Origin of the sequence: Flavobacterium sp. PS2, from assembly GCF_046250155.1 — a bacterium.
Lineage (GTDB): Bacteria > Bacteroidota > Bacteroidia > Flavobacteriales > Flavobacteriaceae > Flavobacterium.
This window is the reverse complement of sequence record NZ_CP176426.1, coordinates 3,633,304-3,748,646: the sequence shown is the minus strand read 5'-3', so window position 1 is coordinate 3,748,646 and position 115,343 is coordinate 3,633,304. Positions and strand designations below refer to the sequence as shown.

Here is a 115,343-nt window from a genome sequence, read left to right as displayed (position 1 = left end):
AAGCACAAACTTTTAAAAATCCTGAATCATTATTCAATCCCGCACCATATGGGTTTAGTCATGCATCATCAGTTTCTACCCCAGGCGAACTCGTATTTATATCAGGACAAAGCGGCGGATTAGGCAAAGAACATCTTCTGAGCAACAGTTTTAGAGAACAAACTCAAGTAACATTAAAGAATATTATAACAGTTCTGGATAGTTACAATCTAAAACCAGAGAATATCATGAAGATTACCATTCTGATTGTAGACCATTCAGAAGAGAAATTAAAAATCTGGAATGAAGAAATCAGTAAAGTATGGAAAAACAAACCATTTCCAGCAAGCACATTAATTCCCGTTCCAAAATTAGCCCTCGACGGAATGCAAATAGAAGTCGATGCTGTAGCTTTCAAAGCAAAAAAATAAAACTTTTTTCTACCATTAAGAAATTAAGCTTAATTAAGAATATTTTCAAGATTGAATGACTTGCACGCAGATCAAACAGATTTCAAATCTCTATAATCTTTGAAAAAAAAGCTAACCATATAAGTTATGTAAGTCCATTTAAGGAAAACTGCACAAACTTATATTTCCTTAAATAACTTATATGGTAAAAAAAATCACTGCAACTTTTAGACAACATAAATAATCCTTTTAATCTTTATAATCTGTGGCTAAAGAAACTTAATCTCTTAATGGTAAAAAACTCCTTTAATCTCTTAATTGTAGAAAAACATTTACTTTTTACTTTCGTACATTTGCAGCACATTATAAATCCATACTATAAATGTCCTCACACCATATCGTACGCGACGACCAAGAACCTGCATTAATCATTGCCAATGGCGCTGCCTGTAATCCCGAGTTATTAGGACAATTATTAGAATGGTCACCTTTGGTAATCGTATTAGATTCGGCTATAGAGCGCGTAGTTAAGTTAGGAATAAAAGTCGATGTTCTTCTTGGTGATTTCGATCGCGGATTCGACCCCGAAAAATATAAAACAACACAATATCCTATAGAGATTGTACATACCCCAGATCAGGACAAAACCGACTTAGAAAAAGCATTTGATTACTTAATCGAACGCAAAATCCCTGCTGCAAATGTAGTTTGGGCAACAGGAAAAAGAGCCGATCACACTATTACAAATCTTACCAATATAGTTCGTTACCGAAACTTACTCAAGATTGTAATTCTCGACGACCATTCCAAAATATTTTTATTGCCTAATAAATTCGAAAAATGGTATACCGCCAACACACCTATTTCGCTCATACCGATTGGAGTTGTAAATGGTATCTTTTCAGATAACTTGGTATATCCTCTACAAAACGATACCCTAACAATAGGCTACAGAACTGGCAGCAGTAATGCCGTTGCCAAAGACGGAATTGTTACAATTACCCATTCCGACGGCGATTTATTGCTAATGGAATGTATGGATTAATTTCCTTACACTACTGAATTAAGCAGAAGCATAAGGAGCAATTTCCTGCTGTACACTATATCTTTTTCTGTCTAAAGGAGCCAGAAAAAGGATGCCGTTTCCATCAGGGCTAGGCCAAATCATTTCATAAGAAATACTTCCCTTATTTACAAATTAGGATTACGTACCTTTGCACCGAAATTAAGAATGATGAAAACTACAAATAGCCCCGAGAAAACAAGTCTGCATCCTAGAAACCCGCATCGTTTGCGCTATGATTTTGAACAACTAATCACAGATTGTCCCGAATTAAAGAAGCACGTCGTTATAAACGAGCATGATATCGAAACAATTGATTTTAGTAATCCCGAAGCTGTAAAATCGCTTAACAAAGCATTATTAATTCATTATTACGACATACAAAACTGGGATATTCCTAAAAATTATCTTTGCCCACCCATTCCAGGAAGAGTCGATTATATTCATTACCTGGCCGATTTATTAGCCACCACAAATAATGGAGTTATTCCAGAAGGAGAAGCCATTTTAGGTTTAGATATAGGTGTTGGTGCCAATTGTATCTATCCAATATTAGGAAATGCTGCTTACGGATGGAGTTTTGTCGGAACCGATATTGATGAAAAAGCAATCGAGAATTGCAGCAAAATAATCGAAGCCAATCCTAGGCTAATTGATGTTATCAGTTTACAACAACAAACAGAATCACGTTTTATATTCAAAAATATAATTACACCCGAAGATAAATTTACATTCACGATTTGCAATCCACCATTTCATTCTTCTTCAGAAGAAGCTAATAAAAGTGCTGTTCGAAAAGTAACAAATCTAAATCCAAAAGCAAACAGAAAAGCAGCGCCCGTTTTAAACTTCGGAGGTCATAATGCCGAACTATGGTGCGATGGAGGAGAAATTGGATTTATAACGCAAATGATTTACGAAAGTGCCAAATATCCAATGCAATGTTTATGGTTTACAACACTAGTATCTAAAAGAGAAAACCTGTCGAGTATCTATAAAACATTAAATAAAGTAAATGCTTCAATTGTAAAAACAATCGATATGGCACAAGGTCAGAAAACAAGTCGTATTGTAGCATGGTCTTTCCTTACCGAAGCACAACAAGGTAAATGGAGTTTTAAAAGCGAACTTTAAATAAACCAATCAAAGTCATAATTCCAAAAGATTTCGCAAAACATTGTAATTATGATAGATATAACTAAAAAGCTGATACTATAATCATCAGCTTTTTAGTACTTTTAATCTTAATTGAACGTAACTCCTATGCCGAAATTATTTTTAAAAGTTATTGCAATTCTTTTATTCGCAAGTTGTAGCGCAACAAAAGAAAAAAAGATTGATAATTATGTTTTCAAAACAAAAAGCGAAAGAAAAGATTACATCAATTCTTATAATGCTGCATTAAAACTTTGGGATGTTCCTTATCAGGAAGAAAATATCGAAACCAGTTATGGCACAGCTCATATAATTGTGACTGGTCCAAAAGACGGCAAAGATTTAGTATTACTTCACGGAATGGACGCCAGCTCGACAATGTGGTTTCCTAATATTAAAGCATTATCAAAAAATCATCGGGTTTACGCAATAGACTTTTTAATTGAAGCAGGAAAATCTCAAGCTCCCAAAAAATCCCTCACAAGTGAAGAAATAGTTATTTGGTACAATGAGATTTTTACTCATTACAAACTAAAAAACTTTGACGTAATTGGTGCATCACGTGGTGGTTGGATTGCTACATTATTAGCAACTCAAAAAGAAAGTAAAATCAACAAACTGGTTTTAATAAGTCCGGCACAAACATTTAAGAACATCGATAAAATGAGAAAAGCATCATCGGCATTCTTTCTGAAAATTTTTCCAAATGAGAAAAAATTAAAAAAGACGCTAGAAACCTTTTCTTATTATCCCGAAAAAATAGACCCTATTTATAAAAAGCAATTTTATCTAGCTAATAAATATGCAAAATCAAACACTAGTTTTTTGCAAATGCAACCATTCTCTGATGAAGATTTAAAAAAAATAACCATTCCTGTTTTGGTGCTTATAGGAGATCATGATGTAATTAATTCAGATGAAAGTATAATTAGAGCCAAAGAGTTATTGAGTAATAGTAAAACCGAAACTATCGAAAATGCAGGGCATTTTTTAAGTATCGATCAATCTGAAAAAGTAAACAAACTAATGATTGACTTTTTAAGATAATCCTTAACGCATACAAGCTCTAGCAGTTATTTTTTTTGCCACAGATTAAAAGATTAGACAGATTTAAAAACTTTGCGAACTTTCTCTAGACCTATGAACTTAAATTGTCTATAGAAGGAACACTGATGAAACGGATTTACAAAAGTAAAGACGCGGATTAAAAACGGATTTTAAAAAAACAATAGATATAAAATCTGTTTCATCAGTGTTTTCGCCTTAGCGAATCCGTTTCATCCGCGTTCCTTTCGCATAGAATTATAAAGATTAAAACCTTTGGACCTTTGCAACTCAGAACCTTTTTTAATCCACAAATTTCAATTTAAGATTTTACTTTGTAACTTTACAATCCCAACAATTCTAAACTAAATAAATGAATTTTCAAGTAGTCTCAGATTATAGCCCAAAAGGAGATCAACCGCAAGCAATCGAAAAATTGACCCAAGGTATAATTGATGGCGAAAAATACCAGACCCTCCTTGGAGTTACTGGTTCAGGAAAAACATTTACAGTTGCCAATGTTATTCAGGAAGTACAAAAGCCAACTTTGGTTTTGGCACACAATAAAACATTAGCAGCACAATTATATTCAGAATTCAAACAATTCTTTCCAAACAACGCCGTAGAATATTTCGTTTCTTACTATGATTATTACCAGCCAGAAGCATTTATGCCAGTAACTGGAGTATTTATCGAGAAAGATTTATCTATAAACGAAGAGTTGGAAAAAATGCGTTTAAGCACAACATCTTCCCTACTCTCAGGGCGACGCGACATATTAGTTGTAGCTTCCGTTTCTTGTTTATACGGTATCGGAAACCCTGTAGAATTTCAAAAGAATGTTATTGCGATAGAAAAAGATCAGGTTATTTCGAGAACCAAATTATTACATAGTCTGGTACAAAGTTTATATTCCAGAACCGAAGCCGATTTTAATCCCGGAAGTTTTAGGATAAAAGGAGATACAGTTGAGGTATATCCTAGTTATGCCGATGATGGATTTAGAATTCATTTTTTTGGAGATGAAATCGAAGAAATAGAATCATTTGATATAAAAACTTCTCAAGTAATCGAGAAATACAATAAACTAACTATTTATCCAGCCAATATGTTTGTAACATCTCCGGATGTATTACAAGGAGCGATTTGGCAAATACAGCAAGACTTGGTAAAACAAGTAGATTATTTTAAAGAAATAGGAAAACATCTTGAAGCCAAACGTCTTGAAGAACGTACCAATTTTGATTTAGAAATGATTCGCGAGTTAGGATATTGTTCAGGTATCGAAAATTATTCTCGTTATCTGGATGGAAGAGAAGCTGGAACAAGACCGTTCTGTTTATTAGATTATTTTCCCGATGATTACTTGATGGTAGTCGATGAAAGTCACGTAACCATATCTCAGGTTCATGCCATGTATGGAGGAGATAGAAGCCGTAAAGAAAACCTTGTAGAATATGGCTTCCGTTTACCTGCGGCAATGGACAATCGTCCTTTAAAATTCGAAGAATTTGAAGCTATGCAAAATCAGGTAATTTATGTTTCGGCTACTCCGGCAGATTATGAATTACAAAAAACAGATGGTGTAGTTGTAGAACAAGTCATTCGACCTACAGGATTATTAGATCCAATTATCGAAATTCGTCCTAGTTTAAATCAAATTGATGATTTAATCGAAGAAATTCAGATTCGTTGCGAGTTAGACGAACGCGTTTTGGTTACAACATTAACCAAAAGAATGGCCGAAGAATTAGCCAAATACTTGACCAAAGTAAGTATTCGTTGTCGTTACATTCACTCCGATGTAGATACCCTGGAACGTATCGAGATCATGCAAGATTTACGAAAAGGAATTTTTGATGTTTTAATTGGAGTAAACTTACTACGTGAAGGTTTGGATTTACCCGAAGTTTCTTTAGTAGCAATTCTTGATGCCGACAAAGAAGGATTTTTGCGTAGCCATAGATCATTAACACAAACTATTGGTCGTGCAGCGAGAAACCTCAACGGAAAAGCAATTATGTATGCTGATAAAATTACGGCAAGTATGCAGAAAACCATTGATGAAACCAATTATCGTCGTACAAAACAAATTAATTACAACCTCGAGAATAATATAACTCCACAAGCATTAAATAAAAAAATCGATAGTGCTTTCACCAAAAATCCATTGGTAGAGTATGAATTAGGTCATACCCTAAGTGTAGCAGCCGAACCTGATACGGCTTATTTATCCAAAGCCGAATTAGAGAAAATGATACGTGAAAAGCGTAAATCGATGGAGAAAGCAGCTAAAGAATTAGACTTTCTTCAGGCGGCAAAATTGCGTGACGATATTAAAAAGCTACAAGAACAATTGGCTTAATTGTGTTGTTCCTGGAAAATTTTCAATAATATTTCAGGGTCAATCATCGCATTCGGTGCATTCTTCATTAAATTTAAAATACGTTTAGTTGCTATAGGATTCAATCCCATATCGATAGAAATTTGCTGTATTGCAGCAGCCTCTTTACTATGCAATATTCCGTCGCAATGCATGATTAAAGCCAATCTATAAAATTGCTGAATGCGCTGAAACTCTGATTTTATAACAACAGGAGGAACTTCCTGATGAAACAAATCTTTAAAAGTTACTTCGTCAATATTTAATTCCTGAGCAACTAGCGACAAAAAATCAAATTCCCTCTTATGTAATTCTCCATCAACAGTCGAGAAAGAAATCATTTCTAAAAGTAAACTTATTTTTTCGGCATCCGTATTCATCAAATTCATATTTTTAGCTAAAATATTGTTTTTAAATTTAAAATACAAAAACATCAGAAATGCAATTAATTATCAGAGCATACGATCTTAAATTAAAACACACATTTAGGATTTCAAGAAAAACAATTGATTACCAACCAACGGTAATTGTCGAATTAAAAAAAGACGGATTTTCAGGTTTTGGCGAAGCAACATCCAATCCATATTATAATATTACAATTCCGATACTAGAAAATGATATCGAGAAAATCAGACCGATAATTGAAACTATCGACAATGAAACTCCCGAAGAATTTTGGACAAAAATAAATCCATTATTACAAGAAAATAAATTTGCATTATGTGCATTAGACAATGCTTATAATGATTGGTATGCTAGAAAACAAGGCAAGAAACTATATCAATTATGGAATTATACTATCGAAAATAATCCACTGACCAATTATACTATCGGAATTGATTCTATCGAAAAAATGGTTTCAAAAATGAAAGAACTCCCATGGCCTATTTATAAAATTAAGTTAGGAACTCCAGAGGATATTGCCATAGTAACCGAATTAAGAAAACACAGTAATGCCGTTTTTAGAATTGATGCCAATTGTGGTTGGAATGTCGATGAAACTATTAAAAATGCAATTGAACTAAAAAAACTAGGAGTAGAATTTCTCGAGCAACCTCTCAAAGCAGATGATTGGAAAGGGCATCGAGAAGTTTTTAAACATTCGGTTTTGCCAATTGTAGCCGATGAAAGTTGTATTATAGAAAGCGATATTGCTAAGTGCCATAATCATTTTCATGGCGTAAATATAAAATTAATGAAATGTGGTGGTATCACGCCTGGACGACGAATGCTACATGAAGCAAAACAATTAGGATTAAAAACAATGATAGGTTGTATGACCGAATCTACAGTTGGAATTTCTGCAATTGCTCATTTATTACCAGAACTCGATTATGTTGATATGGACGGTGCTTTGCTATTAGAAAAAGATATTGCAAGTGGTGTTATGATACAAAATGGAGAAATAAAATATGCCGATGGTAACGGAACGGGAGTTATCTTATATTAATCGTAATTTCAATATAAGGAAAGTGACTATTGAATTACTTTTAAAACGTACCTTTGTAAAAAATTAAACGATGACAAATAACGATATCCTAAAAAAACTACGCGTAGCCTTAATGCTCCGTGACGACCAAATAGTTGAAATATTAGAATTGGTAGATTTTAGAATTTCAAAATCAGAGTTGGGCGCTTTTTTTAGAGCCGAAGACCATGAGAACTATATGGAGTGTGGCGATCAGGTATTGCGTAACTTCTTAAACGGATTGGTAATTCATTTAAGAGGAACAAAAGAAAATCCTAAAAACCCTAATGAGATTTTAGCTAAACACAAAGCAGAAATTCCTGCTAAAGATAGTACAAAGGAAAGACCAGAATTTAAAGCTAAACCAAAAGATGAAGAAAGTGCCAGAGGAGATCAAAGGCCATCTAAATCTGGAACTGGTGCAAAAAAGCCTTTTAAAAAGAATAATAGTAAGTCTACTCCAAAAATACAAGTAGTTGAAAAAGTAAAATTCAACTTCGGTAAAAACAAAAAATCCTAAGCTCACACTTAGGATTTTTTTTATGCCATTATGTTAAAGTGAAACCATTTTTGTGTTTTCAATCTCAATTCTGAATTCTTTTTGAATTTGAATCTGTATTTTTGTTTAAAATTAGATATTAAAACATGAAAAGACTTATTTTATTTTTAGCATTTGTATTCGTTACCCAAATAAATGCACAAGAGCGTCCAAAACTAGTAGTTGGAATTGTTGTGGATCAAATGAAGATGGAATATCTCTATCGCTTCTCAGATGACTTTACTCCTAATGGTTTCAAAAGGCTTATGAATAATGGATACACGTTTCAGAACATGCATTACAATTACATGCCTACTTACACTGCTCCTGGACATGCATCTATTTACACAGGAACAACTCCAGCAACACACGGAATTGTAAGTAATGAATGGTTTAGCCGAAAATTAGGAAAACAAATGTATTGTACTGATGATGCAGGTGTAGTAACTGTAGGCGATGGTACAAAGGAAGAAGGCGAAATGTCTCCAAAAAACTTATTGAGCACAACTATTACCGATGAGTTAAGAATGGCTACCAATTTTGAAGGAAAAGTAATTGGTGTAAGTCTTAAAGATCGTGGTGCAATTTTACCAGCTGGACACTTTGCTAATTGGGCTTTTTGGTATAGCAAAACAGGGTCATTTATTTCTAGTACTTTTTATGGAGATAAACTACCTGATTGGGTTACACAATTTAATAGCGAAAAACATTTTTTACCATACATAAACAAAGGTTGGGATTTATATAAACCAGTTGCAACTTACAACGAGAGTTTACCAGACAACAATCCTTACGAAGGAAAATTATACAATAGTGCAGCACCAGTTTTTCCATACAACTTAAAAGAAATGTATGATAAAAATGATGCTGGAGTTATTCGTTCTACTCCATTTGGAAATGACTTATTAGCCGAATTTGCTAAAAAAGCAATCGAAAAAGAAGAATTAGGAAAAGATAATATTACAGATTTCTTAACCGTTAGTTTCTCATCTACAGATTACGTTGGGCATTTATTAGGACCACGTTCTATGGAGTTACAAGATACTTATTTACGTTTAGATCAAACTATAGCCGACTTTTTAGCTTACTTAGATAAAACTGTTGGTAAAGATAATTACCTGCTTTTCTTAACAGCTGATCATGCTGGAGCAGAAAATGTAAATTATCTTAAAGATCGTAAATACAATGTAAATAGTATTAGCCCAAAAGATATCCGTAAAAATCTAACTGATTTTTCTGTAAAGACCTTTGGTCAGGATTTAGTTTTAAACTATTCTAGCTTCAATTTATTCTTCAATAAAGAAATAATCAAAAACAAAAAATTTGATTTTGTGAAAGTTAAACAAGCTTTTAAAGATTATTTAATGGCTCAGGATTACGTAAAAAGAGTATATACCGAAGAAGACATTTTAAATGCTACAGGTAATGATTACTACTTAAACTTTATTGTAAAAGGATATGATGTAACTCAAAACGGGGATTTAATTGTATTAGACAAACCAGGTTATATCGAATATATGGGAACGGGAACTTCTCACGGAACACCATATACATATGACACACACGTTCCAGCAATTTTTTACGGTTGGCATATTAAAAAAGGGGAATCATACAACAAGAAAACGATTACTCAAATTGCACCAACAATTGCTCAGAAAATAAAAGTAACGTTCCCGAACGGAACAGAAGCAAATGTTCTGGAAGAAGTTTTAGACAAAGAGAAAAAATAATCTTTTTTCTTAATCCTAAAAAAGGGCTGTATTTATATAAATACAGCCCTTTTTGCTATACAATAGTTCCCTTTATTACTTCGGCTAAATTGCTACTTTTTATATCACACACCTCTATTAAAGACATTTTACTCCTTTATTTTATATTCATTTATAGACTCTTTTTACACTTTGCAAACAACCTCAACAGTTAAATCTCTTAAACTTAAAAAATAATATTGTTATAAATTGTTAAAACACCTTAGATTACCTTGTTTTTAAGACAATTTACTTCTATATACATCAAAATTTACTATCTGATAAATATCATCATAAAGTAGCAAATATGTGAATATTTTTAATACTACAATTAAGGGATATTATTATGATTAAGATTTTAAATTATTTATTACCACCACGCAAATGGGTACCCTTTGTTATAATGGCAGTGGGTATAGGAATGGGATTATTTGCTTATTTATTATATGTATCTAACGCAGTCTCGTACCTATCAGACGATCCTAAAACATGTGTTAACTGCCATGTAATGACTCCTTTTTATGCTACTTGGCAACATAGCTCCCATGCAAGGGTTACCAATTGCAATGATTGCCATGTACCACACAACAATGCCTTTAATAAATACTTTTTTAAGGCAAAAGATGGTATTTATCATGCAACCGTATTTACATGGAGAGCAGAGCCACAAGTTATCCATATAAAAGAAGCAGGTACAGATGTGGTTCAAAAAAACTGTCAACGTTGTCATAGTGATCTTAATGCTAATGTTAGTACAACAGGAGTAACTCTGGAAAGCAAAAAACATGGAGAAGGAAAACTATGCTGGGATTGTCACCGCGAAGTTCCTCATGGTAGAGTAAATAGTTTATCGTCTGTACCAAATGCCAGAGTTCCTTTGTTGGAATCTCCTATTCCTGAATGGCTACAAAAACAAACCGATAGTACAAAAACTGCAAAAAAGAAAGAATCAAATCAAACAAAATAGAATAAGAATTAAAATTTTCAATTAAATACATATATAATTATGGCACCACTAAAAGAAATTATAAAACGCAAACCATGGTTAGGATGGGTAATGTTTGGCATTACCATGTTAGTTGTGTTTATGCTTGGCTTATTAGTTAATAGCGTAATGGAACGTCGTACAGAAGCTTTATTTGTTAATAAAGTATTAGCTCCTGTCGGTGAATTTGAATCAAGAAATGAAGTTTGGGGAGCAAATTATCCTCGTGAGTTCCAAACTTATTACCAAACTGCCGATACCAGTTTTACAAGCATGTACGGTGGCGGAAAAATGAGAGATATGCTACATGAAGATCCACGTATGGTAGTTCTTTGGGCAGGTTATGCTTTCGCGAAAGATTACAATCAAGGTCGAGGACATTTTTATGCCATAGAAGACATCAACAATACCTTAAGAACAGGAGCGCCTAAAGGACCTCAAGACGGACCTCAACCATCTAGTTGCTGGGTATGTAAATCTCCAGATGTACCCCGTATGATGGATAAACTAGGTATAGATGAGTTTTACAAACAAACATGGGCATCTTTAGGACCAGAAATTGTAAATCCCATAGGATGTGCGGATTGTCACGATTCTAAAACAATGAATCTAAAAATCACACGCCCAGCATTAATCGAAGCTTTTAAAGAGCAAGGAAAAGATATTACCAAAGCTACACATAATGAGATGCGCTCATTAGTTTGTGCACAATGCCACGTAGAATATTATTTTGATAAAAAATCTGTAGAAGGCGCGGTTAAAGTAAAATTCCCATGGAAAAACGGTATGACTGTAGAGGATATGGAGAAATATTATGATGATATCGATTTTACAGACTTTGTTCATGCATTAAGTAAAGCACCAATTCTTAAAGCACAGCATCCAGATTATGAAATTCATCAAATGGGAATCCACGGACAAAGAGGCGTTTCTTGCGCAGATTGTCATATGCCATATAAAAGCGAAGGAGGTCAAAAATTTACTGATCATAAAATACAATCTCCACTTAATAACGTAGCAAATTCTTGTCAGGTTTGTCACCGTGAAGAAGAAAAAACATTGGTTGCAAACGTAAACGAGCGTCAACAAAAAATTCATCAAATACGTATTGAACTAGAAGACCAATTGGTAAAAGCACATCTAGAAGCAAAACTAGCTTGGGATAAAGGAGCAACAGAAGCTCAGATGAAAGGTATCTTGAAATTAATTCGTCAATCACAATGGCGTTGGGATTTTACAGCAGCTTCTCACGGAGGGTCGTTTCATGCACCATTAGAAACTGCAAGAGTTATTACAAATGGGTTAAACAAAGCTGCCGAAGCAAGGATTGAATTAAGTAAAGTATTGGCTTCATTAGGACAAACTACACCTATGCAATATCCTGATATTTCTACCAAAGAAAAAGCGCAGAGATTCATAGGTCTTGATATGGACAAAGAGAAAGCCAATAAAACCGAATTCAAAAAAACAGTTTTACCTAAATGGCTAGATGAAGCTAAGAAAAAACAACTGCTATATTCTAATCCTGCCAAATAACAACCAATAAGTATAAAGAGGGTTTGTATAAGTTATTATCAACCTTACAACCCTCTTTAATTAAAAGTCCCAAATTAAGAAAAGAATGAGATTAGTTAATTTTGAAAAACATAAAATTCCAAAAAGAAAGCTTTGGCAATATCCTTGGGATTATAAAGAATCTTTTATAATCGCTGCCGGATTATTACTAACGGGTTATTTGTTACAAATAACAACCAGAACTAGTATTAAAGCCATTGGAGCACCTATAAATTATATCATCGGTGGTTTATTTATTGGCATGTTACTTTTGCTGCATTTTACCAGTAGGACACATCCTTGGGTAAAATGGCTAAGATCAGTTCCAGCATCTGTTAGTGCAATTACTTTGGTTTTAATACAAGCCGTTATCATGGGAACACTTCCTCAACAAAATTTTGTTGAAGGAGTAAAACCTGATTTATTCGGATTCTCATTTGTATTAACAAGTTGGCCATTTATTATCGCGCAATTGTATTTTCTTATTACACTTGGTCTCGCAACCCTTAATAGAATGACTCCTTGGCAATGGAAAAACTGGGGATTTATATTAAACCATTTAGGGCTTTTTATAGCAATGACAGCGGGAATTTTAGGTAGTGGAGATTTACAACGCTACACAATGAAATTATACGAAAACCAACTTGTATGGGGAGCCGAAAACGAAAAAGGTGTTATGATCCCCATGCCTATTGCATTTGAACTTACAAGCTTTGACATGGAAACCTTTGCCCCAAAACTTGCATTTGCCGATATTACAAACAATAGCATTGAAACAAAAGGAATAAATGCACTTAGAATGATTAATAAAGGAGATAGCTACGACTATAAGGGCTATAAAATTAAAATCCTTAATTATATAGAAAACAGCAAGTTTACTGGCAATGGTTATTTTCAGGTAAATGAAGAAGGCGCAACACCAGCTGCATTAATCGAAGTAAAATCGGCTACAATAGATACTACTGCATGGATTAGCTGCGGAAGTTTTGCAACCGAATATTCCTATTTACAATTAAACGATAAAGAAGCAATCGTAATGTTACAGCCTGAAGCAAAAAAATACAGTTCGCATGTAAATGTTTTTGTTAAAGACGAGAAAAATGATAAAACAGTAATCGAAGTCAATAAACCTTATAAAGTAAACGGCTGGAAAGTATACCAATTAAGTTATGATGAAAAATTCGGAAAATGGTCCAAATTAAGCGTCATAGAATTGGTTCGTGATCCTTGGTTACCTATTGTTTACTCTGGGATTTTCATGATGATAATAGGAGCTGTTTATTTAATATTTAAAGGAAGAGGAACCGTAGTTTAAACAGTTATATGTTTAAATGAATGTTTGAAATTGTATATAAATAAAGATTTTTTAAATGAATTATTGGATCTATTTTTCTCACTATGCCCTTGTGGCGATTATTTGTTGGTTAATCTGCATGCTTTTACAAGTTGTAAAAAGCACACGTAATAAAACAGTACCTATACTGCTTTTTGCAACATTAGGTGGTTTGGCAATGGTACTATTTACCTATAACTTATGGCAACACTTGGGGCGACCACCTATGCGCACACTTGGTGAAACAAGACTTTGGTATGCCGTATTCTTACCCATTATAGGCGTAATAACCTATACCCGATGGAAATACAAATGGCTCTTAAACTATAGTTTGGTTATGGCAACTGTATTTTTAACCATCAACTATCTTAATCCAGATACCTACAACAAAGCCTTAATGCCTGCCTTACAAAGTATTTGGTTTGTTCCTCATGTTTTGGTTTACATTTTTTCTTATGCCTTACTTGCAGCATCATCTATTGTAGCATGTTATGGATTATACGAATATTATAGAGGCACTTATAAAGATGCTATACTCCAACTTGCAAACAATCTAGTATATGTCGGTTTTGGTTTCCTTTCCTTAGGATTATTGTTTGGTGCTTTATGGGCAAAAGAAGCTTGGGGACATTACTGGACATGGGATCCTAAAGAAACCTGGGCAATGCTCACCTGGTTAGGATACTTAATTTATATACACATGCGTTACCGTTACCCAGATAGTATTAAACCCGTTTTAATAACCCTGGCATTAGCATTTGTTGTATTATTACTTTGCTGGTTCGGCGTAAACTATATGCCCTCAGCAGCACAAAGTGTCCATACCTACTCCAATACATAAAAAAAAAGAGCAGCAACTATATTTTAGTTGCTACTCTTTTTTACATATAAAGTATCTATCATCTAAATCTATTCCGAACGATGATATCCTTGAGTTTGGCTTTTAAATCTTCGCCCGTATCATAAACCATTTGCTCGTTATTAGGAAATGGCACGGCACGTTTATTAAAATAGCCAATATAACTATCCTCACAAGCATTTCTATCCCCTCTATAAGTTGCATAAGTATAATCAAAAATAAACTCGCTCGTTATAGGAAACGATTGTATTAACTGATTTCCTTTTAAATCAATATAATCAACCTTTGCAGTTACCTGACAAGATTTAAATTGTCTGAACTCATATATGTTTGCTCGAAGCGTTCTATAATTATCCACTTTTATTTCGCGACCTAAGCTATCCTTAACAGGTCTTCCTCTGCCATCCAAAAGAGTTCTTACACCATCTTTAATCTCTCTTTCCTTAATAAACTCTTTTTCTTTAATTTGTTCAGGCGAAATAAATATCTCTCTAAAATTCAGTACTAGACTGTAATCATAAATAACATTTTTCTGTCTGGCGCTATGGTAAACAGTCCATTTATCGTTTAATCCATATGTACTAAAATCTAGCAAATCGTTTTGAAGCTGTTTTGGGATAACCATATTCGTTTCGTTTTTAGCATAAACATCAACAAAATCAGTTCCTTTAAACAAAGCCTCATCCATAAACTTTTTAGTATTCTTATATCCGGGATTTATGCTTTCCAAATAAGCAAAATCATCATACGCTTTTCTAAAATCCAGTTTGTTTTTAGATTTTAAAAGTACCGAAGCATTTTCATATAAGTATTTTGACAACGCATTTTTGCTACTTACAATTTGCTCCGAATAATTATCAAACGGGAAATAAGCATTTTTTCCTTGCTTTATTAATTGTAATGGCAACAAAGGTCTTATTTTTTCCTGACGATTATTTAATTGAATGTAGGTGTTATAAACACGCTCTATATTAGCAGGATTAGCTTCCTTAGCCATCATATCTAGATTACGTAAATCTCTTTCTTTTGCTTTAGCAAAAGCCTCTTCCAGCAAATAAACATAATCTTGTTTCCCCTTAGAATCTTTTTTATTTCTTAATCCCTCAACAGCACGATTTATTGCTCCATCATAATCACCATCACTTAACAACGATTGAGTAGTTTTTACACCACAAGAAAATGCCAAAATCGATATTGAAAAAAGTATTATAATCTTTTTCATTCCTTAATTTTTTAAAGTGCAAATATATCTGTTTTAGATCAATTCAGATAAATAGGATCATGATTTAAAATTTAAGAAGCAAAAACTTTCATTTTCATAACAACCTAACTTCCCGCTGTACGCTAAATCTTTTTCTTGAGATCCTTCCTCCGTCAGGATGGCAAGAAAAAGGATACCGCTCCCATCGGGGCTAAATTAGAGGTGCTTTTTTCAATATAGTAATCTCGTAGTAATTTGATTTTCAGTATTTAATCAAAAATATATTTTATTTTGGCCAATATAAAACATTAAATTTATGTCCATCTGGATCAGAAAACCCAAAGAAATATCCTTTTCCATAATCTTGTGGTTCGGCGAAAATTCTTCCTCCTGCTTTTTTAACGTTCTTTAGCCATTGATCTACTTCATCTTTACTTTCGGCAGAAAGTGAAAATATAATTTCATTTCCAAGTTTTAAATCAGTCATTTCAGCATCAACAGCCCACTTAAATCTATCTTTTATAAAAAAATGAATTATAAAATTATCGTCTCCAAAAGTAAAACTTGTTAGTTCTTCAGATGCATTATGACCGTTTCGTTTAAAGCCTAAATCGCTATAAAATTTGGTTGTTCTTACTAAATCTTCTACTCCCAAATTAGCCCATATTTTTTTAGTTTCCATAAGATTCATTTTAAAAATTAGAGTTTAATTCCGATTATTAAATAATTAATCGCACACTAAATTTATGACTTTTTAAATTAAAAAAATAGAGATGCACTATTGCGCACCTCTACGGATTCAGATTAGATATAAGATTATGTTAGTTTTACACAACAATGTATTGTAGAGATGCATCGAAGTACATCTAACATATAGTTCTATTTTAATTGCCTTCTACTTTTTATTTGATACACAATCTCCCAAAACAATATAGATAAAAAGGCGTAAACCATTAATGCCGTTTTAATCCCATGAGGATCATATTTTGAAAACAGACGTAAATCGCCAAACTTCAATGCTAGATATAAGGCCAAAGATGCAATTACAGCAGAGCATATTATATTTAGTAAAGGAGTCCATTTTAATACCCTAAAAGAGAAAATTAAATTGATAAGAAGAAAACCACAGCCTAAAGTTATAAATCTATGATCTTTTAATTTTTCGCCCAGTGTCAGTAAAAATGAAGTTGAAAAACTATAGGTAAAGAATAATAAGGAATAAATCAGAATGCGTATTTGTAATTTCATTTTTTGCTATTTTTTTTGATTCGCCGAAATTACAAATTAAAAATGAAGCTTAGACTAGGTTAACCTTGATAATTCATGTTATAAATCTATGTTACCAATCTAGCTAACGCGAGCGTCCCACTCGTGAACATAAGTCACCTAAATGATATGATAAACAAAGGGAAATAGATTATGGACACGAGCGTGACGCTCGCGCCAGAGGAGAGCTAATCTCTTTCAGCAATAGATAAGTTTCCATTTGTACTCAAGATTATTACTTTTTTATTTTTAGGATTTATAATAATGTTTGATTCATCATCGTATAAAAACGAAATCCAATATTTGCAAATTATACCCCATTTAGATTCTATTCCAGAGTACTTATTCCAAAAAAACATAACCTCATCATCTTCCTCCCAATCAATTAATGACTTTACATTTTCGTTGAATGCTTCAGTATTAGTTTCGTTCCAGTCATTTTGCCAATTGTATTCTTTTTTAATCTCATTTTTTATTTTCCATTGGTCAGGATTATTTATGAGCATAAGATGTTTTTGACTTTCTGAAATATATTTATCCCAAATTTGGGAACAATAATTATTTGCAAAAGCTTTTATTTCTCCTTTATCAGAATCACTTAAAGTCGGATAACAATATTCATTTTCAAAATAATAGAATTTTTCTAGAGAATCATATTTCTGATTTAAACTAGCTTTTTGTTCGTCTTCAATTTGTTTTTCCCAAGACTCAATCGCCAAATCGACATCACTAAATTTATCAATTAATTCTTTCGCAGTACTTAGACCTATATTTAGTTTTAATTTAACTAGATTTATTTTTTCTAAATTTTTCATGTTCACCTCTTAGTAATTGCAGATCCTTACTATCTGATTAATTCATCTTGACATAAACGAATTCATAATCTTTATCAAACATTGTACTTTTAACTTTAATGTATTCACATTGTGTTTGTAATATTTTTGTCGTCAAAAAATCTCCTACTTTAGCATAATAATTAGGTATTGTAACTTCTAGAATTGTGGTTTTATATTCACACTCATTTAAAAACTCCATTTTTGATTTAACATATTGACCATTTTCAATGTATTCTGTTTGTATTCCGTCCTTAACAATCATATAATATTCTTTTGGACTATAACCTATGCTTGCAAATTTTCCGTTCTTTAATTCTTCACAATTTGGCTCTTTATCTGGATCAAGAAATATATTTTCTTGCGCAATTAAAATATTACTAAATAGAAAAAATAGAATTATTATGTTTTTCATTATGATGAGGTTTTATTATTATTGTCACTACGAAGTCGTGAGACTTCGCCTTTACTTTGGATTAGATAAAAAACTTTAATTTTATTCAAAGGAAAGCAGAGGTGAACTTTAGACTTCGCTAGTTAAGAACCATGCTGTGCATTAGTCCTCTGCCTTCTCCTTGAATCCCGTTGAATTGCTTCAAATAGAATGATAGACATGACGGTCTAATAAAGGCTCTAAAGAAGTTCAACATTTTTATTCATCTTAAATTCAAAGTTATGAAAAAGTATTTATTTTATGTTGGTATTGATGTATCAAAAGCAAAATTGGATATTAATATTCTTGATTCTTTAACTCTTAAATCAGAGCATTTTATCATAGAAAACAATATTAAGAGTATTTCTATTTTTATTAAAAAACTGGATAGAAAAGTTGATAAAGGATGTACTCTTTTTTGTTGCGAGAACACAGGTGTTTATACCAATCATTTATCAAGTGTTTTAGTGAAACTTAATCTAGATTTATGGATTGTTCCCGCTATTGAAATAAAAAAATCTAAAGGAATTTCAAGAGGAAAAAATGACAAAACTGATGCTAAAGATATTTCTTATTACAGTTATAGAAATATAGATAAATTAAAACTATTCGCTTTCGCAAGCATGGATATTCAGAAATTAAAAATTCTTTATACTGAAAGAGAGAAAATGCTAAAAGCGTTATTACTTCTACAAGCGACTAAGGAAAGTAAAGCTTTCACGGATAAAATAATTTTTAAAGAAGTATCACAAATTAACCAAACTCTTGTCAAATCTATTAAAAATTCCATCCATAAAATTGAGTCAAAAATTAAAGAAGTCATCAAAGCAAACGATCAATTAACTAAGCAAGCTCAACTTATCAAATCGATTCCTGGATTGGGAGAACAAACCAGCGTATATTTGATTATTGCAACAAAAGGATTTACAGCTTTTAAAAACTGGAGACAATTTGCCTGTTATTCTGGTGTTGCGCCTTTTGAACATAGTTCAGGTTCGAGTGTAAAAGGAAGGACAAGAGTAAATCATATGGCAGATAAAAAAATGAAGTCATTATTGCAAATGTGTGCTATGACAACATTAAAATATGATCCACAATTAAAAGAATATTACAAAAAGAAAAAAGCGGAAGGTAAAAACTCAATGTTGGTTTTAAATAATATTAGATGCAAACTTATAAGCAGAGTTTTCGCTGTTATAACTAGAGAAACTCCCTATATAAATACTTATAAATTTGCATCTTGAATTTTAACTCTTTTTACTTGTTTTTCATCATAGAATGCAGAGCAGGGACTTCGTCCAGTACTTTTTTTTATTCTTATAATGAATCTAAATTTATTCCAGCAGATTCAATTATGATTTCTTTAAATTGAGCCGAATCAGAAATTCCAATTCCACCTTCAGCCTTAATTTCGACATTATTAATTGTAATTATTTTGTAATTAAAATTATCAGAATTTGAAATCCCTATTTCTTCTGTTTGCTTTTGAATAGTTTTTTTAAATTTTTTATAATTATCGTTACAAATTAATTTACCACTAATTACTCCCATACTTCTGTCAATAATTTCAAAAGTAGCTTTTCCAATTAGTTCATTTTCTATGTAAATTCTACATTCCATTTATTTTAGCATTTTTTCAAACAAGATTATCAAAATCATTATCCCGATAACAATTCCTGCTACTTTAAAATAAAGTGCTGTAGCTTTTCTTCCATCTCGATAATCAGAAACCATTATCGTTTCTGTATGAGCTATAATTTTATTTTCTTTAAATATTATATCAACTTTTACTCGATTATTTTCATTTATAAAATACCTTATACCACTCCCTAAGTTTAGTTGATTCTCTATGTCGCAATAGTATTTGATATTTTTCTTTTCTAATTCACTTTCAAACACAATTTTATCTTTAAACAAAACATAGATCTTAAAATGATTTTCGAATAATATTTCAGCGTTCTCCATACTCATTTTTAGTTTTTGTGATGTCTATTATTACTACTAAGTCATAAAACTTCGCCCAAAATATTAAATTTCAAGTCTCAATTATCCACAATCTTGTCTTTTCGACGTAAGGAGAAATCTTCACAAGAAACTCTACAAAGGATGGAAAAGTTGTGCGGAAATTATGTAAATAAATAATTCAAAAAATCCAAACTTGGATTAATAGTCTTTATCAATTCTATTTTCTTTTCCCTACGCCAATCTTTTACTTCTTTTTCACGAGCAATTGCTTCTTGAATCCAAGTAAACTTTTCATAATATAGCAAATATGTAACATTATACTTTGATGCAAAAGTTTTGTTTCCATTTGTATTGTTTTCTGTATGTTGACTTAAACGAATTCTTAAATTATTTGTAACTCCAGTATAAAAAACAGTTTTAGATTTGTTTGTTATTATGTATACGTAGTAATTATGATAACTTTCTTGAAAATTCATTCAATTTATTTTTGCCTAAAGGTATAAATATTTTTAAGATTTTTCTTCCTTTTATGTTTTAATATGATATACTTTATGGAGTTTCTTGCGAAGATTTCTCCTTACGTCGAAAAGACAAGTTTGTAGTTACTTGCTTGAACTCAACCTTTACCTCAGCTTGAAAATATTGTGTGTAATAAAAATCACACCGCGTGAAGTATCCCGACTTTGTACCCTTTCCTATATTCTTGTTAATTCTTGTTATGTCTCATAGTGGTCGCTACGAAGTCGAGAGCGTTTGCAGAGTATTGACGCTCAAATTATTAAACTTCAAGTCCCAATATCCACAATCTTGTCATTTCTTTAAAAGACAAGTTTGTGTAGAAAACCTTAAAATTCTCTCTCCCTAACAAGTAAATTAAATTAACATAAAACAAAAAAATCCCATTTCAGAAGAAATAGGATTAAGCAAGGATTAAATACAGAATTACTATTAACTATAATGTTTTCTATATTCAATTATATTTAAAACATTAGTATCCGTTTTTCGCTTTTTGTAAGTTTTAAAAGGAATGAAACCAAGTTTTTCAGGTATTTTTATGCTAGCGATATTTTCTTCGTCCACAGGATATAAAATGTATTCAACCTTAAAATTTTGTTCAATAAACTCAATTATTTCGGTAATTATCTCCGTTCCAAAACCTTGACCTTGAGATTCTTTTTTTAACCACAAACCAACTTCAATCGATTCTGGATTTATATTATGAATTCCACAGCAACCCATAAATCTTTCATCAATATCAAGAACAACAAATACTATATCTGTTTTTTCTAATAAGCCTTTCTTAGAATTAAGAACAAAATCAATAATCTCATTTTTATTTCCTTTAGGATTAAAAGGCATAAACTTAGTTACCTCACTAGTAAAGCTTTCATAAATATCATCGATATATTTTTCTTCAATTGGTTTTAAGATCAATCGTTTTGTTTTGATAAAAATATTTGTGTTTAACTTCAAATTAAAATGATTTATGTTTTTTTTATAAACTTAGGACTTAAGTATTATCATAGCAATTTACTCTTGCTGAATCCATTCGTATTTTCCATCTTTTAAATAAATTACTCCGCCACCACAACTTTCTTCGGCATGAATAAATATTCCGTCATTCAATAATTTTATTTTATCAGCTTCATTAACTTCTTCGTCAGCCATTATTTCGCCTTCGTCATTTACATTATTCCAATACAATTCATTTTTGGGAGCTTTTTCAAATATTCCAGCCCAATCAATCTCATCAAAACCTTGTTCTAGAATATTATTTCCCATTCCTAAATAGTCGGTTCTTTTTCCATTTCCGAATATGATTCTTAAACCGCTTTTCTCATTTTTGGTACTTCTTACAATTTCAACAGTTTCATTCAATCCATCTCCATCTAAATCACAGGAAATCTTGTTTACTTTATGCTTTTTAGAAACTACAATTGTATCAGAATTCTTGGTTTCTTTTTCTTGAGGTTTTATTATTGTATCAACTTTTAAACTTTCAACTTTATCGTTTTGCGTTTTTTCTTCTTTTTTACAAGAGATAAAAATGAATGCAGCAACTATTAAAATTCTAATTTTCATATTCCTAATTTTCTGTTTTTTCTTGTTATCTAGTATTTAGCTTTATACGCAACGAAGTCGGGATTTCTCTTCAGCCGATATTATTATTCAAAAACTTCTTTAATATCATTCCACTTATATACCTTCTCCCTGAAGTTTAGATGCTTTGCATAATTTTTATTAAAATAATCCGGATCACTCATATTGTTATCTTTAAAAGACACACTTATATTTTTCCCTTTACGAGGTAGCTCTATTGTAAATTGAGTACTTGACAAATCCTCTTTAACCGATTGACTAGTATTTTTTTTAGTGAATTCAGTAACAAGATTATTTATAAAAACTTCAAAATTTGAAGTGTAACTTTTTAAATAACCATTTCTTGCTTCGGTCAAGTTTTCGTCTTTGTATTCAAAAAATTTAAAATTATGTTGATGAAACCCTCCATTACTTCCCAAAATACTAGAAAGGGCAATCAACTTTTTATTTTTCACATTCCAATATGCTATTTCGTAAATCCCATATCCTGATGGTCCTTCTGTATAACTTTGTTCCAACCGCAAATACCCATTTTTAATATCATACTCTACTGTGTATAGCATATCATATTTTTCTAGTCTTTTATTTTTAATCAAACTTTTTCTTTCGACATAACTTAGACTATCTACATATTGTGATGGAATCGAATAAAAGAAATCTATAATATTTTGAGCACATAAATTTTGAATAGATAAGAATAAGATGCTCAAATAAAATACTTTTTTCATTGGTCGTAATTATTAATAAATTATGTTTTAATACTTATACTCCATGTTACACATTTAGTTTGAATTATCATTACTAGCATATTCTTTTAGTAATTCTTCACTTTTAGTATCTCCGTGATCTATAAAATATTTTAATATACCGTTAATTAATTCTCGAGATCCTAAATCAATGATTCCGTACTTTTCTTGTAAATCATACTCCTCCATAAATTGATTGTAGGTTACAATTCTTCTTTTCTCAAAATCTAATGTAATCCAAAATAAAAACACAGCTTCATTATCGTAAGCTGGATAATTAAAAGTGTAAAGCTCTGCAACGTCGCTAATATCAATGTTAGAATTATTGTCTAAAATTTTTCTAAACACCTCATTACTCTTACTACCCTGATATGATTTAGAATCTACTTTATGATTATCTAAAGCTTCTTTAATTTGTATGTCATTCAAATTAAAAATAGGGTTTGAATGGGTTCGTAAATGAATAACATAATTTAATATTTCTTCATCTGTCATTTTTGCGTTGATGTGATCACTGATTGTTTTTAATAAAACATTATTCGAAGGGGAAGTAAATCCTAAGATATCCTTTTTACTTAAACTTGCTAAATGAGTATCTTCAATATAATTTCTACCTCGATGAGACATACAAACAGGATCACATAATTCTGTTGCATTGTGTTTCGTTAGGATTCGCTCAAAATAGATTATCGCTAAATATTTTACACAATTTACATTCCCTAATTTCGCTCCTGTTTTAAAATGATTTATAGGATGTCCATCAGCAATACTAAAATAGCCATACGATTCCATTAACCCTGCAGTGTAAAAACTTTCAGGTATTTTTAAATCATTTTTACCCTCGATAAAACTGACTAACTTATCGTTTACATCTATAAAATCTGAATCTTTAAGTGCATTATAATTAGCGTAAATTTCCATTGCTGCTTCTACTCTGTTGTTTAAAGTATCAATGGATTGTTTCGATGCATTTTGATTTAAAAAATCAGTTAGGAAAGCTATATATTTTTTCCTGGCAGCAATTTCGTCTTCACTACTATGATCTATTGAATCATCACTTTGTGATGCTATAGTATCTGATGTAGGATTCTTGTGTATTTTTGGGATATTACTCTCTTTGGTTTTACAATTAAAAAATAGCAAGAATAACAAACAAAATACGTGTGAATATTTTTTGCTACTGTGATAAAAATTATTGAATTCAAATTTCATTTTTTTGGTTTTGGTTTTAGTTTTGGTTTAATTTTTAATAATTATAATGATGAATATTTTAAATCTCTACTACCTATTATCCTTTCCATCTGGAATAAATAGTTATTCCGTTTTTGTCCCAATCTATTTTTAAGGTATCTTTTGTTACATTCTGAATGATTCCAATACTTATAAAATCATTATAATATACTTTAATTGAATCTTCATTTATTAGGTATGGCATGTCTCCATCTCCATCATAATCTACAACATAAAAAGATTTTTTACTTAAATCAAAATCAGCATGTGGGCCTTCAGGATCATTAGTCCAAATTCCAAAAAGTAATTTTGTATCAAATTTAGATTTGATTATTCTACTCTCTTTAGGTACTCCTATATTTTGTTTATCTTCAATATCTGCATTCTCGTCAGAAACCGCATTATTAATTGTACTACTCTCTTCTTGTGAAACCACATTCCTTGTATTGTTTTTTTCAATATTTTCACTCTTCTTACAAGAAACCAGAATTAGAATACTAATAAATAATAAATATTTTTTCATTGTTCTTTTCTATTGAGTTTTATATAATTAGTTCTAATATATTTAGTCTTGCAAGCGCTGGACTTGTCTTGCGAAAATATTAAAATAATACTTACAAATCTTTAATTATTTTATATTTTTCTTATAAAAACAAGGACTGCGTGAAGGATAGAGGCGATATCCTTTTGTGAAGAGAAACGGAACAAAAGATAAAGCCGAAAGCCTGACCCGGAGGGACACGCCCAAAATATTAAATTTCAATTCTAAGCTTTGTGGTTACTTTACGTGAACTTCTCCCGAAGCTTCGGGATCGCTCAGCCTGACAATTAGAATGACAATATTGAGTAAAAAAAATCCCATTCACCTTTCGGGAATGGGATCTTTTAAATTGACATTCTTTTTTTTTATTTTAAACTGTTGCAGCAACTTCTTGTGGCAACGCGATTTGATTTCTTAATAAATCTTCGAATGTTTCATGAGCACGAATTAAATGTCCTTCGCCTTTGATCCATAAAACTTCGGCTGGTTTGTATCTTGAATTATAATTAGAAGACATTGAGAAACAATAAGCTCCAGCATTTCTAAAACTCAAGATATCACCTTCTTTAATTTCCGAAATTCTTCGGTTATTGGCAAATGTATCTGTTTCGCAAATGTACCCAACAACTGAATAGAAACGCTCTTTTCCTTTAGGATTAGAAATGTTTTCGATATGATGTTGTGAACCATATAACATAGGACGAATCAAGTGGTTAAAACCACTGTCGATTCCTGCAAATACTGTAGAAGTTGTTTGTTTTACAACATTTACTTTCGCCAGAAAGAAACCTGCCTCGCTTACCAAGAATTTACCTGGTTCGAAAATCAAGGTTAAATCTTTTCCGTATTCTGTACAAAACGAATTGAATCTTTTTGATAATTTTTTACCTAATTCTTCAATATCCGTTTCGATATCATCTTTTTTGTATGGCACTTTAAATCCGCTTCCGAAATCTAGGAATTCTAAGTTTTTGAAGTTTTTAGCAGCGTCGAATAAAATTTCGGCAGCATATAAAAACACTTCAATATCCAGAATATCTGATCCTGTATGCATGTGAATACCTACTATATGCATTTTGGTATTCTCTACAATACGCACTAAATGTGGCAATTGATGAATAGAAATCCCGAATTTACTATCGATATGTCCTACAGATATATTAGTATTTCCTCCTGCCATTACGTGCGGATTAATACGAATACAAACTGGTGTATTAGGATATTTGGTTCCGAATTGCTCCAGAATAGATAGGTTGTCAATGTTTATTTGTACACCCATGGCAGCAACTTCTTCAATTTCTTCAAGAGAAACTCCGTTTGGTGTATAAAATATTCTTTCAGGCTCATATCCAGCGTGAAGTCCTAGTAATACTTCCTGAATAGATACTGTGTCTAACCCAGACCCCATATCCTTTAACAACTGAAGTATTGCAACATTGGACAAGGCCTTCATGGCATAGTTAATTCTAAGATTCTCTACTTTAGAGAACGCTTTAGTTAACCTGTTGTATTGTGATTGGATTTTTTCAGCATCATACACATATAATGGACTTCCAAATTGGTCTGCTAATTGCAGTAAATCTTTTGATTGCATTGTTAAACTATTTTTGACAAATTTATTACTCTTTTGAATACCCACCAATAAAATGTAAAATAATAACAAATTATAACAATTTGTTTAAAATCAAACATTTTGTGCGCTATTTTAAATTTATATAAAATCCTCTTTAGGTACTAAGCTGCTAAGGATCTAAGATACTAAGTTTTTTGCCACAGAGTGTTTAATGCATAATTTTTTTTTGCCGCGAATGACTCGAATTTTCATTAATTTTTATTTTTGGAATTTTACTAAGCACGAGTTTAATAAGCCTCATTTGTGAAATTGGTTCCCCTCTTTGCTATTATTCTAACCGTAGCAAACCAACAAAACCCTTTAATCAGAGAAATTCGTAGCAAAAAAAGCTGCTAAGATTCTAAGCTACTAAGGTGATTAAGTAAAAAACTTAGAATCTTAGTCGCTTAGTGCCTTAGCAGCTTAGCAAAAGTGTGTTGTTTGTTGGTTTATAGACTTGGTAAGTCTCCGCTTCCTTTTGTTGGTAAATTTGTAGATCCCATTAAATATAAATCTACTTCTCTCGCAGCCTCACGACCTTCGGAGATTGCCCAAACGATTAAGGATTGTCCTCTACGCATATCTCCAGCTGTAAAGATATGTGGAACATTTGTTTGATAATTTGTCGCTTTGTAATTGCTTCTCATATCCAACTGTAATCCTAATTGATCGCTTAATGTTTTTTCTGGTCCTGTAAATCCAAGTGCCAATAATGCTAAATCACATGGCCAAATTTTCTCTGAACCTTCTTTTTCTATAAGTTCTGGTCGTTGTCCAGGAGTCATTTTCCAAGCAACTTCTACCGTTTTTAAACCTACTAATTCTCCTTTTTCGTTTGCTAGAAACTCTTTGGTATTAATTAACCAGTTTCTGTCACAACCTTCTTCATGTGAAGATGATGTTTTAAGTTGCAATGGCCAGAACGGCCAAGGTGTTGTTTCGCTTCTTCCAACTGGTGGTTTTGGCAAAATTTCAAAATTTGTAACCGATTTTGCTCCATGTCTGTTTGAAGTTCCGATACAATCTGATCCTGTGTCTCCTCCTCCAATAACAATTACATCCTTGCCAGTTGCTTTTACTTGGTTAGGAATTTCTTCGCCAAATAAAACTTTTGTTTGCTGTGTTAAGAAATCCATTGCCTGAACAACTCCTTTGCTTTCGATTCCTTTTGTTGGCAAGCTTCTTCTTTCTGTAGCTCCACCACATAAAACAATCGAATCGAATGCATTTAATTCTTCAATACTATAATTAACTCCAACATTTACATTGGTTTTAAAAACAATTCCTTCGGCTTCTAATATTACTACACGCCTGTCGATAATTCCTTTTTCTAATTTAAAATTAGGAATTCCGTAACGTAACAATCCACCAATTGCATTGTCTCTTTCAAAAACCGTAACTGTGTGTCCAGCTCTGTTTAATTGCTGTGCTGCTGCTAAACCTGCAGGACCAGAACCAATAACTGCTACTGTTTTTCCAGTTCTCTTTTTTGGAGGTTGTGGTTTAATCCAACCTTCAGCAAAACCTCTTTCGATAATATTTTTCTCGATATTCTCAATCGCAACTGGTTCTTTGATAATTCCTAATACACATGATTTCTCACAAGGTGCAGGACATAAACGACCTGTAAATTCAGGGAAGTTATTTGTTGATTGCAAAATTTTTAATGCACTCTCCCACTCTTCCTGATGTACCATGTCATTAAAATCTGGAATTAAATTCCCTAACGGACATGCACTGTGGCAAAACGGAATGCCACAATCCATACATCTTGAACCTTGTTCTTTAATCTTATCTTTTTCTAAGGTTATCGTAAACTCATTATAGTTTGATACACGTTCCTTAACAGCAATATTACTTTCGTCTGCTCTATTATATTCTTTAAATCCACCTATCTTACCCATGACATTTTAATTAAATTCCAATTTTTAAAATTCCAAATCCTTCTCCCAAGGTCTCAGGACGATGAGGAAGACATTGCCATTGAAATTGATTTTTGAAATTGATGTTTTATTAAGCTATTAGTTCTTCAATTTGCTTTTCTTCTGCTATTCTTTGTAATGCCTTTTTGTAATCTGTAGGCATTACTTTGATGAAATGTTCCTGTTCGTTTTCCCAGTCTGCCAAAAGTCTTTTTGCCAATGGGCTATTTGTGTACAACGAATGGTTTTTTATCAAACGTCTCAACTTAATAAAATCATCCTCTTCCATTGGATCGAATGCAACCATTTCCATGTTACATAAAGTAGAATCGAATTTTTTATTCTTGTCGTAAACGTAAGCAACACCACCGCTCATACCCGCAGCAAAATTTCTTCCGGTTTTACCCAAAATAACAACAGTACCTCCAGTCATGTATTCGCAACCGTGATCTCCAATTCCTTCTACAACTGCTGTTGCTCCAGAATTCCTTACACAGAAACGTTCTCCGGCCATACCATTAATGTATGCTTCACCAGTAATAGCTCCGTAAAGAGCAACGTTACCAATAATAATATTCTCTTCGGGTTTGAAAGTAGCTGTAGGTGGAACTTTAATAATTAGTTTTCCTCCAGAAAGTCCTTTTCCTAAATAATCATTACAGTTTCCGTGAATTTTAAATGATAATCCATTGGTAGCAAATGCTCCAAAACTTTGTCCTGCTGAACCTTCAAAATCAACTAATATAGTATCTTCAGGTAATCCTTGAGCACCATATATTTTTGAAATTTCATTACTTAAAATTGCACCAACTGAACGGTCTGTATTCTTAATTTTAAAAGTAACTCTTGTTTTTTCTTTTCTATAAATAGAAGGAATAGCTTCTTTTATAATTGCAAAATCCAATACGTTTTCTAATGCGTGATCTTGTGTAGTCGTATTGTGATTAGGAACCGTTTTTGCTTTCTCTGGTTTGTAAAGTATCGAAGACAAGTCTAATCCATTTGCTTTATAATGTTTGATAGCTTTGTTCACATTTAATTTTTGTGATTGCCCTACCATTTCTTTTAAAGTTCTGAATCCTAATTGTGCCATGATTTCTCTTAACTCCTCTGCAATAAAATACATGAAGTTAATTACATGCTCTGGCGTTCCCTTGAAATTTTTTCTTAATTCCGGATCCTGTGTAGCAATACCAACCGGACATGTATTTAAGTGACAAGCTCTCATCATGATACAACCTGAAGCAACAAGCGGCGCTGTTGCAAAACCAAATTCTTCTGCTCCTAATAAAGCTGCAATAGCTACGTCACGACCTGTTTTTAACTGACCATCACACTCTAAAACTACACGACTTCTTAAATCATTTAAGATTAATGTTTGTTGTGCTTCCGCCAAACCAAGTTCCCAAGGAATACCTGTATGCTGTAAAGATGTTAATGGTGCAGCACCAGTTCCTCCATCGTAACCAGAAATCAAGATCACATCGGCTTTTGCTTTTGCAACACCAGCAGCGATTGTTCCAACTCCAACTTCTGAAACTAATTTTACATTTACACGTGCTTCACGATTGGCATTTTTTAAATCGAAAATTAATTGAGATAAATCTTCAATAGAATAAATATCATGGTGAGGTGGTGGAGAAATAAGTCCTACATAAGGCGTTGAATTTCTAGTTTCAGCAATCCAAGGCACTACTTTTTCACCTGGTAATTGTCCTCCTTCTCCAGGTTTTGCACCTTGAGCCATTTTTATTTGAATCTCTTTTGCATTAGTCAGGTAATTGATAGAAACACCAAATCTTCCTGAAGCAACTTGCTTGATAGCACTATTTCTAGAATCTCCATTAATTTCTTTTTGGAAACGTTTAGGATCTTCTCCTCCTTCTCCCGAATTACTTTTTCCGCCAATTCTATTCATTGCAATTGCTAAATTCTCATGTGCTTCTCTACTAATAGATCCATAAGACATTGCTCCAGTTTTGAATTTTTTTACAATTTCTGTCCAAGGTTCTACTTCATCAATAGAAATTGGATCTAAATTATTAAATTCAAATAAACCTCTAATTGTCATAAGGTTTGAGCTTTGCTCATTGACCATATCTGAGTATTCTTTGTAACTTTCAGGACTGTTTAAACGAACTGCCTGCTGTAATTTTGCAATTGTAGTTGGATTGAACATGTGTTTTTCACCTGATCTTCTCCATCTGTAAATACCTCCAATTTCTAATGGCAATAAATTTGCAATTTTAGAATTTGGAAATGCTTTTTGGTATCTTTTCTTAACTTCTTTTTCTATTTCCATCAAACCAATTCCTTCAATTCGGGATGGTGTGTATGGGAAATATTTAGTCGAAAAAGTTTTATTTAATCCTAAGATTTCAAAAATTTGTGCAGCTCTATAAGAATGTAATGTAGAGATACCTATTTTATTCATAATCTTAAGAATACCTTTTGCAATAGCTTTATTATAATTAGCAATTGCATAATCGGCTTTTATTCCAGTAATAAAACCTTGCTCAACTTGATTATGAATAATTTCATTTACCATATAAGGATTAATAGCACTAGCGCCATAACCAAATAATAATGCAAAATGATGTGGTTCACGAGGTTCTGCCGATTCAATTATAATTCCGAATTTAGAACGAACTTGTAAAATATTCAATGAATGATGAATATAAGAACAAGCCAGTAACATAGGTATTGGTGCCAATTCTTTACTTACTCCTCTATCTGAAAGAATGATGATATTGTGACCTTCATTTACAGCTTTAAAAGTTGCCTGAACACATTTTTCTAAAGCACGCTCTAAACCATTTACTCCTTTTTCTATTTTATATAAAGTAGAAATAGTAGCAGTTTTAAAATCAGCATGATCTATATTTTTGATTTTATCCAAATCCTCTTTAGAGATAACCGGATTTTGAATTTTTAATTTTTTACATTGTTTTGATTCAATTTCAAAAATATTAAAATCTCCTCCTACCGCTAAACTGATATCTGTGATAATCTCCTCACGAATACCATCTAAAGGTGGATTGGTTACCTGTGCAAACAATTGCTTGAAGTAATTATACAGTAACTGTGGTTGCTCAGACAAAACTGCCAATGGTGTATCATTACCCATAGAGCTAATCGCTTCTGCTCCACTAGACCCCATAGGGTTAATTATTGTTTTTAAATCTTCGATTGTATAACCAAATAATCGTTGTCTTGTTTCGAAATCAATACTCTCGACAGGTGTTGGATTATTAGTATAAGGTACCTTTGCTAATGGCAATAAATTTTCATTAAGCCATTTTTTATATGGGCGTTTTGTTACGATAGCATTTTTAATCTCGTCATCCTCAATAATACGACCTGCGTTCATATCTACCAAGAACATTTTCCCTGGTTCTAAACGACCGTGCTGTATTACATCTTCAGGATTAACATCAAGGACACCAATCTCTGATGACATGATTACAAAACCACTTTTTGTTAAAGTATAACGAGAAGGACGCAATCCGTTTCTGTCTAGTAAAGCACCAATTACATTTCCATCAGTAAACGGAATCGAAGCTGGTCCATCCCAAGGTTCCATAATGCAAGCATTATATTCGTAAAATGCTTTTTTATCTTCAGACATTGTTTGGTGTTTCTCCCAAGCTTCTGGTACAACCATCATCATTGCTTCAGGCAGTGACCTTCCTGTCATTAACAGTAGTTCTACCACCATATCCATAGAAGCCGAATCTGATTTTCCTTCTAAGATAATAGGAAACAATCTCTTAATATCATCTCCAAAAATATCGCTTTGCATCAATTCTTCACGGGCTCTCATTCTGCTAATGTTACCGCGAAGTGTATTGATTTCACCATTGTGACACATATATCTAAAAGGCTGAGCCAACTCCCAAGATGGGAATGTATTCGTAGAAAAACGTTGGTGTACTAATGCCAAACGTGTAACTAAGTCAGTATCTTTTAAATCAGTATAATATCCGCTGATATCTTCCGGCATCAACAAACCTTTATATATAATGGTTGTTGTAGATAAACTAGAAAAATAAAACATATGGCTCTCAGAAGTCTTAGAATTTCTGACAGCATGTTCTGCTATTTTGCGAGCTGCAAACAACTTAGCGTTAAATTGTTGTTCTGTTAGTTCTTGCCCATTTTTACTAACAAAAACCTGCTTAACGGTCGGTTCTTTTTCTGCTGCAATTTCTCCTAAACTATTTACATCAACCGGGACGTCTCTCCAGCCTAAAATAGCTAAGTTTTGCTCTTTTATGGTTGTTTCAAATGCATTAATACAAAATGCTACTTGATTTTTACTTTTAGGTAAAAAAACCATTCCTACTCCATACTCTCGTGTTTCAGGGATTTCAAATTCACAAACTTTCTTAAAAAAATCATGTGGGATATCAAATAAAATTCCAGCACCGTCTCCAGTTCTTCCATCAGAACTAACTGCACCACGATGTTCCAATTTTATTAAGATATCCAATGCTTTATGAATGATGTCATTAGACTTAATACCATTCAAATTACAAATAAATCCTGCACCACAATTGTCGTGTTCAAATTCGGGCAGATATAGCCCTTGTTCTTTAACTTTCATTCTTGATATTTTTTTTACAAAAATAAAGATTCCGTTAAACATACTGTATCAAATAAAGCGTATCGCTTACATTTTTATACTAATAATAGAAAAACAATCCTAAATTATCAATAATATTATTTAACCCACCCCGAATTGACAAAATCATAATTCGAATTTCATTTTTATTGACAAAATCCTTATTTCACGCTAAAAACAGCAACATTTTATGTTAAATCTCAAACGATATAGTGTCTTTGAATTAACATTCATTACACAATTATTTAACTCAAATTTTTAATTAATTTTAAAGAAATCACAATCCAAAATAAGTCTTGCTTTTTATTCCAAAAAGATTTCTTTTTAAAGTTCATTTTTGCTATTTTTGTGCCACTTTTATTCTGAAATTAATTCAGAACCAGACAAATTCTATATTATGAACATACACGAATATCAAGGAAAAGAAATTTTAGCTAGTTACGGAGTACGCATCCAACGCGGAATTGTAGCTAATAATGCGGTTGAAGCTGTAGCTGCTGCAAAACAATTAACTGCTGAGACTGGTACAGGATGGCACGTTATTAAAGCACAAATTCACGCAGGTGGACGTGGAAAAGGTGGTGGAGTTAAGTTAGCTAAAAACTTGCAACAAGTTGAAGAAATAGCTGAACAAATCATCGGAATGCAATTGATTACACCTCAAACTTCTGCTGAAGGTAAAAAAGTAAATAAGATTTTAGTTGCTGAAGATGTTTACTATCCTGGTGAAAGCGAAACTTCTGAATTTTACGTTTCTGTTTTATTGAATAGAGGTACAGGTCGTAACATGATCATGTATTCTACTGAAGGTGGTATGGACATCGAAGAAGTTGCTGAACACACACCTCATTTAATCTTTACAGAAGAAGTTGATCCATCTGTAGGATTACAAGGTTTTCAAGCAAGAAGAATTGCCTTTAACTTAGGGCTTTCTGGAAATGCTTTTAAAGAAATGGTAAAATTCATTGACTCATTATACAATGCTTACATTGGTTCTGATGCTTCTATGTTTGAAATTAATCCAGTTTTAAAAACATCGGATAATAAAATCATGGCTGTAGATGCTAAAGTAAATATCGATGATAATGCTTTATACAGACAAAAGAAATATGCTGAAATGCGTGATATTCGTGAGGAGAACCCAATCGAAGTTGAAGCAAAAGAAGTAGGATTAAACTATGTAGATCTTGACGGTACTGTAGGATGTATGGTAAATGGAGCTGGATTAGCAATGGCTACTATGGACTTAATTAAGTATGCTGGTTTCGAACCTGCAAACTTCCTTGACGTAGGTGGTACTGCTGACGCTAAACGTGTTGAAACAGCTTTCCGTATCATTTTAAAAGATCCTAATGTAAAAGCTATCCTAATTAACATCTTTGGAGGAATCGTTCGTTGTGACCGTGTTGCTCAAGGAGTTGTAGATGCTTACAAAAACATGGGAGACGCTATTAAAGTGCCAATCATTGTTCGTTTACAAGGAACAAATGCTGCTATTGCAAAAGAACTAATTGACAATTCTGGAATGCCGATTTTATCAGCAGTAGAATTTCAAGAAGCTGCTGACCAAGTTAAAGCTGCACTTTCTTAATCAAATAAGAAATCAAATTATATATAAAAATCCTTCCGATCATCGGAGGGATTTTTTGTTTTACAAAACCACATGTATTATAGAAATGTATTGCTGTACACAGACGTTGCGTAAAATCCAAGCTGTTTTTTTTTACCCGCTATGCACGGTAAGATTTTATTCTAGCTTTATGATTAAAACACAAAGTTCGCAAAGCGATATGGATAAAGCTTTGCGAACTTTGCGTTTATTGTAAAATTCTTACTATGCAAAAACCTTAGTGTGTTTTGCAGCTAAGTTAGCTATTTCAGAACAGTTGATAATTCCACAAGTTCAAATGTTGGATCATTTACAATAAACTGCCTGAACATTGCAGCATGACCACTGCCTACTAAAACCATTATTTTATCATCTTTGCTTTCAGTTAGCTTTTGGATTAAAGAATACATATACAAGTTTCGTTTATACCAATTCGCAACTAAAGAAGCTCCTGTAAAATCATCTGGATCTCCAGTTCTATTTGCTACTTCTAAATACCATTGCAAATTATCTTTATCAGCTTCTTTTTCATTACTGTATAACATAAGTTCGGTTAAAGTACTTTTTGAGATTCTTTCGTTTTGATCATTCTCAAATTTCTTCATCAATTCCGCAGTTCTTTCCTTTAAATTCTTTTGATTAGCTTTATCCATGCTTATCATTAAACTGTCATAAGAAAAGCGGTTACGATAATCGATTCCATATAATTTTTTATGATTTAGTTTTTTAGCAGTACGAAGCGCCAGTTGCGTAATTTCGTTTGCGTCTTTTTTGAAAAGACTATCTGTGTTTTTATTGTAAAACTTATCTAATTCGGCTTGTTTGGTAAATTTCCATTCAACAAAAATTTTATCTGGTCCAAATTTCTTGATTTTGTCACTAATGGTTTCAAGCTCTTTTTGACTTTTTTCAGACATAACATTAAACGTTTTTGTTTTAGCAATATCATTTCCTGGATTTGCAAAATGAAAAGTTCCAATTAACAAGATTTGTTTCTTTTTTGTTTGAGCAGAGGATAGGCTAAACGTAATAAGGACAAGTAATAAAATAATTTTTTGCATGATGATTTTGTGTTTAAATTCATTGCAAATGTATGAGCAGATTTGAAGCATTTTTTTCGGTTTTGATGAACACTAAGTTTCACTTGACCAACTGCCGATATTCTACTTTCAAAATGTTCATATAATATTTTTCAAGGTTCGTCATTAAAAAACAATATTTCATATAAACATCATTTCCATTTAAAGTCATAATTGTATTTTTGAGCTCATAACTATCATTTATGAAACTCAAAATACCTTTTTACTACCATGTAATTCTTTTCTTGGGATTATTCCTAACCTACTGTCTTTGGGATTACGGAATTAATAATCGATTAGTAATGATAGAGCAGTCCAAGCTTTATTTCTGGATGACATCGACTTTTATTCTTTCTGTTTTTGTGGTATATATTGTCAATTTTTACACAGTCTGTGATTGGTTTTTAAATAAAACGAAAATTCATTTTTACTTTTTAAGCATTCCTTTTTCATTAACACTTTTCGCTGGTGTCAGATATTTTTTTCAGGAAGTAATTATGTTTCATATTATTGGAGTACACAACTATGCTATTGGCGATTTAGAATGGAAGTTTTACATTCGAGATAATTTCTTTTTTGGATTACCTGCTGTTATTTTTAGTGCTTTAAGCTATTCTTTTTGGCAATTTCAGAGTGCACAACAGCAAAATCAGGAATTACTTTTAGAAAACAAAAAAGCAGAATTTCAAATATTGAAAGCTCAGGTGAGTCCTCATTTTTTGTTTAACACATTGAATTCTTTTTACAGTCAGTTAATTTTAAAAGATGATGAAATGGCTTCGGATATTTTAGTACTTTCCGATTTACTTCGTTATGTTATTACAGAAACAGACAAAGATGAAGCCGTACTTTCAAAAGAAATTCAATTCATACAGAATTATATTCATTTACAGAAAAAGCGATTTGAAGATCAGTTGTATCTTGATTTTTCTATTGAAGGAGATTATTCGAATGAAAGAATTCTATCATCAACCTTAATTCATTTTGTAGAGAATGTTTTTAAACACGGAAAATTCAATACTGAGCAAGAAAAAGCAACTATTACAATCAAAATAAAAGAAGATTTTTTAGAGATTTCAACTTTTAATCATACCGTTGAAGGTGAGAATTATTCTTCAACAGGAATAGGCTTTGACAATCTAACCAAAAGACTAGAATACATGTATAAAGGTAAATTTATACTTGAAAAAACCGAAGAAAATAATATATTTAAGACCTACTTAAAAATACCACTAAAAAAATAATTTATGGCTTTTAAATGTATTATTGTTGATGATGAACCACCAGCAACACGTATTATAGAAAATTATATTAGTAAAGTTCATTTTCTTGAAAAAACTGGCGTTTTTAATGATTCCCTAAAAGCATTAGAGTTTTTAAACACACAAACTGTCGATGTTATTTTTTTAGATATTCAAATGCCCCAATTGACAGGTTTACAAATTTCTAAAATTATTTCAAAAGATATAAAAGTTATTTTCACAACAGCTTATCCTGATTTTGCTTTAGAAGGATTCGAATTGAACGCAGTTGATTATTTATTAAAACCAATTTCATTTGAACGTTTTTATCAAGCAGTTTCAAAGCTGAATACTGAATCAAAAAGCCTTGTTTCTAATCATAACAATACACCCGATTTTCTATTCATCAAAACTGATGGGAAAAATAAATTTCAAAAGATTTTCCTAAACGATATTTTATACATAGAAAGCCTTCAAAATTATGTTTGCATTCACACAACTAAACAACAAATTATCACGCATTCTTCTTTAAAAAATGTAATTGAATCCCTCCCGGCAAATAACTTCATTCAAATACATAAATCATATGTAGTCTCATTAAAACAAATTGAATCTACAGATAATTTTTCCGTTTTCATTAATACTAATGAATTACCAATAGGAGCAACTTTTAAAGATACTTTCTTTCTACAAATTGATAAGAATAAAATATAAAGAGTTACAATCAAATAAACTATAAGCTATTTCATATATTAATAGCTGCTATATTTCGCAAAGAACTACAAAAGCAACACCAAAGGCTGTCCTAAAATAGTTTGTCCTTACACTGAAAGAGTTTAAATCGACACAACTCCGAAGCACCTACAATTTTTTTGAAAATACGACGGATAAAATAATAAGTTTTACTAAGCTGGCTAAATGGCACGAGAAAGAAAGTAAATCAAAATGAATCATTATCAAGCGATATTGAACTATTTTGATATAGAAGTATAGAATTTCTTCCAATGCTAAAATAAAAGCTTTTAGAAAGCAATTTAGAGGTGTAAGAAATATAGATTTCTTCTTATTCAGATTATCTAATCTTTTTGCTTAATCCCTAACTTTTGCACCTGATCCCTATTTTCATGGATCAAGAACAAAACCTGGGGAGGAATGTCAAAATAAAATAAGAACTTTGTAATCTAAGAATTTGAGATGACTCCTATAGACCTTTTAAAATTTATGCTGCCTGATTTTTTAGTAGAACACTTTGAAATAGTTTCTAGCACTAACACAGAAGAAGTACTACACCTTTATTTCGAAGAGAGCGCCAAGCCTCCACAAGAGTTTGATATGTTTGAATTAGTTTCTAAAGGTTTTTTGGATGAGATTACCATTCAGGATTTTCCATTAAGAGGCAAATTTGTGTATTTACATATCAAAAGACGCCGCTGGACCAATAAAACCAATGGTCAAATTATAAAAAGAGATTGGGCATTAGTTGCCAAAGGAACTCGCATGACGCAGGAGTTTGCGGCTTTTTTAAAAGAAATTAATAGATAATAACGCTACCGACTGTCATACCATTGGAGGTTTTTTCGGAGTCAATGGAAAAAAACTTCAAAGACAATATAAAAAACATCTAAGCTCTTTTAGTATATGGGCTCCGCGCGAACATGCGCACCAGTGGATTGTTTACCCCGAAAATATGGGTACTCATTTATCCATTGATGAAGTAGCTTTATCTCAGGGTGAACTATATACTATTGTGACCAACAAGAAATTCAAAGGCAAAAAAGGCTGCTTAGTGGCTATTATTGCAGGAACCAAAGCTGATCAGGTCATAGAACACCTCTGTAAAATTGATTACAAAAAGAGATCTTGTGTAAAAGAAATAACACTTGATATGGCTAATTCCATGAAATTAATATCAAAGAGAGCCTTTCCAAAAGCCATACAAGTAACCGATAGGTTCCATGTTCAAAAATTGGCATTGGAAGCATTACAAGAAATCAGAATCAAACATCGATGGGAAGCTATGGATTTTGAAAATCAATTGATATTACAGGCAAAAAAAGAAAATAAAACATATATCTCACAGCTTTTATCAAACGGAGATTCTGTAAAACAGCTATTAGCCAGAAGCAGATATCTACTTTATAAATCTCGCGAAAAATGGACAAAGAGCCAAAAAGAAAGAGCTCAAATGCTCTTTGATCTATATCCAGATATAAAAATAGCCTATAATCTAAATCAACAACTTCGAGGGATTTACAATAATCACAACGATAAACATATTGCTATGACCAAACTAGCACATTGGTATAGAAATGTAGAGGAATCAGGTTTTAAAAACTTCAATATTCTGCTCAATACCATAACTTTTAATTACCAGTCAATCTTAAACTATTTTGATAATAGAAGTACCAATGCTTCGGCTGAATCTTTTAATGCAAAAATTAAAGCATTTAGAAGCCAATTTAGAGGTGTAAGAAATATTGATTTCTTCTTGTTCAGATTATCTAATCTTTTTGCTTAATCCCCAACTTTTGAACATGATCCATTTTCATCAGCAGTAACAACAAAACTTTCGTTTGAGTCCAAAAAAAAACTCCAATTAGCATTTGCTAATTGAAGTTTTAGTACTCAGAGCGGGACTTGAACCCGCACGAACATTGCTGTTCACTGGATTTTAAGTCCAGCGTGTCTACCAATTTCACCATCCGAGCATTATTGTGGTACCTCCAGGGATCGAACCAGGGACACATGGATTTTCAGTCCATTGCTCTACCATCTGAGCTAAGGTACCTATACTTGTTTATAAATATATAAACAAATTAAGAAAAAAACCTGTTTTGTTAAAAACAGGTTTTAAAAGAAAGGCGACGACATACTCTCCCACATAACTGCAGTACCATCTGCGCAGGCGGGCTTAACTACTCTGTTCGGGATGGGAAGAGGTGAGCCCCGCCGCAATAACCACCTTAAGGTCGTTGTTACTTGAGGTAACTTTTAATTATTAATTATCAATTATAAATTGTTAATTATCAATTAAACAATATCTTAACACACTGAGATAAAGAAAAAAGTATTTTTTAGAAAGTTTCTCCCAGCCCCTTTGTTCCCCCTTCGGGGGTTAGGGGGCTGGAAAAGCGTACATAAGCTTACGGATTATTAGTACTACTCGACTATGACATTACTGCCTTTACATCTATAGCCTATCAACGTGGTCATCTCCCACGATCCTTAAAAGAAATCTCATCTTGTGGTGGGTTTCGCGCTTATATGCTTTCAGCGCTTATCCCTTCCAAACGTAGCTACTCTGCGGTGCTCCTGGCGGAACAACAGATACACTAGAGGTTTGTCCAATTCGGTCCTCTCGTACTAGAATCAGATCCACTCAAATTTCTTGCGCCCACAGTAGATAGAGACCGAACTGTCTCACGACGTTCTGAACCCAGCTCGCGTGCCACTTTAATGGGCGAACAGCCCAACCCTTGGGACCTTCTCCAGCCCCAGGATGTGACGAGCCGACATCGAGGTGCCAAACCCCCCCGTCGATATGAGCTCTTGGGGGAGATCAGCCTGTTATCCCCGGCGTACCTTTTATCCTTTGAGCGATGGCCCTTCCATGCGGAACCACCGGATCACTATGCTCTACTTTCGTACCTGATCGACCTGTATGTCTCTCAGTCAAGCTCCCTTATGCCATTGCACTCTACGCACGGTTACCAAGCGTACTGAGGGAACCTTTAGAAGCCTCCGTTACTCTTTTGGAGGCGACCACCCCAGTCAAACTACCCACCAAGCAATGTCCCCCGCAAGCGCGGGGTTAGGCCTCAGATAAACAAAGGGTTGTATTTCAACAATGACTCCACAACGCCTAGCGACGCCACTTCACAGTCTCCAACCTATCCTACACATCATTTATCCAAGGTCAATACTAAGCTATAGTAAAGGTGCACAGGGTCTTTTCGTCCCACTGCGGGTAAGCGGCATCTTCACCGCTACTACAATTTCACCGAGCTCATGGCTGAGACAGTGTCCAGATCGTTACACCATTCGTGCAGGTCGGAACTTACCCGACAAGGAATTTCGCTACCTTAGGACCGTTATAGTTACGGCCGCCGTTTACTGGGGCTTCAATTCAATGCTTCTCCGAAGATAACATCTCCTCTTAACCTTCCAGCACCGGGCAGGTGTCAGGCCCTATACTTCATCTTACGATTTTGCAGAGCCCTGTGTTTTTGATAAACAGTCGCCTGGACCTCTTCACTGCGGCCAGCATTGCTGCTGGCGACCTTTCTCCCGAAGTTACAGGTCTATTTTGCCTAATTCCTTAGCCATGAATCTCTCGAGCACCTTAGGATTCTCTCCTCGACTACCTGTGTCGGTTTGCGGTACGGGTACTTATTACCTGAAGTTTAGAGGTTTTTCTTGGAAGCCCTTAGGCGCACTATCTCTTTGACCGAAGTCTCCGAGTACTATCGTATTTCCCCAAGCCGCGTGGATTTGCCTGCGCAGCTTATAGGTAGGTACTTCAACGAACTATTCCGTCAGTTCGCGGCGCTTTCATCACTCCGTCACCCCATCACAGTAATAAGTAGTACGGGAATATTAACCCGTGGTCCATCGACTGTCCCTTTCGGGTTCGCCTTAGGTCCCGACTAACCCACAGCTGATTAGCATAGCTGTGGAAACCTTAGTCTTTCGGTGTGCGGGTTTCTCGCCCGCATTATCGTTACTTATGCCTACATTTTCTTTTCTAACCAGTCCAGCACGCCTTACGACGCACCTTCAACCCTGTTAGAATGCTCCCCTACCACTTTAACTTACGTTAAAATCCATAGCTTCGGTAATATGTTTATGCCCGATTATTATCCATGCTCGTCCGCTCGACTAGTGAGCTGTTACGCACTCTTTAAATGAATGGCTGCTTCCAAGCCAACATCCTAGCTGTCTGGGCAGACAAACCTCGTTCTTTCAACTTAACATATATTTGGGGACCTTAGCTGATGGTCTGGGTTCTTTCCCTCTCGGACTTGGACCTTAGCACCCAAGCCCTCACTGTTGTGAAACATTATATAGCATTCGGAGTTTGTCAGGAATTGGTAGGCGGTGAAGCCCCCGCATCCAATCAGTAGCTCTACCTCTATATAACTTTATGCACAACGCTGCACCTAAATGCATTTCGGGGAGTACGAGCTATTTCCGAGTTTGATTGGCCTTTCACCCCTACCCACAGGTCATCCGAAGACTTTTCAACGTCAACCGGTTCGGTCCTCCACTGTGTGTTACCACAGCTTCAACCTGCCCATGGGTAGATCACACGGTTTCGCGTCTAACACTACTGACTAAAGCGCCCTATTCAGACTCGCTTTCGCTACGGATCCGTGGCTTAACCACTTATCCTTGCCAGCAACGTTAACTCGTAGGCTCATTATGCAAAAGGCACGCCGTCACCCCACGAAAGGGCTCCGACCGCTTGTAAGCGTATGGTTTCAGGATCTATTTCACTCCGTTATTCACGGTTCTTTTCACCTTTCCCTCACGGTACTGGTTCACTATCGGTCTCTCAGGAGTATTTAGCCTTAGCGGATGGTCCCGCCAAATTCAGACAGGGTTTCACGTGCCCCGCCCTACTCAGGATACCACTATCCTTTACACTCATTACCTATACGGGACTATCACCCTCTATGGTTCTACTTTCCAGTAGATTCTAATTCTTTGTGCAAGAAATGTCGTGGTCCTACAACCCCAACATTGCCGTAACAACATTGGTTTGGGCTAATCCGCGTTCGCTCGCCACTACTTACGGAATCACTTTTGTTTTCTTCTCCTCCGCCTACTTAGATGTTTCAGTTCAGCGGGTTTGCCCACCTATCGGTGTACTATGTCTTCAACATAGTGGGTTGCCCCATTCAGGTATTTACGGATCAATTCGTGTGTGCCGATCCCCGTAACTTTTCGCAGCTTATCACGCCTTTCATCGCCTCTGAGAGCCAAGGCATCCCCCATACGCCCTTATTTTGCTTATTGTACCAGTCTTGATAAATCAAGACCGTTTTCTTTATCGTCTGTATCACTACTTTCAATAAAAAATGCTTTCTACTTTTTATTATTTTCTTATCTCAATATGTCAATGAACTTTATTATGCTTTAGGCTTTACGCTTTAGGCATTAAGCTTATAGCCTACGGCTTATAGCTTTTTGTGGAGAATAACGGAGTCGAACCGTTGACCTCCTGCGTGCAAGGCAGGCGCTCTAGCCAGCTGAGCTAATCCCCCATTTTTCAATCTTAGATTGTAGAATTCAGATTTTAGACTTCTTAATTCTTATCTAATTTCTTTTGGTGAATTCCAACTTCTAGAATTTCCTTTTTTTTAAGTTTACAGTCTTTCTAATTAGAAATTGTCAATTATTAATTGTCAATTACTTTTTAAAAAGTAGTCCCGGGCAGACTCGAACTGCCGACCCCTACATTATCAGTGTAGTACTCTAACCAGCTGAGCTACGAGACTCTGTTTTACTTAATTGTATTATTTGAACTAACAGCAGAGTAATATAATCTTCAATTTAACCTATAGGTCATTTCGTCTTCTTTCCCTAACGTGCACAAGTGCTAACATATAGGGCTCTAGAAAGGAGGTGTTCCAGCCGCACCTTCCGGTACGGCTACCTTGTTACGACTTAGCCCTAGTTACCAGTTTTACCCTAGGCAGCTCCTTGCGGTCACCGACTTCAGGCACCCCCAGCTTCCATGGCTTGACGGGCGGTGTGTACAAGGCCCGGGAACGTATTCACCGGATCATGGCTGATATCCGATTACTAGCGATTCCAGCTTCACGGAGTCGAGTTGCAGACTCCGATCCGAACTGTGACCGGTTTTATAGATTCGCTCCTGGTCGCCCAGTGGCTGCTCTCTGTACCGGCCATTGTAGCACGTGTGTAGCCCAAGGCGTAAGGGCCGTGATGATTTGACGTCATCCCCACCTTCCTCACAGTTTGCACTGGCAGTCTTGTTAGAGTTCCCGACATGACTCGCTGGCAACTAACAACAGGGGTTGCGCTCGTTATAGGACTTAACCTGACACCTCACGGCACGAGCTGACGACAACCATGCAGCACCTTGTAAATTGTCTTGCGAAAGATCTGTTTCCAAACCGGTCAATCTACATTTAAGCCTTGGTAAGGTTCCTCGCGTATCATCGAATTAAACCACATGCTCCACCGCTTGTGCGGGCCCCCGTCAATTCCTTTGAGTTTCATTCTTGCGAACGTACTCCCCAGGTGGGATACTTATCACTTTCGCTTAGCCACTGAGTTTGCACCCAACAGCTAGTATCCATCGTTTACGGCGTGGACTACCAGGGTATCTAATCCTGTTCGCTACCCACGCTTTCGTCCATCAGCGTCAATCAATTAGTAGTAACCTGCCTTCGCAATTGGTATTCCATGTAATCTCTAAGCATTTCACCGCTACACTACATATTCTAGTTACTTCCTAATAATTCAAGTTTAACAGTATCAATGGCCGTTCCACCGTTGAGCGATGGGCTTTCACCACTGACTTATTAAACCGCCTACGGACCCTTTAAACCCAATGATTCCGGATAACGCTTGGATCCTCCGTATTACCGCGGCTGCTGGCACGGAGTTAGCCGATCCTTATTCTTACAGTACCGTCAAGGTTCTACACGTAGAACTGTTTCTTCCTGTACAAAAGCAGTTTACAATCCATAGGACCGTCATCCTGCACGCGGCATGGCTGGATCAGGCTTGCGCCCATTGTCCAATATTCCTCACTGCTGCCTCCCGTAGGAGTCTGGTCCGTGTCTCAGTACCAGTGTGGGGGATCTCCCTCTCAGGACCCCTACCCATCGTAGCCTTGGTAAGCCGTTACCTTACCAACTAGCTAATGGGACGCATGCTCATCTTTTACCGTTGTGACTTTAATAATTGCTCGATGCCGAGCTATTATACTATGAGGTATTAATCCAAATTTCTCTGGGCTATCCCTCTGTAAAAGGTAGATTGCATACGCGTTACGCACCCGTGCGCCGGTCTCTGCTCCCGAAGAAGCATACCCCTCGACTTGCATGTGTTAAGCCTGCCGCTAGCGTTCATCCTGAGCCAGGATCAAACTCTTCATCGTATATTTTAATATTATATTCGACTAATGATTCTATCGGTTTTATTCAAATCTATCGATTCTATTACTCTTATTTTGTTGTTCTAAGATCTCTCTTAAAACGGCTGTCAATTCAATATGTCTAGGAACGTGTTCTTCTTTTTTAATATCGCTTGTTTCTCAAAGCGGGTGCAAAAGTAGAAAAGTCTTTTCTAACTGGCAAGAAATTTGTGAAGTTTTTTTGGAAAATTTTCGTTTCCGTTTTCTTCTTTCTTATCAATCTTTCAAGGAACTTTCCGTTGTTTTGCGGGGTGCAAATGTAACATCCGTTTTCCATTCTCACAAGCTTTTCTAAATCTTTTTTTTTAGAATTTTATTTCTAATTTGATTCGTCTTGCTTGTCAGTATTTAAAGGAACGTTTGTCGTTGTTGCGGGTGCAAAACTACCACCTTTATATAGATAATCAATACTTTTTATAGAGTATTTTTGGTTTATTTTTTATTCTTTTCTTAATACTCTGATAACACACCCCTTACGGGCTGTTATTTTTTCCTTATCTCTGGCTTTTTCGGGCTTTTTTCCTGTTTTTGCTGGTTTTACTGGGTTTCGCGCAAAGTCGCTAAGGCGCAAAGTTTGTTATATTGTCGTTTATATGGAGTTTCTATTGGATTTTGTCGCCCCTAGCCCTGATAGTAGCGGAAATCCTTGGCCTTTTTTCTTTAAAAAGGACAAGATTGTAGCGGATAGCAGGAAATAGCTCCTAAAAAAAACTACTCCTAATATATTATAGTAGAATATGACTCCTATATATAAGGTCATAAAAAAGCGGCTACTATATATAGTAGCCGCTTATGAATATCTAAATTATATTAATCTATTTATTCTACAATAAGTTTTTGAGTTGATGTATTACCATCTTGCTCTACTTTTATAATATAAACTCCTGTAGGTAGATTATGAATGTTTAATTCTTTGTTTTCGGTTTGTACTGTGAAAACAATTTTTCCAGACATATCGGATATTCTGATATTCTTTTTACTTGTAGATGCTGTTTGTACATATACTTTCCCGTCTTTAACCGGATTTGGATAAATAACAAATCCTTCGATTGTATTTGTAGGTACTCCTAGAGCACAAACTGTACTTGATACATTTATTGTACGTGTTACAACAAATTCATTTAGCAATGCATCTTTTACAGTATAAGTCAGTATATATTGCCCTGGTGTGTTTACATCGACTGTTCCTGTAACTATTACTCCTGGAGTAAGGTCTACATCTAGATTATCTTTAGCAGTGAAACCGGCTTCTATATACGGACAACCTTTATCTAGAGAAACTATTACATTTCCTAAAAGTGTAATTATTGGTTTAGCTCTTTCAATTGTTATTGTCCAATTCTCGATAGTTCCGTCTTGAGCTGTTACATTATACACAGTAGGTAAAGTATAATTTAATGTTGTTACTCCGCTATTTTGGAAATAGGTTCCGATACGTAATGTAGCAAAATCAGATATTTGGAAAACTGGAACTAATACACTTAAATTGGCATTATTATTAACCAGAACTTTTACCGTTTTTAAAACTGGATCTATTACACTCGTTCCTATTTGGTTTGCTACTGAATATGCAATTATACTTGCTTCTGAATTCTTTGCATTTAAACTAACGGTGTAGTTTGTTTGTGAAAGCTTATTCTCTGAAACTACTGAAACCAAAAAGCTGTTTGTATAGTCTGAAACAACCGCTTTGGAATTTAATTGTTTTACTCCGTCTATATATAACTCTGCTCCTGATGAAACTGTAAAATCTGCAATTAAATTAGACACATCAATTCCATAAGTCAATGTTTTAGTAGCATTGCTTCCTACGATATCTGTATTGATTTCCTGTGCTAATCCTGGATTGGATGCTGTTTTAAAGTCGTACGAAAGTAATTTGCTTTCATTGCTCAAACCTGTTAACACTTTAATAGTATATGTTTCTATAATTCCTGTGTTAAAACCTACTCCTTCTACATTTAAAGTAACTGGATTTGTATAGTCATTTGCAGTAACTCCACTTACTTGTGTTACCCCGTTTATTTTTGCAATACTTTTCATTCCCAATGAATAATTAGCTACTGCCGTTGTTATATCTGTTCCATCGTTTAATAACACCGAATAAGTTTTAGTAGCTGCATCATAAGAAGCTGAAAGTTGATTTACAAAATCTACTTTTTGTAATAAAACCGGAACATTCCAGAATTTACCTTCGCCCTGACCATTTGTATCGGCATTTGTTACTACAGCTGTATTATCATTTAGAGTACTATCAAAAACAAATTGTTTATTTCCCTCTGAAAATGAATAATACGCTATTAACCCTGGTTCATTACCAAAATACTTTGTCATCGTGTTTGCAGCTATTGTTGCCTGATTACGTACTCCTGACCAAATACGAACCTCATCTATATTCCCGTTTATACCACGAGCCAAGCCTGCGTTATTACCTATGTAGACTGCAGAAGATGCATTTGAAGATGCCGCAGCCGCTGTACCTGTACTAGTGAATGGAACTGAAACCCCATCTATATAAACCGTATACACATTGGCAGCACTTACGGTAAAAGCAATATGTTGCCAAGTGTTTTGTTTAATAGTATTTATTCCTGTATTTACAACATAAGAGCCTCCTGGTGTAGTTATAGAAAGTACTAAACTGTTTTCTTTATAAAGAGTTAGATTAGCTGTATTGTGTATAAAGGCTAATACTGAACTTTTATCTAAAAGCCTTCCGAAAACTGATGGTTGCTTTTGGTTAAGCCAAGCTTCGAATGTATAGTTATTAGTAAGATTTAAAGCTGGAGTAATATCTGTTTTTACAAAATCATTTATCCCATCAAAAGTTCCTGTAACATTCGTAGCATAATTTGCAACATGCGAAAGTGTTACTGATTTTGAATTATTTGTGGCATCTGTATCTCCTACTAATTGAGTATAAACTTCAATTGTATAATCTCCAGGAGCGCCTAAATTAGCTGTTGTTGTAAATGTAAAGTTAGCTGTTCCGGCTGCTGGAATTATCCCTGTAAAATTCTGAATAACTTCACCTCCTCCATTAATTTTGTATGCTACTGGAAAATTCGTAATAGGTGTACTTGAATAATTACCTATAACAGCAGTAACTGAAACTGCATTACCAGGTTTAACTGGAGCAACAATTCTTTCTACACTTGCATCGGCAGCTGTAAATGGCAATACATTAATGGTATATTCTTCTACCTCAAAATCTGATCTTGAACTTGTAAGTCCATCAATTGTTGGTCCTAGATTTACATTATAATATTCATTAGGAGCACGGAACATGTGAATAACTCGCATTAATTTTTCGCCTGCTGTTGTTCCCGCAGGAATGGTTATGCCCCCTATAGTAACTTGTCTGTTCGTAAAATAATGCTTACTTATTGTAGATGCAATGGCTGGTGCTGTCACAGGACTTGTCGTGTTTACCCAATAATTACCAGCATAAAATTCATCGGTTAAATTGCCATCTCCATTTAAATCAATAACAATCATCGTAAATACCCCTACAGCCGATCCGGTTTGGTCTCCTATAAGTGGTACTTCTGTTTTGGTTATTGTAACTTCTGGCTGATAGTTAAATCCTGCGTATACAGGGATTTTTATATTCTTAAAATCTGAATACCCAGTAGTCCCTGAAGTATTTACAACATCATTCCATTTTAATCTAGAAATTGCATATCCATCTGTATTGGTATGAACTGGCAAATCGTTTTTATTAAATACAATTTTTTCAATTACATCATTAGCAGCATTATCATCTGCTACATCAACACCACTTATAATTTTATATTCAGCATTAACAGTAGACAAATCTGCTTTGGTAGCAAACGTAAAACTGACTGTTGAATATGGTGCAATAGCAGGAACAGCTTCGATCACTTTCGCTCCTGTTGTACCTATCTGATAAAACACAGGATAATTTGTTACTGCAACAGGTCCTAAATTACTAACTCTAATAGTTATGTCATGTGTACTTGTTTTTTTTCCCAGAACTTCTGGTGTTACTATAGAAACGATACTTACATCATTTACAAGTGGTTTAGTTACACAAGTAATATCTGCAATCCATCCACTTCCGTTTTCAATTTCATCTGAAATAAATCTGAAAGTTAATTCTCCTCCAACGGCTGTAGAAGTTAATGATGAAGGTAAAGTATTACCAGTAAATCTGCCTAATAAAGTAGCTGCAGTGGTTGGCCCATTGTAAACGTATAAAAAATCATACCCCAATTCTAAATCAAAGTCAGTAAAATTTACATTAATACTACTTCCTACGGTTGCTGGTATAAAAGTAATTGTTTGCGTAAGCTTATCTGCATAATTTCCGTAACGCGTCCCACTATCTGTAAATGTCGCTGCACAGGTCGTCTTATTAGCAGCTGATCCCATTGTTATATCAGACCCTATATTATTAACATTTTTTGTTATTGTATTATTCTCTGAAACTGCATCGCCCGGATAATTTACATTACCTACTACAGTATATACTCCTGGCGCAGAAAAATCAGCTTTTTGAGTAAAATCATAAGTCACCTCACTCAATGGGTTAACCGGCCCAGGAATTGTTTCTGCAATTACTGCTCCATTATTAATTTTATATGAAACTGGAATATTGCTAATTGCTACTGGAGAGTTATTAAAAACTTTTACTTGTACAGTTTCTGTAGTAGTAACTCCTGCATTAGGCTTAAATGAGCTTAAAGCTAAATCGGTTGCAGTAGCTTCAAAAATTTCAACATTATCAATATAAGTCGCACCATATACGTTTCCGCTATTTGTTGCCACAAAATCATTATCACTTACTGTTTCAAAAGCTATACTAAACGTAGTCCCTGCATAAGCCGATAAATCATAGGTTAATTCTTTATCACTGTAAGAAGGAGTTTCACCATATACATCCAGACCCTCATGACTCATTAATGGAACTCCATTTACCGAAACTCTAAAAAGGTTTTTATCCATCCCAACCGGAGTAACATTAGCCCATTCTAAAAAGAACTTCAGTCTTAATACTTTCCCTGCCAGACTAGTTGCATCTATATCGCAAAAAGTTACTTTTTTTATATAATCTGGATTATTAGTAAATGCCAGATTGTTTTTTGGGCTGACTACCCAAGGAGCCGAAGCTGTACCTGCTGATCCAGCCATTTTTACTCCATCTAAAAACTCAGAATTCACATACTCATATTTCACCTCTCCTGTTCTTCCTTTAGAAAAAACATAATTTGTTGCTTTTCTATTGGTAAATTCTTCAACAAATGGCAAACTAGCTGCATTTAAAACCGGTTGAGAAACAGGTTCTACATTTACCGCACGAACTCTTTCTGAAACAATTTGGGTTGCAATATCTACAGTACGAACTGAAAACCAGTTGTCATCTCCTACTGTAACATTTGCAAATGTATATGTAGGATCTGTAACGGTTGCTACAACATCAAACTTATAACCATTCATTTTCAATACCTCATATTTTGCTCCTGCAATAGGATCCCAATCCATTTTATAGGACGAAACTCCACATGCTGCTGGTGCAATAACTAGATTTTTAGGTTCGGTTATAATATTAAAAACTTCTTTGGAAGCATCAGTTTTTGTACCTGCACTAATTCTTATTTTAGCATTAGCAACTATTCCTGCAGGAACTTTCCAAGCAAAATTTCTTGCTGCCGATGGAACATCTGCTGCAATTATTGAATAATTTACTCCTCCATCAACGGAATATTCTATTGTAAAGTTTTTTGGCTCTCCTTCATAATCCCAACGAATATATTCTGTAGATTCAGTATTGAATTTTTCGCCACCTATCGGATAAGTCAAAATCAATTCTGGAGCTACATAATCATATACTACAGAAAACTCCTGAGCAGCAATAAGAGGAATTTTTGTACCAGTAACAATAATTTTATAGGTTCCTGGAGCTGGGTTATCTAATGTTACCTGTTCGATATTATTCATATTATCGACTCCTCGTGTTGCATTTACATTAGGCGTTGTTGCATTTAAAATCCATGGCAAAGTAGTAACACCATCTTTAACGATTTTAATATCTAAATCATTAACCTGAGTAGAACTAGAACCTGGTTCAGCACCAGTATCTGAATACGCTAGCATAACTTTTAACGTAACTAATCCTGCCGGAACTACAATATCTTTTTCATAAGTTGCTCCATTAGCTACAGATGCTGTATAAAACATGTTTTTGTCAATAACTTTAACAGCCCTTAATCCATTAAGATTACCAAATCCGTATTTATAATCTGGACCAGGATTACCTACATCTTTAGCCGTGTTTGCCACCAAAGCTTTCATTAAGGATGCCAATGGTCTTGCACCATAAATATTTTTATATCTCTCATAAAGTAAAGCTACTGTACCTGTTGTTCCTGGTGTTGCCATTGAGGTTCCACTCATAACCTGATACGAGTTACTATAATCTAATGAATACACATCGGTACCAACCGCAGCAATTTGTGGCACTAAACGCCCATCGAGTGTAGGTCCAAAGCTACTATAACTACTAATTAAATCATTAGGGTCGTTTGCAGCTACATGTAATGCATTTTTTGAATTTTTTGTTGATGTATTAAATCCTCCTGGATATGCTGTTTGCGCATTTCCATTAGAATAAATATTTAAAAGATAAGGATATGCCACTGTTACATTATCATCTCCTCTATCTCCAGCATTATATCTGAACGTATTGAACCCTGAACTAAGATTAATTCCATAAGAATTTGATGTAATCTCTATATCATCTTGCTGAACAGACAATACTCTTTCTTGGTAAACTGCTAATCCGTTAGACTGAGTATTAAAATTCCAGCCATACATTAGCACTTCTGGAGCCATTCCTTTTGCTCTTGGGTCTAATAAACCTGCACCTCCAATAGTTCCTGAAACATGCTCTCCGTGAGATGAATTCGATTCATATTCTTTACGGGTTACTCTGCCTGTATGATCTTTGTGTTCTTCGAGATTTCCATCCCAAACACCAACTTTTACTCCTTTTCCAGTTAATCCGTATCCTAAGCCCATAATACTTGAGCCTAAAACATTTGCTTTATGCGAAGTGACTCCAGGAAGATTATCACTTTCTACTGGTGCTGGAACTAACTCAATATTTTGAACCCAATTTAATTTTGCAATTTCTTCTAATTTATCTTTAGAAGCTTCTAGATAAACTGTGTTAAATACCTCATCAATTTTACTGCTTTTTACAAACAAGCTTGATAAATCTTGTGAAATAACTTTAGCATCAACTCCTTTAAAATAACTCACCACTACTTTAATAGTACTTCCTTGCTGTGCATAATCAGGAATAACCTCATTTACAATCCCCTGATCTAATTTATACTTAGAATCTATTGTAATAACTGTTCTTATATTATCAGGAACAGTTCCTTTACTATAAAATTCTGGGCTGATTGCTACATAATAAGCATTATTAGATAAATAACTAAGTAAAGTTATCCCCTGCCTTTTTAATTTTTGTTGCTCATCTGCTGATGGAATTTTTGTAAACTGTAACAAAGTATATTCCGTCTTCGGACTTTGCTTACTTGTTGTTCTCTTAAGTTCTTTAACCTGCTGTTTAAAATTAGCAGAAGTACTTATTTTATTTCCATTTACGGAAATAGAATAATCATTTTCAGAAATGCTTTGCGACCATGATGTAATAACGAAAAACATCATAATCAGGCTGAGTAATTTTTTCTTCATTTCACTAAATTAATTGATTAATAAACGGTTAACAAATAGTCACTAAAGAGTAAACCTACAAATAAAATCATAAATAACAAATTATAACTAAATCTAATTTGTTAAATAAAAAAAGAAAGAACAACTTGTAAGGAGGAATTATAACAAAACTGCATGTTCAAGCCTTGATTAAAAAAATCACCTATTACCTCCAGAAGAAAATTAAAATAAATAAATTCTTAAAAAAAAAGAACTTCGCGTTACTAATAAAAAAACAACTGCAAAAAAAAAAGACTTACCATACTAATATGATAAGTCTTATATAATTTTTAATTAAATATTCGGTCTATTTTGCAGCCTTCAACTCTTTGGCTTTTTCTTGCCATCGGTTACTAAGGTCATCATAATCAACAGGTTTTGCAGGTGCCTGATATTGTAATCTACCAGATTCAAAAGCCCGTACTAAGATTGTTTCTATGAGATAATCTTCGTTAACCTCGTAAGGTGCATATTCTGTTTTTAAACTTATATCAAAAACATTCGCTGTGGTATTTGCCCAAAATGCTTTCCACCCACTTTTCAGTGTCTTTACTAACTCATATGTAGTAGTTCCTGTTTGACGATGAATTAATTTTACTAATATTTGGCCTTGTTTTCGAGATAATTTTTTAAGCTTCCCTTCGAATTCATTGTTAAGATAATCTTCAACGATTTTAAAATATTTCTTCTTTTCTCTGTTTGAAGATAATCGAGCCATCCCTTTATTAAGTGCCACTAACCTATCTGATGCTAATCTTGCAAATGGATACGTTTTGTAAACTCTATTCTGGAGAATTAAAAATTGTTTTTGAGCCTCGGGATCAAGCTTTTCCTTTGATATAATAATTTCGGGTAATTCAATCGTATCATTTAATATTGAATCCTTTTCAGTTAAAATATATCCCATTTGTTCGGGATCTTTTTTATCGACTTGTGCATGACCAACAAATGACATGAATAGAAAGCAGAATAAGTAGGTTATAAACTTCATTGAGTTATTAATTTAAGTGTAAAATTATACATTATATATACAACTGTAATACCAAATTTATAATTTAGCAAAAAAATAATTTTATGAGTACAAAATCAATCTTAAACGATACTTCAATTGCTTTTTTAGAAAGCTATCTAAATAATGCTTCTCCTACTGGATACGAAAGCAGCGGACAAAAAATCTGGATGGATTATTTAAAACCATACGTTGATACTTTTATTACCGATACCTACGGAACTGCTGTAGGAGTTATAAATCCTGATGCTCCTTATAAAGTAGTGATCGAAGGTCATGCTGATGAAATCTCATGGTATGTAAATTATATTACTGATGACGGATTAATATATGTAATAAGAAATGGTGGTTCTGATCACCAGATTGCTCCCTCAAAAAGAGTTAACATTCATACTAAAAAAGGAATTGTTAAAGGTGTTTTTGGATGGCCAGCGATTCATACCCGAAATAGAGATAAAGAAGAGAACCCAAAAATCAGTAATATCTTCATCGATTTAGGTTGCGAGACTAAAGAGCAAGTAGAGAAAATGGGGGTTCATGTAGGTTGTGTGATTACATATCCTGATGAATTTATGATTTTAAACGAAAACAAATTTGTTTGTCGTGCACTTGATAATCGTATGGGAGGTTTTATGATTGCCGAAGTAGCTCGTTTATTACACGAAAACAAAGTAAAACTTCCGTTTGGATTATACATTACAAATTCTGTTCAAGAAGAAGTTGGGTTACGTGGTGCCGAAATGATTACCAAAACAATCAAACCAAACGTAGCGATTGTTACCGATGTTTGTCACGACTCGACAACTCCTATGATTGAAAAGAAAATAGAAGGTGATACTAAAATTGGTTTAGGACCAGTTATTACGTATGCACCTGCTGTACAAAATAATCTACGTGAGTTAATTATTAATACTGCCGAAGCTAATAAAATTCCATTTCAACGTTTAGCATCCTCTAGAGTAACAGGTACAGATACTGATGCTTTTGCTTATAGTAATGGTGGTGTAGCTTCAGCATTAATTTCTCTTCCTTTGCGATATATGCATACAACTGTAGAAATGGTTCATCGTGATGATGTCGAGAATGTAATAAAACTGATTTATGAATCTTTATTAAAAATTGAAAACGAAGAAACTTTTTCTTATTTCAAATAAAATTTAAATAGATTAAAAAAAAAGACCGCAAATCTAAAATTTAGATTTGCGGTCTTTCTATTAATAAAACTAAACAACAGTTAATGTTATTATGTTATGCGTGTTTTAAAATTGCTACAGCATCTTTAGCATTAGATAATTCTGCATATTTTAAAGCTGTATACCCTTTTTCATCTTTAGCATCAACATTAGCTCCTTTTTCGATTAAAATTTTTAAAATTTCAACTTTATTGTAACGGGCTGCTGTCATTAACGGAGACATTCCATCTGCCGTTTCATTTACATTTGCACCGTATTCTATAAACTTTTTAACAGTTTCAATGTCACCTTTGCTGATAGCAACATTTAATGGTGTAGAATCGTAAGTTGAAACGATAATTTTGTCATTAGCAAATGAATGCTGAACTGAATTTGAAGCTAAAGAAACATTAACAAAAGCTACTAAAGCTACTCCTAAATAAACGATTGACTTTTTCATGATGATTGATTTTTTGATTGATTGTGATTGATAATTAATTTTGATTGATGATTTTAAATGCTTTGTAATTCTTATACAAATATATATTTATTTTTGGTATTATGTTTTGCAAGGTACTTTGTTTTAACTAATAATTAACATTCTCTTAAAATTAGAACCTCAACTTTAAATTATTGTTTTTAAAAAGAACCTACTTATTATAAAGACGCATAAACAAACTAAATGTTACACAATTATTTAAAAAAAATAAACATCTATATATCAACACCTTAAAAACAAACAAATTAAAAAAAAGAATTTAAAGAAACCTGCTACCTAAATTCAGGATTAAAGGTTTTACTTACTAAAACGTATAAGGCTAATATTGCTTTAAAAAGGCTACTGCATCTACTGCTTTAGAGACTTCGGCAAATCTTAAAGCATTATATCCATTTTCGGCAGTGGTATAAGGATTAGCCCCTTTTTCAAGTAAAAGTTTAATAATTTCAACTTTATTATAACGAGCTGCAGTCATTAGCGGAGTTAATCCTCCCGATACTTTATTTACATTAGCTCCGTATTCTATAAGTCTTTTAACAGTTTCAATATCTCCCTTACAAATTGCAACATTTAAAGGACTAACATCATAATTGATATGTGTAGCACTTGTAAATATTTTGTAGTTAGAGCTTGAAGCTTGTACACCATTGGTTAAAGCGATTAAAGCTACTCCTAAATAAACGATTGATTTTTTCATGATGATTGATTTGATTGATGATTTTAGAATTCTTCCAAATTCTAAGATAAATACTAATTATTAAGACATCCAAAAAATCTAAATGTTACAGAACTAAATAGTTTTTTTGCATTTGTTTTTATTTTTAAATGAATCAATAAAAGCCTAAATCCTTTCTAAACAAAAAAGACCGCAAATTTAAATTTGTGTCTTTTATAGTAGGATAGGATTCCAATAACAGTTATTTTTTTATGATAGTTTTTAAAAAAGCTGCAGCATCTTTTGCTTTAGAAACTTCTGCGTATTTTAAAGCAGTATAGCCATTCTCATTTTCCGTATCAAGTTCAGCTCCTTTTGATACAAGAAATTTTATAATTTCAACTCGATTATAACGAGCTGCGGCCATTAATGGAGACATTTTGTCTATTACTTTATTTACATCAGCACCATATTCAATGAATTTCTTCACAGTATCGATATCACCCTTGCTAATAGCAACATTAAGAGGGCTTCTATCATATCCCTGAACGATATGTTTCTCATTACTGAATACTTTGATAGTTGAACTGGTACTTGATGCTGACGCTAAATTTGCAAAAGCGACTAAAGCAACTCCTAAATAAACGATTGACTTTTTCATGATTGATTGATTGATTATTATTCTCTTCAGTAAAATATGCAGTTATTAAATGATACACAAATAAGCAAAATGTTACACTACTTAGATAAATTGCATAAAAACTTATCTCATATATTAGTAAGACGACAAAAAGGGTCAAAAGGTTGCATTATATTTAAAAACAAATAAAACTTACTGATTTTATTTTATAACCAATTAAAATTCAGAATACTAAAATTTATTTAACTTTACATTAAAAACTTAAAATGCAATCATCAGCAACAACAATCGAAGAATATTTAACATCACTTCCTGAAGAAAGAAAAGCTTCTTTTCTTAAACTTCGAGAAACTATACTTAATAATCTTCCTAAAGGTTTTACTGAAGAATTGAGCTACGGAATGATAGGCTATCTTGTACCACATTCTATTTATCCTGCAGGTTATCATTGCAATCCAAAATTGCCTTTGCCATTTATAAACATTGCTTCTCAAAAAAACTTTGTGGCATTATACCATATGGGAATTTATGCAAAACCAGAATTACTAGAATGGTTTGTTTCAGAATATCCTAAATATAGCAAACAAAAATTGGACATGGGAAAAAGCTGCATTCGGTTTAAAAAAATGGATGGCATCCCGTTTGAACTAATAGCGCAACTGGTACAAAAAATGTCTGTAGAAGATTGGATTAATTGTTATGAATCAGAGTTTAAGTATAAACAATCAAAATAATTATAAACCACTTAATTTTAAATTTATGAAAGTTATAAAAAAAATTCTTCTCGCAATTTTAAGTATTGTAATACTAGCATTAATAGTCGCTCTATTTTTACCAAATGAATATCATGTAGAAAGAGAAGTCACTATAAATAAACCAAAAGATAGTATCTTTAATTATGTGAAATATTTAAAAAATCAAGATAATTTTAGTGTTTGGGCCAAGTTAGATCCTGCAATGAAGAAAACTTTTACTGGAACCGATGGTACCGTTGGCGCAATAGCTGGTTGGGAAAGCAAGGATAAAAACGTAGGCAAGGGAGAACAGGAAATAAAAAAAATTATTCCAGGTGAACGATTGGAATTTGAACTTCGTTTTAAAATTCCATTTGAATCTACCGATATGGCTTATATGACAACAGAAGCCATTTCTCCAACACAAACTAAAGTAAAATGGGGATTTGATGGTAGATCTCCGTATCCTATGAATTTAATGTTAGCATTTATGAATATGGATCAAATGCTTGGAGAACAACTCGAAACTGGCCTTCAAAATTTAAAAGTAATTCAAGAAGGCAAACAGTAGCGCAAAAAATAACCCCGCAACTTTAAATTGCGGGGTTTCTTTTAATCTATTTTAAAGTAAAATATTATTTACTCAAATAAGCTATTACGTTTTTCTCAATACGTTCGTCAATATTATTAATATCGGCTTTAACGAATTTTTCTCCAAGAATGTTTTCATATAATTCGATATAACGCTCAGATACAGATTCGATATAAGCATCAGTCATATCCGGAATTTGTTGTCCTTCTTGTCCTTGAAACCCATTTTCGATTAACCAACGACGAACAAACTCTTTAGATAATTGTTTTTGCTCTTCGTCTTTATCTTGTCTTTCCTGATATCCTTCTGCATAAAAATAACGAGAAGAATCCGGAGTATGAATTTCGTCTATTAAAACAATTACACCATCTTTAGTTTTTCCAAACTCATATTTAGTATCTACTAAGATTAATCCACGACTTGCAGCAATCTCTGTTCCTCTCTGGAATAAAGCTCTCGTATATTTTTCTAAAACCAAATAATCTTCTTCAGAAACTATTCCTTTAGCCAAAATATCTTCGCGAGAAATATCTTCGTCATGCGATCCATTATCAGCTTTTGTAGTTGGTGTAATAATCGGCTCCGGAAATTTATCATTTTCCTTTAAACCTTCGGCCATTGTTACCCCACATATTTGTCTTTTCCCAGCAGCATATTCACGAGCAGCATGACCAGAAACATAACCACGAATAACCATTTCTACTTTAAAAGGATCACATAAATGACCTACAGCTACGTTTGGATCTGGTGTTGCAATTAACCAATTAGGAACAATATCTTGAGTAAGTTCCATAAATTTAGTCGCAATCTGGTTTAAGATTTGTCCCTTATAAGGAATCCCTTTTGGTAAAACTACATCAAAAGCCGAAAGCCTGTCTGTAGCAACCATAACCAAAAGTTCATCGTTGATATTATAAACTTCTCTAACTTTTCCGCGATAAACCGATTTCTGATTTGGAAAATTAAAATTAGTAGTTGTAATTGTATTGCTCATTATTATTTGTTGTGTTGTGTTGTTTCGTGTTTTATGAATGCAAATTTAAAACTATTTAAAAGAGCAAGCAAGAAAGTATTCAGTTTTCAGTCACAGTTTACGTACTGCGACTGAATACTGGAACTGCGACTGAATAACTAGAACTCTAAACTTATTTTTTCAAAAGTGTTGTATTAAATAAATTCAAGATTCTATCGTATTCATCAATCCAGGAATAGGTTTCTTTAAATCCATGTGCTTCTACAGGAAATGACGAAAGACTCCAATTCTTTTTACCTAATTCCATAAAACGTTGAGACATACGTACAATATCTTTATATTCTACATTATCATCAACCATACCATGAAGCATCAATAAATTCCCTTTTAAGTTATCTGCAAAATAAATCGGTGAGCTTTTTTTGTAAGCATCAGGATCAGTTTCAGGAAAATTAAGAATATTACCTGTATAACCATGATTGTAATGAGCCCAATCGGTAACAGATCGCAATGCCGCTCCCGAAGCAAATTCTCCTGGCGTTGTAAGCATTCCCATCAAAGTGATAAAACCTCCATAAGAACCACCATATATTCCAACTCTATTCGCATCGATTCCGTAATTATCAACTAGATATTTCTTTCCATCTATTTGATCAGACAAATCTTTTCCACCCATGAAACGGTATATTCCAGTTCTTACATCACGACCATAACCATCACTACCTCTATAATCAATATCCAAAACAGTATAACCCAAATCCGTCAGCATATTATGAAACATATACTCTCTGTGGTAGTTGCTCCAATAATTGTGTGCATTTTGCAAATACCCCGCTCCATGAACAAATAACACAGCTGCTTTATTAGACTTCTCTGCTTTTGGAGTATATATTCTCGCATAAACAGTAGTGCCATCTTGTGCCTTAAACGTAATTACTTCAGGTTCTCTCCAAGGGTATTTTTTAAATTCCTCAGTAGTCGAAGACGTTATTTGTTGTAATGTTGCGTTCTTCTTATTCTCGGCAATGTATAAATCCCAAGGCTTGTTTTTATAAGAATAACGTACTAATAATGTTTTTTCATCTGGAGATAAACTTACTTCATGTGCACCATCTTTGGTTAAAATCGGCTCAAGAACACCATTGGCAACAGCCAGTTTATAAAAATTTCTATTACCTGGATGAGTTGTGTTTGTCGTTAAATAAAAAGTCTTTTTATCTTTTGATAAACTCACATCTCTTACTTCCCAATTACCATTAGTAAGTTGTGTTTTCTTTTTAGTTTTTAAATTATAAGTATATAAATGAGAATATCCTGTAACTTCTGATTGAAAGTAAATAGTTTCATTATCCGAAAGGAATCCCAAAGTTCCCGAATCGAAAACATAAGAAGGAATTCCAGGTCCACCAATCCAGGCTTCGTCATGCTGATGCTCAATTTCCTGAAAAGTTCCTTTGTCTAAATCAAGACTAATTAGCCATCTGTCTTTATTATCCTGACTTCTTATTTCGGCTATAGCCAATGAACCACTGGCATTATAAACTGGAGCCTGAACAGTAATTAGCTTATCTGATTTTTCTTTGTTCTTAAGCTTTTCATACGAATCATAATATTTAGGAACATCCTGAATATGACTTAAAGTAGAAAAATTGACAAAATAAACCGAATCTTTAGCAACTGAATAAATTCCGAATTTGGTCTTTACAAAATTATCTACCGAAACTTTTTCTTTCGTTTCTGGCGATTGATTATAACCATCTGCTGTTATAAAAACTTCCATTGTTTCTTTTTTAACATCCAATTTTTCAATTAAACTAAATGTTGCAAAATTTCCATTTGGATTTACTTTAAGACTTTGTAATTCATCTTTTTTTCCATAGTAATATCCTTTAGGGAAATCAGATTTAACGCTATTCTTTTTAGCTTTATTCCATTCTTTCTTAGCTTCTTTGTCTCTAATAAATTGGAATAATTCTTTTTGTTGTGTTTTCAGAAAAGAATCTTTATTTGATTCCTTCTCAGCTTTGTCTCCGCTATTAAAATTTGAAATTTGCACAATCGTACCTTCCTTGGTATTGCATTTAAACAAATTATCATTTTGCTGAAAAAACAAAATTCCAGCTTCAAAGCCTAGTTCTAAATTAGAAATCGGACTCGATTGCTGGAATATTTTTTTTGAAATTTTATTATTTATAGAGTAAGAATATAAACCGCCATTATCGATGTAATAAACTATATCCGATGTTCCATTTCTTTTAAAATCCAATTGCGAAAAAGCTGCTTCTTTTGACTGAGCCAATGCAGGTTTGGTCATTCCTTTTTCCCAATAGTAAGTACTTAAACCTAAATCATTATTTGGATTCCAATCGAAGTAAATCTTTTTTCCATCCAAGCTCCAATGCTGATTAGTCGGTTGGACACCTGTAAAAGAATCCCCTTTCATGATTTCTTCAAGCTTCAGGCTTTGACTTTTCCCAGATATTGAAAAAGCTAAGAAAGCAAGTACAAAGATATTTTTAGTCATTTTTATGTTATTTGATTAACACAAAAATACACTTTGAAAGCAATTAAAAAAATCTTTCTAATTTGTAATAAAAAAATTAACCGCAAAGTTCGCAAAGAGTTACGCAAAGGTTAGGAATCCTTTTAATCTTGATAATCTGTGGCTAAAAAATAACCGCAGAGATCGCAAAGAGTTACGCAGAGGTCGCAATGATTAAAAATCCGTTTTATCCATGTTTTCGCTTTAGCAAATCCGTCTCATCCGCGTTCCATTATAGACAATCTTAGCGAGCTACTCGCGGAGATTCTTCCTGCGTCAGAAAGACAATATTATGGATAAAACTTAGACTATTAACCGTAAAGCGGACAAAAATGGATTTCCTCTATATTTATATTTTAAATCGTAACCGAAACTTTGCCCAAAACATTCTCGGATAAATATTTTGCTACACCATCTTCTCTATTCGTTTCAATAACTTCAATATGTGGTAACTCATTTTTTAAATTCTGAGGGGCATTACCCATAATCAAAGCTTTTCCTGTAGAAGATAACATTTTTAAATCGTTAAAACCGTCACCAAAAGAAATAGCCTCATCAAAAGTAGCATTCTCTAATTCTAGAACTTTTGCAATTGCTACACTTTTATCTACAGATTTATCCATAAACTCAAGACAGTTTGGTAAACTAAAAGCATGATGCAAAACATCTGAATTTTTACTTAAGATAACATCTTTTAATGCAACCAATTTTTCATGGTTATCATGTGTGAAAAATATTTTTATGGCTTTATAATCTTCTAATGTGGAGTAATCGACTAATTCTGGGTGATAAACTAAATCAGCCTGAAAAGCATTCAGTTTTTCGCTCATTCTATTAGTAAGCCAAACGTTTTCTTTAAATAAAACTGTTGTAATTTCTGGGTCGATATCTGCGCTTAAAGCCGATTTTACAACATCGCTTGTAATATCAAAAGCAAAAAGTTCTTTCTTTTCTGGCGAGTGTATACGTGCTCCATTAGAACTTACCAGATAAACAGGAATCCCTAAGGTATCAATAATTCCCATTGCATCTAGATGATGGCGCCCTGTAGCAACTATAATAAGATATTTTTGGTTGTAAAGTTCTTGAAAAACTGATTTTGTATAAGGAGAAACTTTATGGTCTGGATTAAGTAATGTACCATCTAAATCGGTAATGACTACTTTAATTTTTTTAGATTCTGAATTCATATTGAGTATCAAATATTTATTATTTACAAATTTATCGCTTTGTAAAATGGGAAGCAAAGAAAACCGATAAATACGGAAGAAATAAGTTAAACTTTACTATTTCCTTAACATAAATTAACTAAGTCATTCAAAAAAAATATTCGTTTTATGCATTTCTATAAAGAGATGTATAAAACGAATATCATTAAATATCAAAACACATTTTACGATTTACATTTGACATTTTTCAAGAACCATTCCATGGGATTAATCGTTGTTTTCGATTTGTTTGTAAGCATCAATTACTTTTTTCACCAATCGATGGCGTACAATATCTTTATCATCAAGATAGATAATACCAATGCCTTCTACATCTTTAAGAACCAATATAGCTTCTTTAAGTCCAGAAATAGTTCGGCGTGGTAAATCGACCTGACCAGGATCTCCTGTAATCATGAATTTAGCATTTTTCCCCATACGGGTCAGGAACATTTTCATTTGAGAATGTGTTGTGTTTTGTGCTTCATCCAAAATTACAAATGCATTATCTAGTGTACGCCCACGCATAAAGGCAAGTGGAGCAATCTGGATAATTCCTTTTAAAATGTAATCCTCTAGTTTTTCATTTGGCAACATATCGCGCAAAGCATCATAAAGAGGTTGCATGTATGGATCTAGTTTTTCTTTCATATCGCCAGGTAAAAATCCGAGGTTCTCCCCTGCTTCTACTGCTGGTCGTGTAAGTATGATCCTTTTTACTTCTTTATCTTTAAGTGCTTTAACAGCCATTGCAACACCCGTATACGTTTTTCCTGTTCCAGCTGGTCCAACAGCAAATACCATATCATTTTTTTTAATGGTATCTATCAATAATTGTTGGTTAGGCGTCATGGCCTTGATAATTTTACCAGCAACTCCATGAACTAATATTTTGTCATGATCGTATGCCTTTTTTTCATCCTGACCATCGCTCATAATCACACGTTCAATTACATTATCATCAATGTTGTTGTATCGGGTAAAATGAAGCATCAATCTTTGAAATCTTTTCTCGAATTCATCTAAGACTTCTTTTTCGCCAAACGCCTTTAAAGTCGTCCCTCTCGCTACTATTTTAAGCTTTGGGTAGTACTTTTTAATTATTTCAAGATGAGTGTCTTGAGCGCCCCAAAAGTCTTTTGGAGCGATGTCTATTAGCTCGATTATTCTTTCGTTCAAATGAGGTAGTTTTAAATTAAAATTAATTTTTTATAAATCAAATGGCTGTCGGGTTCTTTTTTAGTTTTCAGTCCCAGTGTTCAGTTTCAGTTACCATTTATATTTTCAACGAAATCTCACTTCTTTAAAAAAATGCTATTTCGTTTATAAACTGAATACTGCAACTGTAAACTGAGACTACTATAATTTTACTTATTTTTAAAATACAATTTATCTTTTCTTTCCTTCCATTTTGCGTTTACTATTATTAGCTTTGCATTTCTCAAATTTAATGAAAATTAGATTTAAATACTATCAATAGTTATAAACAAAATGATGTCAATAATTACCCTTACTACCGATTACGGCTTAAAAGACCACTTTGTAGGCGCGCTGAAAGGGAAAATATTATCCGAATATTCCGAAGCTACAATTGTAGACATTTCACATGACATCGATCCATTTAATACAACCGAAGCTAGTTATATTATTGGTGCATCTTATTTTAGTTTTCCTAAAGGAACCGTACACCTTATTGGTGTCGATATAGAGCGCAATAAAGAGAACCAACATATAGCCATGCAATGGAACGATCATTACTTTATTTGCGCCGATAATGGTATATTAAGTATGCTTACGCAAAAGATTGTTCCGCAAAAAATAGTTTTCATTAATATACACGACCGATTACCAGGTGATGCCAGCGATCTGGATGTTTTTATAAAAGTTGCCTGTCATATCGCCAAAGGTGGCTTGCTAAATGTTATTGGTAAAGAAACACAAAACATCAAGCAAATAACCGAACTACAGTCGATAGTAGGAAACGATGGAAATTCGCTAAAAGGATATGTATCCTATATTGACCATTTTGGTAACGTAGTAACTAATATTTCCAAAAGACAATTTCTGGAAGTCGCACGAGGACGTCCTTATGAGATTGTGATGAAACCCAAAAGCATCAAAACTATTTTACCAAATTACTCGGCAATAGCCAGTTCCGAAAAATATCCTATCAAAACTTATGAAGGAGAAAAACTAGCTATTTTTAACGAAGCAGGTTTTCTAGAAATTGCTATTTTCAGAAGTAATCCATCAAAAGTTGGTTCAGCAAATAGTTTACTAGGACTTAATTATCGTGATACAATTTTAATTCAGTTCAAGAATTAACCAACAAAATTTAGAGTTTAATCCCAATAACTTTTAGATTCTTAAAAATAGTTTCTCATAACAAGAAAAATATTAATAGAAAGAATAATCTATTTTGGTATTTTTGCGCGCATATAAGCCATTTCTCAATCTAAAATTATAAAAATGTTTGTTAGAATAGTAAAAATGAGTTTTCACGAAGAGAAAATTCCTGCTTTCATGGAAAATTTTAATAGTGTAAAAGACAAAATACGAAATGCTCCCGGAAATCGTTTTTTAGAATTGTATCAAGACAAAGACAATAAAAATATATTTTTCACATATAGTTATTGGGAAACCGAAGCTGACTTGGAAAATTACAGGCAATCGGAACTTTTTAATACGGTTTGGACATTTACCAAAGCCTTATTCAATGCAAAACCCGAAGCCTGGAGTGTAGACAAATTAGTTTCATTGGTTTAAGAATGGACAATATTAAAATAAAAAATTGAACCATTAAGAGATTAAGAAAATTAAGCTATATCAAAAAAACTTGATTAATTAGAAGAGAAAAAAAATATTTTAATCTGAGTAATCTACAATAAAAAAATCAAACCATTAAGAGATTAAGGAAAATAAAGAGTTTATGAGTTTTTATGCCACAGATTATCAAGATTAAAAAGATTTCATCCCGAAGCATTGGGATTGCGACCTTTGCGAAATCTTTGCGGACTTTGCGGTTAATTTTTCTACCACAGATTAGAAAACTTTAAACATTAAACTTTTAAACAAAATACAACGAATACCCGAATAAACAAATTAACGTTAAAATATGAAATCAATCGTTTTACGAGAAATAAAATCCTTTTTTGGATCTCCCATTGGCTATTTGGTCATTGCAATCTTCCTGATTAGTAATGGCTTATTTTTATGGGTTTTTCAAGGAGAATACAACATCCTTAATACTGGTTTTGCCGACCTTACTCCATTCTTTACTTTGGCACCATGGATTTTAACATTCCTGATTCCGGCAGTAACCATGCGTAGTTTTTCTGATGAGAAAAAACAAGGCACAATCGAATTATTACTTACAAAACCATTGAGCATTTGGCAAATTGTAAACGGAAAATTTATTGGTTCATTACTTTTAATCATAATGGCTATTATTCCAACATTTATATATGTAAAAGTAGTCTCTAGTTTAGGATTACCAGAAGGAAACATAGATATGGGAAGTACAATTGGTTCGTATTTTGGATTATTATTCCTGATTGCAGCTTATACCGCTATCGGAATTTTTACTTCTACATTATCCGAAAATCAAATCGTAGCTTTTATTATATCAGTATTTTTATGCTTCTTCTTTTATTTTGGTTTCGAAGGTTTATCGACTATAGTTCCTGGATTCATGAATATGATTTCATCATTAGGAATGCAAAATCATTTTAAGAGTATGAGCCGAGGCGTTATCGATACACGCGATGTAATTTATTTTTTAAGTATAACGGTGCTTTTCCTTTCGTTTACTGTATATCAACTAAAATCTTTTAAATCGTAATGAAAATTTCTTCTCAAAAAAATATAAAAACGTTACTCATTACGGTTATAATTTTAATTGTCTTAAATATTGCGGGTACATTTGTATTTCACCGTTTTGATTTAACAAAAGACAAAAGATATACTTTATCACCAACTTCATTAAGCATTATAAAACAGGTTCATAATCCGTTGTCTATAAAAATTTATATGCAAGGCGATTTACCTGCCGAGTTTAAACGTTTGGAACAAGAAACTCAGCAATTATTAGAAGAGTTTCAGGCTTATAATAAAAATATTGTTTTTGAATTCGTTAATCCTCTGGAAAACGAAGACGAAAGCATGGATATGGTTAAAGAGTTATATCGCAAAGGTCTTACTCCTATAAACATAACTGTAGATGATAAAGGAAAACAATCGCAAGCAATGGTTTTTCCTTGGGCAATTGCAGTCTATAATAATAAAGAGGTAAATATCCCTTTATTAAAAAACCAAATGGGAGCTTCGACTACTCAAAAAGTAATTGGTTCTGTACAGCATTTAGAATATTCTATTGCCGATGCATTGAATAAAATTACCAAAGAGAAACAAAAAAAGGTTGCAATAATAAGAGGAAATGGCGAAATGAAAGAGATTTTCATGGCAAAATTTCTGATGCAAATTCGCGAAAGCTATCACATTGGTCCATTTACTTTAGATTCTGTTGCAAAAAATCCAATTGGAACTTTAGATGCTTTACAAAAATATGATTTGGCTATTATTGCTAAACCAACCGAAGCATTTACAGATAGCGAAAAACAAGTTCTTGATCAGTTTATCATAAACGGAGGAAAAACTTTGTGGCTTATAGATCAGGTAAACGCCGAAATGGATAGTTTATACAATCAATCTGGAGCTACACTGGCTTACCCGAGAGATTTAAATCTTAATGACATGTTCTTTAAATACGGATTCAGAATTAACCCTGATTTGGTAAAAGACGAACAAGGGAGTCCAATTAAACTGGCTACGGGCGAACAAGGAAGCGCAACTCAATATCAGGATTTCATTTGGAAATTTGCTCCTCAAGTTAAACCTGAAAGCAGACATCCGATTGTAAAAAATCTTGGCGGGATAAAATTTGATTTTGCCAACCCAATTGATACCCTAAAAAATGGTATTAAAAAAACGGTTCTTTTGCAATCATCACCTTATTCTAAAAAAATTGGAACTCCTGCCGAAATCAATTTGAATATAGTAACCGAAGAAGCTTCGCCAAAAGATTATATAAACAAAGGAAATATCCCTCTGTCAGTTTTATTAGAAGGTGATTTTCATTCGATGTACGAAAATCGTGTTTTACCATTTGAACAAAAAACATTTCAAACAAAAGGAAAAGCAACCAAAATGATTGTAATTTCTGATGGAGATATAGTGCGCAATCAGCTGGATAAAAATTTAACTCCTGTAGAATTAGGTTACGACCAACGTTCAGGAAATTTATACGACAACAAAGATTTCTTAATGAATTGTGTTAATTATTTACTAGACGACACAGGACTTATTAACATTAGAAGCAAGGATCTTAATTTACCTTTATTAGACAAAGAAAAGGTTTATCAAGAGTATACCATTACGCAATTCATAACTATCGGACTACCAATTCTAATATTATTGGTCTTTGGGCTTGTATTTACTTTCCTTCGTAAAAGAAAATACAGCAAATAGATGTTAATAAAAAATTTGGGATACTAGGATTGTTTACGATATATTTGTAAAAATGTATTCTAGTCATTTTCCAAGCTAAAATATATACCAAAAAATAAAACAAAAGAGATGAAATTTATAGTATCGAGTTCGTACTTATTAAAGCAATTACAAGTTTTAGGTAGTGTAATCAATAGTAACAATACGTTACCTATTTTAGACAACTTTCTATTTGAATTAGACAATAATGAATTAACAGTTTCTTCATCGGATCTTGAAACGACGATGTCTGCAACTTTAGCGATTGATTCTACGAGCAAAGGAAGTGTTGCAATACCTGCAAAATTATTACTAGAAATTCTTAAAACATTTCCAGAACAACCTTTAACATTTACTGTTGAAGATAATAATACTGTAGAAATTAGTTCTAACTCAGGAAAATATGCATTAGCATATGCAGCCGGAGAAGAATTCCCTAAATCAGTAAACCTAGAAGAGCCTTCGGTTACTCTAGTTCCATCAGATGTTTTGGCTACAGCTATTAGCAAAACAATATTTGCTGCTGGTAATGACGATTTACGTCCGGTAATGTCTGGAGTATTCTTCCAGTTTTCACCAGAAGGATTAATATTTGTTGCTACAGATGCTCACAAATTAGTAAAGTATGCTCGTACAGATGTAAAAGCATCACAAGTTGCTGATTTTATTATGCCAAAGAAACCTTTGAATATCTTAAAAAGTATCTTAGGAGCTTCTGATGCTGAAGTAAAAATCGAATACAACGATTCTAATGCTACTTTCTCATTCGATAACTACATTTTGATGTGTCGTTTAATCGATGGGAAATATCCAAACTACGAAGCAGTAATTCCAAAAGAGAATCCAAACAAGTTAATGATTGACCGTTCTTTATTTTTAAGTTCAGTACGTCGTGTGGCTATTTTCTCTAATAAAACTACACACCAAATTCGTTTGAAAATAGCTGGAGCAGAATTAAATGTTTCTGCCGAAGATATTGATTACTCAAACAAAGCCGAAGAAAGATTGACTTGTGATTACCAAGGTGATGACTTACAAATCGGATTCAACTCACGTTTCCTTACCGAAATGTTGACAAACTTACAATCAGATATGATTATGTTGGAAATGTCTTTACCAAACAGAGCAGGAATCCTAACTCCTGTAGATGGTTTAGAAGATGGAGAAACAGTAACCATGTTGGTTATGCCGGTAATGCTAAATAGTTAACATTTAATTATGTTTTTGTTATATTAGATTTTTGATATTCAAATATAATACTTATTATTGCATAACAATTACGCTATTAACCAACCATTTTTATACTTAAAAAACCGCAACTTCTTTTAGAAATTGCGGTTTTTTTATTTTGTTGAAGTTCCTTTCCTTCGTTAAGTATAGCTAAGAAAAATAAAGTTTCCCAAGCAGTTCAACAAAGATTATGGAGTTACTCGTGGGGATTCCTCCTGCATCGGAACGACAAGTTTCCGTAAAAAAAATGCGTTATTCGAGTCTGTTCAGGATAATAAAACAAATATAGCCTTTACTCTACATGTAGTCTTTACTCTATTATTTAATATCTTTTTTCTTAACTCTACTCTCTTGCATCTATCATCTTTCTTCTCCCATCTTTCCGCCTAAATCACGCCCATTTTTTGCATCAAGAAAGTAGCGCTTTTATTTTTGCAGATACCTTCACGGAGTTTATAATCAAAATGTAAATCATTATTTTTTATCTCAACCTCAAAACATTGATTCGTTAAGATTTCAGGATATTCATTTGTAGTTAAGCAAACTTCGATATCGTGAGTTGCGATTGCACCAATTGCTTTTTTTGCAATTACCTTTTTTACAACCTCGATAGTTCCGTTACGTTTATCATCGGAATTTGTTCCTCTTAAAATCTCATCTAAGAGTACAAAAGCAGGCTTATCCTCCAGTGCATCCATAATTTGTTTTAAACGCTTAATTTCGGCAAAAAAGTACGATTCACTATCAGATAAGGAATCTGATAGACGCATCGAAACCAAAACTGGCAACGGATGCATTGTAGCTTTATTTGCGCATACTACAGAACCTATTCCTCCCAAAACCATATTAATACCCAAGCTACGCAAAAAGGTACTTTTTCCAGACATATTCGACCCCGTAAGTATCATAAACGATTCTGGGAAAAATTGCACTTCATTCCCTACTCTAGTTTCTGGATTTAATAATGGATGATTTAGATTAGAAAAACCAATTTTAAAATCTGTATTCAGTTCAGGAAACACAAAATCTTGATTGTTATGAGAAAAATTGGCTAAGCTATTTAGCATTTCAAATTCACCAATTACATTTAGCCATTCTTCCAGAACAGATGCGTGATTGGTTTTCCAATTTAAAAGATTTTTTAAAACATGAAGATTGAACAAAAAAACACCATTAAACAACAAAGCAGATACAAAATTATTGATTGTATCCATGTTCGAAAACAACTCCGACAATTGTTTTAAATGAATACTTGCTTTAGCATTCTTGTAAATCAACTTATTTTGTAGTTTAATTAATTTATCTGATTTAAAAGTTTCGTTTTCAATCTCCTTAACCAATAAACCATATTGTTTGATAATTGTATCAATATTCTCGGCTTTGGCAATTTCAGTTTGAATTCTTTTAAAGAACATACCTAAAATTGTCGTATTCAGAATAAATGCAAAAGTAATGTAAGATAAAAAAGTAACATTTGAAGTTATAAAATAAGCAATTAATAACGCTCCAAAAGTAGCTGGCAGAACATACATTAATATAGACATCATTTTTGAAATAGGAGCACTTTTACCATCCTTCCAATTTAGTAATGCCTGATAAGCTTCTTTAGTATCTCGTCCTAATACTGCAAGCGCTAAAAACTTCTGACGCCAATCTAACTTAGATTCAAGTTCATGTATCGCATCTTGGTTTTTGGTAATTTCGTCATTAGTTAAATTATGTAATAACTGATTTGCCAATGTTTTCTTTCCAACAAAAGTTCCTGTTCTATTAAGACTTTGAAATAAAGAATGTTCTCCAAAAATATCTAAATCATAAGCATATGGATGATGAAAATCGATAAACTCTTGTCCGTTTTCAAAAGGCAATTTTTCTCTTTTTAGGAAAGTAATTTCATTTTTATTAATCTTTAAAAGCGTTTCTGTAAGTTTCTTTTTAAAAGACAACTTCGCATGAATACGCATTAAAACAATAAAACCAATGAATAATAAAGCTGCAGAAACAAGATATACTGTAGCATCTGTTTTGATATAATAATAACCTAAAACCAAACAGAAAACAATACTCAGAAGTCGTAATAAACTAATGCTATTGTATTTTTTATTAATTGCACTTAAAGCATCTGAATAAGTGCTAACATTCTTTTTATATTCTTCCATTGATTTAAAGTAATTATCCCTTTTTTAGAAATTATATTGAAATACAAATATAAGTTTACAGTGACGAAATAACTACTTTAAACACTAGGAAATAATTAATAATTTCTCATCGCAATGAAAGCTTTCTACTTATTTATATAAAGTAGCAGAGACGCAAAGAAAATAATTTTCTTTGCGTCTCTGCTACAGAATTTAGAAATCAACTCAAAACTATTGTTCGTGCATAATCAAAACCGGAATCGCTATATCCTTTGTTAATTTCTTAGTAAAACTAGGATGAAACAAACTTTCGAAAAAACTACGTTTATAAGCAATCATCGCTAAAACATCAATGTCTTTATATAAAACAAAATCCAGAATCGTTTCTTTAACCTCTTCACATGGAAGTACCAAAAACTGAATAGGCTCATCTTTAAATTCAGCTTCCCATTCTTTAATCGTAGCATCAGACACATCAGTACTCTGAGTTCTTACATACAGACATTTAACTTTGGCATTCATTTTTTTGGCTATAGCCAAAACTTTATGAAGTTCTTTTTTATCTTTCTCACGATAACGTGTAGTAAATCCGATAGTTTTTACTTTCTTAAATTCAGACTCTCCAGGAACACATAAAATAGGCACTTCTACCCCAGATATTACAGCATCTGTATTAGTACCTAAGAAAAAGTTTTCCCAGCCCGAAATACCAGAAGTTCCCATTACCACAAAGTCTATATTATCCTCTTTAATGGCTTTTTTCATGTTGTAAACCAAATCACCATCCATCAAGCGGTGATTCATTACAATATCATCCAGATTACGTCCTTCGGCAATTTCGCGAAGTTTTGGAATCTGATCTTTAAACATTTCGAATTTAGACAACTCTAATGAATTATATATTATTGCGAAATTTTCTGGGAAAAACTGACTGTCGTAAACCGGAATCTCAAAAGTGTGCAACAAAACGAGTTCTCCTTTAACTTGTTTTGCAAATTCTAAAGCATGTACAAAAGCATTTGTAGCTACTTCAGAAAAATCGGTGGGGAATAATATTCTTTTCATCGTACAGTTGGATTATATGTTAGTTTCTCAAATTTAACCATAAAACAGCCTCGTCGATATGACAATTATCAGTTATTTAACATTTTACAATTTATTAATATAAGTGTTCAGTTGCAGTGCTCAGTCTCAGTTGAAGCTCTCATCTTACCTCTCACTATTCAACTTTCACCGCTTTACAAGCTTTGTGCAAACGTTAACACTCTTTGCGGTTAATTTAAAAAACCAAGTATAATATTCTATATAGAAGAATCCATTTTACACAATCCTTCTCTTCGGAACTTCTAGCCTTTTTTTATACCTTTGCAGCATGATAAATCAAGATTCTATAGTAGCACTAGCAACACCATCTGGAGCTGGAGCAATAGCCATAATCCGTATTTCGGGTAGCGATGCCATTACAATTGGTAGCGGTGTTTTTCAATCTATTAAAAATAAAGATTTAACTAAACAGAAAACACATACCTTACATTTAGGTCATATCATAGATGGTTCGAAAACCCTTGATGAAGTTTTGGTTTCTGTATTTAAAGGACCAAATTCCTATACAGGCGAAAATACTATCGAAATATCATGTCACGGATCTACTTATATCCAACAACAAATAATTCAACTATTACTTCGTAAAGGTTGTCGAATGGCAGATCCTGGAGAATTTACACTTCGTGCATTCTTAAACGGAAAACTGGATTTATCACAAGCCGAAGCTGTAGCCGATTTAATCACATCTGATAATGAAGCTTCACATCAAATCGCTATGCAACAAATGCGAGGTGGTTTTAGTAACGAAATAGCCAAACTACGTGAGGAATTATTAAATTTTGCTTCGCTTATAGAACTAGAATTAGACTTTGCCGAAGAAGATGTTGAATTTGCTGACAGAACCCAATTTCATGAATTACTAAATCGTATTGAGTTTGTATTAAAACGATTAATCGACTCTTTTGCCGTTGGAAATGTAATTAAAAACGGAATTCCCGTTGCTATTGTTGGTGAACCAAATGTTGGAAAATCGACTTTATTAAATGCTTTACTAAACGAAGAACGCGCCATAGTTTCAGAAATTGCAGGAACAACTCGTGATACTATCGAAGATGAATTGGTTATTGGCGGAATCGGTTTCCGTTTTATAGATACAGCTGGTATTCGTGAAACTGTTGATTATGTAGAAAGTATCGGAATTAAGAAAACCTTCGAAAAAATAGAACAGGCACAAGTTGTTCTTTATTTATTTGATAGCTTAAAATTTAAAGCTCAAAGTTCTGAGTACATCATCGAAATAGAAAAAGTAAAAAACAAATATCCTTTAAAACCTCTACTTGTTGTAATTAACAAAGTAGATTTACTTACTAAAGAGGAAATTCAAAACATTCATAATCAACTTGAACCGCTAAACGTTACTCTTGAAACTATCTCAGCAAAAGAAAATATAGGTGTAGATGAATTAAAAAATCGCTTGCTTTCTTTTGTAAATACTGGAGCATTACGAAATAACGAAACTATTGTAACCAACACCAGACATTACGATTCGTTACTTAAAGCACTAGACGAAATACAAAAAGTAAAATACGGCCTCGAAACCAATCTCTCTAGCGACCTAATGGCTTTAGATATTCGTGAAGCTTTATACCAATTTGGCCTGATAACTGGTCAAGTATCAAATGATGAATTACTTGGAAACATCTTTGCTAATTTCTGCATCGGAAAATAGATAGACAAAATAACGCAAAACAACAACAAACAAACGAGTTAAAATATTGATTATCAATATTTTAACTCGTTTTTATTTTTCCTTTCTTTTAGTTGTTATGTTTTATTTTGCTTAAATTTGTACCCCATTTGTACCTCAAAAAACGAGGTACAAAAAAATATTTTTTTTTGGCCAAATGATGGCACATAGAGACACACATAGTCACAGTGGGACACTTAAAGTCACATTTCTATGAGTTCAAAAATGAAGATTACAAGAGTCTGTCAATTCTGCCAAAATGAGTTTACAGCACAGACAACAAAGACAAAATTCTGTTCGCTTAAATGCGGCTCAAAGGCCTACAAATTAAGGACTAGGCAGTCGAAAATTGCAGAAAGCAACAGACAGACGGAAATTGCTAAAAATCCAAATATTGAAGTAATTAAGACCAAAGATTACATCGATGTTTATCAGGCCAGTAATTTGCTCGGCATCAGCAGAAGGACTATTTACAGGCTCATCGAGCGCGGCGAACTTGATATTGCCAAATTTGGATCTAGAACTGTTATCAGAAGATGCGATCTGGATAGCTTCTTCTCTATACCCCTGGATCAGTCTCTACTTCGTCCGGTACAGGAATTTCCTGGATTAGAAAATTGCTATACTATAACACAGATACAGCAAAAATTTGGTATATCACCAGGAGCTCTTTATATGCTAATCCAAAGGCAAGGAATCGCTAAGTACGCAGTTGGCAAATTTAATTATGTAGCAAAAAAGGATATCGATATTATATTTAATGCAAGAGAAAATGAAAAAGAGTAATGTAACATTGAGACAAAAAGCGATATCAAACGGAAGAATATCACTTTATTTGGATTTTTATCCACCTATATTAAATACAGAAACAAACCAGTACATCAGACGGGAATTTCTAAAATTGTATCTTTATGACAAACCTAAAAACCAGATTCAGAAAATTTCTAATATAGAAAACCAGCATACTGCGGAATTAATCAAAATAAGGAGGCTAAATGAATTACGTAAAGAAGATGTGTACTCCCAGTTTGAAAAAGAGCAATTAGAATTACATAAAATTGGTCGTGGGTCATTCTTGAAATATTTTAAAAAATTGTCTGATAAAAAAGAGGGAAATAATTACCAGATTTGGAACTGTTCTATTATTCATTTCGAAGCCTTTCTTGAAGGTCGAGATATATCTTTTAAGGAAATTACTGTAACATTTATTGACGATTTTAAAGACTATCTCTTAAAAGCCAAGAGCCTAAGAAAAAATGGAAATACATTATCTAGAAATACAGCATTATCATATCACAATAAGATTAAAGCTACTCTAAAAAGAGCTTACAAAGAAGGAAAATTACGAACTGATATAAATGCTGGTATCGAATCTATTAAAGAACAGGAGTCTCAACGTAACTTTCTGACCCTAGAGGAGGCAAAAAAGCTCTTTACAACTTCTTGTTCCAAAGACATTGTATATAAAATTTCGAAGTTTTCCCTTTTAACCGGAAATAGATATTCAGATATAGCAAAGTTAGAATGGTCTGAAATAGAATACATTGAAAACGATGGTTATTATGTCAGATTCAAACAGAAGAAAACCGAAGGTTTGCAAACAATGCCCATATCAAATGAAGCATACGAAACATTCGGCGAAAGAGGAGAACCTAATAAAAAAGTGTTCCATGGGCTAAAAAAATGGGACGTAGATCGAGTTTTACCTGTATGGTTAGCTCATGCAGGAATTACCAAACATTTTACTTTTCATTGTTTTCGACACACTTATGCCACTTTGCAATTAGCAGCAGGGACAGATATCTTTACTGTATCGAAAATGCTGGGGCATAAAAATGTAAAAACTACTCAAATTTATTCGCATATAATCAATCAGAAAAAAAGAGATACAACGGCAAAAATAACTTTAAAATAGGAAAACAAGACAAATTGCCATTGCTTCAACCGATTATTAATCAGTCCCATAATTTCAATTATAAATAATTATGGGGCTGTTTAAACTTTATATTGGCTGTTAAAATTATATATCCACGCATATATATTCACACTTTCCATTTAGAGTGCATACAAGCCGTCTTTTCGTTCCCGGCCCGCAACCATCTATAGCAATTGATTTCTTATTGCTTGAAGGCAGATCATTACGTTTGAATTTTATAAACTCAATGCCAATATCATGTATATTATTATTTTTTAAATGTTCTTCAAGCATTTGAATAAGGTCTTTTTCAATGAGAACAGAATCAAGGTTTTTCAATTGACTTGCTTTTAACTTTGCCATAAATATGTTATTGGTTAATGGTTAGAATTACAGAATCAGATACGTTATTTGGTAAATTATTCTCGTCCAGAAGTATACATTTTATCTCTATAGTCGTGCCAACTGGATACAGAGCTGCCGCGTAATAACATGAAACTTTCGAATCTGCACCAGTTTGTGCTTGTATATCGCGAAAACTGCCATTAGCAGGCGTACCATCGGAAAGAAAGTCCTTAAAAATTACTTTATGCCCGCTTGAAACAAATTTACCTGAACTATTTCTTAAATTGCCAATAAATTGTACTTCTGTCAAATAGTTTGATCCAATTCCTAATGCAGACGACTGTAAGTCGATTGTGGATGCAACAGAAGGCAACGCTGTAATAGTTTTTTCAAGCACATATTCACCAACTGGACTGTCATATTCAGGCTTTACTGAGACGGTAATAATTCCTGTTTTTGTTGAAACCTTCAAAGTTGCTTTTGCGATCAGTCTCCCATTTTCATATTCAGATTTGACTACAGTTGATTCTGCGGCAGCTGGTAAAAATACTCCGGAAGAAGTTTTAAAAACAACATTTCTTCGGTCTGAATCGGTGTCCCCATTAAGAGTAACACTTAAATTTACTGTAGATTGACCATCAGCGGAAACTTCCTGTGCACTAACAGTAAAATCTGTAAATACCTCATCAATATTGGTATCATTTGTACAAGAAGACAGCATCAACACAGTGATGTATAGAATTATTTTTTTCATTTCAGTACCAGATTAGTTACTTTTTCGATGCTACTTAAAAAATCAATATCAACAGATAAGGACAAATACGCACCAGCTGCAATATGCTTATCCGATATTAATGGATTTGTCGACGCTCTTTTTAATAAAGCTACACCTCCACTTATTTTAAGGACTTGTGCAAAACGATATCCCGGCCCAATAAGAAGTGAGTTACTATTGTAAAAATTGTCAAAATCAATATTTGACATCGAGCCAAATGTTAGCCCAATATTTAAGCATAAATGCTGCCATATGGACCAATGGCTTACAATATCATAATCCGGTCCATATTTTCCTGCTACACAACCTTTATTTAACTTAGGATCAAAATCTGATATAAATTTTCCACGTCTTGTATTTCTATCTATTGGCCTGAAGTAAATACTAAAACCTAAATATAATTTTGGTATATATGTAATTTTATTATTGAGGTCCGTTGCAAAAACATTTGCAAAACCAGCATCAAGGAAAAGTATGTGCCCTCCTGCCGTTTTCAAATCAACCGATTGGGTGCTACTGCTAAGATAGAGCACCTGCTTCATTTTATCAGAAGCCGTAATTTCTTTATCAATATATTTACAGACATAATCCAGCAAACTATAATTTTCCTGAAGCTGTGCTCTAAATGTTTCTACCTCCGTTTTAACCAGGTTTAAGTTTATAGCTGATCCCCCAACAGTAAATGATGTCAGACCTTTTGCTATTACTCCAGTTATTTTTTTCTGAACTTCATCAAAATACTTGATGTTGTTTTTTAAATTTGCTAGCCGCTGTTCCGGTGAATTTATATTCGCAACAGTTTTTTCTGTATCAGGCAGCAATACATTATTTATATCCCTAAATCCTAAGAGTATATCACTAAACTGTCTCTTTTTCGAAGTTTCTAATAGAAGAAATCCCTCTGTAGGTTCCCATACGTTTTTACTTGTAGAACCGTCAAAAGCCTGTATAGAAGTCTCTCTAATGACTGCTGTAGTTTTGAAATTTGTTAGATTCTTAATAGAGTCATATTTAGATTTAAGCTTAGTAGTGTAAAAAGAAGTATATCCATTTAAATCCATACTGAAATAACTTAGCTCAAAATTACCGCTCTTATACACAGTAGCATCGACCGCTTTCTTGAATTCAATATTTCCAGTACCTCCCCTAGATAAGGCAGTGTTTAATAGCATCAGGTTATTTTTACTATCAGGATCCAATTCCGTAACAATATGAACAGCAAAGTCAATATTTGGTTTGAGAGCGGGAAATTTTATGATGAGATATTCAGATTTTTCATCTATTTGCAACTCAACATCCATAACTACCTTGCTTACAACTTCATTGGTATTACAGTCTTTAAATATGTTTTCTTTGTATTGACGAATACCGGCTTTGGAAATTGTTTGAAAAGCTTGTACTCTTTTTACAATTTTAGTTGGTATTTTTTCTACATGCAGATTAAATTCTTTATCAAAAGGAATTACAGCCTTCTCCAAAAGAGTTTGTGTTTTTAGATCATACTTCAAAGCAGGTACATATGGCTCAGAATCTTGAGCATACATAATTTGAATTGCTCCGAAAATAATAAGTAGATAAAAGTATTTTTTTTTCATAAGCACTAAGATTAGTCATGATAGCATCGCAAATTGCAAAGCTCTAACACTCAGCTAATTTAACAAGATTAAATTTACCTGCAATAGGTAATTCTACGTATTTTTTTTTTGATATGATAAATACAGTTATTATTTTGAAGATTTATGAGACAGATCGAACTTGAGTTCCACTTCGTGCTGTATCTCTGAAATAGTTTTAATTCGACCGGACTTGATCCATTCAAGTAATTCTGTCTTGTAAAAATAAAGACGTTTACCCTGCTTGTTAACCGGTATTTCATTCTTGCAGACTTTAGTATAGATAGTGGCTACAGACAAACTTAGAAGTTTGGAAGCTCCTTCAATAGTTAGTAATTCTTCGTTCTTGGCTTTATCATTATGATTTTTGACTTTCAGAAGCTTTTCAATTTTATCAATCTTTCGGTATAATTTTCCAATGATATTTGGCAAATCTTCAAATGTAAACTGTTCCATAATATCTATTCTTAAAAAAATTATACTGCAATACAATCTTCTAGCAAAATAAAATAAACCTTGCTCCTCCTCTTTCTATTACGACTTGGCTCGTACCTAATATATCCATACTCGTTTAATTCACGCATGCATTTGTGGTATGTTACCGGCCCTGTTATTTTTGCTATCCACATAATTTCATAACGATACACTTCAATAGGATTAATATCCCCCTTACTTGTTCTATATTGCAACAATGCAGCATATATCCCAATATGAGTGATACTAATTCTGTAATCTTTCTCTATTGCCTTAAAGAAATCACATAAAGGTTGTAGCGTTTTCATTATTTCCAAGTTTATCAATTTATGTGCATTCCATTTCGTTTGGAATGATTGTTTTGTGGTCTCTCATTCTCTTTTACTATTTGTTTTACAGTTTCTATAGTTTTATCATTCAAAGCCGTTGTCATCGATATTTTCTTCAACTGCCCATCATAAATGTTTACTGATTTAAACTGAGGATTTGCTTCAATGTAAAATTGAAGTTCATTCCCATTTTTAAGTAAGGTTACGGACTGCCTGTTCCCTTCTCTTAAAGCATCTTGTAATTTGTATGTATTCGTTTTGTTTGACAATTCCTTTAATGGTAGTTGCTGTATCGTTTTTTCCAGATTATAATCATAATCATGACGAAATTCTTTAATGCGATGATTGTGGTTCGCATCTTTATCATTTAAATTTAATTGAATCCAGGAGCTGCCTTTTTGAACTGCGCGTCCTGCTAATAAATTATATGCCTGTGTTGGATTAATAGAATTTTCTTCCTGTATTTTGAAGTACTGACTCCTGTTTTCTTCGGGACATGATTCATTTTGCAAAGTGGTTTTAAAACCTTCAAATTGATACTGTCCGCTCTGGTCTTTTGCAAAAGATAATTCATGATGCAGACGTTCCTTTTCATTAACATAATAGGAAACCGGAATAGTAAATTGCTCGTATCCCTCTTTTATTTGCTGATCGATTTGATTTGACAAATCTTTAAAACCAATACGCTGCACCTGTTCGTGCAGCGATTGGTAGTTCTTTTGCTCTTCTTTTTCATTTCTACGTACTGCGATTTGATCTATAAGTGGTGCAACGACCAGTTTACGAACAAGTCGTACTAATTGATTAGGATAAAGTTGCTTTAATATCTTATTCTTCTCCTGCTTGAGCATCTGCAAAGCAAAACGTTCGTCAATATTTCTAGTTCCTTTATACTTTGTTCCAATGCGTTCGTAATGATGTAGTTTTTCTTTAACCAGCGATCTATTATTGGAAAGACTGAAATTAAACAGTTTACTAAAACGCTCCTCCCTGGAACGCCACTGCTTTAATTCCATCTCTACTCTGTTAACGGGAACTTGTTCATTCATGATCACATGGATTGGCTTTTCCTTTTCCTCTTATCTTCCTTTGGCGCTTCAGGTCCATCGTCATCAGCACTTTGGATTTGCTTTTTGGCGCCTCGTTTTTCAGATACCTGCTCTATTTCGGATTGCTTTTCTTCTTTGGAATGACGGTTATCAATACGCTGCATATTGTTATCATACACATTGATCGTTTTGAATTGTGGACTGGCTTCAATGTACTGTTTGATTTCATTACCCTCTTTCAGAAAAGTAGCAGATTGCAGGTTTCCCTTTTTCAAAGAATCCATTAAATCTTCTTTGTACTTAGGATTTTCCAATTCCTTAATTGGATGTTTGGCTAATGTTGCTTCCAAATCGTAACCATAATTTTGATGGTATTGATTTAGTTTAAAATTACCATTGGTGTCGTCAGTTTGTTTAAAATCAATTTGCACCCACGCATTGTATAGTTCTCCTTCTTTATTGGTTAAATCCTTATTTACGGATCTTCCTTCCATAAGATTAAAAGCTTCTTTCATGGTAATGTTGCTGCCTTTATTAATATAAAAGGTTTGTTCCAAAGCTTCTTTAGAGTTTTCTTTTTGCAATTCTACTTTATAAGAGTTAAAGAAATACATATCACTTTGTTCCGATTTTTTAAAATTCAAGGTAGCCATAGCAGTATCCTCACCATATTTAGCAATATGATTCAAAGTAAAACTAGGTTCTTCCTTCTGCAATTTTTCTTTTAATTCATTCTCCAGTGTTTCACCGAAACCGGTGTACTTAATCTGGTCTTTTAAGTATTCAAAATTTTTATCGTTCATGACTCAATTTTTTAAATGATTACTAATTATAATTTAGGAAGTACAGTAACCTGTACCAGCTTTGTGTTCTTTACATGCAATTCAACATGCCTACCCCCATTTTGTTCCATGAGTTGTATCGCTAAGTATTTTTTCTCCGGAATGGTGAATTTTGGAATTGCAAATACAAAGGTGTTTTCTTCTTCACTATCAATTTTAACCACATTGTTCAATATATAAATTGGTGTAATTTCAATCTCCTGTGAAGCTGTTCGTTTTACTTTTTTGCTATCTCGAATGAAAAAACGAAGTTGGTTGATTTCATAATTAATGTTGGAATTGTTTGTTATTTTTATCCTGTAGTACATTACAGCATCACGAATAAAAATTCCGTTGAGTACAAAATCTATATCATAGTTGCTTTCTTTTTCTCCTCGCAGTTTTTTCTTGTCGTAAAAAGCCAATTTGGAATATTCCTGAACATCCTGATCGTTTAAACTTTCATCTGAAAAATAGATTTCTTGCTCAGTTGGTTTTGTTTTATTTAAGGTAAGATTCAATTGTGGAGACTCTTCATTATAACTCAATACGAAAGAATAGAGTTTGCCATCAGCAGTGACCACGGTAAGATTAGTTTGAAAAAATCCTTTTTGTGCTGCTTTAATCTGAAGTATATTCTCAAGACCTTTTGCTTTTTGTACCAGTATATCGGAACTCCCCTTATCAACACTTTTAATAGCAAAAGGAAATACAATATTGGTTGTTTTGGAGTACGCTATCTGTAAAGAATCGGACTCAATTTTAGACAGATTATTTCTATTTGTCTTTTGTGCAAATACACCGATACTCATAAATACTAGATAACCCATCATTAATAAATTAAAATTTTTCATCTGTTTCATTTTTAGTTTTCAATTGGAATCTTTTTGTTTCTCATCACGAAGTAGCACTTGATAACCAGCCTTTACAATCACTTTGACCATCTTTACTTTTTTACTCAACAAGCTTTTAGCTGCTTCAATTCCGGCTCCAGCTGCCTGTGAACCCCAAGAGTCATCAAGACTTGCAACGCCTAAAGTTTGCATAGAACGGTCAGCAGATGCTTTGGCAACATCACGGTTAATGGCTCCTGGAATATAAATTCCAATAAGACCGTCCATATCGTAAACAGACAAATCAACTGGAAATAAGGAGTTGTTGTATCTAATACTGTTTATCTTGATGGTTAACCTTTCTCCTTTTAAAGAAGCTACTCCATACATGAAATTGTCTTTTGGGATTTTAACGCCACTTATAAAAATGTCATTCAGAAGTCGCAATTTCACAGTGGCTCCATTTACAATGGTTTGTGTTTCGTGAATCACCGCTTCCACAGCATTTTGCATTAAATCTCTGTTTTCAGGTTCCTCTACCGAGTAAAATCTATTAGGTGTGGACTCAGTAGCAGCTGGTGATTTGTTTTGTAAAGACGTAACAGGGATTTCTTCTGCTCTGGTAGAAATAGAGAATACCTGACCACGCTGAGCTTCAGAAGCTTTTTTTAGTTTATCCTGTACCCTATCAGGATGTTGGATATCCAATATACTTTCCAGCATTCCACCGAGTTGTTGCAATTCCGGATCTGGATTATCCTGTCCATTACTCATGGATTCCATCATTTGTTCCAGCCTGTCTACATCTTTGGAATGAATTGAAGGTTCAGTTGATTTTACGTATTTCGAATAATCCCTGTTTGGAACTGGAACAGATATAGGTGCATTGATTGCTTTTTGAAGCGCTTCTAATTTTTGATGTACTTTCTCTTCGTTTGGATCACGATATACCGATGTATTTAAACCGCCTCGTCTTTTTCTCAGAGCAATAGCACTACTATCTTCAGTAGAATCAATTTGAAAAGACTGACTCAAATAGTTAGGGTCTTTCTTGATAAGCTCATCAAGTTTAGCAGAATCAAGAGTTGCCAGATCGTAGTAGTTCATTTTGTCTAATGCATGTCCTTCTTTGAGGTTCGCATTGGGCAATTTTATATTAAACCCTTTTTGCTTTGGTATTACCATATTTGCAGCATCCATTTTCCCACCACCTAATGCCCAAAATATAGCAGTTAAAAATGGTAAAACTAATACTGGCAATATCAGTAGCATCTTACGTTGCTTTAGTACTTTTAATGATTTTTCTTTTTGTTCCATGATATCTATTTTAAAAGTTTGAATTATAATAGTTTTCTAGTATCTCTAAACTATCCAGAAGCCCGGGACGGTATTGTACAATGCTGTCATACATTTTTTTTCCTGTTGGACTGCGGCCAAGACTATCTAAATACCTTCGAAATTCTATAATTCTTTCCAGTTCAGCTTTACTCGTAATTTCCTTTAATGAAGTAGACTTACCCCTTAAGAAAATAGAATTATTTGGTTTAGTAATTGGAACTATAGTTATATTTTTAGTGCTATTATTTGAAAAACTAGTCACAATTAAATAGATGCTACAACTACCAGTACATATTATAAAACTGAACAGAATTACAATCCAGTTTAATCGTGAAAAATGTGATGTCTTTTGCTCTAACCAATGTGCACACTTATTTTGCATTCGTAGGTTCATCTCATCAAACTTTTCCCATAGGCTGTTCCTTTTATCAGAGAATTTCATAATCAGTAGTTTATTATTTTCTGTTTTCAGTACTTAAATCCCGATTCTCAATCGTATTCCAACGCTCGATCAAAAAGCCATGCGGGTTATTATCACTTCGCGATACATTTCGAAGATTACCTTCAGTAATCAGACTCCGATACGCAATGCTGGTAGTACGTATAATGTTTTGGGTAGCATAACATCGAAATTGATAGGGATATTTATTGATGTCTATTGTTATGCTATCAACTTTTATCGTTTGACTGACATTGCCTGATATGATACCAGAGTAATAACCATTCTCTTTTAAATCATCATAGATTCGTTTTGCACTCTCGTCAGCCAAATAAAGCGCCTTGGTAACATTACTTTTGATTACTTTATCATCGGGGTCAAGGGTAAAAAAGAATTGATGGAATGTCTTTACATGGTCCCGTGCTTCGATGGGTATGTTGTCTTTCCGATCAGAAGCATAAGCTTCCAATGCTTTGCCATTTGCCAATATGTAAACATTATTCTGCATTTGCGATACTAGAGTGAAACTTTTGTAGAGCGAAAAACAACTAATTAAAATACAACCAATAATTACCAGCATCGTAAAACCTCGAACATGTCGAAAGGCAGTGTCAATATTTTTCATTTTACTAAACATGATACTTTTATTTAGAGATTAGGAATTGCCTTTTAATTTATTCCCCATGTAGCTTTCCTTATCTTTAAAATAAGGAGATGTATTTCCAGAACTTGACATACTTTGAGATATTCGTCCAGCGGCATTGCCCATTGCATCTGCTGCCATACCAGCTCCTTGGGAAACTGTGCCAATCGCGGAACTAGTAGAGTTACTAAAGATGCTAGTTACTTTTTGTCCCAATGCACCACCACCGCCTGCATGAACAATATAGTTAGCAACAGAGGGAACGGTAAAATAGCCCACAATCCCAATAATCATAAATACTAAATAAGCAGCGTCGGTACTGCTAAAAAAAGTATCCCCCTCTTCATTGACTTGTCCAATATCGATTTTTATCATATTCTCTTGAATCTTACCTATAATACTGCCGAATATATTGGCGACAGGAAGCCATAAATAAATATTGATATAGCGCGCCAACCAAACTGTAAGAGTATGTTGGAAACCATCGAAAACTGATATTCCAAAAACCAACGGACCTAGAATAGAAAGCACCACCAATTGAAACGTTCGCAGGGTATCGATGCAAAGCGAAGCAGCTTCAAATAATACCCGAAGTACTTCGCTCATCCATTCTTTAACAGAATGTTTGAAATTATAAGAAGCTTTAGACATGGCAAATTTGACATCATTTCCAATACCACTAAGTATTCCTTCTTTAGTAGGATCCTCAGTAGGATGAGTATATTTGTACCATTCTGCTCGATTGCCTTCTCCTGTTGAACCCACATACATTTTCCAGGGATCAGTTCCCTTGAGTGCTTCTTCTTTTTCTTTGAGTAATCGTTCGATAGCTTTGTTTGATCCTTCCACCATTGCAGCAGTTGCTGTTACAGTAGGTTTCATCACTCCATTAATCATATACAATACCGAAGGGAAAATCATGATACAAAATCCAATCACAAAAGGACGAAAGAGCGGATAAAAGTCTATAGGTTCTGCGCTGGCTATATGTCTCCACACTCTAGAGGAGATATACCAAATAGCGGCAAAACCAGCAAGTCCTTGTCCTACTCCCAGTAGGTTATTGCATAAAGGCATCATCTCATCATACAACTTATCTAATACGCTATGCAGGCTGTTCATATCGTCCGCAATTCCCTGTGCCTGGCTAACAAAAGGCAACAAAAAACCTAGCGAAACAAATAATGCTCCCTTATTTATCTTTATCATAACAATGAATATTTAGTTATTTATTATACATGTTGCGCATTGTATTTACATCATTACGCTCCTTAGCACGTTGCAAAGCCAGTACTGAAGTATTGTTATTGAAGTTTCTGAGAAACATAAGCTTGTCCTGCATATCTGCATATATTTTGTCAATGGATGCTAATCGTTCGTCATCTGACATTCGCATTTTATTTGCTGTGACAACTGTAGTAAGCTCCTCAATATTTCTAAGACTCTGTTTGAATAAATTATCGTACACTCTTTCTAAATAAGCGATTTCCTCAGCATTGAAACTTTCACTGTCTCTAAAGCGACCAAAGGCGGACTTATATTCTTTTACCAATTGCATCTGATAATTGACTATATCGCCAATACGTCTATAATTTCGAACTGTGGGACTAACTTGCATAAGCGCATCAAGAAATGTCTCATGAAGACTAAAATTTCCTTTGGATAAATCTTTCACTGTATTGTAACCACCGCTGAGCATTTCATAACCCTTTTTCATATCCCTAAGGATTTGTTTGAATTGGGTCAATTTTTCGATGTTTAAAATCAATTGCTGGATTTCCTGTTTTTGGGCAGTTACTTTGGAAGGGAGCATTAAAACAACACATACAATTCCTATAATCAGTATCTTTTTCATGGTCTATCAGTATATGCCGCGCAAGACACGGCTGGTTTTAGCCTCTTTTAATTCCTTAACTTTTGATAAAGCCATTAGTTTGATTTGATTACTAAAACTTTCAGAGAAAGTGTAGTTATCGAGCATGTTTTGATAGATGGTATCAATACGTTTAATGCGCTCATCGTCTTTCAACTCTAATTTTCCGTCCAAAACAATTGTCAATAGTTCATCCATATTAGTATCACAATTTTCAATCAACCTCTCAAATACCCTTTGGATATAGTCAACTTCATCTCCATGGAATAAATCATCCTGCTGGATTTGCAGATATATCTTATTGGAGTTTTTTATGATTTTTATATGAAGTGCTATTATTTCTGTAACTTTAGCATACTTTTTTATTTTTGGGTTGACACTCTTAAGTGAAGTGAGATACCCCTTATGAAGATTAAATTCTCCTCGTTTAAAATCATTAATAGCTCCTAGTCCTTTTTTGGCTACTGAATACCCTTTTTGAGCATAACCTATATACACTTGAAGCGCTGCAATTTGTTGTAAAAGCATCCTTTGTTGTTTTGCCTGTGCCTGAATATTACAAGTGAAGAGTGCGGCAAAAAGCAACAGTAAAAATATCTTTTTCATGATTTTTTTATTTATTACGGAATTCCGTAAAATTTCTTAACCGATTTGACATCATGTTGCGTTTTGGCTCTTTGAAGACTCAGCAAAATGTTCTGTTTATTAAAGAGTGTCAGATCATCATAATTAGCATCGATTTGGTCTGCAGCACCATTGATGATTTCTATTCTCTTGGCATCACTCATCTGGGTAGTAAAAGAATCAAGAACTAAAAATATTTGATCGATATTTTTTAGACTTTCATTCAATATTCCAGAATACACGCGGTTCATATAATCCAATTCATTTGCGTTAAAATGAGCATCCTTTTGAAACAAGTTCCAGGTTCTTTCATATTCATCGACCAAACGAATTTGTTTTTGGCTAAGATCTTTGATACGCTGGTAATAGGTAATGATGGATTTAACTTTTGCTAATTCCTCATAATAATCCTTGTAGAGGTCTTTTTGTTTCTGTGTCCAATCAGAAATCTCATCCAATTTCAAATTGGATAAAATATTTTCAATTTTCTTCTGTGCATTTTGCAACCAGATTGTTTTGTTCTGTAGCTTTTGTATCCTAAGATCTATTGCCTTAATTACCTTCTTCGCAACCGCTTTTACCATCTCTAAAATTGGTATTGCTACTGTCTTTTCTGCTGGCCATACAGGAGTGCTAATCAGTAAAATGCACAACAAGCAGATCGTCATATTCTTTTTTGTTTTCATAATTAGTGTCGTTTAGTTCCCATTCCTCATATCCATAGCAAGTGCGGCAATTCCTTTTTTGATATCTCCATCAAACTTTTTAGCATACGCCTGCACTTTTACTTTTTCGGTTTCTTCGGTGGTATAGGCTAAATACTCTTCGAGAGATACCTCTGTGCGATATACTTTTGATTGCATTCCTCCGAGTGAGATAAATACTTCTTTGTATTTCTTATCAGGATCATTCGCCTTATTGACAGAAAGCACGAGTGCCTTTTCTTTATCTGTAAGTCCCAGTAGTTCTTGTATTTGTTCAAATTTATTCTGGTACTTACTTTGGTCCAATAATATTTTACAATCACTGTTATTAATAATGGCTTGCTTTACAACTGGAGAAGAAATAATATCTTCTACTTCTTGCGTAACTACAATGGCTTCACCAAAAAATTTACGCACAGTCTTGAATAAATATTTAATATACTCAGCCATACCTTCCTTGGCTATAGCCTTCCATGCTTCCTCAATAAGTATCATTTTTCTAATACCTTTTAACTTACGCATCTTGCTAATAAATACTTCCATAATGATAATAGTAACCACAGGAAAAAGTATGGGATGGTCTTTGATATTATCGAGTTCAAAAACGATGAAACGTTCTTTTAATAAATCTAGATTTTCGGTAGCATTAAGGAGGTAATCAAATTCTCCTCCTTTGTAATAGGGACGTAATACATACAAGAAATTATTCACATCGAAATCTTTTTCCTTTACCTTATCTCCTTCCAATATGGTTACAAAATCATTCTTTAGAAATTCATAAAAACTATCAAAACAGGGAAATAAATCAGAATTACTTTCTAACTTTTCATAGTACAACTGTAGTGCGTTGGACAATGCCACATATTCACTTCGATTGAATGTTTCATTGTCTTTTTTCCATAAAGCCAATAACAATGTTTTAATACTTTCTTTTTTCTCGGTATCTAGAGTATCTCCCTCACTGATATAAAATGGATTGAATCGAATAGGGTTCTTTTCATCATAAGTGAAATAATACCCTCCCACCATATCACATAATCCTTTGTAACTGTGCCCCACATCAACAAGTACAACATGCGTTCCCTGTTCATAGTAACTTCTAACCATATGGTTGGTAAAAAAGGATTTTCCACTTCCTGATGGGCCAAGAATAAATTTGTTACGATTAGTGCAAATCCCCATTCTCATTGGTTCATCACTGATATCTACATGAACCGGTTTGCCAGTCAAACGATCTCCTAAGCGAATGCCAAAAGGACTAAGTGAAGAACGATACCCTGTTTCCAGATTCAAAAAACAGGTAGCTTGTTCTGTAAATGTATCAAAGGTGTCATTCATGGGGAAATCTGCTGCATTTCCAGGAATGCCTGCCCAAAATATTTGTGCCACTCCCACTGTTTCTTGCTTTGCAGCAGCATCCATCTGTGTCAGTGCTGAAGAAACTTTGTTCTTTAGATCTTTGAGTTCTTCTTTGTTATCCGTCCATAAGAGCACATTAAAATGTGCTTTGACAGGAAGCCGTTGCTGACCGATAGCTTCATTAAGAAAATCATTGGTCGCATCACGGGCAATAAGATTCTCTCTGCTATAAGCAGATAAGGATTGTAACCGCAGTCTTTTACTCTCTAGTTTTCGCAAAGTTTTCTGAAAATCCTCTATAAAAATATATTGATTATAGATGTGATTACAGGATAACAATTGCCCTAGTGTTGAGGAAAAACCGATACTAAATTTTGTCTTATCGGTTGAATATCGATCATAATTAATTCGAGAGCCACAAAGAGCAGGCAGATCGGCAGCATCTCCTAAAGTATAAATTTGACAATGCTTGTCTCCAATCTGCAAACCATCATCAAAAGCAATATCCTTATATACAAATGAGTTTTCCTTTTCAGAAAGGAAACAATAGCGTTCAATGATTCCAATCTTTCTGCTATGACTTCGAAGATCCTCATTGCCAAGGCGAGTGAGTTTCACAAAACCACTATCTTCCAATATACGTCTGAACTGTCCCGTACTATCAACAAACTCCTGACGTAACTGTGCCTTTAATGTTTCTTCTGGCACTATAGAACTTCTAAGTAAATTGGAAAATAAAGAACTAGAAGTTTTTCTGCCTGCTGGTTTTTTGGTCAGGAAAATGTAACACGAATGGTCCAAAAAGGGACGTTCATTAAAAAAATGCTCACTACTTCGGGTCAGGAAACTGGAGTCTTCGCTTGTGAAATCTGCCTCAAACTTACTATCAATAAACCAGTCCTGTTTGTGAAATACACTAAACTTGGGAAGCAACTTTATGGCTTTAAGCCATGCCTGATGAAATGCTTCGTATTCCTGATCTGACAAAGTAAATATCTCAGGTAATTCCGCCTTGAATACTACCGTCACATCCCCTTGCTTGGATAGAATACAGTCATGCTCTACATCCATAATTGGTAAAATATCATCTATCATCTTTTCCATGTTCATCTTTTTTACCAGTCCCTTACTTTGAAATAAATCTCATTTTCGCATCATAAATATCTTTCTGCTCTGGAATTTAACTGCTTTAGGAATCTGTCTTTTTGCTAACGCTTTCATCATGCCATGTTCTCCATATTTATGGCTCATTTTATATATTTTCAAAACCCATAATGTTCCCGAAATACCAATTATTCCAATGCAGATAAATGAAGGTAAACCTGCTATATACATAATCGCAAAGAGTATCATTAAAGCGATCACTCCCCCTCCCAAATACCAGATGTATTGTGCTTTTAATCCCTTAAATTCTATACTTTGATTAATTCCCTTGTTGATTTGATATACACTATTTGACATGGCATTATATACTTAAATTCCAAAGAAGGATTTAATTACTGTAGCAACTACTACCAGAAAAACACAACTGCCAAACCACGCTGCTGCAACTTTACCCGTGTCAGGATCTCCAGCATTCCATTTCTGATACACCTTCACTGCTCCTATCAACCCTAATATTGCTCCAACAGCATACATGAGTTCTGTTCCTGCATCAAAATAACTTCGTACTTGCTGGTTAGCCTCATTAATTCCTGCAAGTCCATCTTGGGCATAGACCTCATAGCTTATTACCATAAAGATTTGTACTAAAAGCGCACATATAACAGATGATTTTCCTCCAATAAACTTTTTAAAATTCCACTTCCATTTTTTCATCGCTCACTATTTTGAAGTTTAAAAATTCTGATAAAACGGAGGAAATTGCCGTTGTCACACTCCACTTTCATGTCACATAAGCCATACCGCATCAGGACGGACAAGGGTATTTCCTCCGCTATGTAATTTTAGTTTTCCTAATTCCACAAACTGTCCACTTCCGCCTGGGACATACTTATAGCATCTAGTGTTTGGCATTCTGTCACAATTAGTTCATTCACAGCCGAACGAAACGCAGAATCTTTTACAGAGGGATATTGTTTAAAAAATAATTGGATGTAGTCCAGTACTTCTTGTCTGGCTAGTTTTCTTTTTTTCGCATCTGCGATAAAATTTTTTAGTTGTTCTACAAGTGTATCAACGTCTTGAAACGTAGCGTCAAATTCTCCAAGAGAAGATTGGTCTAAAGCCATCTCAGAGGAATCCTGATAATTTAACTCCGATTGGAAGTCTCCATAATTTAGCTCCCCTAACCTACGGAATTGAAGTTTCCGCTTTCCTGTGGTAATACCTTTGAGTTCATCAAAATAAAATCGTAACCCAACAAATAAATACCAACTTACCAATAGCAGTACAACTACAAGTATGTAATTGCCCCATGAAATGTTTGTAAACATACGCTCATCATTTTATCGTTCTACATTAGTTTCTCAAAACCCCGATAGATGAAATAATTTCAAATCAGGATTTTCATCATTACAAGGCAAAGAAACATTAGGAAATAAACTACTACAAGTCCAGCTTTTTGTTGTACCCCAATTGTACCTCGTTGTACACTCAGTAAAATCAGGGAGAAAAAAAATAAAAAAATGTAGAAAAAATAAAAGCCTCCCGAGTGGGAGGCTAATTTTATGATGAACTAAACTATTTTTAGGGTTCCTATTTCTATTCTAAAATGATAAAAATTCAATTTCTGACTTATTATCCATTAGTTGCCAACCATTATCTGTTCGTATAAAGTACACTTCATGATTCACCGTATCTCTCAAGACATTTTTCATAGCAGTAGCAAAATCATTTTTTCTTCTGATTGTATTATAATTTACAATGGCCTTATTTCCAGAACTCATAATTCTGATTTCTTCAATTCCTCCAAATTCTTCATCTCCTACTTTTACACGTTGAATTTTACTTATTTTATCATCTTTGGGTGTAGGTAACAAATAAGGCCTTGCAGCGGGAGTAAAACTCACAAAAGAAGTCGTATCTCCAATTTTCTTGCTTTGAAGTACTTTTACAAACCCTTTTTCTACAAGCCCAGATTTAAGAATAGTATAAGCATGCGTTGGATCATTACAGAAAATATCATGGTCCACAATCTTAGGATAAACATCCTTTTCTAAAATAAGAGTAGTTGCTAATTTCTTATCTAACTTTTGAGGTTGGCAGCTTATCATCATCAGCATCGCTGTGGTTAAAATGCAGGGTAGCTTTTTCATGTTTTTAAGTATTAAATTATTAGTTCGTTAATATTCTTTGATCTGTTCAATCATTCGTTCCAATGTTTCAATGGCTATCTCCTTATCTCTTTCTTCGGCTACGTAAGCTTTGCTACGCATCGCGTCATAAGAAAGATTTACTTTATTTGGAGTGGAAAGAAATGGAACAATTGTTTTAAATAAATGATTCATTGATTTTGAAATAAGAATTTTCAATTCATCAGATGCCCTAAGTATTAATGCTGTCTGATCAGTTGAAAGTTTACATAAAACTTTACTCGATGGATTATTCATTGCAGTAAGTCTATCTGTTTTTCTCTCCATAACTGGAAAAGGTGCAGTGCCTAAGTAGTTCGCAAATCTTGATTCTACAAAGCTTATTAATTCATCTAGGCAGGAAATTAAAGTAGCTGTAACTTCCTTTAGATTATCCCTATCCAAATCATTACTCCCATTTATTTCTTTTATTTTATCTAACAGAAATAACAATGCTGAATAATAATTTCCAACAAGAATTTTAATCTGCTTCTCATTGGTAAGCGAAAAAACTTGTACAGTAAATTGTGACTGAATCAAAAAAGTTTGCTGAGTGGCTTTCTTAATAATCGCTCGTGATTGTATTGGAGTAATCATCGCAAGATCCGTTTTATTAGGATTAAGGGTAGAAGTCACCGTTAAATCCATCCATTCTAAAAGATAGGTTTGAGTCATTTTTTTTACTTTTACTTAGTAAATATTTCTCTCGACTTGCAATCGACAGTACTCTAAATCAATGCTTATAGAACATGCTTAACCCAGTCAAATTATGTTTATATTCAATGGGGATTTAATTGTAACCGGTACTCGGAGGGTGACAGGGAAGTATGCCTTTTAAAAAATGTACTAAATGAAGAATAATTATTGAATTCTAATTCATCTGCAATATTAAAAATCGTTATTTGCGAATTTTTCAATAATATTTTTGCCTCAATTAGCAATCCTTCACAGATAAGATCTTTAGCCGTTTTGTCTGTAATTTGTTTCACAATTTTATTTAAATAGCCTGGTGTGACACAAAGAGCATCCGCAAAAAATTGCACACTATGTCTCTCTTTGCAATGCAAAACAATATAGTTAATAAATTGCGCCACAAGTATTTCTTTCCGTGTTATGCCAAGCACTCCATTATTACGATACCTATTATAAATAATTTTAATCTCGTACAAAAATAGATTAAAGGAGTGCTTCATTAATTCATTATTATCAATACAATAAGTTACGTTTTTGTTTTTAAGATCTACTAGTTTAAAAAGCTGAAGTACTAATTTAAAGTCAAAAGTGTTAAGGGTAATACTTGGATAATATTTAGCACTAAAAGAAGAAGAAAAAGAAATTTGCTGAGTAATCATGATACATACTTGTAATAGTTCATTTCTTTCTATTATACTACAAAGAGTATTCTTTGGTATGTAAACTAGATCATGGGGGCTCAGTAGCTGAATTTGATTATTTAATTGAAGTTTCAAATTTCCTGATTGGATTAAAAGCATAGTGAAATTTGAAGTTTTGAAAGATAGGTCTACCTCCCAAGCATCATACTCCTTGATAAAAGAAACAAACAGTCCTTTCTCATCAGATTCAAAACTACTATTGATAAAATTTTTAATCATGTGTGATAAGTGTAAATGATACAATAAAAAATCCTTTTTGAAATTATATTCTATACCCAATACCATAATTATATACGTATTCTGGGATAAACAATTATCTCATCATAAGAGATAGATTATAATGAGATAATTGTGTTTTGTATTATTAATTAACTACTAGGCTGTTTTCTGCCAGACCTGCAACAAGTGCTATAATCACTGGAGATAAAGAAGTATCAAGAGCACCGACAAGACCTCCTATATGATTGCCATATGAACTATCCCAATCTCTGTCTTTTTTCTTTTCATAATATATTGAATACCTTGCAATAGACGTTGTAGTTAATATAACCCTCCTATCTTCATTATTTAATAAATCATTTGATAAAACCTCAGATTCATAAGCGGTTACAAAGTCATAAATGTCTTTGTATGGGTTAGTCTTTATTGTCGCCAAAGAATCTAAAAATGCTGTAATTTTTGTTTTAGCATGAGCCGTTAATACTGAATTCTCGATAATGGTAGTTCCACTATTTTGTGGGTTAATCAAAATTGTATTAATGATGTTGATTGTAGCTGGCGCACTGCAATCCTGAACAATATTAATGGTATTTGAAAGTCCTATCGATTGTACTTGCGCCATGATATCCTCAATTACAGTGCTACCAGAGTTTGCAGCCAAATATATTTCCAGAATCTCATTATGGAGCTTCCCCATATTATCGTAAGGATTTGTATTATTCTCAGGCCCTAGTAAAATCATTTTTGGTTCTTTAAAATTCGCTTTTTTATTAGTTACCAAATCAGCTACATTTCCTTCGGTAGTACAGGAAATAACAATAAACGGAAAGATTAAAATTAATAATACTGTATTTTTCATAATTCGTGGTGAGTTAGATATTACCGAGCAATTTTAGATTGCTCAATTCATTGCACCCGGGTAAGCAGAATTTTATTTGGTACGATACCAATCTTTTTGCTTTTGAATTCAAAGCAAATCTATAAGCAGAAATCAACCCTTGCAAGAGATTACTTATGGAATTCCATTACTTACACTATGGATTTCCACGAAATCCACACATTGTTTTAACCAAACAATACACTATTAATCAATTCTTTATGTTATTTTTAAAGTCAAATAACCAGAAATAACCTCATGACATCTTAATGAATAATCAAGAGGATTAAATTGACAAGTTAACTTTCCTTAACCCTCCTAATATATTATGGCTACTACATACATTATCCTCTTACTGTTTTTGGCAACTCAACTTGTTGCCCAAAAAAGAATTGCTGTCAGTCCCGACTCTTTGATTAATAAAGAGTATGCCTATTTAGACGAACAGATTGATGTTTTGAAAAGAAATCCATCCAAAGCCGCTGTATATGTTCACTCCTATTTAGCTAAAGCCAAAGCAGAACAGAATTGGAAGGAAATGGTCTTGGGATATAAAAATTATCTTTTGCTAAAACCTGATGAAAAATATAAGTTAGTATATGCTGATAGTATGATTTACGCAGCCAAAAAGTCGAAAGATAACGTACTAATTGGATCAGCATACCTCTCCAAAGGAATAGTCTACTATTCCGAAAAAGAACATAACGCAGCCTTAGACAATTACATCGTAGCAAACAATTACATCGCAAAAAGTAGCGATGCATACTTGTTTTACAAAGTAAAATATAACATGGCACTTATAAAATACTACCTAGGTTCGTATGAGGAGGCTATAGAGCTGTTACAGAAATGTGTGAATCATTTCAAAGATAATGATGACCGAGGATATCTTAATTCCCTTCATTCCTTGGGATTAGCGAATAATAGATTGGGGAATTATGGTTTATGTACTGAGATAAATAGTACTGGATTAACTGAGGGAAAAAGACGTAATAATAGAGAAGTAGAAGCTTATTTTATCCACTCCGAAGGTATCAATCAATATGGCAAAAAAAATTATGCTTTGGCAATTCAAACAATTCAAAAGGGACTTGATGGTATACGTAAGAACAAAGATTTTTCGAATGAAAGTGTAGGTTATTATTATATCGGAAAAAGTTATTGGGAATTACGTAAAACAGATCAGGCACTGCATTATTTTCGAAAAGTAGACAAAAGCTTTGATGACAAGGGATACATCCGTCCTGATCTACGAGAAATGTATGAAATACTCATAGACTATTATAGTACAAAGAAAGATCCTGAAGAAGAGTTATATTATATCAATAAATTACTAAAAGTAGATAGTATTTCTAACGGTACCTATAAATACCTAACAGGGAAAATACATAAAGAATATGATACTAAAAAACTGTTTGTAGAAAAGAAGAAACTCGAAAACTCTTTTAACCGAAAAAAATCTACAGAGTTAATTTTTATTTCTGTCATCACGCTACTAATCTTTTCCTCCTCTTATCTGATATATAGAAACATCCGAAATAAAAAGCAATTCAGGAAAAGGTTTGCAGAACTCATGATTAAGAATGATAACACAAATGATATTCCAAAACTAAAAAAAACACCTACAGATACGCTGAATATAAATCCAGATACAATTGCTGAAATTCTAAAGCAATTAGAGAAATTTGAACAAGACAAGAAATTCCTGGAGCAAGATTGGACCTTGGTAAAACTTGCTGCAGCTTTTGACTCCAATACTAAGTATCTCTCACAAATAATTTATCACTATAGAGGTAAAAAATTTGTGGAATATATCAATGATTTAAAAATTGACTATTTGGTTGAACTTCTGAAAACAAATAGAATTGTACGAAAGTTTAGTAATGCAGCATTGGCAGAAGAAGCTGGTTTTAGCTCCACACAACGCTTTACAAATGCATTTCAGCAAAGAGTTGAAATCTCCCCTACTTTTTTCATTAGAGAACTAGAAAAGCTACAGTAGTAGTATCCGCACTATCCTTATGTCTTTTAAAATCTTTCGAACTACTAATAACTAAACTTATATCCAATTTATTCCGAATTCTGAAAAATAATGAATTAATGTAAATAATGTACTTAAAATGAGAACAGCAAAGAATCTAATAATATTTTGATTTAGTTTATTTTTCGTTCAATATAATTATATGTTGACTAATACAAATAGAATAAAGGAAATTAATCCAATAAATCCACTTTAGCATTTCCAGTAGGCTTGCTTATGGAGTCTATTTCTTGTCTAAAATTGATATTAAATTCAAGTACATTATACTCTTCCCCGTCTATATGTAATTTGGGTAAAAAACTCATTTGTCTTATTTTTTTTAGATTATTTAGTATTAAAATATTACATATAATATGTAAAGCCTAGCTATTAACTATAGCTATCAAAGTTCCTTGCAATACCTTATTTTAGTGGTAATTGAACGAAATTAATTTGAAAAATAATTTAGATTTTATTTTTGAACTCTTCATTTTCTTAAATAACTTCAAGTTCAGTTTTGCCTTTTAAAGTACAAAAACGCACATCTAAAACAATTTCTTCACGAGTTTCTGAATTTTCAAAATAAAACGCTGGCATTCTATTCATTCTTTTTAAAGTTGCTAATTTATTATGAGCTGAGTATTCTACATAACTATCATTAGCGATTGGCATCACTTTAAATCCTGTCTTTAAATCATCAACCAATGCCGCTATTCTGCTTTGAGATTCATCTTGATTTAAATACATTGCTATTGCATTGTTTTTTTCTTTCTTCTTAAATTTCCCTATAAAATCATTATAATTTTCATCTGTAAGAGAATTAATCATTTTTTCATACTCAGAAATTAAAGCATCTTTTATATTAAATGAAACATCTTTTAAGTCGACTCCATTTTGCCATGCATCTAGTTTATAAGAAACATTTGCCATAAAAACACTATTGTGAATTATAAATGGGATTCCTGTTTGAGCTGGAGAGGTTTGGAAATTTTCAAACTGTTGAATGTATTTAAAATCTCCGAAGCTTACATCATATTCTATAACTTTATACCTAACAAATGCTTCTTTATGAAGTTCTAAGCTTCCTGGTAACGGCAATACTCTTATTTCTATATTATGTTCTCCTTTTTCTAATATACCGCCATTTATAGGAATATCCATGGCTGCCTGACCGTCTACATTTAAAGAAAAAACACAAACATCATTTATTCGCACTTCAAAATAACACATTAAAGCACTACAATCTAACTCGTAATATATTTGACTCATAATTGATTTTAATTTGGGGAGGCTTTTAAATACTTAAAAAAAATGTCTTTTGATTTCATTCTGCTATTTATACTAATCGCTATCAGTACAAAAAACTCATTGTTTATTAATAAAAATAATTTTTCAATACTTCTAATATGTTAAAAGCATTTGGATTTTCTTCAAGCAATTTTTTAATATTTTCAGGATTATTTTCTTCGCTTGGTTTTAATATTAATCCTCTTTTAATAATTACGAATTCACTTTGAGAACTTATATATTTTTCTTTAGTACTACTATTTATTCTATTCTCGTTATGTATGTCTACAAAAACGATCTCATCTGTAGATACGCTTTCCCACAGGTATTTTTTATCTAGATAGTCTCCTTTTCCTTTATGCTCATACTTTTTTAAAGGTTTTCCGTATTTTTTCATTATATAATTAAGGAATTCGTTGCTTTTCTCCATTTCCCAAATATCTAACTGAAAACCTAAATACTTATTTTTATCATAGGAATCCACAAAAAAAGAGATACTATTACTGTCTTTTATTAAATCGTCTGTATGTGTGTAATTATTAAATTTTATTGAACCATATTTAAATTTTTGAACATCTTCAGAAATATATGCTTTTTGACTTGTTATAATATTGTTGTCTTTAGAGAAGCTATCATCTATATATTCTGTAATATCCCGATTGTATTTAATAGTTTCTAAATCAGTTTGAGAATTACATGATGTCATCAATAAACTGATTGTGACTAATAAAATTAATTGTTTCATTTTTCTATCTTATTTTAATTTTTAATTACACCTATATTGGCACTTATACCAAATAATTCTTCTAATTCACTTATAACATCAAAAGGGGGAATAACATTTTCATAATTTCCTTTAGCAATTGTATAATCCCCTCCTCTGGTTTCTTCTACAGCTTCTTTATCTTTTGCTATTTTCATAGCAAGACTTGCGCTAATTTTAACTACGTACTCTGCATTCATTCCATCAAAACCTAATTTAGGTCTATAATACAATCCTTTTTCGTTATAATTTATTCCATGACCAAAAGTAACAGAGGCACTTGCACTTGCAGAAGCTTCAAAGTAAGCCACAACTTTAATAATTACGACCGCAGCTTCTCCTTTTATTTTAACTCCAACTTTTAATTCAACTGATAGCTTATTTTCACTTCTTAATTCAAATTTAGAATCTTTGGGCTTTCCAACAGTATTAAATTTAAAATCAGTACCTATCTTAATTTCTCCAGTAATAATCAAATCCATGTAAATATCTATATTGGCGCTTAGACCATTTTTTTCATTACCAGCTTTTATACCGCTTTTTAATGCTCCTTGAATTTTTTTGTATAATTCAGTAACACCTGGGCCAGCTCCTACCAAGGATCCAACTCCAAAAACAACTGCTCCTAATAAATCAATAGTTACTTCTAAACCTATAAGTGGTTTTGCTTGTAAACCAATAGTCACATCTGTACCTAATATAGTTTTATTATCTTTTGGGTTGGCTAAAAACCAATCACCCGTAAAACTCATATTGGGTGGTTTTACTGCAAAACTCATAGGTACCCCTTTAGGCGAAACAGATCGGGCAGCACCTTTTGTTTTATTTGTTACTCCATCTGCCAGAGCTCCTATAGAAGAAAATATATCATAAAGTTTTTTAAATTTCGCCTCGTATTCATATTTTAATTCTTTTTCTTGCTCATTATTATCCCATTTTGCTTTTAAACTAAATCCAATAGAAACATCTTTTTGTTTCCATCTTTTTTCAGCACCAATTTTCCCTGAGCGCTCTTGTAACTTTTTATGTTCGTATGGATCCATCCCCATCCACTTAACGCTTAAATCATTTGTTAGGTTCAAGAAAAATTCAAACGTCCATTTTATATCAGGGTATGCTTTTACCTGTACAGAGATATATTTTTCATCAGTAAAATATCTGCAAGAATGAGCATGAACATTATATACGGTAGCAGAATCTGTAGATTTTCCTTTAGGTCCATTTACTAAATTATATCTTGGCCAAATATATTCCATTGGCGAAAGATTTAAGATTTCTATACTAGAATGAACAGGGAAAGTCATAGTATCTCCCTTCTTTTCTTTACCTTTTTTCTCGCTATATTCTGGAGATGTTACTCTTATTTTCTTTTCGTGTTTATTCTTTTCTCTAAAACAAGCTTTATTTTGAAATTCCGTTATATCTATGGTAACATTTTTATCCTTGCTCGGTGCAACCATTTCATAAGTTATGGTTTGCGCATGTCCATTAAAAGTAAATGAAACATCAACTCTACGAGCTTCTTTATATGTAAATTCGTCTTTATGCTTTATATTATCTTTACCTTTTTTGTCATCATTTGCTTGCACTGTTATGTTTCCTGCTTGTATTTGTATTTCTCCATATCCTTTAGAGATTATTCTTTTAGGGTTTAGCCCTCCATCTACAAACAGTTTTTTTACAGCGTCACTTCGCCTTTGAGATAATCCTTGGTTATAGTTCTCTTTCCCGATTACGCAAGCATATCCGGCAACAGTAATACTTGAATACTCGTGCTCTAACAAAAACTGCAAAGCATTATTTAGTTTACTATTTCCTTCACCGTTAATTATAGAACTATCAAAATCAAAAATGATTGTTTTGGTAATTGTTTCTTGTGGGTAATTTGCTCCTTTACTACTTACTCCTTTGTCAAACACTATGACTTTATCCAAAGCAATTGTCTCAAACTTGCAAGGTTCGTACCTAGTTGCATTTTTGTCTGGTTTTCCAACTTTTAAAGGAGTTAAGTTTGTGGGAGTTTTAACATCTGAAGATTCTATTTTTTTTAATATTTTTAAAAATTTTGCATGTTCAATATTATGTTTACTATCTCCTATATATTTTCCTGTTGTGGGATCTTTTACTTGTACAAAAAACTGTTCCGTTTCTCTCATAAGTTTCATTTTCCCATACCATGTAAAAGTATTTGACATTGCTAGGTTTATTTCACCATCTATAACATCTACACTAGTATATGTATATACTAAGGTACTAAAACCTGGCAATTTTCTAAAAACATCTACGATTAAGTTCTTATGACCGTTTAACCCTTCCGTTTCAATATTTAAATATATAGTATTCCCATATGAAAAAAGATGGGTTTTACTTACGTCATCACCATCATTTCTTGTACACCATTTACTTCTTATTATTTTTGGCTGACAATATCCACTTATCAAAAGCCCACAATCTCTAGAAACATCCCTTTTTCCAGAAATACTTGCCTCAACGTAATACTCAAAAGGACCACAAAGGTTTCTTGAAATTTTGACACCATATTTATTATTGAATGGCAATGTTTTCTGCTTTATTATAGTTTTTGCTCTTCTGTCTTGCAACATCCAAGTAAGGTTTTTCTTTTTCTCAATTTCAGTTACGCCTTCATCCCATTGACCAACTGTAAATAATACAAATTGGTCTGGATCTATCGTTACTTTTTTATTAGGAATAGACAAGCTGCTTTTTACAGTTCCTTCACCAGTCCATTTTATTTTTTTTACTCCTTTTGCCATAACATTAAAATATATTATTTACTATTATTCTCACTACCTACGTATTTTTACTTTTTTCTCCATATTCTTCAATTTGAACACAAGAGTTGGTAATGAATGACTAATATGCAAGTGCAAGAAAGTGTTGATATGAGTTTTTTCATCTCTGACGTATTATATTAATATGGTTGTCAATTATATCAAAATAGCCTTTTACATCCCTATTCTCAAAAAATATAATTAGATGCTTGTCTATCGTTATAAATGCTTCTAAATTATCACTCCAAATACTTTCGTCGGAAATGGTGTCAATTTTTACAAATTTATTATTGTCAATTTTTGCTAAAAAAGTATTATTATAATCCGTTACAATATGATACAATTGACCTTTGAATGGAAAAGAGGCAAGTGTTAAAGCTCCTACACTGTCAAGCAGTTGTTTAGTTCCTTTATTCGATTGGGATTCATAGCTAATAATTATCTTACTTTTCTTTTTTCTTCGTTTGGTTTTCTTAATAACAGTCAATAAAGCTGGATTTTTAATTTCAAGAATCTCAGAAAAACCATCTAAATGAGCCAAGCTATTTGTTACATAATATTTGCCATTAAGTTTGTTTACAGCAACAGGACAAGTTGCAGAAGCAGAATACTCAATATTGGTCTTTTTATTTTTGAATTTAACTGTACCACCCCATTCACCGCTACAAGTTTTAGATACAATATATAATTCGTCTTCATAAATATTCTCTTGATTAAACTTAAAATCATTCTTATTTCTATATGTTAAACCGTCATTTTTAATGTATTCTTTAATAACAAAAATTTTACTGTTCTGTCCTATAGAGTTTAATGATAATATAAATGTTATCAAAGTGAAATATTTATTCATTTATGATTGTCTTAAAATTACTCCCAAACTACTTTTTACTATTCCTTGGTCATCCCTTTTTATTTTATCTACACTTTTAACCATATTGTTAGTGTTATTTTTTCATTATCACATTCCAATCTTTATCGAAACTAACTAAAATAGCACGGTCGTAGATAGGAGTCTTTTTATTAACAATAAGTCCCTCATCTTCATTTTTTCTTGTTCCTGATTCCTGTTCTGAAATAGTTTCGGCTTTACTTAAGTCAATCTTTGATCCTAGTGTTACATCAGAACTAAAAACTAAATCATAAAGTTTTGAATTAACCAAAATTTTCCGGTTACTATTACTGATTTTTAAGTATCCAAAATATTCATTATCATTCTTTTTTGTTGGTATGATAAAAAATGAGTACCCATTTTCATTAAAACTTAGTTCTAAAAAAACATTATCAAAATTTTTCATTTTTTCATATAATATTTTTTCTGCTCTATGAGGCACAACATAGGAATAAACTTCGTTTTTTGAAAAAGTTTCTTCTCTTTTATAGGATTTGCATCCAATTAAAATAAATAATAAAAACATCAATATTTTTCTCATCTTCCAACTCTTAGGTTTAAACATTCTAATCCAATATTAACTATTTTTGAACCTTCTCCCTTGCCATAAGTTTTTCCTATTTTTTTAGTTTCTACTCCTTTTGGAGTTACTCTACCAATAGAGACCTCGGCATTCTTGCTTGAATAATTCCAACTATCTAAAGCGTAAATATTTATTCCTAAACTTTTTGCTGTAACTTTATCTTTTTCAGATGTTCCAAAACCATTTTCTACTGTATCTTGACCTCCAATTTGATTTGAATTCCTAGGAGCGGACTTCATCAAATTATGCGTATGAACTTGGCCTAAAAGAGCATATTTTTGAGTGTTAACTTCAATTAATGGTTTTGAATCTCCAATAGTATAACTATCAATTTCTGTCTCTCCGTCAATCCCTTCTAAGCCTAAAACAGCAATGATCTTGGCAGTTGTACGATCTAAAACAATAAATACTTGTTGTTCAGTTTTATTTGTCAAACGATGTATTTCTTGAATCTTACCCTGTATCTGCATATTGTCAACAGTAACTACAATACTTGCACTTTTTAGTTTATTATTTTTATCATTGAAATCTGTAATTTCATTGAAATCTTGAAAATCATATTTTGCAATCATTCTGATATCTCCATCAGTATTTCCATAATTAATAAGTACTGAAGCATCAGTTTTATTAATGTATATATCATTAATGTTTTCAGCATCACTATCCTCCATACCTTTATAAGTAGGCTGTTTTTTGTTCATATCTCTTACATCAACCATAGGGTTTATAAGATTGTGAATCATTGGATTTGCATTTTTAAAATTTTGCTCACTGGTTTCTGTAACCTGTCCATGCTTAGTAATTTCAATACAATCTGGTGCTCCCATAGGACATGTGCCTTTGCTATCCTCTAGTAGTACCTTTCCTTGATTGGATAAAATCATTTTTTCATAAAACCCACTCCATTTGGTAATTTGTGCTTGACATGGCAAGTAATCACTTCCTGTTGGTTGCTTCTTACATTTACCAAAAGTATTTTTCTCTAACGTTTGTCCAATATCTTTAGTGCTCGCAATTAGTTTTTCTGCACCGTCTTGATCATTGGCATAGTGCTTTGTTTGCGTTTTTACCTTAAGCTTATCTGTTTTAGGTTCTACACTAAATTTACATTTACAAGTAGCACCATGTACTACAATATGTTTTTCGCTCATAAATTGTCTTAATTATCTACCTCTAAAAACATCTCCAATCATTTTAAAAATGCCATCATCTTTTTTCTTCCCTGCTCCCACATAAAGCGAGTTTGTTCTTAAGAATTGGTTTTCTTTCTCCTTTAAATTCGAAACTACAACTGTGTACTTCTGCGGTATATCAAGTGCAAGAGTACATTCTATGAATAAAGTTTGTATGGAGTAATTATTGGGATTTAGGAAATATTTAGCTCTATAACTACCAGTAGTTTCTTGACTAGACAGAGATTTAGAAGAATGACCTAATTCATTCTCGAATTCCGTTTTCATTCTCTTTTCATCTAGTACACCTTTCAAGTTAATATTTATCAAATCATTCTCATCAAGATATTCATCAACCTTCTGTTCAATGTCAAATATTAAGTCATCGCTTTTTGCAATAAACGGGAAATAAGTATAACCTTTAAATGCCAATTTCGAGGTGTAATCTGTATGAATTCCGTTAAAAAAAGATCTTATAAACCAATCATTAGCAAGCACTAATGATAAAGTTTGATTACTTTCTAGATTTTTCTCAAACAGAGTTAGATATTTTATAGTTTGTTCTCCCGGGTAATTCTCAAGGATTTCATTTTTTCTTATTTGCCAACGTTCTTCTATCTCTTCATAATTATGGACATCCATCCATTCTCCTTCTTGGTCAATCACCACTCGTAAGGGGTATAAAACGCTCGATGTTTTTTCAGCAAGTTCATCAGCTACTAAATCAGCTTCAGTATCATTGATGTATATTTTTGATAATCGGTCAATTTCAAATAAAGAATAACCATTGTTGTCAGTTGTAATCCAGTTTACACTTACTTCATATTTTAAAGTGTCGATTTGTTCACCATTTTCAATCGTATACATAACACCATATTTATTCTTTATTGTTACGTGATTGAAAGGAATTTTATGACCTTTATTTAATACTGCTTTTTTAAGAGGAATTTCTTCAGGTTCACCATTTATCTGTAATTTGACACGACGTAAAAGTAAAGACTTCAAATGACTAGGAAAATTAGCATTTATCACATCCTCATCTGCCACACAATGTATATTATGATAGGTTCTTAAAGTTTGCCATTCGACACCAAGTTTTTTAGCAACACTTTCAAATGTATCTCCTTTTTCTATAAAATACCTATCATGAGTATCATCATTTCTTTCGGCTACATAAAAACTGTTTTCCTTCATAAATTTGTATTTCCAAAGTTTTTTAATAATCAGCTACTCAAAAGACAGTTATGATTTATAGTAAGTCTGATGCACAATTAGAAACATTATAATAACTTCACTAAATAAAAAAGTCACCTATTATAATTTCTTGCCATGTTATATTTTTTGTTATTTAAAATATAAACATAATCTCACAAACATAAGTGCCTTTTAACGTTTATACAATACCCACTTTTAGTGATATTTTAAAGAAAAATCTGTTAATTAAATAACCGTCTGAGATGCAAATTATTGTTATTGCGACCTTAATTTAAATAACATCGTAAAAGTATTAACATAGGTATCTGTAAGACATAAGATATCAACAACTTGTAAATCAAAATTAGAAACTTAAAAACTATTGAAAGTATATAAAAAAATTTCAGTCAGACAACAAAATCCTAGAACAAGATTGGGTATTCGTAAAACTCGCTGCTGTCTGCCACTCCTAAAATCTGCAATAAAAAAATTAATTACTTCTAATTTATATATTAAAAACAAAAAGAATATTTTTGGATTTTGAAATTAAAAATAAAATCATGAAAGATCTAGTATCAAAAATCAATGCAGAATTTGAAACATTCAAAACAGAATCAGAATCATTAATCGAGAAAGGTGTGAAAGCTGCGGGACCAAGAGCACGAAAAGCAACTTTAGAAATTGAAAAACTATTAAAAGAATTTAGAAAAGTTTCAATAGAAGCGGCTAAGAAGTAATTTGAATAAAATAAATAAACCCTACTTAGATTTTTTAAGTGGGGTTGTTTTTTCCATCTTTTCTTTTTTATTTAAAAGAGTCAGACAATTATTGCAATAATTGTGATCGTGTTTATTTTAAATTATTTAGTTTTTTTTAGGCAATTATTTTTTAATTTTAGTAATTCGGTCAACAGTTATAATTCTGTATGTATATGAGTTTACCGTAATTCCGATGTCATTTTCGGTATTTGAAATGTAATAGTTTTTACCATTTTTAAGAAAGAACTTTTCTTGAGTTTCTTTTATGACACCAAAAAGCATTGTTTCAATTTCAGATTTTGTAAAGTTACTATTTAGTTTTTTGTTTATTCTGTCATAAACTAGCTCAGTGTAACAAATGTTGTTTAGAATTTGAGTTTTGTTTATAATCATTTTAGTATTTGATTTATAGATAGAATTTTGATACAATTGTCTCTAACACCTGTATCGGTTTGTTTAGTTATTTATGGCGGAGAGAATATTTAGAAAAATATTTTTACTATTCCTTACATAGTGCAGTATAAAAAAAGATGCTTAAGCATCTCATTTAATGCATATCTTCACTCTTTATTTCGAAATCAAAGTTTAATAGTTCTTTTGGATGAACTCCTAAACCTGTAGCTATTCTTATAATAGTTTCCAATGTTGGATTACCAGTTCCGATTTCATATTTGTGATAATTACTGGAGTCAAATCTTGTTTTGCTATCTACTCCGCTTAATGTTTTTATTTTCTCTTCACGTATTCTTTTTAAATTTTCACCAAATGCTTTTCTATAATCTTTCAACAATTTATCTTTAGCCATGTTCTTTATTTGAACTTACAATTTTCAATTTTTTATAAAAATATTCATGGTGATATATCACCATGAATATTTTTTTCATATATTTGATATCAATTCATCATTTGAATTGATATATTTGCGATACTTCACATAAAAATATTTGAAGCATTCGCTTTGAATCCTGCTCCTTAAAACTGGTAATTTTCGTACGCGCAGGACGATAAGTGTAAATGCTCACGCCTTAAAGGGCGTGGGCTCACTTATTCGCGTACGGGTATACCAGTACCTTAGGAGCAATAAGCTGAGTACCTGCCCTTTTTTTATTTTAAGCAAATTCTTCGGTTTTCATTCTTAGCGTTAAATCTTCATTATTTTATTAAGGCTTGCAATTGATTTAATTTAGTTTAATCGATTAAAATTCTTTGCCTATGATTCAACAAAAATGGTAGTCGATACCATAACCTACTCAACTTAACGCATAAAAAATGGCCCTCTAATTCGTCACCAAACTAGTATAGAGGACCGTAGCAAACAAAACAAACGTTTTACTTAACTAACCCAATATTATGAATAATTATTCATTTTACAAGGGTAGTAAGGCTCTTTATTGCCTGATTTTTTTCGGGTGTTTCTTGTCTTTTACCCCTGTTTTAGCAACGAGTTCCCTGCGGCAACTGCAGTCCAGCTCCCAACCAAATTTAGTAAATGGTACCATAACCGATGGTACTAATCCCTTACCAGGGGTTACCATTGCCCTAAAAAGCAAAACCAATTCAGGTACGATTTCCGATTACAACGGACAGTATAATATAGCTGCTGCTGTTTCAGATACTTTAATAGTTTCTTTTATAGGTTTCAAAACCGTTTTAGTCCCCATAAAAGGAAGGCAAACCATAAACATAACTTTAGAGTACGATACCATGGCACTGCAAGAAGTCCGGGTCAACGCAGGCTACTATACAGTAAAGGAAAGCGAGCGTACTGGCAGTATTTCCAGAATCACCGCCAAAGACATCGAGACACAGCCTGTCACTAATGTACTTGCGACTATGCAAGGGCGGATGGCTGGAGTTAATGTGACCCAGACCACAGGAGTCCCCGGTGGAGGATTCGAAATCCAGATACGAGGACAAAACAGTATACGTCGTGATGCCAACGCTCCACTATACATTATAGATGGTGTTCCCTATGCCTCAGACCCCATTGGTTACGCTCAGACTTCAACCATTTTTCCTACTACAACCAGCCCACTTAACAGCATCAACCCAGATGCTATAGAAAGCATAGAAATACTCAAAGATGCCGATGCAACTGCTATTTATGGTTCACGTGGAGCCAACGGTGTAGTACTTATTACTACCAAAAAAGGAAAAGAAGGGAAAACGCAGTTCACTTTTACTGCCTCCTCAGGAGCTGGAACCGTTACTAAGTTCATGAAACTCATGGATACGCAACAATATCTTAATATGCGTAGACAAGCGTTTACTAATGATGGAATCACTACCTATCCAGCGAGCGATTATGATATCAATGGAACATGGGACCAAAATCGATATACTGATTGGCAAAAGGAACTCATTGGTGGTACTGCTGTAATTACAGATTTACAAGGAACAATTTCTGGTGGTTCCAAGAACACCCAATTTCTCCTAAGTGGAAACTATCACACAGAATCAACTGTATTCCCAGGTGATTTTTTATATAAAAAAGGTGGGGCTCAGTTCAGTCTTAATCATCAATCTGAAGATGGTAAATTCCGTTTGGTCTTTTCCTCTGGATATACCGCTCAAAATAATGATCTTCCTGCCAATGACCTTACATATGATTCTCGTTCCCTCGCTCCTAATGCCCCTGCCTTATATGATGTAGGAGGAAATCTCAATTGGGAGAAAGGAACATGGGAAAATCCATTACGAAACTTGCCTGCCCAACAAGAATCCAAAACCAAAGACCTACTAGCAAATACTATTTTATCTTATGAAATAATCCCAGATTTGCTAGTAAAAAGTAGTTTTGGTTATACCGATTTACAGCATGTAGAAAGTCGCATTACTCCCTCGACAGTCTATAATCCAGCTCTTGGATATACTAGTGCCGATTCTAATATATTCCTCAATAATACCAAACGCAGCTCATGGATTATAGAACCACAGGTTAATTGGGAAAAGAAATTTGCTGGTGGTAAATTAGGTATTCTATTTGGTGGAACCTTTCAACAACAAACTACCGCTAAATTATTTCAGTTTGGAAGCGGTTTCAGTTCCAACAGCCTAATCCATGATCTTGCATCTGCAACCACTCGCCAAGTGATTCTTAGTGATGAGATTATTTATAAATACCAAGCATTTTTTGGCAGGATTAATTACAATTGGCACGATCGCTATATTGTGAATTTAACAGCAAGACGCGATGGATCGAGTCGTTTTGGTCCAGGAAACCAATATGCAAATTTTGGTGCCGTTGGTGTAGCTTGGCTATTCTCTAATGAAAGCTTCCTAAAAAACAATTCTTGGTTCAGCTTTGGAAAACTTCGTGGCAGTTATGGAACTACAGGGAGTGATCAAATTGGAGATTACCAATTTTTAAATACCTACAACTCTTCTGGAATTAATTATCAAAATATTATTGGACTGCAACCCACCCGTTTATTTAATCCTGATTTTGGATGGGAAATCAATAAAAAGGTGGAAGCAGCTATAGAATTGGGGTTCTTTGCTGATCGCATTTTTCTTACTGGAGCTTGGTATCAAAACCGTTCTTCTAATCAACTTGTTGGAATTCCGCTACCAGGAACAACTGGTTTTACCCAGATTCAAGCCAACCTAGAAGCAACAGTACAAAATACAGGACTAGAATTTACCTTGCGCACCGTTAATTTCTCTAATAAACACTTCAACTGGATCAGCAGCTTAAATCTGAGTATTGCTCGTAATGAACTTATAGCTTTTCCAAATTTAAATAGTTCCACTTACAGAAATACATACCGCATAGGAGAACCACTTAATATTCTCCTGAGGTACAAATACACAGGAATTGATCCTGCAACTGGAACTTATCAATTTGAAGATCAGAACAACGACGGGAAATTGTCCTCTCCTGATGACAGGCAAACAGTAGTAAATCTTAATCCTGATTATTTTGGAGGTTTACAAAATCAATTGAGCTACAAACACTGGAAACTCGATTTTCTTTTTCAATTTGTAAAGCAACGTAACCAAAGTTATGCTAGTGGACTTGCAGGATTGATGATAAATCAACCGGAAAGATTGATAAACAGCTGGAAACAAACTGGAGATTTAGGTCCTTATCAAATCTATAGTACTGGAAACAATGCTAATGCTGTTACAGCACAATCCCGATATGGTTTAAGTGACGCTACTATTGTAGATGCCTCTTATGTGCGGCTTAAAACAATTGCATTGAGCTATGCCGTTCCGATAAATTCCAAAGCAATACAATGCACAGTAATGTTACAAGGACAAAATCTTTTGACTTTCACCCCCTATGACGATGGTGATCCTGAATTTACAACCAGAGGCTATCTTCCTCCACTTAAAATCGTTACAGCTGGTATCCAACTAACTTTTTAATCTATAATAGTATGAAAACGATATATAAAAAAAAGCACTACTGGTGTATAGTTAAAAAAATATTCTTTTTAAGTTTTACTTTCTCCATGCCTGCCTGCGATTCTTTTCTGGATGTAGATCTTCCTAAATCACAACTTACAAACACGACTGTATTTCAGGATTACACAACCGCTAATGCGGCCATGGCTGATGTCTATTCTAAAATCAGAGATAAAGGACTCCTTACAGGTACTCTAGTAGGCCTCACTTCCCAGTTGGGCAATTATACAGATGAACTTACTTTTTATGGTTCAGCTACGAGTGCCACTTTTGGATTTTACACCAATCAGGTTTTACCCTCCAATACAACTGTAGCTCTTTTTTGGAACAATTCCTACAATCAAATTTACGCCGCTAATGCTGTATTAGAAGGAGTTCGGCCATCTACTTTTAGTCATCAGCAAAAGGCACAATTAGAAGGAGAAGCACTTTTTGTACGAGGCTTACTTCATTTTTATTTGTTACAGCTCTTTGGAGAAATTCCTTATATCGAAACTACAGATTACAGGATTAATAGTGTAGTAACAAGGATGTCGACAACTGAAGTTTATACGCATATAATAACTGATTTAAAAACTGCAGAAAACTTGCTTTTACCTGTGTACTCAGGCACGGAAAGAGTGCGTGCTAATTCTTTTGCAGTAAAAGCACTCTTGGCAAGAGTTTATCTCTATGTATCCAAATGGGGCGATGCAAATAAATTAGCCACATCAGTGATAGAAAACAATTCGCTATATGTTTTTGAAAACAATTTGAACAAAGTATTCTTAAAAAACTCCACTGAAGCAATCTGGCAATTTATGCCTGCTCTTGCAGGTAAGAATACAGACGAAGGTGCTTTTTTTATTTTTACTTCAGGGCCACCATCATTGGTATCGCTTAGTGAATCTCTGTTGAATTCCTTTACAGTAAATGATTTGCGTAAAACTGCTTGGACTGGCTCCGTAAGTAATGGAATCCGAACATGGTCTTATGCAAATAAGTACAAAGAACCTCGAAATACCTCAACCTCGAGAGAATATTCAATGGTATTACGTTTGACAGAACAGTACTTAATCCGTGCAGAAGCCCGAGCAGAACTAGGAGATCTTATAGGAGCAAAAGAAGATTTGAATAAAATCAGAAAACGAGCTGGACTCACTGATATAATAGCAAGCTCAAAAGAAGAAATTCTAGAGGCAATATTTCAGGAAAGAAGAAAAGAACTATTTACTGAATATGGGCATCGCTTTTTTGACCTTAAACGCACGGGAAAACTTGATACCATTTTATCGCTAAAAACAGGCTGGAACACCACAGATAATCTTTTGCCAATCCCAGAGAGCGAGCTCACACTCAATCCAAATCTAAAACCTCAAAATCCAGGTTATTAAATTCTAATATCAAACACTAAAATGAAAGTACAATCCAAAACAACATTAATGTTGCCAAGGCGAAAGCCAACCTTTTTTTTAGTTTTTATTTTGCAATTAGTTGCCTGCTCCCTTTGGGGGCAGGTATTGCAAAAGAGAACAGTAACAGTATCTGATTATTCTAAATGGGGAGAACTACGCCTTGATAAAATGAGCACAGATGGGCAATGGATCAGTTATACTATGTCATATCAAACTGGCCTTGACACTCTATTTGCAAAAAATGCTAAATCATTAAAAACACATGCTTTTCCTTTGGGACTTGCAGGGGATTTTATAACTCCTAATTGGTTTGCTTGCCAAACCAACAAAGAATTGCACTTACTGAATTTAAAAACGAGTAAACAAGAAACGGTACCTGATGTAACCCGTTATGTTTATTCTTCAACAACCCGACGCTTACTAATTTTAGTAAACGAAAGTGTGAAAGGAAATGCATTAATTATTCGCAATCCTGATGGAACGATACTGGAACGCATTGAAGGAGTAAATGAATTCTTAATGGATCCTACAACCCAAATGATACTCTATACAACAACAATAAACAATACACATGCTATAACTCTTTTAGAACTTTCTCGAAAAAATAAAAAAACAGTCCTTCTTAGTGGGATGAGTTCTTTTACTAATCTGGTTTGGCAAAAAAAAGCAAAAGCATTATCTTTTATCCAAAAGTCAACGGATGTATTGGGTGCTGGCAATACTGTTTTTTATTATACCTTATTCGATAAAAAATTATACATTCCTAATACTGAGATCCGACAAAAGTTCCTAGGAGATTCCCTACTTATCCAAACTGGAGGTTATGAGCTAAAAATCTCAGATGACATGCAAAAAGTTTTTTTTATTGTAGAGCAAAATAACAGATCAAAAGACACTTTGAAAGATTCTGATGTACAATTATGGAATGGAAACGCCAAATGGATTTATCCAATGGAAGAGAAACAAAAAGCATCTAAAGGGATTCATCTTGCTCTGTGGTATCCTAAAAAGGATTCTTACCAACTAATTTCCAATGATACTTTACCACAATTTATGCTCACAGGAGACCAGAAATATGCTATTATATCCAATACAAAACAATATGAACCACAATATGCTTTTGAAGGCCCTCGAGATTTTTATCTTGTTAATTTGTCCTCAGGTAAAAAGGAGTTATTCTTAAAGAAACATTATGGATATGTACTATACACCACTCCCTCCCCTGATGGGAAATACATCGCCTATTTTCAGAAAAAGAACTGGTGGGTATATGACATTGCAAAAAAGACCCATACCAATATTACCCAAAACAAGAAACAGTCTTTCCTTCATAACGAAAAAGAACACCCACAAAATGAAAGTGCTTTCTCCAATCTCGGCTGGACGCCACAAGATAAAGAAATCATCCTGTATGATGCATACGATTTGTGGGCAATTAGCCCCGATGGGATTTCTGCCCGCAGATTAACTCACGGCAGAGAAACTCAAACCCGGTTTCGATTAGCAGGGTATTCCAATCGAACAGTAGAGAAACCAAATTATACTGGGATGATTCATGATCCCATAGATCTCAATCAAGGATTATTACTGGAAACTACAAACAAAGAGGGTGCTTTTGGTTATTATAAATGGTCTCTTAAGTCCAATGATAAACTAATCCTTTCTAGTAATACGCGTCTTGATCAATTGATACAATCTACCAGCACAGATACCTTTGTATATAGAGAGCAACGTTACGATCTTTCCCCTCGCTTGATGCTACAAAACCATCTTGATAAAGTTCCAAAATTAATCGTAGAAAGTAATCCTCAACAACGGGAGTTTTACTGGGGGAAATCAGAATTAATTCAATACAAGAACACAAAAGGAGAATCCTTACAGGCTATATTGTATTATCCCGCAGCCTATACTAGTCAAAAAAAATACCCAATGATTGTTTATATTTATGAGAAATTATCTCAAAGCCTTCATAATAAATACATCAATCCTTCTCAATTCACAGGGGATGGAGTATTTAATATCTCTACCTTTACAACGCAAGGTTATTTTGTACTTGCTCCTGATATTTCATATGAAATTGGTAATGTTGGAATATCTGCAACAGATTGTGTTGTTTCTGCAACAAATAAAGTGATTGCACAAGGACTTGTACTACCTAATAAAATAGGACTCATTGGACATTCTTTTGGCGGATATGAAACAGATTTTATCATCACACAAACGAGCCTTTTTGCCTCAGCCGTAGCCGGATCAGCCGCAACAAACCTGACAAGTTTCTATCTTACTGTAGGAGCTTCGGGGCGACCTGATATGTGGCGTTTCGAGAGCCAGCAATGGCGTATGGGAAAATCTCTCTTTGATGATAAAACAGGTTACGATAGAAACTCACCAATTGTACATGTAAAGAATATAACAACCCCATTACTATCTTGGACGGGAGGTAACGACAAACAAGTAAACTGGAATCAAAGTATAGAATTTTATCTGGCGCTACGTCGTTTGCAAAAGCAACATATTATGCTGCTTTATCCCAAAGAAGGACATAACCTTAGTAATAATCAAAACAGGAAAGATCTTTTTACTCGATTGCATCAGTGGTT

The 115,343-nt window shown here is 33.3% G+C and carries 96 protein-coding genes, 4 tRNA genes and 3 rRNA genes (2 of these 103 only partly in view); 34 read left to right on the top strand and 69 right to left on the bottom strand.

What is annotated here, in order from left to right; genetic code table 11:
• The 5 genes from ACJ6WR_RS16505 to uvrB all read left to right on the top strand — a co-directional run.
• Positions 1 to 410, top strand: the 3' portion of a protein-coding gene (locus ACJ6WR_RS16505; protein WP_409415855.1) for a RidA family protein. Its footprint begins 49 nt before the window's first position; only the last 410 of its 459 coding nucleotides appear in the window; the start codon falls outside the window, past its left edge; its stop codon occupies positions 408 to 410.
• A gap of 361 nt (positions 411 to 771) precedes the next feature.
• A complete protein-coding gene (locus ACJ6WR_RS16500) occupies positions 772 to 1,434 on the top strand; it encodes a thiamine diphosphokinase (RefSeq protein WP_409415854.1) in 663 nt (220 codons plus the stop codon).
• A 189-nt stretch (positions 1,435 to 1,623) separates the two neighbouring features.
• Positions 1,624 to 2,586: a 23S rRNA (adenine(1618)-N(6))-methyltransferase RlmF gene (gene rlmF / locus ACJ6WR_RS16495; protein WP_039115516.1), complete on the top strand. Its 963-nt coding sequence runs from the start codon at positions 1,624 to 1,626 to the stop codon at positions 2,584 to 2,586.
• A gap of 129 nt (positions 2,587 to 2,715) precedes the next feature.
• On the top strand, positions 2,716 to 3,654 hold the full coding sequence (locus tag ACJ6WR_RS16490; protein WP_409415853.1) for an alpha/beta fold hydrolase: 939 nt from the start codon (positions 2,716 to 2,718) through the stop codon (positions 3,652 to 3,654).
• A gap of 370 nt (positions 3,655 to 4,024) precedes the next feature.
• Complete coding sequence (uvrB, locus tag ACJ6WR_RS16485) at positions 4,025 to 6,016, top strand: excinuclease ABC subunit UvrB (RefSeq protein ID WP_039115520.1); 1,992 nt, start codon at positions 4,025 to 4,027, stop codon at positions 6,014 to 6,016.
• Here uvrB and ACJ6WR_RS16480 read toward each other — a convergent pair.
• On the bottom strand, positions 6,013 to 6,423 hold the full coding sequence (locus ACJ6WR_RS16480) for an excinuclease ABC subunit B (protein ID WP_346425754.1): 411 nt from the start codon (positions 6,421 to 6,423) through the stop codon (positions 6,013 to 6,015). The two genes, uvrB and ACJ6WR_RS16480, sit on opposite strands and share 4 nt — an antisense overlap.
• A gap of 50 nt (positions 6,424 to 6,473) precedes the next feature.
• Between ACJ6WR_RS16480 and ACJ6WR_RS16475 the strand changes: the two genes are divergently transcribed.
• From ACJ6WR_RS16475 to ACJ6WR_RS16445, 7 genes are all read left to right on the top strand, one after another.
• On the top strand, positions 6,474 to 7,484 hold the full coding sequence (locus tag ACJ6WR_RS16475) for a dipeptide epimerase (RefSeq protein WP_409415852.1): 1,011 nt from the start codon (positions 6,474 to 6,476) through the stop codon (positions 7,482 to 7,484).
• 70 nt (positions 7,485 to 7,554) lie between these two features.
• Positions 7,555 to 8,022 carry a DUF1456 family protein gene (locus tag ACJ6WR_RS16470; RefSeq protein ID WP_039117603.1) on the top strand — a complete coding sequence of 156 codons (468 nt, stop codon included), beginning with the start codon at positions 7,555 to 7,557 and terminating at the stop codon, positions 8,020 to 8,022.
• Between the two features lie 125 nt (positions 8,023 to 8,147).
• Positions 8,148 to 9,770, top strand: coding sequence for an alkaline phosphatase PafA (pafA, locus tag ACJ6WR_RS16465; RefSeq protein WP_039115526.1), 1,623 nt, complete (start codon positions 8,148 to 8,150; stop codon positions 9,768 to 9,770).
• 364 nt (positions 9,771 to 10,134) lie between these two features.
• Complete coding sequence (gene nrfH, locus ACJ6WR_RS16460; protein ID WP_086895555.1) at positions 10,135 to 10,755, top strand: cytochrome c nitrite reductase small subunit; 621 nt, start codon at positions 10,135 to 10,137, stop codon at positions 10,753 to 10,755.
• Positions 10,756 to 10,815: 60 nt separating this feature from the next.
• The gene (gene nrfA / locus ACJ6WR_RS16455; protein WP_409417935.1) at positions 10,816 to 12,309 is read left to right on the top strand and encodes an ammonia-forming cytochrome c nitrite reductase; all 1,494 of its coding nucleotides are present in this window, start codon (positions 10,816 to 10,818) and stop codon (positions 12,307 to 12,309) included.
• Between the two features lie 85 nt (positions 12,310 to 12,394).
• Positions 12,395 to 13,642: a cytochrome c biogenesis protein ResB gene (locus ACJ6WR_RS16450; RefSeq protein ID WP_409415851.1), complete on the top strand. Its 1,248-nt coding sequence runs from the start codon at positions 12,395 to 12,397 to the stop codon at positions 13,640 to 13,642.
• Positions 13,643 to 13,697: 55 nt separating this feature from the next.
• Positions 13,698 to 14,501, top strand: a complete 804-nt coding sequence (locus ACJ6WR_RS16445; protein ID WP_409415850.1) for a cytochrome c biogenesis protein — start codon at positions 13,698 to 13,700, stop codon at positions 14,499 to 14,501.
• Positions 14,502 to 14,559: 58 nt separating this feature from the next.
• On the opposite strand, the gene ACJ6WR_RS16440 is transcribed toward ACJ6WR_RS16445, so the two are convergent.
• The 5 genes from ACJ6WR_RS16440 to ACJ6WR_RS16420 all read right to left on the bottom strand — a co-directional run bounded on the left by ACJ6WR_RS16440 (position 14,560) and on the right by ACJ6WR_RS16420 (position 18,234).
• Complete coding sequence (locus tag ACJ6WR_RS16440) at positions 14,560 to 15,741, bottom strand: hypothetical protein (RefSeq protein ID WP_409415849.1); 1,182 nt, start codon at positions 15,739 to 15,741, stop codon at positions 14,560 to 14,562.
• Positions 15,742 to 16,006: 265 nt separating this feature from the next.
• The gene (locus ACJ6WR_RS16435) at positions 16,007 to 16,402 is read right to left on the bottom strand and encodes a VOC family protein (RefSeq protein ID WP_409415848.1); all 396 of its coding nucleotides are present in this window, start codon (positions 16,400 to 16,402) and stop codon (positions 16,007 to 16,009) included.
• 197 nt (positions 16,403 to 16,599) lie between these two features.
• Complete coding sequence (locus ACJ6WR_RS16430; protein ID WP_039115537.1) at positions 16,600 to 16,968, bottom strand: hypothetical protein; 369 nt, start codon at positions 16,966 to 16,968, stop codon at positions 16,600 to 16,602.
• Positions 16,969 to 17,174: 206 nt separating this feature from the next.
• Complete coding sequence (locus ACJ6WR_RS16425; protein WP_409415847.1) at positions 17,175 to 17,801, bottom strand: DUF2947 family protein; 627 nt, start codon at positions 17,799 to 17,801, stop codon at positions 17,175 to 17,177.
• 37 nt (positions 17,802 to 17,838) lie between these two features.
• The gene (locus tag ACJ6WR_RS16420) at positions 17,839 to 18,234 is read right to left on the bottom strand and encodes a hypothetical protein (RefSeq protein ID WP_409415846.1); all 396 of its coding nucleotides are present in this window, start codon (positions 18,232 to 18,234) and stop codon (positions 17,839 to 17,841) included.
• Between the two features lie 260 nt (positions 18,235 to 18,494).
• Between ACJ6WR_RS16420 and ACJ6WR_RS16415 the strand changes: the two genes are divergently transcribed.
• Positions 18,495 to 19,496 (top strand): IS110 family transposase, encoded by a 1,002-nt coding sequence (locus tag ACJ6WR_RS16415; RefSeq protein ID WP_409415845.1) that lies wholly within the window; start codon positions 18,495 to 18,497, stop codon positions 19,494 to 19,496.
• A 73-nt stretch (positions 19,497 to 19,569) separates the two neighbouring features.
• On the opposite strand, the gene ACJ6WR_RS16410 is transcribed toward ACJ6WR_RS16415, so the two are convergent.
• The 11 genes from ACJ6WR_RS16410 to gltB all read right to left on the bottom strand — a co-directional run bounded on the left by ACJ6WR_RS16410 (position 19,570) and on the right by gltB (position 32,974).
• Positions 19,570 to 19,872, bottom strand: a complete 303-nt coding sequence (locus ACJ6WR_RS16410; RefSeq protein ID WP_323490993.1) for a hypothetical protein — start codon at positions 19,870 to 19,872, stop codon at positions 19,570 to 19,572.
• Complete coding sequence (locus ACJ6WR_RS16405; protein ID WP_323490992.1) at positions 19,873 to 20,217, bottom strand: hypothetical protein; 345 nt, start codon at positions 20,215 to 20,217, stop codon at positions 19,873 to 19,875. It abuts the gene before it with no gap.
• A gap of 161 nt (positions 20,218 to 20,378) precedes the next feature.
• On the bottom strand, positions 20,379 to 20,693 hold the full coding sequence (locus ACJ6WR_RS16400; RefSeq protein WP_409415844.1) for a GIY-YIG nuclease family protein: 315 nt from the start codon (positions 20,691 to 20,693) through the stop codon (positions 20,379 to 20,381).
• Between the two features lie 472 nt (positions 20,694 to 21,165).
• Positions 21,166 to 21,690, bottom strand: coding sequence for a GNAT family N-acetyltransferase (locus ACJ6WR_RS16395; RefSeq protein WP_409415843.1), 525 nt, complete (start codon positions 21,688 to 21,690; stop codon positions 21,166 to 21,168).
• Positions 21,691 to 21,747: 57 nt separating this feature from the next.
• On the bottom strand, positions 21,748 to 22,299 hold the full coding sequence (locus tag ACJ6WR_RS16390) for a hypothetical protein (RefSeq protein WP_409415842.1): 552 nt from the start codon (positions 22,297 to 22,299) through the stop codon (positions 21,748 to 21,750).
• A gap of 83 nt (positions 22,300 to 22,382) precedes the next feature.
• Positions 22,383 to 23,045 (bottom strand): hypothetical protein, encoded by a 663-nt coding sequence (locus ACJ6WR_RS16385; protein WP_409415841.1) that lies wholly within the window; start codon positions 23,043 to 23,045, stop codon positions 22,383 to 22,385.
• A gap of 54 nt (positions 23,046 to 23,099) precedes the next feature.
• Positions 23,100 to 24,275, bottom strand: a complete 1,176-nt coding sequence (locus ACJ6WR_RS16380) for a hypothetical protein (RefSeq protein WP_409415840.1) — start codon at positions 24,273 to 24,275, stop codon at positions 23,100 to 23,102.
• Positions 24,276 to 24,351: 76 nt separating this feature from the next.
• Positions 24,352 to 24,816 (bottom strand): hypothetical protein, encoded by a 465-nt coding sequence (locus ACJ6WR_RS16375; RefSeq protein ID WP_409415839.1) that lies wholly within the window; start codon positions 24,814 to 24,816, stop codon positions 24,352 to 24,354.
• A 388-nt stretch (positions 24,817 to 25,204) separates the two neighbouring features.
• Positions 25,205 to 26,428, bottom strand: a complete 1,224-nt coding sequence (gene lysA / locus ACJ6WR_RS16370) for a diaminopimelate decarboxylase (RefSeq protein WP_039117618.1) — start codon at positions 26,426 to 26,428, stop codon at positions 25,205 to 25,207.
• A 467-nt stretch (positions 26,429 to 26,895) separates the two neighbouring features.
• A complete protein-coding gene (locus ACJ6WR_RS16365; protein ID WP_039115557.1) occupies positions 26,896 to 28,350 on the bottom strand; it encodes a glutamate synthase subunit beta in 1,455 nt (484 codons plus the stop codon).
• A gap of 109 nt (positions 28,351 to 28,459) precedes the next feature.
• Positions 28,460 to 32,974, bottom strand: a complete 4,515-nt coding sequence (gene gltB, locus ACJ6WR_RS16360) for a glutamate synthase large subunit (protein WP_409415838.1) — start codon at positions 32,972 to 32,974, stop codon at positions 28,460 to 28,462.
• Positions 32,975 to 33,389: 415 nt separating this feature from the next.
• Here gltB and sucC point away from each other — a divergent pair, with 415 nt between their 5' ends.
• The gene (gene sucC / locus ACJ6WR_RS16355; RefSeq protein WP_035622256.1) at positions 33,390 to 34,583 is read left to right on the top strand and encodes an ADP-forming succinate--CoA ligase subunit beta; all 1,194 of its coding nucleotides are present in this window, start codon (positions 33,390 to 33,392) and stop codon (positions 34,581 to 34,583) included.
• A 281-nt stretch (positions 34,584 to 34,864) separates the two neighbouring features.
• On the opposite strand, the gene ACJ6WR_RS16350 is transcribed toward sucC, so the two are convergent.
• On the bottom strand, positions 34,865 to 35,662 hold the full coding sequence (locus ACJ6WR_RS16350; RefSeq protein WP_409415837.1) for a DUF5694 domain-containing protein: 798 nt from the start codon (positions 35,660 to 35,662) through the stop codon (positions 34,865 to 34,867).
• Positions 35,663 to 35,883: 221 nt separating this feature from the next.
• Here ACJ6WR_RS16350 and ACJ6WR_RS16345 point away from each other — a divergent pair, with 221 nt between their 5' ends.
• The 4 genes from ACJ6WR_RS16345 to ACJ6WR_RS16330 all read left to right on the top strand — a co-directional run bounded on the left by ACJ6WR_RS16345 (position 35,884) and on the right by ACJ6WR_RS16330 (position 39,439).
• Positions 35,884 to 36,924, top strand: a complete 1,041-nt coding sequence (locus ACJ6WR_RS16345; protein WP_409415836.1) for a sensor histidine kinase — start codon at positions 35,884 to 35,886, stop codon at positions 36,922 to 36,924.
• A 3-nt stretch (positions 36,925 to 36,927) separates the two neighbouring features.
• Entirely contained in the window at positions 36,928 to 37,635 is a 708-nt protein-coding gene (locus tag ACJ6WR_RS16340) for a LytR/AlgR family response regulator transcription factor (RefSeq protein WP_409415835.1), read from the top strand.
• 480 nt (positions 37,636 to 38,115) lie between these two features.
• Positions 38,116 to 38,463 carry a transposase gene (locus tag ACJ6WR_RS16335; RefSeq protein WP_409415689.1) on the top strand — a complete coding sequence of 116 codons (348 nt, stop codon included), beginning with the start codon at positions 38,116 to 38,118 and terminating at the stop codon, positions 38,461 to 38,463.
• Positions 38,464 to 38,608: 145 nt separating this feature from the next.
• Positions 38,609 to 39,439 carry an ISL3 family transposase gene (locus ACJ6WR_RS16330; RefSeq protein WP_409415688.1) on the top strand — a complete coding sequence of 277 codons (831 nt, stop codon included), beginning with the start codon at positions 38,609 to 38,611 and terminating at the stop codon, positions 39,437 to 39,439.
• A gap of 104 nt (positions 39,440 to 39,543) precedes the next feature.
• On the opposite strand, the gene ACJ6WR_RS16325 is transcribed toward ACJ6WR_RS16330, so the two are convergent.
• From ACJ6WR_RS16325 to ACJ6WR_RS16285, 9 genes are all read right to left on the bottom strand, one after another.
• Positions 39,544 to 39,629 (bottom strand) — tRNA-Leu (locus tag ACJ6WR_RS16325).
• Between the two features lie 7 nt (positions 39,630 to 39,636).
• A tRNA-Phe gene (locus tag ACJ6WR_RS16320) sits at positions 39,637 to 39,709 on the bottom strand.
• Between the two features lie 68 nt (positions 39,710 to 39,777).
• Positions 39,778 to 39,887: ribosomal RNA gene (rrf, locus tag ACJ6WR_RS16315) — 5S ribosomal RNA — on the bottom strand.
• Positions 39,888 to 40,054: 167 nt separating this feature from the next.
• Positions 40,055 to 42,939, bottom strand: a 23S ribosomal RNA gene (locus tag ACJ6WR_RS16310).
• Between the two features lie 174 nt (positions 42,940 to 43,113).
• Positions 43,114 to 43,187, bottom strand: a tRNA-Ala gene (locus tag ACJ6WR_RS16305).
• Positions 43,188 to 43,347: 160 nt separating this feature from the next.
• A tRNA-Ile gene (locus ACJ6WR_RS16300) sits at positions 43,348 to 43,421 on the bottom strand.
• A gap of 120 nt (positions 43,422 to 43,541) precedes the next feature.
• Positions 43,542 to 45,055 (bottom strand): 16S ribosomal RNA (locus tag ACJ6WR_RS16295).
• Together the 16S, 23S and 5S rRNA genes with 4 tRNA genes alongside form the textbook arrangement of a ribosomal RNA operon.
• An 855-nt stretch (positions 45,056 to 45,910) precedes the next feature.
• A complete protein-coding gene (locus ACJ6WR_RS16290) occupies positions 45,911 to 52,816 on the bottom strand; it encodes a S8 family serine peptidase (protein ID WP_409415834.1) in 6,906 nt (2,301 codons plus the stop codon).
• A gap of 325 nt (positions 52,817 to 53,141) precedes the next feature.
• Positions 53,142 to 53,825 carry a DUF4294 domain-containing protein gene (locus ACJ6WR_RS16285; protein WP_039114909.1) on the bottom strand — a complete coding sequence of 228 codons (684 nt, stop codon included), beginning with the start codon at positions 53,823 to 53,825 and terminating at the stop codon, positions 53,142 to 53,144.
• Positions 53,826 to 53,908: 83 nt separating this feature from the next.
• Between ACJ6WR_RS16285 and ACJ6WR_RS16280 the strand changes: the two genes are divergently transcribed.
• Positions 53,909 to 54,997 carry a M42 family metallopeptidase gene (locus tag ACJ6WR_RS16280; RefSeq protein WP_039114911.1) on the top strand — a complete coding sequence of 363 codons (1,089 nt, stop codon included), beginning with the start codon at positions 53,909 to 53,911 and terminating at the stop codon, positions 54,995 to 54,997.
• A 94-nt stretch (positions 54,998 to 55,091) separates the two neighbouring features.
• Here ACJ6WR_RS16280 and ACJ6WR_RS16275 read toward each other — a convergent pair whose 3' ends face one another.
• From ACJ6WR_RS16275 to ACJ6WR_RS16265, 3 genes are all read right to left on the bottom strand, one after another.
• The gene (locus tag ACJ6WR_RS16275; protein ID WP_035627414.1) at positions 55,092 to 55,475 is read right to left on the bottom strand and encodes an ankyrin repeat domain-containing protein; all 384 of its coding nucleotides are present in this window, start codon (positions 55,473 to 55,475) and stop codon (positions 55,092 to 55,094) included.
• Positions 55,476 to 55,833: 358 nt separating this feature from the next.
• The gene (locus ACJ6WR_RS16270) at positions 55,834 to 56,211 is read right to left on the bottom strand and encodes an ankyrin repeat domain-containing protein (RefSeq protein ID WP_409415833.1); all 378 of its coding nucleotides are present in this window, start codon (positions 56,209 to 56,211) and stop codon (positions 55,834 to 55,836) included.
• A 220-nt stretch (positions 56,212 to 56,431) separates the two neighbouring features.
• Positions 56,432 to 56,830: an ankyrin repeat domain-containing protein gene (locus ACJ6WR_RS16265; protein WP_039114914.1), complete on the bottom strand. Its 399-nt coding sequence runs from the start codon at positions 56,828 to 56,830 to the stop codon at positions 56,432 to 56,434.
• Positions 56,831 to 57,075: 245 nt separating this feature from the next.
• On the opposite strand from ACJ6WR_RS16265, the gene ACJ6WR_RS16260 reads away from it, so the two are divergent.
• Both ACJ6WR_RS16260 and ACJ6WR_RS16255 read left to right on the top strand, forming a co-directional pair.
• Entirely contained in the window at positions 57,076 to 57,543 is a 468-nt protein-coding gene (locus ACJ6WR_RS16260) for a DUF1801 domain-containing protein (protein ID WP_409415832.1), read from the top strand.
• A gap of 25 nt (positions 57,544 to 57,568) precedes the next feature.
• A complete protein-coding gene (locus tag ACJ6WR_RS16255; RefSeq protein ID WP_409415831.1) occupies positions 57,569 to 58,114 on the top strand; it encodes an SRPBCC family protein in 546 nt (181 codons plus the stop codon).
• A 64-nt stretch (positions 58,115 to 58,178) separates the two neighbouring features.
• Here the strand turns inward: ACJ6WR_RS16255 and ACJ6WR_RS16250 are convergent, their stop codons facing one another.
• The 4 genes from ACJ6WR_RS16250 to ACJ6WR_RS16235 form a co-directional block, all read right to left on the bottom strand.
• Positions 58,179 to 59,129, bottom strand: coding sequence for a phosphoribosylaminoimidazolesuccinocarboxamide synthase (locus tag ACJ6WR_RS16250; RefSeq protein WP_039114916.1), 951 nt, complete (start codon positions 59,127 to 59,129; stop codon positions 58,179 to 58,181).
• A gap of 151 nt (positions 59,130 to 59,280) precedes the next feature.
• The gene (locus tag ACJ6WR_RS16245; RefSeq protein ID WP_409415830.1) at positions 59,281 to 61,632 is read right to left on the bottom strand and encodes a prolyl oligopeptidase family serine peptidase; all 2,352 of its coding nucleotides are present in this window, start codon (positions 61,630 to 61,632) and stop codon (positions 59,281 to 59,283) included.
• Between the two features lie 374 nt (positions 61,633 to 62,006).
• Complete coding sequence (locus ACJ6WR_RS16240; protein WP_409415829.1) at positions 62,007 to 62,840, bottom strand: Cof-type HAD-IIB family hydrolase; 834 nt, start codon at positions 62,838 to 62,840, stop codon at positions 62,007 to 62,009.
• Between the two features lie 246 nt (positions 62,841 to 63,086).
• A complete protein-coding gene (locus tag ACJ6WR_RS16235) occupies positions 63,087 to 64,037 on the bottom strand; it encodes a PhoH family protein (RefSeq protein WP_409415828.1) in 951 nt (316 codons plus the stop codon).
• Between the two features lie 315 nt (positions 64,038 to 64,352).
• Here ACJ6WR_RS16235 and ACJ6WR_RS16230 point away from each other — a divergent pair, with 315 nt between their 5' ends.
• From ACJ6WR_RS16230 to dnaN, 5 genes are all read left to right on the top strand, one after another.
• A complete protein-coding gene (locus tag ACJ6WR_RS16230) occupies positions 64,353 to 65,183 on the top strand; it encodes an S-adenosyl-l-methionine hydroxide adenosyltransferase family protein (RefSeq protein ID WP_409417934.1) in 831 nt (276 codons plus the stop codon).
• 144 nt (positions 65,184 to 65,327) lie between these two features.
• Complete coding sequence (locus ACJ6WR_RS16225) at positions 65,328 to 65,624, top strand: putative quinol monooxygenase (RefSeq protein ID WP_039114923.1); 297 nt, start codon at positions 65,328 to 65,330, stop codon at positions 65,622 to 65,624.
• A gap of 349 nt (positions 65,625 to 65,973) precedes the next feature.
• Positions 65,974 to 66,699, top strand: a complete 726-nt coding sequence (gene gldF / locus ACJ6WR_RS16220; protein WP_409415827.1) for a gliding motility-associated ABC transporter permease subunit GldF — start codon at positions 65,974 to 65,976, stop codon at positions 66,697 to 66,699.
• Entirely contained in the window at positions 66,699 to 68,384 is a 1,686-nt protein-coding gene (gene gldG / locus ACJ6WR_RS16215) for a gliding motility-associated ABC transporter substrate-binding protein GldG (protein ID WP_409415826.1), read from the top strand. Before gldF ends, gldG begins: the two co-directional genes overlap by 1 nt.
• A gap of 108 nt (positions 68,385 to 68,492) precedes the next feature.
• Positions 68,493 to 69,611 carry a DNA polymerase III subunit beta gene (gene dnaN / locus ACJ6WR_RS16210; protein ID WP_039114927.1) on the top strand — a complete coding sequence of 373 codons (1,119 nt, stop codon included), beginning with the start codon at positions 68,493 to 68,495 and terminating at the stop codon, positions 69,609 to 69,611.
• A gap of 407 nt (positions 69,612 to 70,018) precedes the next feature.
• On the opposite strand, the gene ACJ6WR_RS16205 is transcribed toward dnaN, so the two are convergent.
• Positions 70,019 to 71,791 carry a MutS-related protein gene (locus tag ACJ6WR_RS16205; RefSeq protein ID WP_409415825.1) on the bottom strand — a complete coding sequence of 591 codons (1,773 nt, stop codon included), beginning with the start codon at positions 71,789 to 71,791 and terminating at the stop codon, positions 70,019 to 70,021.
• Between the two features lie 210 nt (positions 71,792 to 72,001).
• A complete protein-coding gene (locus ACJ6WR_RS16200; protein WP_409415824.1) occupies positions 72,002 to 72,835 on the bottom strand; it encodes a universal stress protein in 834 nt (277 codons plus the stop codon).
• A gap of 307 nt (positions 72,836 to 73,142) precedes the next feature.
• Between ACJ6WR_RS16200 and mnmE the strand changes: the two genes are divergently transcribed.
• The 3 genes from mnmE (at position 73,143) to ACJ6WR_RS16185 (ending at position 76,476) form a co-directional block, all read left to right on the top strand.
• Positions 73,143 to 74,543, top strand: coding sequence for a tRNA uridine-5-carboxymethylaminomethyl(34) synthesis GTPase MnmE (gene mnmE / locus ACJ6WR_RS16195; protein WP_409415823.1), 1,401 nt, complete (start codon positions 73,143 to 73,145; stop codon positions 74,541 to 74,543).
• 231 nt (positions 74,544 to 74,774) lie between these two features.
• Complete coding sequence (locus tag ACJ6WR_RS16190; protein ID WP_409415822.1) at positions 74,775 to 75,347, top strand: helix-turn-helix domain-containing protein; 573 nt, start codon at positions 74,775 to 74,777, stop codon at positions 75,345 to 75,347.
• Positions 75,334 to 76,476 (top strand): tyrosine-type recombinase/integrase, encoded by a 1,143-nt coding sequence (locus ACJ6WR_RS16185; RefSeq protein ID WP_409415821.1) that lies wholly within the window; start codon positions 75,334 to 75,336, stop codon positions 76,474 to 76,476. The genes ACJ6WR_RS16190 and ACJ6WR_RS16185 overlap by 14 nt, the downstream gene beginning before the upstream one ends.
• A 105-nt stretch (positions 76,477 to 76,581) precedes the next feature.
• Here the strand turns inward: ACJ6WR_RS16185 and ACJ6WR_RS16180 are convergent, their stop codons facing one another.
• The 23 genes from ACJ6WR_RS16180 to ACJ6WR_RS16070 form a co-directional block, all read right to left on the bottom strand.
• Positions 76,582 to 76,839, bottom strand: coding sequence for a hypothetical protein (locus ACJ6WR_RS16180; RefSeq protein WP_409415820.1), 258 nt, complete (start codon positions 76,837 to 76,839; stop codon positions 76,582 to 76,584).
• A 7-nt stretch (positions 76,840 to 76,846) separates the two neighbouring features.
• Positions 76,847 to 77,575, bottom strand: coding sequence for a hypothetical protein (locus tag ACJ6WR_RS16175; RefSeq protein ID WP_409415819.1), 729 nt, complete (start codon positions 77,573 to 77,575; stop codon positions 76,847 to 76,849).
• Positions 77,572 to 79,191, bottom strand: coding sequence for a hypothetical protein (locus ACJ6WR_RS16170; protein WP_409415818.1), 1,620 nt, complete (start codon positions 79,189 to 79,191; stop codon positions 77,572 to 77,574). The genes ACJ6WR_RS16175 and ACJ6WR_RS16170 overlap by 4 nt, the downstream gene beginning before the upstream one ends.
• A 129-nt stretch (positions 79,192 to 79,320) precedes the next feature.
• On the bottom strand, positions 79,321 to 79,665 hold the full coding sequence (locus ACJ6WR_RS16165) for a helix-turn-helix domain-containing protein (RefSeq protein WP_409415817.1): 345 nt from the start codon (positions 79,663 to 79,665) through the stop codon (positions 79,321 to 79,323).
• Between the two features lie 20 nt (positions 79,666 to 79,685).
• Complete coding sequence (locus ACJ6WR_RS16160) at positions 79,686 to 79,991, bottom strand: hypothetical protein (RefSeq protein ID WP_409415816.1); 306 nt, start codon at positions 79,989 to 79,991, stop codon at positions 79,686 to 79,688.
• 14 nt (positions 79,992 to 80,005) lie between these two features.
• Positions 80,006 to 81,028 (bottom strand): hypothetical protein, encoded by a 1,023-nt coding sequence (locus ACJ6WR_RS16155; RefSeq protein ID WP_409415815.1) that lies wholly within the window; start codon positions 81,026 to 81,028, stop codon positions 80,006 to 80,008.
• A gap of 35 nt (positions 81,029 to 81,063) precedes the next feature.
• Positions 81,064 to 81,864, bottom strand: a complete 801-nt coding sequence (locus tag ACJ6WR_RS16150; protein ID WP_409415814.1) for a hypothetical protein — start codon at positions 81,862 to 81,864, stop codon at positions 81,064 to 81,066.
• Positions 81,865 to 81,890: 26 nt separating this feature from the next.
• Positions 81,891 to 82,736 carry a conjugative transposon protein TraN gene (gene traN / locus ACJ6WR_RS16145; protein ID WP_409415813.1) on the bottom strand — a complete coding sequence of 282 codons (846 nt, stop codon included), beginning with the start codon at positions 82,734 to 82,736 and terminating at the stop codon, positions 81,891 to 81,893.
• 18 nt (positions 82,737 to 82,754) lie between these two features.
• Positions 82,755 to 83,987: a conjugative transposon protein TraM gene (gene traM / locus ACJ6WR_RS16140; RefSeq protein WP_409415812.1), complete on the bottom strand. Its 1,233-nt coding sequence runs from the start codon at positions 83,985 to 83,987 to the stop codon at positions 82,755 to 82,757.
• 55 nt (positions 83,988 to 84,042) lie between these two features.
• A complete protein-coding gene (locus ACJ6WR_RS16135; RefSeq protein ID WP_409415811.1) occupies positions 84,043 to 84,435 on the bottom strand; it encodes a hypothetical protein in 393 nt (130 codons plus the stop codon).
• 73 nt (positions 84,436 to 84,508) lie between these two features.
• Positions 84,509 to 85,117 carry a conjugative transposon protein TraK gene (gene traK, locus ACJ6WR_RS16130; RefSeq protein WP_409415810.1) on the bottom strand — a complete coding sequence of 203 codons (609 nt, stop codon included), beginning with the start codon at positions 85,115 to 85,117 and terminating at the stop codon, positions 84,509 to 84,511.
• 30 nt (positions 85,118 to 85,147) lie between these two features.
• Positions 85,148 to 86,344 (bottom strand): conjugative transposon protein TraJ, encoded by a 1,197-nt coding sequence (traJ, locus tag ACJ6WR_RS16125; RefSeq protein WP_409415809.1) that lies wholly within the window; start codon positions 86,342 to 86,344, stop codon positions 85,148 to 85,150.
• A 16-nt stretch (positions 86,345 to 86,360) separates the two neighbouring features.
• On the bottom strand, positions 86,361 to 86,990 hold the full coding sequence (locus ACJ6WR_RS16120) for a TerB family tellurite resistance protein (RefSeq protein WP_409415808.1): 630 nt from the start codon (positions 86,988 to 86,990) through the stop codon (positions 86,361 to 86,363).
• Positions 86,991 to 86,996: 6 nt separating this feature from the next.
• Positions 86,997 to 87,614, bottom strand: a complete 618-nt coding sequence (locus tag ACJ6WR_RS16115) for a hypothetical protein (protein WP_409415807.1) — start codon at positions 87,612 to 87,614, stop codon at positions 86,997 to 86,999.
• Between the two features lie 14 nt (positions 87,615 to 87,628).
• Entirely contained in the window at positions 87,629 to 88,318 is a 690-nt protein-coding gene (locus ACJ6WR_RS16110) for a conjugal transfer protein TraI (RefSeq protein WP_409415806.1), read from the bottom strand.
• 12 nt (positions 88,319 to 88,330) lie between these two features.
• Complete coding sequence (locus ACJ6WR_RS16105) at positions 88,331 to 90,799, bottom strand: TraG family conjugative transposon ATPase (protein WP_409415805.1); 2,469 nt, start codon at positions 90,797 to 90,799, stop codon at positions 88,331 to 88,333.
• Positions 90,800 to 90,838: 39 nt separating this feature from the next.
• Positions 90,839 to 91,156 (bottom strand): DUF4133 domain-containing protein, encoded by a 318-nt coding sequence (locus ACJ6WR_RS16100; RefSeq protein WP_409415804.1) that lies wholly within the window; start codon positions 91,154 to 91,156, stop codon positions 90,839 to 90,841.
• A gap of 12 nt (positions 91,157 to 91,168) precedes the next feature.
• The gene (locus ACJ6WR_RS16095) at positions 91,169 to 91,513 is read right to left on the bottom strand and encodes a DUF4134 domain-containing protein (protein WP_409415803.1); all 345 of its coding nucleotides are present in this window, start codon (positions 91,511 to 91,513) and stop codon (positions 91,169 to 91,171) included.
• Between the two features lie 137 nt (positions 91,514 to 91,650).
• A complete protein-coding gene (locus ACJ6WR_RS16090) occupies positions 91,651 to 92,130 on the bottom strand; it encodes a hypothetical protein (protein ID WP_409415802.1) in 480 nt (159 codons plus the stop codon).
• A 273-nt stretch (positions 92,131 to 92,403) separates the two neighbouring features.
• A complete protein-coding gene (locus tag ACJ6WR_RS16085; RefSeq protein WP_409415801.1) occupies positions 92,404 to 92,952 on the bottom strand; it encodes a hypothetical protein in 549 nt (182 codons plus the stop codon).
• Positions 92,953 to 92,979: 27 nt separating this feature from the next.
• Positions 92,980 to 93,663 (bottom strand): hypothetical protein, encoded by a 684-nt coding sequence (locus ACJ6WR_RS16080; protein ID WP_409415800.1) that lies wholly within the window; start codon positions 93,661 to 93,663, stop codon positions 92,980 to 92,982.
• Positions 93,664 to 93,767: 104 nt separating this feature from the next.
• Positions 93,768 to 94,601 (bottom strand): helix-turn-helix domain-containing protein, encoded by an 834-nt coding sequence (locus tag ACJ6WR_RS16075; protein WP_409415799.1) that lies wholly within the window; start codon positions 94,599 to 94,601, stop codon positions 93,768 to 93,770.
• A 145-nt stretch (positions 94,602 to 94,746) separates the two neighbouring features.
• Positions 94,747 to 95,460: a hypothetical protein gene (locus ACJ6WR_RS16070; protein ID WP_409415798.1), complete on the bottom strand. Its 714-nt coding sequence runs from the start codon at positions 95,458 to 95,460 to the stop codon at positions 94,747 to 94,749.
• A 346-nt stretch (positions 95,461 to 95,806) separates the two neighbouring features.
• Here ACJ6WR_RS16070 and ACJ6WR_RS16065 point away from each other — a divergent pair, with 346 nt between their 5' ends.
• The gene (locus ACJ6WR_RS16065; RefSeq protein ID WP_409415797.1) at positions 95,807 to 97,480 is read left to right on the top strand and encodes a tetratricopeptide repeat protein; all 1,674 of its coding nucleotides are present in this window, start codon (positions 95,807 to 95,809) and stop codon (positions 97,478 to 97,480) included.
• A 212-nt stretch (positions 97,481 to 97,692) separates the two neighbouring features.
• On the opposite strand, the gene tssD is transcribed toward ACJ6WR_RS16065, so the two are convergent.
• From tssD to ACJ6WR_RS16025, 8 genes are all read right to left on the bottom strand, one after another.
• Entirely contained in the window at positions 97,693 to 97,824 is a 132-nt protein-coding gene (gene tssD, locus ACJ6WR_RS16060; RefSeq protein WP_409415796.1) for a type VI secretion system tube protein TssD, read from the bottom strand.
• 169 nt (positions 97,825 to 97,993) lie between these two features.
• Positions 97,994 to 98,767 (bottom strand): hypothetical protein, encoded by a 774-nt coding sequence (locus tag ACJ6WR_RS16055; protein ID WP_409415795.1) that lies wholly within the window; start codon positions 98,765 to 98,767, stop codon positions 97,994 to 97,996.
• Between the two features lie 106 nt (positions 98,768 to 98,873).
• Positions 98,874 to 99,530: a hypothetical protein gene (locus ACJ6WR_RS16050; protein WP_409415794.1), complete on the bottom strand. Its 657-nt coding sequence runs from the start codon at positions 99,528 to 99,530 to the stop codon at positions 98,874 to 98,876.
• Positions 99,531 to 99,544: 14 nt separating this feature from the next.
• On the bottom strand, positions 99,545 to 102,322 hold the full coding sequence (locus ACJ6WR_RS16045; RefSeq protein ID WP_409415793.1) for an OmpA family protein: 2,778 nt from the start codon (positions 102,320 to 102,322) through the stop codon (positions 99,545 to 99,547).
• A 139-nt stretch (positions 102,323 to 102,461) separates the two neighbouring features.
• A complete protein-coding gene (locus tag ACJ6WR_RS16040; protein WP_409415792.1) occupies positions 102,462 to 103,190 on the bottom strand; it encodes a hypothetical protein in 729 nt (242 codons plus the stop codon).
• Between the two features lie 94 nt (positions 103,191 to 103,284).
• Complete coding sequence (locus ACJ6WR_RS16035) at positions 103,285 to 103,770, bottom strand: hypothetical protein (RefSeq protein ID WP_409415791.1); 486 nt, start codon at positions 103,768 to 103,770, stop codon at positions 103,285 to 103,287.
• Positions 103,767 to 104,963, bottom strand: coding sequence for a DUF4280 domain-containing protein (locus ACJ6WR_RS16030; protein ID WP_409415790.1), 1,197 nt, complete (start codon positions 104,961 to 104,963; stop codon positions 103,767 to 103,769). The genes ACJ6WR_RS16035 and ACJ6WR_RS16030 overlap by 4 nt, the downstream gene beginning before the upstream one ends.
• A 12-nt stretch (positions 104,964 to 104,975) precedes the next feature.
• On the bottom strand, positions 104,976 to 106,178 hold the full coding sequence (locus tag ACJ6WR_RS16025) for a hypothetical protein (protein ID WP_409415789.1): 1,203 nt from the start codon (positions 106,176 to 106,178) through the stop codon (positions 104,976 to 104,978).
• 560 nt (positions 106,179 to 106,738) lie between these two features.
• Between ACJ6WR_RS16025 and ACJ6WR_RS16020 the strand changes: the two genes are divergently transcribed.
• Complete coding sequence (locus tag ACJ6WR_RS16020; protein ID WP_409415788.1) at positions 106,739 to 106,915, top strand: histone H1; 177 nt, start codon at positions 106,739 to 106,741, stop codon at positions 106,913 to 106,915.
• Positions 106,916 to 107,059: 144 nt separating this feature from the next.
• Here the strand turns inward: ACJ6WR_RS16020 and ACJ6WR_RS16015 are convergent, their stop codons facing one another.
• The gene (locus tag ACJ6WR_RS16015; RefSeq protein ID WP_409415787.1) at positions 107,060 to 107,329 is read right to left on the bottom strand and encodes a DUF3781 domain-containing protein; all 270 of its coding nucleotides are present in this window, start codon (positions 107,327 to 107,329) and stop codon (positions 107,060 to 107,062) included.
• Positions 107,330 to 107,483: 154 nt separating this feature from the next.
• Positions 107,484 to 107,741 (bottom strand): helix-turn-helix domain-containing protein, encoded by a 258-nt coding sequence (locus tag ACJ6WR_RS16010; RefSeq protein WP_409415786.1) that lies wholly within the window; start codon positions 107,739 to 107,741, stop codon positions 107,484 to 107,486.
• A 545-nt stretch (positions 107,742 to 108,286) separates the two neighbouring features.
• Here ACJ6WR_RS16010 and ACJ6WR_RS16005 point away from each other — a divergent pair.
• The 3 genes in view from ACJ6WR_RS16005 to ACJ6WR_RS15995 are tightly spaced (at most 21 nt apart) and all read left to right on the top strand, a layout consistent with a single transcriptional unit that may run on beyond the window.
• Positions 108,287 to 111,310 (top strand): SusC/RagA family TonB-linked outer membrane protein, encoded by a 3,024-nt coding sequence (locus ACJ6WR_RS16005; protein ID WP_409415785.1) that lies wholly within the window; start codon positions 108,287 to 108,289, stop codon positions 111,308 to 111,310.
• 11 nt (positions 111,311 to 111,321) lie between these two features.
• On the top strand, positions 111,322 to 112,722 hold the full coding sequence (locus ACJ6WR_RS16000; RefSeq protein WP_409415784.1) for a RagB/SusD family nutrient uptake outer membrane protein: 1,401 nt from the start codon (positions 111,322 to 111,324) through the stop codon (positions 112,720 to 112,722).
• 21 nt (positions 112,723 to 112,743) lie between these two features.
• Positions 112,744 to 115,343, top strand: the 5' portion of a protein-coding gene (locus tag ACJ6WR_RS15995; protein WP_409415783.1) for a prolyl oligopeptidase family serine peptidase. Its footprint extends 61 nt past the window's final position; 2,600 of the gene's 2,661 nt are visible here — the first part of the coding sequence; its start codon is at positions 112,744 to 112,746; its stop codon lies off the right edge, out of view.

Coding starts and splice junctions, on each gene's coding strand:
- ACJ6WR_RS16500 (WP_409415854.1), top strand. CDS start 772: ATGTCCTCACACCATATCGTACGCGACGACCAAGAACCTGCATTAATC.
- rlmF (WP_039115516.1), top strand. CDS start 1,624: ATGAAAACTACAAATAGCCCCGAGAAAACAAGTCTGCATCCTAGAAAC.
- ACJ6WR_RS16490 (WP_409415853.1), top strand. CDS start 2,716: ATGCCGAAATTATTTTTAAAAGTTATTGCAATTCTTTTATTCGCAAGT.
- uvrB (WP_039115520.1), top strand. CDS start 4,025: ATGAATTTTCAAGTAGTCTCAGATTATAGCCCAAAAGGAGATCAACCG.
- ACJ6WR_RS16480 (WP_346425754.1), bottom strand. CDS start 6,423: ATGAATTTGATGAATACGGATGCCGAAAAAATAAGTTTACTTTTAGAA.
- ACJ6WR_RS16475 (WP_409415852.1), top strand. CDS start 6,474: ATGCAATTAATTATCAGAGCATACGATCTTAAATTAAAACACACATTT.
- ACJ6WR_RS16470 (WP_039117603.1), top strand. CDS start 7,555: ATGACAAATAACGATATCCTAAAAAAACTACGCGTAGCCTTAATGCTC.
- pafA (WP_039115526.1), top strand. CDS start 8,148: ATGAAAAGACTTATTTTATTTTTAGCATTTGTATTCGTTACCCAAATA.
- nrfH (WP_086895555.1), top strand. CDS start 10,135: ATGATTAAGATTTTAAATTATTTATTACCACCACGCAAATGGGTACCC.
- ACJ6WR_RS16450 (WP_409415851.1), top strand. CDS start 12,395: ATGAGATTAGTTAATTTTGAAAAACATAAAATTCCAAAAAGAAAGCTT.
- ACJ6WR_RS16445 (WP_409415850.1), top strand. CDS start 13,698: ATGAATTATTGGATCTATTTTTCTCACTATGCCCTTGTGGCGATTATT.
- ACJ6WR_RS16440 (WP_409415849.1), bottom strand. CDS start 15,741: ATGAAAAAGATTATAATACTTTTTTCAATATCGATTTTGGCATTTTCT.
- ACJ6WR_RS16435 (WP_409415848.1), bottom strand. CDS start 16,402: ATGGAAACTAAAAAAATATGGGCTAATTTGGGAGTAGAAGATTTAGTA.
- ACJ6WR_RS16430 (WP_039115537.1), bottom strand. CDS start 16,968: ATGAAATTACAAATACGCATTCTGATTTATTCCTTATTATTCTTTACC.
- ACJ6WR_RS16425 (WP_409415847.1), bottom strand. CDS start 17,801: ATGAAAAATTTAGAAAAAATAAATCTAGTTAAATTAAAACTAAATATA.
- ACJ6WR_RS16420 (WP_409415846.1), bottom strand. CDS start 18,234: ATGAAAAACATAATAATTCTATTTTTTCTATTTAGTAATATTTTAATT.
- ACJ6WR_RS16415 (WP_409415845.1), top strand. CDS start 18,495: ATGAAAAAGTATTTATTTTATGTTGGTATTGATGTATCAAAAGCAAAA.
- ACJ6WR_RS16410 (WP_323490993.1), bottom strand. CDS start 19,872: ATGGAATGTAGAATTTACATAGAAAATGAACTAATTGGAAAAGCTACT.
- ACJ6WR_RS16405 (WP_323490992.1), bottom strand. CDS start 20,217: ATGGAGAACGCTGAAATATTATTCGAAAATCATTTTAAGATCTATGTT.
- ACJ6WR_RS16400 (WP_409415844.1), bottom strand. CDS start 20,693: ATGAATTTTCAAGAAAGTTATCATAATTACTACGTATACATAATAACA.
- ACJ6WR_RS16390 (WP_409415842.1), bottom strand. CDS start 22,299: ATGAAAATTAGAATTTTAATAGTTGCTGCATTCATTTTTATCTCTTGT.
- ACJ6WR_RS16385 (WP_409415841.1), bottom strand. CDS start 23,045: ATGAAAAAAGTATTTTATTTGAGCATCTTATTCTTATCTATTCAAAAT.
- ACJ6WR_RS16380 (WP_409415840.1), bottom strand. CDS start 24,275: ATGAAATTTGAATTCAATAATTTTTATCACAGTAGCAAAAAATATTCA.
- ACJ6WR_RS16375 (WP_409415839.1), bottom strand. CDS start 24,816: ATGAAAAAATATTTATTATTTATTAGTATTCTAATTCTGGTTTCTTGT.
- lysA (WP_039117618.1), bottom strand. CDS start 26,428: ATGCAATCAAAAGATTTACTGCAATTAGCAGACCAATTTGGAAGTCCA.
- ACJ6WR_RS16365 (WP_039115557.1), bottom strand. CDS start 28,350: ATGGGTAAGATAGGTGGATTTAAAGAATATAATAGAGCAGACGAAAGT.
- gltB (WP_409415838.1), bottom strand. CDS start 32,974: ATGAAAGTTAAAGAACAAGGGCTATATCTGCCCGAATTTGAACACGAC.
- sucC (WP_035622256.1), top strand. CDS start 33,390: ATGAACATACACGAATATCAAGGAAAAGAAATTTTAGCTAGTTACGGA.
- ACJ6WR_RS16350 (WP_409415837.1), bottom strand. CDS start 35,662: ATGCAAAAAATTATTTTATTACTTGTCCTTATTACGTTTAGCCTATCC.
- ACJ6WR_RS16345 (WP_409415836.1), top strand. CDS start 35,884: ATGAAACTCAAAATACCTTTTTACTACCATGTAATTCTTTTCTTGGGA.
- ACJ6WR_RS16340 (WP_409415835.1), top strand. CDS start 36,928: ATGGCTTTTAAATGTATTATTGTTGATGATGAACCACCAGCAACACGT.
- ACJ6WR_RS16335 (WP_409415689.1), top strand. CDS start 38,116: ATGACTCCTATAGACCTTTTAAAATTTATGCTGCCTGATTTTTTAGTA.
- ACJ6WR_RS16330 (WP_409415688.1), top strand. CDS start 38,609: ATGGGTACTCATTTATCCATTGATGAAGTAGCTTTATCTCAGGGTGAA.
- ACJ6WR_RS16290 (WP_409415834.1), bottom strand. CDS start 52,816: ATGAAGAAAAAATTACTCAGCCTGATTATGATGTTTTTCGTTATTACA.
- ACJ6WR_RS16285 (WP_039114909.1), bottom strand. CDS start 53,825: ATGAAGTTTATAACCTACTTATTCTGCTTTCTATTCATGTCATTTGTT.
- ACJ6WR_RS16280 (WP_039114911.1), top strand. CDS start 53,909: ATGAGTACAAAATCAATCTTAAACGATACTTCAATTGCTTTTTTAGAA.
- ACJ6WR_RS16275 (WP_035627414.1), bottom strand. CDS start 55,475: ATGAAAAAGTCAATCGTTTATTTAGGAGTAGCTTTAGTAGCTTTTGTT.
- ACJ6WR_RS16270 (WP_409415833.1), bottom strand. CDS start 56,211: ATGAAAAAATCAATCGTTTATTTAGGAGTAGCTTTAATCGCTTTAACC.
- ACJ6WR_RS16265 (WP_039114914.1), bottom strand. CDS start 56,830: ATGAAAAAGTCAATCGTTTATTTAGGAGTTGCTTTAGTCGCTTTTGCA.
- ACJ6WR_RS16260 (WP_409415832.1), top strand. CDS start 57,076: ATGCAATCATCAGCAACAACAATCGAAGAATATTTAACATCACTTCCT.
- ACJ6WR_RS16255 (WP_409415831.1), top strand. CDS start 57,569: ATGAAAGTTATAAAAAAAATTCTTCTCGCAATTTTAAGTATTGTAATA.
- ACJ6WR_RS16250 (WP_039114916.1), bottom strand. CDS start 59,129: ATGAGCAATACAATTACAACTACTAATTTTAATTTTCCAAATCAGAAA.
- ACJ6WR_RS16245 (WP_409415830.1), bottom strand. CDS start 61,632: ATGACTAAAAATATCTTTGTACTTGCTTTCTTAGCTTTTTCAATATCT.
- ACJ6WR_RS16240 (WP_409415829.1), bottom strand. CDS start 62,840: ATGAATTCAGAATCTAAAAAAATTAAAGTAGTCATTACCGATTTAGAT.
- ACJ6WR_RS16230 (WP_409417934.1), top strand. CDS start 64,353: ATGTCAATAATTACCCTTACTACCGATTACGGCTTAAAAGACCACTTT.
- ACJ6WR_RS16225 (WP_039114923.1), top strand. CDS start 65,328: ATGTTTGTTAGAATAGTAAAAATGAGTTTTCACGAAGAGAAAATTCCT.
- gldF (WP_409415827.1), top strand. CDS start 65,974: ATGAAATCAATCGTTTTACGAGAAATAAAATCCTTTTTTGGATCTCCC.
- gldG (WP_409415826.1), top strand. CDS start 66,699: ATGAAAATTTCTTCTCAAAAAAATATAAAAACGTTACTCATTACGGTT.
- dnaN (WP_039114927.1), top strand. CDS start 68,493: ATGAAATTTATAGTATCGAGTTCGTACTTATTAAAGCAATTACAAGTT.
- ACJ6WR_RS16205 (WP_409415825.1), bottom strand. CDS start 71,791: ATGGAAGAATATAAAAAGAATGTTAGCACTTATTCAGATGCTTTAAGT.
- ACJ6WR_RS16200 (WP_409415824.1), bottom strand. CDS start 72,835: ATGAAAAGAATATTATTCCCCACCGATTTTTCTGAAGTAGCTACAAAT.
- mnmE (WP_409415823.1), top strand. CDS start 73,143: ATGATAAATCAAGATTCTATAGTAGCACTAGCAACACCATCTGGAGCT.
- ACJ6WR_RS16190 (WP_409415822.1), top strand. CDS start 74,775: ATGAGTTCAAAAATGAAGATTACAAGAGTCTGTCAATTCTGCCAAAAT.
- ACJ6WR_RS16185 (WP_409415821.1), top strand. CDS start 75,334: ATGAAAAAGAGTAATGTAACATTGAGACAAAAAGCGATATCAAACGGA.
- ACJ6WR_RS16180 (WP_409415820.1), bottom strand. CDS start 76,839: ATGGCAAAGTTAAAAGCAAGTCAATTGAAAAACCTTGATTCTGTTCTC.
- ACJ6WR_RS16175 (WP_409415819.1), bottom strand. CDS start 77,575: ATGAAAAAAATAATTCTATACATCACTGTGTTGATGCTGTCTTCTTGT.
- ACJ6WR_RS16170 (WP_409415818.1), bottom strand. CDS start 79,191: ATGAAAAAAAAATACTTTTATCTACTTATTATTTTCGGAGCAATTCAA.
- ACJ6WR_RS16165 (WP_409415817.1), bottom strand. CDS start 79,665: ATGGAACAGTTTACATTTGAAGATTTGCCAAATATCATTGGAAAATTA.
- ACJ6WR_RS16160 (WP_409415816.1), bottom strand. CDS start 79,991: ATGAAAACGCTACAACCTTTATGTGATTTCTTTAAGGCAATAGAGAAA.
- ACJ6WR_RS16155 (WP_409415815.1), bottom strand. CDS start 81,028: ATGGAATTAAAGCAGTGGCGTTCCAGGGAGGAGCGTTTTAGTAAACTG.
- ACJ6WR_RS16150 (WP_409415814.1), bottom strand. CDS start 81,864: ATGAACGATAAAAATTTTGAATACTTAAAAGACCAGATTAAGTACACC.
- traN (WP_409415813.1), bottom strand. CDS start 82,736: ATGAAAAATTTTAATTTATTAATGATGGGTTATCTAGTATTTATGAGT.
- traM (WP_409415812.1), bottom strand. CDS start 83,987: ATGCTACTGATATTGCCAGTATTAGTTTTACCATTTTTAACTGCTATA.
- ACJ6WR_RS16135 (WP_409415811.1), bottom strand. CDS start 84,435: ATGCAAAATAAGTGTGCACATTGGTTAGAGCAAAAGACATCACATTTT.
- traK (WP_409415810.1), bottom strand. CDS start 85,117: ATGAAAAATATTGACACTGCCTTTCGACATGTTCGAGGTTTTACGATG.
- traJ (WP_409415809.1), bottom strand. CDS start 86,344: ATGATAAAGATAAATAAGGGAGCATTATTTGTTTCGCTAGGTTTTTTG.
- ACJ6WR_RS16120 (WP_409415808.1), bottom strand. CDS start 86,990: ATGAAAAAGATACTGATTATAGGAATTGTATGTGTTGTTTTAATGCTC.
- ACJ6WR_RS16115 (WP_409415807.1), bottom strand. CDS start 87,614: ATGAAAAAGATATTTTTACTGTTGCTTTTTGCCGCACTCTTCACTTGT.
- ACJ6WR_RS16110 (WP_409415806.1), bottom strand. CDS start 88,318: ATGAAAACAAAAAAGAATATGACGATCTGCTTGTTGTGCATTTTACTG.
- ACJ6WR_RS16105 (WP_409415805.1), bottom strand. CDS start 90,799: ATGGAAAAGATGATAGATGATATTTTACCAATTATGGATGTAGAGCAT.
- ACJ6WR_RS16100 (WP_409415804.1), bottom strand. CDS start 91,156: ATGTCAAATAGTGTATATCAAATCAACAAGGGAATTAATCAAAGTATA.
- ACJ6WR_RS16095 (WP_409415803.1), bottom strand. CDS start 91,513: ATGAAAAAATGGAAGTGGAATTTTAAAAAGTTTATTGGAGGAAAATCA.
- ACJ6WR_RS16090 (WP_409415802.1), bottom strand. CDS start 92,130: ATGTTTACAAACATTTCATGGGGCAATTACATACTTGTAGTTGTACTG.
- ACJ6WR_RS16085 (WP_409415801.1), bottom strand. CDS start 92,952: ATGAAAAAGCTACCCTGCATTTTAACCACAGCGATGCTGATGATGATA.
- ACJ6WR_RS16080 (WP_409415800.1), bottom strand. CDS start 93,663: ATGACTCAAACCTATCTTTTAGAATGGATGGATTTAACGGTGACTTCT.
- ACJ6WR_RS16075 (WP_409415799.1), bottom strand. CDS start 94,601: ATGATTAAAAATTTTATCAATAGTAGTTTTGAATCTGATGAGAAAGGA.
- ACJ6WR_RS16070 (WP_409415798.1), bottom strand. CDS start 95,460: ATGAAAAATACAGTATTATTAATTTTAATCTTTCCGTTTATTGTTATT.
- ACJ6WR_RS16065 (WP_409415797.1), top strand. CDS start 95,807: ATGGCTACTACATACATTATCCTCTTACTGTTTTTGGCAACTCAACTT.
- tssD (WP_409415796.1), bottom strand. CDS start 97,824: ATGAGTTTTTTACCCAAATTACATATAGACGGGGAAGAGTATAATGTA.
- ACJ6WR_RS16055 (WP_409415795.1), bottom strand. CDS start 98,767: ATGAGTCAAATATATTACGAGTTAGATTGTAGTGCTTTAATGTGTTAT.
- ACJ6WR_RS16050 (WP_409415794.1), bottom strand. CDS start 99,530: ATGAAACAATTAATTTTATTAGTCACAATCAGTTTATTGATGACATCA.
- ACJ6WR_RS16045 (WP_409415793.1), bottom strand. CDS start 102,322: ATGGCAAAAGGAGTAAAAAAAATAAAATGGACTGGTGAAGGAACTGTA.
- ACJ6WR_RS16040 (WP_409415792.1), bottom strand. CDS start 103,190: ATGAATAAATATTTCACTTTGATAACATTTATATTATCATTAAACTCT.
- ACJ6WR_RS16035 (WP_409415791.1), bottom strand. CDS start 103,770: ATGAGAAAAATATTGATGTTTTTATTATTTATTTTAATTGGATGCAAA.
- ACJ6WR_RS16030 (WP_409415790.1), bottom strand. CDS start 104,963: ATGAGCGAAAAACATATTGTAGTACATGGTGCTACTTGTAAATGTAAA.
- ACJ6WR_RS16025 (WP_409415789.1), bottom strand. CDS start 106,178: ATGAAGGAAAACAGTTTTTATGTAGCCGAAAGAAATGATGATACTCAT.
- ACJ6WR_RS16020 (WP_409415788.1), top strand. CDS start 106,739: ATGAAAGATCTAGTATCAAAAATCAATGCAGAATTTGAAACATTCAAA.
- ACJ6WR_RS16015 (WP_409415787.1), bottom strand. CDS start 107,329: ATGATTATAAACAAAACTCAAATTCTAAACAACATTTGTTACACTGAG.
- ACJ6WR_RS16010 (WP_409415786.1), bottom strand. CDS start 107,741: ATGGCTAAAGATAAATTGTTGAAAGATTATAGAAAAGCATTTGGTGAA.
- ACJ6WR_RS16005 (WP_409415785.1), top strand. CDS start 108,287: ATGAATAATTATTCATTTTACAAGGGTAGTAAGGCTCTTTATTGCCTG.
- ACJ6WR_RS16000 (WP_409415784.1), top strand. CDS start 111,322: ATGAAAACGATATATAAAAAAAAGCACTACTGGTGTATAGTTAAAAAA.